General features: G+C 67.0%; 110 protein-coding genes and 1 pseudogene (2 of these 111 only partly in view). 67 read left to right on the forward strand and 44 right to left on the reverse strand.

Annotated features, from left to right (window positions below):
• Positions 1-149, forward strand: partial view of an aconitase family protein gene (locus J8I82_RS12185; RefSeq protein WP_209757661.1) — the final stretch only. The gene continues 1,825 nt to the left of window position 1, outside the view; 149 of the gene's 1,974 nt are visible here — the last part of the coding sequence; the start codon falls outside the window, past its left edge; the stop codon is at positions 147-149.
• Between the two features lie 8 nt (positions 150-157).
• Here the strand turns inward: J8I82_RS12185 and J8I82_RS12190 are convergent, their stop codons facing one another.
• From J8I82_RS12190 to J8I82_RS12225, 8 genes are all read right to left on the reverse strand, one after another.
• Positions 158-691: a hypothetical protein gene (locus tag J8I82_RS12190; protein WP_209757663.1), complete on the reverse strand. Its 534-nt coding sequence runs from the start codon at positions 689-691 to the stop codon at positions 158-160.
• Positions 692-719: 28 nt separating this feature from the next.
• Positions 720-1,544 (reverse strand): DUF2092 domain-containing protein, encoded by an 825-nt coding sequence (locus tag J8I82_RS12195; protein ID WP_209757665.1) that lies wholly within the window; start codon positions 1,542-1,544, stop codon positions 720-722.
• A gap of 258 nt (positions 1,545-1,802) precedes the next feature.
• Positions 1,803-2,090: a hypothetical protein gene (locus tag J8I82_RS12200; RefSeq protein WP_209757668.1), complete on the reverse strand. Its 288-nt coding sequence runs from the start codon at positions 2,088-2,090 to the stop codon at positions 1,803-1,805.
• A gap of 101 nt (positions 2,091-2,191) precedes the next feature.
• Positions 2,192-2,890 carry a potassium channel family protein gene (locus J8I82_RS12205; RefSeq protein ID WP_245179651.1) on the reverse strand — a complete coding sequence of 233 codons (699 nt, stop codon included), beginning with the start codon at positions 2,888-2,890 and terminating at the stop codon, positions 2,192-2,194.
• On the reverse strand, positions 2,880-4,244 hold the full coding sequence (locus J8I82_RS12210) for a TrkH family potassium uptake protein (protein WP_209757673.1): 1,365 nt from the start codon (positions 4,242-4,244) through the stop codon (positions 2,880-2,882). Before J8I82_RS12210 ends, J8I82_RS12205 begins: the two co-directional genes overlap by 11 nt.
• Before the next feature lie 63 nt (positions 4,245-4,307).
• Positions 4,308-5,744 (reverse strand): HDOD domain-containing protein, encoded by a 1,437-nt coding sequence (locus tag J8I82_RS12215; protein WP_209757675.1) that lies wholly within the window; start codon positions 5,742-5,744, stop codon positions 4,308-4,310.
• Positions 5,745-5,753: 9 nt separating this feature from the next.
• Positions 5,754-7,535 (reverse strand): putative bifunctional diguanylate cyclase/phosphodiesterase, encoded by a 1,782-nt coding sequence (locus J8I82_RS12220; protein ID WP_209757678.1) that lies wholly within the window; start codon positions 7,533-7,535, stop codon positions 5,754-5,756.
• A gap of 128 nt (positions 7,536-7,663) precedes the next feature.
• Positions 7,664-7,882, reverse strand: a complete 219-nt coding sequence (locus J8I82_RS12225) for a hypothetical protein (protein WP_209757680.1) — start codon at positions 7,880-7,882, stop codon at positions 7,664-7,666.
• On the opposite strand from J8I82_RS12225, the gene J8I82_RS12230 reads away from it, so the two are divergent.
• Entirely contained in the window at positions 7,881-9,260 is a 1,380-nt protein-coding gene (locus J8I82_RS12230; RefSeq protein WP_209757682.1) for a 3-deoxy-D-arabino-heptulosonate 7-phosphate synthase, read from the forward strand. The genes J8I82_RS12225 and J8I82_RS12230 overlap by 2 nt on opposite strands.
• A gap of 24 nt (positions 9,261-9,284) precedes the next feature.
• On the opposite strand, the gene J8I82_RS12235 is transcribed toward J8I82_RS12230, so the two are convergent.
• The 4 genes from J8I82_RS12235 to J8I82_RS12250 form a co-directional block, all read right to left on the reverse strand.
• Positions 9,285-11,651, reverse strand: a complete 2,367-nt coding sequence (locus tag J8I82_RS12235) for a DNA polymerase II (protein WP_209757684.1) — start codon at positions 11,649-11,651, stop codon at positions 9,285-9,287.
• Positions 11,652-11,695: 44 nt separating this feature from the next.
• A complete protein-coding gene (locus tag J8I82_RS12240; RefSeq protein WP_209757686.1) occupies positions 11,696-12,751 on the reverse strand; it encodes a hypothetical protein in 1,056 nt (351 codons plus the stop codon).
• A gap of 57 nt (positions 12,752-12,808) precedes the next feature.
• The gene (locus J8I82_RS12245; RefSeq protein ID WP_209757688.1) at positions 12,809-13,996 is read right to left on the reverse strand and encodes a monovalent cation:proton antiporter-2 (CPA2) family protein; all 1,188 of its coding nucleotides are present in this window, start codon (positions 13,994-13,996) and stop codon (positions 12,809-12,811) included.
• 214 nt (positions 13,997-14,210) lie between these two features.
• Positions 14,211-15,116, reverse strand: a complete 906-nt coding sequence (locus J8I82_RS12250) for a LysR family transcriptional regulator (protein WP_209757690.1) — start codon at positions 15,114-15,116, stop codon at positions 14,211-14,213.
• A 130-nt stretch (positions 15,117-15,246) separates the two neighbouring features.
• Between J8I82_RS12250 and J8I82_RS12255 the strand changes: the two genes are divergently transcribed.
• Positions 15,247-16,449, forward strand: a complete 1,203-nt coding sequence (locus J8I82_RS12255; RefSeq protein ID WP_209757692.1) for a tripartite tricarboxylate transporter substrate-binding protein — start codon at positions 15,247-15,249, stop codon at positions 16,447-16,449.
• A 41-nt stretch (positions 16,450-16,490) separates the two neighbouring features.
• Positions 16,491-17,552, forward strand: a complete 1,062-nt coding sequence (locus J8I82_RS12260; RefSeq protein ID WP_209757694.1) for an Ldh family oxidoreductase — start codon at positions 16,491-16,493, stop codon at positions 17,550-17,552.
• Here the strand turns inward: J8I82_RS12260 and J8I82_RS12265 are convergent.
• The 4 genes from J8I82_RS12265 to J8I82_RS12280 all read right to left on the reverse strand — a co-directional run bounded on the left by J8I82_RS12265 (position 17,518) and on the right by J8I82_RS12280 (position 21,384).
• On the reverse strand, positions 17,518-18,210 hold the full coding sequence (locus J8I82_RS12265; RefSeq protein ID WP_245179654.1) for a 3-oxoacid CoA-transferase subunit B: 693 nt from the start codon (positions 18,208-18,210) through the stop codon (positions 17,518-17,520). The two genes, J8I82_RS12260 and J8I82_RS12265, sit on opposite strands and share 35 nt — an antisense overlap.
• Positions 18,200-18,877: a 3-oxoacid CoA-transferase subunit A gene (locus J8I82_RS12270; protein WP_209757696.1), complete on the reverse strand. Its 678-nt coding sequence runs from the start codon at positions 18,875-18,877 to the stop codon at positions 18,200-18,202. Before J8I82_RS12270 ends, J8I82_RS12265 begins: the two co-directional genes overlap by 11 nt.
• Before the next feature lie 46 nt (positions 18,878-18,923).
• Positions 18,924-19,916, reverse strand: coding sequence for a tripartite tricarboxylate transporter substrate binding protein (locus tag J8I82_RS12275; protein ID WP_209757698.1), 993 nt, complete (start codon positions 19,914-19,916; stop codon positions 18,924-18,926).
• A gap of 256 nt (positions 19,917-20,172) precedes the next feature.
• Positions 20,173-21,384 (reverse strand): NAD(P)/FAD-dependent oxidoreductase, encoded by a 1,212-nt coding sequence (locus tag J8I82_RS12280; protein WP_209757700.1) that lies wholly within the window; start codon positions 21,382-21,384, stop codon positions 20,173-20,175.
• Between the two features lie 241 nt (positions 21,385-21,625).
• On the opposite strand from J8I82_RS12280, the gene J8I82_RS12285 reads away from it, so the two are divergent.
• From J8I82_RS12285 to J8I82_RS12320, 8 genes are all read left to right on the forward strand, one after another.
• Positions 21,626-22,051 (forward strand): cupin domain-containing protein, encoded by a 426-nt coding sequence (locus J8I82_RS12285; protein ID WP_209757702.1) that lies wholly within the window; start codon positions 21,626-21,628, stop codon positions 22,049-22,051.
• The gene (locus J8I82_RS12290; protein WP_209757704.1) at positions 22,048-22,497 is read left to right on the forward strand and encodes a carboxymuconolactone decarboxylase family protein; all 450 of its coding nucleotides are present in this window, start codon (positions 22,048-22,050) and stop codon (positions 22,495-22,497) included. The genes J8I82_RS12285 and J8I82_RS12290 overlap by 4 nt, the downstream gene beginning before the upstream one ends.
• 5 nt (positions 22,498-22,502) lie before the next feature.
• Positions 22,503-23,186: a TetR/AcrR family transcriptional regulator gene (locus J8I82_RS12295; protein ID WP_245179655.1), complete on the forward strand. Its 684-nt coding sequence runs from the start codon at positions 22,503-22,505 to the stop codon at positions 23,184-23,186.
• 53 nt (positions 23,187-23,239) lie between these two features.
• The gene (locus J8I82_RS12300; protein ID WP_133095308.1) at positions 23,240-23,461 is read left to right on the forward strand and encodes a DUF2798 domain-containing protein; all 222 of its coding nucleotides are present in this window, start codon (positions 23,240-23,242) and stop codon (positions 23,459-23,461) included.
• A gap of 30 nt (positions 23,462-23,491) precedes the next feature.
• Positions 23,492-24,457: an alpha/beta fold hydrolase gene (locus J8I82_RS12305; protein ID WP_209757706.1), complete on the forward strand. Its 966-nt coding sequence runs from the start codon at positions 23,492-23,494 to the stop codon at positions 24,455-24,457.
• Positions 24,458-24,608: 151 nt separating this feature from the next.
• On the forward strand, positions 24,609-25,031 hold the full coding sequence (locus J8I82_RS12310) for a cupin domain-containing protein (protein WP_209757708.1): 423 nt from the start codon (positions 24,609-24,611) through the stop codon (positions 25,029-25,031).
• A gap of 11 nt (positions 25,032-25,042) precedes the next feature.
• On the forward strand, positions 25,043-26,371 hold the full coding sequence (locus J8I82_RS12315) for an epoxide hydrolase family protein (RefSeq protein ID WP_209757710.1): 1,329 nt from the start codon (positions 25,043-25,045) through the stop codon (positions 26,369-26,371).
• Positions 26,372-26,564: 193 nt separating this feature from the next.
• Positions 26,565-26,993, forward strand: a complete 429-nt coding sequence (locus J8I82_RS12320; RefSeq protein ID WP_209757712.1) for a hypothetical protein — start codon at positions 26,565-26,567, stop codon at positions 26,991-26,993.
• 81 nt (positions 26,994-27,074) lie between these two features.
• Here the strand turns inward: J8I82_RS12320 and J8I82_RS12325 are convergent, their stop codons facing one another.
• Positions 27,075-27,452, reverse strand: a complete 378-nt coding sequence (locus tag J8I82_RS12325) for a VOC family protein (protein WP_209757714.1) — start codon at positions 27,450-27,452, stop codon at positions 27,075-27,077.
• Positions 27,453-27,756: 304 nt separating this feature from the next.
• Between J8I82_RS12325 and J8I82_RS12330 the strand changes: the two genes are divergently transcribed.
• Positions 27,757-27,945 carry a hypothetical protein gene (locus J8I82_RS12330; protein WP_209757716.1) on the forward strand — a complete coding sequence of 63 codons (189 nt, stop codon included), beginning with the start codon at positions 27,757-27,759 and terminating at the stop codon, positions 27,943-27,945.
• Positions 27,946-27,978: 33 nt separating this feature from the next.
• On the opposite strand, the gene J8I82_RS12335 is transcribed toward J8I82_RS12330, so the two are convergent.
• On the reverse strand, positions 27,979-31,242 hold the full coding sequence (locus J8I82_RS12335; protein ID WP_209757719.1) for a bifunctional cytochrome P450/NADPH--P450 reductase: 3,264 nt from the start codon (positions 31,240-31,242) through the stop codon (positions 27,979-27,981).
• A gap of 167 nt (positions 31,243-31,409) precedes the next feature.
• Here J8I82_RS12335 and J8I82_RS12340 point away from each other — a divergent pair, with 167 nt between their 5' ends.
• On the forward strand, positions 31,410-32,057 hold the full coding sequence (locus tag J8I82_RS12340) for a TetR family transcriptional regulator (protein WP_209757721.1): 648 nt from the start codon (positions 31,410-31,412) through the stop codon (positions 32,055-32,057).
• Positions 32,058-32,070: 13 nt separating this feature from the next.
• On the opposite strand, the gene cyoD is transcribed toward J8I82_RS12340, so the two are convergent.
• The 4 genes from cyoD to cyoA form a co-directional block, all read right to left on the reverse strand.
• Positions 32,071-32,496: a cytochrome o ubiquinol oxidase subunit IV gene (gene cyoD, locus J8I82_RS12345; protein ID WP_209757723.1), complete on the reverse strand. Its 426-nt coding sequence runs from the start codon at positions 32,494-32,496 to the stop codon at positions 32,071-32,073.
• Positions 32,493-33,149: a cytochrome o ubiquinol oxidase subunit III gene (gene cyoC / locus J8I82_RS12350; protein WP_209757725.1), complete on the reverse strand. Its 657-nt coding sequence runs from the start codon at positions 33,147-33,149 to the stop codon at positions 32,493-32,495. Before cyoC ends, cyoD begins: the two co-directional genes overlap by 4 nt.
• Positions 33,142-35,145 (reverse strand): cytochrome o ubiquinol oxidase subunit I, encoded by a 2,004-nt coding sequence (gene cyoB, locus J8I82_RS12355; protein WP_209757727.1) that lies wholly within the window; start codon positions 35,143-35,145, stop codon positions 33,142-33,144. Before cyoB ends, cyoC begins: the two co-directional genes overlap by 8 nt.
• Positions 35,146-35,236: 91 nt before the next feature.
• On the reverse strand, positions 35,237-36,286 hold the full coding sequence (cyoA, locus tag J8I82_RS12360; protein ID WP_209757917.1) for a ubiquinol oxidase subunit II: 1,050 nt from the start codon (positions 36,284-36,286) through the stop codon (positions 35,237-35,239).
• Positions 36,287-36,429: 143 nt separating this feature from the next.
• On the opposite strand from cyoA, the gene J8I82_RS12365 reads away from it, so the two are divergent.
• Entirely contained in the window at positions 36,430-37,749 is a 1,320-nt protein-coding gene (locus J8I82_RS12365) for an MFS transporter (protein WP_209757729.1), read from the forward strand.
• Between the two features lie 475 nt (positions 37,750-38,224).
• Here J8I82_RS12365 and J8I82_RS12370 read toward each other — a convergent pair whose 3' ends face one another.
• On the reverse strand, positions 38,225-39,175 hold the full coding sequence (locus tag J8I82_RS12370) for a GlxA family transcriptional regulator (protein ID WP_209757731.1): 951 nt from the start codon (positions 39,173-39,175) through the stop codon (positions 38,225-38,227).
• Between the two features lie 416 nt (positions 39,176-39,591).
• Between J8I82_RS12370 and J8I82_RS12375 the strand changes: the two genes are divergently transcribed.
• The gene (locus J8I82_RS12375) at positions 39,592-39,942 is read left to right on the forward strand and encodes a hydroxyquinol 1,2-dioxygenase (protein ID WP_209757732.1); all 351 of its coding nucleotides are present in this window, start codon (positions 39,592-39,594) and stop codon (positions 39,940-39,942) included.
• A gap of 100 nt (positions 39,943-40,042) precedes the next feature.
• On the opposite strand, the gene J8I82_RS12380 is transcribed toward J8I82_RS12375, so the two are convergent.
• Positions 40,043-40,951 carry a LysR family transcriptional regulator gene (locus tag J8I82_RS12380; protein WP_209757734.1) on the reverse strand — a complete coding sequence of 303 codons (909 nt, stop codon included), beginning with the start codon at positions 40,949-40,951 and terminating at the stop codon, positions 40,043-40,045.
• Positions 40,952-41,103: 152 nt separating this feature from the next.
• Here J8I82_RS12380 and J8I82_RS12385 point away from each other — a divergent pair, with 152 nt between their 5' ends.
• The 4 genes from J8I82_RS12385 to J8I82_RS12400 all read left to right on the forward strand — a co-directional run bounded on the left by J8I82_RS12385 (position 41,104) and on the right by J8I82_RS12400 (position 45,055).
• A complete protein-coding gene (locus J8I82_RS12385) occupies positions 41,104-42,285 on the forward strand; it encodes a M20 aminoacylase family protein (RefSeq protein WP_209757736.1) in 1,182 nt (393 codons plus the stop codon).
• A 24-nt stretch (positions 42,286-42,309) separates the two neighbouring features.
• A complete protein-coding gene (locus J8I82_RS12390) occupies positions 42,310-43,326 on the forward strand; it encodes a Bug family tripartite tricarboxylate transporter substrate binding protein (RefSeq protein WP_209757738.1) in 1,017 nt (338 codons plus the stop codon).
• 72 nt (positions 43,327-43,398) lie between these two features.
• Positions 43,399-44,307, forward strand: coding sequence for a DMT family transporter (locus J8I82_RS12395; protein ID WP_209757741.1), 909 nt, complete (start codon positions 43,399-43,401; stop codon positions 44,305-44,307).
• Between the two features lie 124 nt (positions 44,308-44,431).
• A complete protein-coding gene (locus tag J8I82_RS12400) occupies positions 44,432-45,055 on the forward strand; it encodes a hypothetical protein (RefSeq protein WP_209757743.1) in 624 nt (207 codons plus the stop codon).
• Positions 45,056-45,076: 21 nt separating this feature from the next.
• Here the strand turns inward: J8I82_RS12400 and J8I82_RS12405 are convergent, their stop codons facing one another.
• Positions 45,077-46,006: a 2-hydroxyacid dehydrogenase gene (locus J8I82_RS12405; protein ID WP_209757745.1), complete on the reverse strand. Its 930-nt coding sequence runs from the start codon at positions 46,004-46,006 to the stop codon at positions 45,077-45,079.
• Positions 46,007-46,030: 24 nt separating this feature from the next.
• Positions 46,031-46,801: a class II aldolase/adducin family protein gene (locus J8I82_RS12410; protein ID WP_209757747.1), complete on the reverse strand. Its 771-nt coding sequence runs from the start codon at positions 46,799-46,801 to the stop codon at positions 46,031-46,033.
• Positions 46,802-46,935: 134 nt separating this feature from the next.
• On the opposite strand from J8I82_RS12410, the gene J8I82_RS12415 reads away from it, so the two are divergent.
• Entirely contained in the window at positions 46,936-47,616 is a 681-nt protein-coding gene (locus J8I82_RS12415; RefSeq protein WP_284183057.1) for a Crp/Fnr family transcriptional regulator, read from the forward strand.
• Between the two features lie 204 nt (positions 47,617-47,820).
• Here the strand turns inward: J8I82_RS12415 and J8I82_RS12420 are convergent, their stop codons facing one another.
• The 4 genes and pseudogenes from J8I82_RS12420 to J8I82_RS12435 form a co-directional block, all read right to left on the reverse strand.
• Positions 47,821-48,777 (reverse strand): Bug family tripartite tricarboxylate transporter substrate binding protein, encoded by a 957-nt coding sequence (locus J8I82_RS12420; RefSeq protein ID WP_209757751.1) that lies wholly within the window; start codon positions 48,775-48,777, stop codon positions 47,821-47,823.
• Between the two features lie 48 nt (positions 48,778-48,825).
• Positions 48,826-49,980 carry an L-talarate/galactarate dehydratase gene (locus J8I82_RS12425; RefSeq protein ID WP_209757753.1) on the reverse strand — a complete coding sequence of 385 codons (1,155 nt, stop codon included), beginning with the start codon at positions 49,978-49,980 and terminating at the stop codon, positions 48,826-48,828.
• Between the two features lie 2 nt (positions 49,981-49,982).
• Positions 49,983-50,882 (reverse strand): annotated as a pseudogene (glxR, locus tag J8I82_RS12430) (2-hydroxy-3-oxopropionate reductase); the annotation flags it as partial.
• Between the two features lie 35 nt (positions 50,883-50,917).
• Positions 50,918-51,718 carry an HpcH/HpaI aldolase family protein gene (locus tag J8I82_RS12435; RefSeq protein ID WP_209757758.1) on the reverse strand — a complete coding sequence of 267 codons (801 nt, stop codon included), beginning with the start codon at positions 51,716-51,718 and terminating at the stop codon, positions 50,918-50,920.
• Between the two features lie 420 nt (positions 51,719-52,138).
• Here J8I82_RS12435 and J8I82_RS12440 point away from each other — a divergent pair, with 420 nt between their 5' ends.
• The 20 genes from J8I82_RS12440 to ccmI all read left to right on the forward strand — a co-directional run bounded on the left by J8I82_RS12440 (position 52,139) and on the right by ccmI (position 66,918).
• Positions 52,139-52,417, forward strand: a complete 279-nt coding sequence (locus J8I82_RS12440) for a hypothetical protein (protein ID WP_209757760.1) — start codon at positions 52,139-52,141, stop codon at positions 52,415-52,417.
• A 145-nt stretch (positions 52,418-52,562) separates the two neighbouring features.
• Complete coding sequence (locus tag J8I82_RS12445; RefSeq protein WP_209757762.1) at positions 52,563-52,757, forward strand: hypothetical protein; 195 nt, start codon at positions 52,563-52,565, stop codon at positions 52,755-52,757.
• A 119-nt stretch (positions 52,758-52,876) separates the two neighbouring features.
• The gene (locus J8I82_RS12450) at positions 52,877-53,398 is read left to right on the forward strand and encodes a hypothetical protein (protein ID WP_209757919.1); all 522 of its coding nucleotides are present in this window, start codon (positions 52,877-52,879) and stop codon (positions 53,396-53,398) included.
• A gap of 149 nt (positions 53,399-53,547) precedes the next feature.
• Positions 53,548-54,771: a phosphoglycerate dehydrogenase gene (gene serA / locus J8I82_RS12455; protein WP_209757764.1), complete on the forward strand. Its 1,224-nt coding sequence runs from the start codon at positions 53,548-53,550 to the stop codon at positions 54,769-54,771.
• Between the two features lie 195 nt (positions 54,772-54,966).
• Positions 54,967-55,326: a hypothetical protein gene (locus J8I82_RS12460; RefSeq protein ID WP_209757766.1), complete on the forward strand. Its 360-nt coding sequence runs from the start codon at positions 54,967-54,969 to the stop codon at positions 55,324-55,326.
• Positions 55,327-55,335: 9 nt separating this feature from the next.
• Entirely contained in the window at positions 55,336-55,599 is a 264-nt protein-coding gene (locus J8I82_RS12465) for a hypothetical protein (RefSeq protein ID WP_209757768.1), read from the forward strand.
• Between the two features lie 128 nt (positions 55,600-55,727).
• Positions 55,728-55,892, forward strand: coding sequence for a periplasmic nitrate reductase, NapE protein (gene napE, locus J8I82_RS12470; protein ID WP_029044694.1), 165 nt, complete (start codon positions 55,728-55,730; stop codon positions 55,890-55,892).
• A gap of 86 nt (positions 55,893-55,978) precedes the next feature.
• The gene (locus J8I82_RS12475) at positions 55,979-56,305 is read left to right on the forward strand and encodes a chaperone NapD (RefSeq protein ID WP_084254812.1); all 327 of its coding nucleotides are present in this window, start codon (positions 55,979-55,981) and stop codon (positions 56,303-56,305) included.
• Entirely contained in the window at positions 56,302-58,797 is a 2,496-nt protein-coding gene (napA, locus tag J8I82_RS12480; protein ID WP_209757771.1) for a periplasmic nitrate reductase subunit alpha, read from the forward strand. The genes J8I82_RS12475 and napA overlap by 4 nt, the downstream gene beginning before the upstream one ends.
• 26 nt (positions 58,798-58,823) lie before the next feature.
• Positions 58,824-59,357, forward strand: a complete 534-nt coding sequence (locus tag J8I82_RS12485) for a nitrate reductase cytochrome c-type subunit (protein ID WP_209757773.1) — start codon at positions 58,824-58,826, stop codon at positions 59,355-59,357.
• 58 nt (positions 59,358-59,415) lie between these two features.
• Complete coding sequence (locus tag J8I82_RS12490; RefSeq protein WP_116319902.1) at positions 59,416-60,003, forward strand: cytochrome c3 family protein; 588 nt, start codon at positions 59,416-59,418, stop codon at positions 60,001-60,003.
• Positions 60,004-60,006: 3 nt separating this feature from the next.
• A complete protein-coding gene (gene ccmA, locus J8I82_RS12495) occupies positions 60,007-60,651 on the forward strand; it encodes a cytochrome c biogenesis heme-transporting ATPase CcmA (RefSeq protein WP_431831542.1) in 645 nt (214 codons plus the stop codon).
• A complete protein-coding gene (ccmB, locus tag J8I82_RS12500; protein ID WP_209757775.1) occupies positions 60,648-61,325 on the forward strand; it encodes a heme exporter protein CcmB in 678 nt (225 codons plus the stop codon). Before ccmA ends, ccmB begins: the two co-directional genes overlap by 4 nt.
• On the forward strand, positions 61,322-62,092 hold the full coding sequence (ccmC, locus tag J8I82_RS12505; protein ID WP_209757785.1) for a heme ABC transporter permease CcmC: 771 nt from the start codon (positions 61,322-61,324) through the stop codon (positions 62,090-62,092). The genes ccmB and ccmC overlap by 4 nt, the downstream gene beginning before the upstream one ends.
• Positions 62,089-62,247: a heme exporter protein CcmD gene (locus J8I82_RS12510; RefSeq protein ID WP_209757788.1), complete on the forward strand. Its 159-nt coding sequence runs from the start codon at positions 62,089-62,091 to the stop codon at positions 62,245-62,247. Before ccmC ends, J8I82_RS12510 begins: the two co-directional genes overlap by 4 nt.
• A complete protein-coding gene (gene ccmE, locus J8I82_RS12515; RefSeq protein WP_209757790.1) occupies positions 62,244-62,714 on the forward strand; it encodes a cytochrome c maturation protein CcmE in 471 nt (156 codons plus the stop codon). Before J8I82_RS12510 ends, ccmE begins: the two co-directional genes overlap by 4 nt.
• Positions 62,711-64,726, forward strand: a complete 2,016-nt coding sequence (locus J8I82_RS12520) for a heme lyase CcmF/NrfE family subunit (protein WP_209757792.1) — start codon at positions 62,711-62,713, stop codon at positions 64,724-64,726. The genes ccmE and J8I82_RS12520 overlap by 4 nt, the downstream gene beginning before the upstream one ends.
• On the forward strand, positions 64,723-65,262 hold the full coding sequence (locus J8I82_RS12525) for a DsbE family thiol:disulfide interchange protein (protein WP_209757795.1): 540 nt from the start codon (positions 64,723-64,725) through the stop codon (positions 65,260-65,262). The genes J8I82_RS12520 and J8I82_RS12525 overlap by 4 nt, the downstream gene beginning before the upstream one ends.
• Positions 65,255-65,722 carry a cytochrome c-type biogenesis protein gene (locus J8I82_RS12530; RefSeq protein WP_209757797.1) on the forward strand — a complete coding sequence of 156 codons (468 nt, stop codon included), beginning with the start codon at positions 65,255-65,257 and terminating at the stop codon, positions 65,720-65,722. The genes J8I82_RS12525 and J8I82_RS12530 overlap by 8 nt, the downstream gene beginning before the upstream one ends.
• Entirely contained in the window at positions 65,719-66,918 is a 1,200-nt protein-coding gene (gene ccmI, locus J8I82_RS12535) for a c-type cytochrome biogenesis protein CcmI (protein ID WP_209757800.1), read from the forward strand. Before J8I82_RS12530 ends, ccmI begins: the two co-directional genes overlap by 4 nt.
• 3 nt (positions 66,919-66,921) lie before the next feature.
• Here the strand turns inward: ccmI and J8I82_RS12540 are convergent, their stop codons facing one another.
• A complete protein-coding gene (locus J8I82_RS12540; RefSeq protein ID WP_209757802.1) occupies positions 66,922-67,878 on the reverse strand; it encodes an L-threonine 3-dehydrogenase in 957 nt (318 codons plus the stop codon).
• Entirely contained in the window at positions 67,878-69,077 is a 1,200-nt protein-coding gene (gene kbl / locus J8I82_RS12545; RefSeq protein ID WP_209757803.1) for a glycine C-acetyltransferase, read from the reverse strand. Before kbl ends, J8I82_RS12540 begins: the two co-directional genes overlap by 1 nt.
• Before the next feature lie 113 nt (positions 69,078-69,190).
• Between kbl and J8I82_RS12550 the strand changes: the two genes are divergently transcribed.
• The gene (locus tag J8I82_RS12550) at positions 69,191-69,787 is read left to right on the forward strand and encodes a helix-turn-helix domain-containing protein (RefSeq protein ID WP_209757806.1); all 597 of its coding nucleotides are present in this window, start codon (positions 69,191-69,193) and stop codon (positions 69,785-69,787) included.
• Between the two features lie 64 nt (positions 69,788-69,851).
• Here J8I82_RS12550 and J8I82_RS12555 read toward each other — a convergent pair whose 3' ends face one another.
• The 8 genes from J8I82_RS12555 to J8I82_RS12590 all read right to left on the reverse strand — a co-directional run bounded on the left by J8I82_RS12555 (position 69,852) and on the right by J8I82_RS12590 (position 78,658).
• Positions 69,852-71,018, reverse strand: a complete 1,167-nt coding sequence (locus tag J8I82_RS12555) for a xanthine dehydrogenase family Fe-S subunit (protein WP_209757808.1) — start codon at positions 71,016-71,018, stop codon at positions 69,852-69,854.
• Between the two features lie 10 nt (positions 71,019-71,028).
• Entirely contained in the window at positions 71,029-71,856 is an 828-nt protein-coding gene (locus J8I82_RS12560; protein WP_209757810.1) for an FAD binding domain-containing protein, read from the reverse strand.
• A 3-nt stretch (positions 71,857-71,859) separates the two neighbouring features.
• Entirely contained in the window at positions 71,860-74,256 is a 2,397-nt protein-coding gene (locus tag J8I82_RS12565) for a xanthine dehydrogenase family protein molybdopterin-binding subunit (protein WP_209757812.1), read from the reverse strand.
• A gap of 127 nt (positions 74,257-74,383) precedes the next feature.
• Positions 74,384-75,010 carry an N-carbamoylsarcosine amidohydrolase gene (locus J8I82_RS12570; RefSeq protein ID WP_209757925.1) on the reverse strand — a complete coding sequence of 209 codons (627 nt, stop codon included), beginning with the start codon at positions 75,008-75,010 and terminating at the stop codon, positions 74,384-74,386.
• The gene (locus J8I82_RS12575; protein ID WP_209757814.1) at positions 75,010-76,068 is read right to left on the reverse strand and encodes a 2,5-dihydroxypyridine 5,6-dioxygenase NicX family protein; all 1,059 of its coding nucleotides are present in this window, start codon (positions 76,066-76,068) and stop codon (positions 75,010-75,012) included. The genes J8I82_RS12570 and J8I82_RS12575 overlap by 1 nt, the downstream gene beginning before the upstream one ends.
• Before the next feature lie 16 nt (positions 76,069-76,084).
• Positions 76,085-76,912, reverse strand: coding sequence for an alpha/beta fold hydrolase (locus J8I82_RS12580; RefSeq protein WP_209757817.1), 828 nt, complete (start codon positions 76,910-76,912; stop codon positions 76,085-76,087).
• A gap of 9 nt (positions 76,913-76,921) precedes the next feature.
• On the reverse strand, positions 76,922-77,674 hold the full coding sequence (locus tag J8I82_RS12585) for a maleate cis-trans isomerase family protein (RefSeq protein WP_209757819.1): 753 nt from the start codon (positions 77,672-77,674) through the stop codon (positions 76,922-76,924).
• Positions 77,675-77,695: 21 nt separating this feature from the next.
• On the reverse strand, positions 77,696-78,658 hold the full coding sequence (locus J8I82_RS12590; RefSeq protein WP_209757820.1) for an amidohydrolase family protein: 963 nt from the start codon (positions 78,656-78,658) through the stop codon (positions 77,696-77,698).
• A gap of 454 nt (positions 78,659-79,112) precedes the next feature.
• Here J8I82_RS12590 and J8I82_RS12595 point away from each other — a divergent pair, with 454 nt between their 5' ends.
• From J8I82_RS12595 to J8I82_RS12640, 10 genes are all read left to right on the forward strand, one after another.
• The gene (locus J8I82_RS12595) at positions 79,113-80,717 is read left to right on the forward strand and encodes an MFS transporter (RefSeq protein ID WP_209757822.1); all 1,605 of its coding nucleotides are present in this window, start codon (positions 79,113-79,115) and stop codon (positions 80,715-80,717) included.
• A 164-nt stretch (positions 80,718-80,881) separates the two neighbouring features.
• Positions 80,882-82,099 (forward strand): ABC transporter substrate-binding protein, encoded by a 1,218-nt coding sequence (locus J8I82_RS12600; RefSeq protein WP_209757824.1) that lies wholly within the window; start codon positions 80,882-80,884, stop codon positions 82,097-82,099.
• An 8-nt stretch (positions 82,100-82,107) separates the two neighbouring features.
• Positions 82,108-82,881 (forward strand): ABC transporter ATP-binding protein, encoded by a 774-nt coding sequence (locus J8I82_RS12605; protein WP_209757827.1) that lies wholly within the window; start codon positions 82,108-82,110, stop codon positions 82,879-82,881.
• Positions 82,878-83,615, forward strand: a complete 738-nt coding sequence (locus tag J8I82_RS12610; RefSeq protein WP_209757830.1) for an ABC transporter ATP-binding protein — start codon at positions 82,878-82,880, stop codon at positions 83,613-83,615. Before J8I82_RS12605 ends, J8I82_RS12610 begins: the two co-directional genes overlap by 4 nt.
• 12 nt (positions 83,616-83,627) lie before the next feature.
• Positions 83,628-84,512 (forward strand): branched-chain amino acid ABC transporter permease, encoded by an 885-nt coding sequence (locus tag J8I82_RS12615; protein ID WP_209757832.1) that lies wholly within the window; start codon positions 83,628-83,630, stop codon positions 84,510-84,512.
• The gene (locus J8I82_RS12620; RefSeq protein ID WP_209757834.1) at positions 84,512-85,555 is read left to right on the forward strand and encodes a branched-chain amino acid ABC transporter permease; all 1,044 of its coding nucleotides are present in this window, start codon (positions 84,512-84,514) and stop codon (positions 85,553-85,555) included. The genes J8I82_RS12615 and J8I82_RS12620 overlap by 1 nt, the downstream gene beginning before the upstream one ends.
• Positions 85,556-85,637: 82 nt before the next feature.
• Positions 85,638-85,943, forward strand: coding sequence for a non-heme iron oxygenase ferredoxin subunit (locus J8I82_RS12625; protein ID WP_209757836.1), 306 nt, complete (start codon positions 85,638-85,640; stop codon positions 85,941-85,943).
• Between the two features lie 11 nt (positions 85,944-85,954).
• On the forward strand, positions 85,955-87,235 hold the full coding sequence (locus J8I82_RS12630) for an NAD(P)/FAD-dependent oxidoreductase (protein ID WP_209757838.1): 1,281 nt from the start codon (positions 85,955-85,957) through the stop codon (positions 87,233-87,235).
• An 11-nt stretch (positions 87,236-87,246) separates the two neighbouring features.
• Positions 87,247-88,536 (forward strand): aromatic ring-hydroxylating dioxygenase subunit alpha, encoded by a 1,290-nt coding sequence (locus J8I82_RS12635; RefSeq protein WP_209757840.1) that lies wholly within the window; start codon positions 87,247-87,249, stop codon positions 88,534-88,536.
• Positions 88,537-88,573: 37 nt separating this feature from the next.
• Positions 88,574-89,089, forward strand: coding sequence for an aromatic-ring-hydroxylating dioxygenase subunit beta (locus tag J8I82_RS12640; protein WP_431831543.1), 516 nt, complete (start codon positions 88,574-88,576; stop codon positions 89,087-89,089).
• 47 nt (positions 89,090-89,136) lie between these two features.
• Here J8I82_RS12640 and J8I82_RS12645 read toward each other — a convergent pair whose 3' ends face one another.
• A complete protein-coding gene (locus tag J8I82_RS12645) occupies positions 89,137-89,667 on the reverse strand; it encodes a MarR family winged helix-turn-helix transcriptional regulator (RefSeq protein WP_209757844.1) in 531 nt (176 codons plus the stop codon).
• Between the two features lie 109 nt (positions 89,668-89,776).
• Positions 89,777-90,436 carry an ankyrin repeat domain-containing protein gene (locus tag J8I82_RS12650; RefSeq protein WP_209757846.1) on the reverse strand — a complete coding sequence of 220 codons (660 nt, stop codon included), beginning with the start codon at positions 90,434-90,436 and terminating at the stop codon, positions 89,777-89,779.
• A 472-nt stretch (positions 90,437-90,908) separates the two neighbouring features.
• Between J8I82_RS12650 and J8I82_RS12655 the strand changes: the two genes are divergently transcribed.
• From J8I82_RS12655 to J8I82_RS12700, 10 genes are all read left to right on the forward strand, one after another.
• A complete protein-coding gene (locus J8I82_RS12655) occupies positions 90,909-91,118 on the forward strand; it encodes a hypothetical protein (protein ID WP_209757848.1) in 210 nt (69 codons plus the stop codon).
• Between the two features lie 78 nt (positions 91,119-91,196).
• A complete protein-coding gene (locus tag J8I82_RS12660; RefSeq protein WP_209757850.1) occupies positions 91,197-91,889 on the forward strand; it encodes an intradiol ring-cleavage dioxygenase in 693 nt (230 codons plus the stop codon).
• A 385-nt stretch (positions 91,890-92,274) separates the two neighbouring features.
• Positions 92,275-93,318: a TRAP transporter substrate-binding protein gene (locus tag J8I82_RS12665; protein ID WP_209757927.1), complete on the forward strand. Its 1,044-nt coding sequence runs from the start codon at positions 92,275-92,277 to the stop codon at positions 93,316-93,318.
• A gap of 19 nt (positions 93,319-93,337) precedes the next feature.
• Positions 93,338-93,964: a TRAP transporter small permease subunit gene (locus J8I82_RS12670; protein ID WP_209757851.1), complete on the forward strand. Its 627-nt coding sequence runs from the start codon at positions 93,338-93,340 to the stop codon at positions 93,962-93,964.
• Positions 93,961-95,898 (forward strand): TRAP transporter large permease, encoded by a 1,938-nt coding sequence (locus J8I82_RS12675; RefSeq protein ID WP_209757853.1) that lies wholly within the window; start codon positions 93,961-93,963, stop codon positions 95,896-95,898. Before J8I82_RS12670 ends, J8I82_RS12675 begins: the two co-directional genes overlap by 4 nt.
• A gap of 62 nt (positions 95,899-95,960) precedes the next feature.
• Positions 95,961-97,445: an MFS transporter gene (locus J8I82_RS12680; protein ID WP_209757855.1), complete on the forward strand. Its 1,485-nt coding sequence runs from the start codon at positions 95,961-95,963 to the stop codon at positions 97,443-97,445.
• A 533-nt stretch (positions 97,446-97,978) separates the two neighbouring features.
• Complete coding sequence (locus tag J8I82_RS12685) at positions 97,979-99,394, forward strand: HlyD family secretion protein (protein ID WP_209757857.1); 1,416 nt, start codon at positions 97,979-97,981, stop codon at positions 99,392-99,394.
• A 73-nt stretch (positions 99,395-99,467) separates the two neighbouring features.
• Positions 99,468-100,820 (forward strand): hypothetical protein, encoded by a 1,353-nt coding sequence (locus J8I82_RS12690; protein WP_431831544.1) that lies wholly within the window; start codon positions 99,468-99,470, stop codon positions 100,818-100,820.
• 2 nt (positions 100,821-100,822) lie between these two features.
• Entirely contained in the window at positions 100,823-102,784 is a 1,962-nt protein-coding gene (locus J8I82_RS12695; protein WP_209757859.1) for a glycosyltransferase family 2 protein, read from the forward strand.
• 38 nt (positions 102,785-102,822) lie between these two features.
• Positions 102,823-104,460 (forward strand): efflux transporter outer membrane subunit, encoded by a 1,638-nt coding sequence (locus J8I82_RS12700; RefSeq protein WP_209757861.1) that lies wholly within the window; start codon positions 102,823-102,825, stop codon positions 104,458-104,460.
• A gap of 211 nt (positions 104,461-104,671) precedes the next feature.
• On the opposite strand, the gene J8I82_RS12705 is transcribed toward J8I82_RS12700, so the two are convergent.
• A complete protein-coding gene (locus J8I82_RS12705) occupies positions 104,672-106,834 on the reverse strand; it encodes a TonB-dependent siderophore receptor (RefSeq protein WP_209757863.1) in 2,163 nt (720 codons plus the stop codon).
• 87 nt (positions 106,835-106,921) lie between these two features.
• Here J8I82_RS12705 and J8I82_RS12710 point away from each other — a divergent pair, with 87 nt between their 5' ends.
• Positions 106,922-107,356, forward strand: a complete 435-nt coding sequence (locus tag J8I82_RS12710) for a Fur family transcriptional regulator (protein ID WP_209757865.1) — start codon at positions 106,922-106,924, stop codon at positions 107,354-107,356.
• A 198-nt stretch (positions 107,357-107,554) separates the two neighbouring features.
• Positions 107,555-108,379 carry an EamA family transporter gene (locus J8I82_RS12715; RefSeq protein WP_431831546.1) on the forward strand — a complete coding sequence of 275 codons (825 nt, stop codon included), beginning with the start codon at positions 107,555-107,557 and terminating at the stop codon, positions 108,377-108,379.
• Positions 108,380-108,382: 3 nt separating this feature from the next.
• On the opposite strand, the gene J8I82_RS12720 is transcribed toward J8I82_RS12715, so the two are convergent.
• Complete coding sequence (locus J8I82_RS12720) at positions 108,383-108,982, reverse strand: GNAT family N-acetyltransferase (protein ID WP_209757869.1); 600 nt, start codon at positions 108,980-108,982, stop codon at positions 108,383-108,385.
• Between the two features lie 91 nt (positions 108,983-109,073).
• Here J8I82_RS12720 and J8I82_RS12725 point away from each other — a divergent pair, with 91 nt between their 5' ends.
• The 3 genes from J8I82_RS12725 to nirB form a co-directional block, all read left to right on the forward strand.
• Positions 109,074-109,544, forward strand: a complete 471-nt coding sequence (locus J8I82_RS12725; protein ID WP_431831547.1) for a winged helix-turn-helix transcriptional regulator — start codon at positions 109,074-109,076, stop codon at positions 109,542-109,544.
• Between the two features lie 334 nt (positions 109,545-109,878).
• A complete protein-coding gene (locus J8I82_RS12730; protein WP_209757874.1) occupies positions 109,879-111,198 on the forward strand; it encodes an MFS transporter in 1,320 nt (439 codons plus the stop codon).
• A gap of 70 nt (positions 111,199-111,268) precedes the next feature.
• Positions 111,269-112,518, forward strand: the start of a protein-coding gene (gene nirB, locus J8I82_RS12735) for a nitrite reductase large subunit NirB (RefSeq protein WP_209757882.1). 1,312 nt of this gene lie beyond the right edge of the window; 1,250 of the gene's 2,562 nt are visible here — the first part of the coding sequence; its start codon is at positions 111,269-111,271; its stop codon lies beyond the right edge, outside the window.

Below are 112,518 nucleotides of genomic sequence, written 5' to 3' on the forward strand. Positions count from 1 at the left end.
AGCAGGTGACGGTGAGTTCAATCAACCGGAATTTCCCCGGGCGCTCCGGGCCGGGGCAGGTGTGGCTGGCCAGTCCGCCCACCGTGGCCGCCAGTGCGATGGCGGGCGAACTGCTGTCATTCCATGACCTGCAGCGGCGCCACGGGTAAGCGCGCCATCAGTACGGAGGATTGACCACGACGTACTGCGCGCCCTGCGGCATATACCAGGTACTGCCGCACTGCTGGTAGACCATGCCGCCGTAGTTGACCGGCACGCAGCTCGGCGGGACCGTGCGCACCATGGACCCCACCACCGCCGACGTCACGGCGACGGTGGCGGTCACCGCGGCGGCCGTCGCCACCGGGTGGTAATCGTTGTCCCAGCCGCAGCAGCCGCCGTGGCTGTCGACGTTCACGTTGACGTTGCGGCTCGTATTGACGTTGACATCGCGGCTGGCGTTGACGTTGTTGACGCTGGTGTTGCGGACGTTGTTGGTGCGCGCGTCGGCACGCTGGTTGTTCACCTGCCGCGTTTCGCGGCTGGCGCCGCCGGCAGCGGCGCGCTGCCCGCCTGCGGCATGTCCGCCAGCAGCGGCATGCCCACCCCCCCTGTCGCCGCGGGCGGCCTCGGCCACCGATGTCCAGCCGGACGCCACCAGCACGAGCGCGGCCGTGTACACCGCGAGCGGCTTTGCGAATGTGTAGGTCATGGCAATGCTCCTTTTGTCCATGGCCCCGTTACCGGGTGGCCTTCAGGGGAACGAACTCCGCCTTCCTGGCGTCCTTGGGCGGCATGAAGGCGAACGCTGAATTGCCGAACTTCGGATTCAGGTTCCACTTGTAGAGCGTGACCGATTGCGGCCTGGCCTCGTCGGACCGGTTGGTGATGACGAGCTTGCGCGGCACCGGACGGTTGCCGGCGGCGATCCAGATCTGCCAGTCGAGCTGCCCCTGGCGGAAGGCATAGTGATCGCACAGCTCGCCGCCAACGATGTCCTGCCCGGCATTCATCGCCGATTCGATGTTGTCCACCGGCGCCGCGGGCGTGCCCCACAGGAACAGGTCGGCCGAGGGGATTTCCACGCCGAAGCGTTCGCGCAGCCGCTGCGCCAGCACGCCCAGGTTGTCGCTGAATTCGGCCTGGGAGTACGACTTCTGCGCAGGCGAGTACAGCGTGACCAGCTTGCCGTCATAGATCAGGTCGCGCTGCGAGCGCGCGCTGCGCATCCGCGCACGCAGCCGGTCCGGCCGCTGTACATCCAGATCCGCCGTGGCGGTGTGCTGCAGTTTCTGGCCGTCCTGCAGGACCCGTTCGCCCGACAGGTCGATAAACACCTCGAACTGGCGCAGCGACTGCAGGTACTTGCCCATGTCGTTGAGCGCCTGGATCACCGCGGGGTCGACTGCCTTAGGCTGGGGTTGCGCCTGTGCCTGCGCGCTGCCGGCCGGTGCCGCGGCAGATGCAGCCGATGACGCAGGCGCAGCGGGGGGCGGCGCGGGCGGCGTGCTGCTGCAGGCCGCGAGCGCGATGACGAGCAGGGTCAGGGCCGGTATGCGTGCCATGGTGAACTCCCGATTGACTGGACAATCGCCAGGCCGCGTGCGGTTTGAGGCCAGCGATGGAGATGCTGGGGAATCTTCTATGACGGGAGGGGGGAAGTGAAGTGAATCTTTTTGTGGTGGCGGTAAGCGGTGTTGTAGCGAGTTGCAATTGGTCGCGCCAACGGGCGGATGGCAATCCGAACTTGACTGGAATGCCGCGCAAGTGATGTCGGACCCACCCCCTTCCTGCTTTGCTGCCGCGAATCCGTACCCTCGATGTCACCGCGCCGTCTGATACGCCATGCGGAATCCGCCAGCATTCTCTTGCGCAAGGATGTTGCTGACCACGCGAGGCGTCAGCGGTCCCGACACGCTCAATTCAATCCACGAGTCAGACATCTCTCGCGCGATGTACAGCGCCGCATCGTGCTCGCAGAAGTACGCGAACGCGAGGCCCTGACCGATGGCGTGCTCGCTTCCTGCCTGGAGGCGTGCGAGGCAGTGCGGGCATACCCGCTCGCGCGCACCCTCGAGGCCGTCCAGGCTTTCGACGTAGAACTGCAGCAAGTAGGCTGGTATCGACATGGGACTGCGGCCCATGATGACAAGCCGCTTTTAAGCGCTCATCAGGCTGACCGCGATGGTGAATTCATCGAGTTCTTTCGCCCCTATCCCTTCTCCGAACTGCCGGCAAATCGCTCGATCTTGCTGGTCAGCCCCGACACCACCAGCAGGTCGCCGGGCAGGACCATGGTGGCCGCCGTGGCGTGCTCGAACTCCGCGCTGCCGCGCTTGATGCCTACCACGGTCACGCCGAATTGCTCCCGGACATGGGACATCAGCAAGGTCTTGTTATGGGTGGATGCGGGCGCGTGGATCCTCGCGATGGCGAAGCCGTCGTCGAACTCGATGAAGTCGATCATCTTGCCGGTGATCAGGTGGGCTACCCGCGCGCCCATGTCCGCTTCCGGATAGACGACGTGGTGCGCACCGATACGTTGCGCGATCTGTCCGTGCTCGGCCGTAAACGCCTTGACCCAGATATCCTGGATCTGCAGCTCGGTCAGCGCCATCAGCGTCATCAGGCTTGACGACATGTCGGTACCGATGCCCACGATGGCGTGCGAGAAATCCGCCACGCCGAGCTGGCGCATGACGTTGACATCGGTCGAGTCGGCCTGGATCGCGCAGGTCAGCACATTGGACCACCGCTGCACCAGGTCGGGATCCCGGTCGATGCCCATCACGTCATGCCCCAGCCGCATCAGCGACTGCGCCACGGAACCGCCAAAGCGCCCCAATCCGATCACGGCCACACTGTCGCCTGCCGAGAAGGCGAACTGTTCGGAAAACAATCTAGCCAACAATTGGATGCTCCTCGGGGTAACGGTACGGCGTACGGCGCTCGCCCATGGCAAGGGACACCGCGAGCGTGATGGTGCCGACCCGGCCGGCATACATCAACGCGGCCAGGATCAACTGGGCGGAAGCCGGGAGTTCGGCGGTGATGCCGGTCGACAGGCCCGCGGAGCCGAAGGCCGCGATGACCTCGAAGATGACCTGGTCGGTCGGGAATTCCGTGACAAACAGGATGGCCAGCGTCCCGATCGTCGTCAGCGCGCTGCCCAGCACCAGCACCGTGATCGCCTGCCGCTGCGCCGAACTGCTGACGCGGCGCCCGAAGGCTTCGCTGTCGCCACGCCCGCGGATCTCGGCAATCACCAGCAGCGCCAGGATCGCGATGGTGCCAACCTTGACGCCGCCGGCGGTACTGGCGCTGCCGCCACCGACAAACATCAGGAAGTAGTGCAGCGCCATGCTTTCATGGGTCAGGCCGCCGATGTCGATGGTGTTGAAGCCGACGGTGCGCGCGGAGACCGAAGCAAAGGCCGCCGACAGCAGCTTCTGCCCCGCCGCCATCGGGCCGAGCGTGCGCGCATTGGTCCACTCGAACATCAGCACGCCGGCCATGCCCGCCAGGAACAGCACCCCGGTGGTGGCCAGCGTCAGCTTGCTGTGCAGCGACCAGCGGTGCGGGCGGAAGGTCTTGTTGCGCAGGTCGTGCAGCACCGGGAAGCCGATGCCGCCGACCAGCGCCGCCACCATCACCGGCAGCAGCACCCACTGGTCGGCGGCATAGCGGACCAGGCTGTCGGCATGTGTCGAGAAGCCGGCATTGTTGTAGGAGGATATGGCATGGAACAGCCCGTTCCAGGCGGCGTCGCCCCAAGGCGCGCCATAGACGGAGTGCAGCCGCCACGCCAGCCAGGCGGCCAGCAGCAGTTCCATCCCGATCGTCACCACCAGCACCAGCCTGGCCACGCCGACGATATCGCCCAGCCCGATCGCGCGGGTCTCGGCCTGGGTCAGCAGCTTGGTGCGCAGCCTCAGCGAGCGGTTGACCATCAGCCCCAGCAGCGTCGACGCCGTCATCATGCCGAATCCGCCAAGCTGGAACAGCACCATGATGACGGCCTGGCCAAAGCCGGACCAGTACGTGCCGGTATCGACCACGATCAGCCCGGCCACGCACACCGCGGACACCGCCGTGAAGAACGCGGTCAGCCACGGTACGCTGCCCCCGCCGTCGCGCGACCAGGGCAGCATCAGCAGCACGCTGCCCGCCACGATGGCCAGCAGGAACCCCATGGCGACGGCGCGGGCAGGATGCAGGGACGCTCTCATGCAGGCATTGTGTGCCTTGGCGCGCCACAAATCCATGTGTGCAGCGCAGCACCCGTGTCCCGGCGTCGGCCGCGACGTGGCAGCGCGGGCCCCGCTGGCCTAGCGCGCAGGCGCCGACCGCAGGAAGCCGGCCGAAATCTCTCCTGCCAGCTGGGCGATCGCTTCGAGCTCCTCCCCGGTCAGCGCCCCGGTAAAGCGCGCCTCGCCCCAGTCGCCGCAGATCAGGGCCACGCAGCGATTACGCACCCGCACCGGGATCAGCAGCAGCGCGCGGGCATCGGGCATGGCCTGGCGATACCAGCGCGGCACGCGATGCGCGGCCTCCTTGTCAAAGGAGTCTTCGATCAGCAACGGCCGGTCTGCCAGCGTGGCGAAGTGGAATACATCCGGAACGAAGCCCTCCTCGAAGGACAGCTGGTCGAGCTTGTCGCGCATGCCTTCGCCAAAGGCCAGCCGCGCACCGAAGCGCCTGGCCGACGGATTCAGCAGCATCAGGAAGCAGCGCGAGAAGTTCAGCGCGCGCATGGCTGACTCCAGCGCAAAGGGCGCAAGCTCGGCAATGGACATCGCCTTGCCCTCCTGCCGGACTTCGGCGACGACCCGTTGCAGCCTCGCCAGCGCGTCGGCTGGCTTGCCGCCTTGCTCGCCGGGATCACCCCCGGCCTGGCTGGCGGCGTCGGTGGCCGCCATCGAGGTCGTGAGCACCCTGGCCTGCTCCAGCGCCCCCCCGAGATGCCCCGGTTCCAGGCCCACCCGTTGCGCCTCGGCCAGCAACTGACTGTCCGCCGTTGGGTCGTCCTGGCCCGCCAGGATCGACGCGGCGGCCTGCGACGACAATCGGGCGACGGCGCCCAGCCAGTCGGCGTGCGTCTCCGGCATGGCGCCTTCCGGCAACGGGGGCGCGCTCATGGCGCCGGCAATCAACGGGGGCAAGCGCCATTTGATAGCAGCCGCCCGGGCAATCTCGCCGAGCGACACGCCCAGGACTTCGCGGCAGGCCTCGTCTTCGCCGATCTGCTCTCCGGCCTCGCACATTGCGGTAATGCGGTCCCACGCCTCCGGCACATACAGGATCAGCAGCAGCCGGCTCACATGGTGCATCAGGGTGCAGACCACGGCCTCTTCCCCGTCAGCGATGCCCCGCGCTTCTGCCAGGGTCCGGGTGAATTCCGCCGCGACCATGGCCTGCTTGAGCGCTTGCGCGGCCCGTGGCCGGTTCTCCGGCACGGTCTGGAAAAAGTCGAGCACGCGCACGCCCAGCGTCAGGTGGATGACCGTATCCACCCCCAGCACCATGATCGCGCGCGAAACGGTGGTGACCTCGCCGCCGAACGACCGGTACATGGCGGAGTTGGACAGCCGGATGATCTTCTGCGACAGGCTGAAGTCCGACAGGATGCTGCTGGCCATTTCGCCGACGTTGCGCTCCGCATCCAGCGAACTGAAGACATGATCGATGCAATACTGCAGCGTCGGAAAGTCGCCCTGCTCGGCGAGCCTGGCCCAGAGTTGGTCGAGGAATGCCTGCATGTCCATGGCCATGCCTCACCGCGGCAACAGGGTCGGGGCGTCCAGGCGCCACCTGCCCTCGGCGAATGCCGCCTCGAGGTCGGCGGGAGTCATGGCGTGCCCATAGTGCCAGCCCTGTGCCATCTCGCAGCGCTGCGCGGCCAGCAGCTCGCGCTGGCATGCGGTCTCGACGCCTTCGGCGATCGCCGCCAGCCCGAGCTCGCGCGCCAGCGAGAGGACTGCATAGACGATGGTCTGCGCGTGCGGCGAATCGACCATGTCGGCGACAAAGCTGCGGTCGATCTTCAGTGCCGACAGCGGAAACCGGCGCAGGTACGACAGGCTGGAATAGCCGGTGCCAAAATCGTCCACCGCAAAGCGGATGCCCAGCGCCCGCAACTCGGTCAGGACATTGCCCGCCGCCTCGGGATCGATCATCAGCGCGCCTTCGGTAATCTCCAGCACCAGCCGGCCGGCGCAGACACCGGTATCGCGGATCGCACTGCGCACCTGGTCGGCAAAGCCGGGATGACTGAACTGCACCGGCGACACATTGACCGACACGTAGCCGACCTGCGCGCCCTTTGCATCCCACATGGCAAGCTGGGCGCAAGCGCAACGCAGCACCCAGGCGCCGAGATGATGGATCAGGCCGTTGTTCTCTGCGACCGGCACGAAGATCCCGGGAGACACGGGGCGGCCGGCCCGCTCCCATCGCATCAGTGCCTCCACCGCGCACAGGTTCCTGCCATCGAGACTGACGATGGGCTGGTACTGCAGGGACAGCTCGCCGTTATGCACGGCCTCGAACAGGTCTTGCTCGATGCGGAACTGCTCGTTCAGCTTCTCGTCGAACTCCGGCGAATAGCGGAAATAGCGATTGCCGCCCAATGCTTTCGCCTCGTACATGGCCCGGTCGGCGCGCCGCAGCAACTCGGCGTCGGAATCCTCGCCGCCGCTGGCGAAGGCCAGCCCGATACTGGTGGTGACGCGGATCTGGCGCGCCGACAGCTGGAACGGCTGCCGGCAAATCCGCATGACCTGTTCCAGGATGTCGGCGGCGGCCTCCTCGGCTGCGATGTTTTCGAGCAGCAAGACGAACTCATCGCCGCCCAGCCGCGCCACGGTGTCCGTGCCGCGCAGCACGCCGCGCAAGCGGGCCGCCATTTCCTTCAGCAAGGCATCGCCGGCGCCATGCCCGAGGGAATCGTTGATCTTCTTGAACCCGTCCAGGTCCATCAGCGCCACCGCGAGCCGGCGTCCTGCCGGATGCTCTCCGGCCAGGTATTGTTCAATGCGGCGGCGAATGAGGTCGCGGTTGCCGATCCCGGTCAACGGATCGACCAGCGACTGTTCGGTCAGCTGCTGCAGCCTCTGCATCCACGCCGTGACATCGGTCCCGAACAGCAGCAGCGACGCCTGCCCGGCTTCGTCGATGTCGCGGCAGATATGCAGCTCAAGGTACCGGTTTCCCGCCGAGGCGTCGGTGAAGCGGACGGTTGCCCGCCGGGCCTGGCCATCCAGCAGGCAGGCCTGCCACAGTGCCGCGGTGCGTTCGTATTCGCCGATGGGGAGAATGTCGCGCAGGGACGCGCGGCACAGATAGGCGTAGGGAAGGCCCAGCAGCGCGCCCGACGCCCGGGTCGCGTTCAGGATCTGGCCGGTGACACTGACATGCAGCGCCAGCCCTTCCGACGTTTCCAGCAAGGCCCAGCCGTGCCGCCCGGCGGGTGCTGGCATCGCGCCATCCGCCTCGTCGTCGCGGGTCCATTCCGCTCCGTCGTTCGCCAGGACGGCGTCATACGTGAATGCGTGCATACGGTGTGAATCGACCCGCCCTGCCCGGCCACGCTGTCGCCGGAAATTGTTGTCATGCCAGGACCTTGACGACAGGACGCGTCAACCCTGTCGGTACCCGGCACGGTATTTGTAAAGTCCCGATTCTATTACGGTGCACGGCGAATAAGGAAGCGCACTGCGCAGGCTGTGGAAACGCCGCGACGCCATGCAGCCGGGGGAGGCTTGCGCCCGGATTTCCGGCCGCGCCGGATGTCGCGAAACCCGCCAAAAACGTACAGCGAGCTGTCGCCACGGTGGACAAACCCGTTCGGATTGTCGAGACTTGGCCAGATCCGCGTGCATTCATCCTGCAGCACCTTTGCCATGCCACCGTTGCCCTCGCCTCCCTTGCTCGATGCAACGCTGCGCGCCGTCGCGCGCCGCTATCGCCTGCCGGCAAGCGCCGCCGCGATTTCCGGGCAGCAGGCCGCCGGCGCGGCAACGGCGCTCGCACTCGCGATCGAGGAGGCCCGCGCGGCGATGGCACGAGGTGAAACGCCGGGCGCGGCACTGAAAGACCGCTTCATCGACGCGCTCGCGCGCCTGATCCGCGAAGCGCTGCGCACGGACGCCGGCGACCCGGTGTTCCAGGCCATGATCATGCGGCACCGGGCGGCGCACGTACGCGAGTACGCGTCGCTGTCCGCGGGCGCCGACCAGGATCGCCGCCAGGTCCGGATGGCCGTCAATGCGATCGCCCATCCGGGCCGGCAGCAACGCCTCGTGCCGGGTCCGCAACGCGAGGCATTGGCCCGGCTTCATGCATCCACCTCGGCGTCATCGTGGTCCGCGCTGCACGATACCGGACGCGGCCTGCTCGGCATGCCGGAGATCGCGAATGAAGCGCCGGGCCTGGCGCGGCTGCTCGACAGTCCCGCGCTGAAGCGCTTGCAGCGGCTTGAAGCGCTGGAGGCCGATGACCTGGTGCGTCAATACCGGACGCTGTGGGACCGGCAGGGCCCGCGCCCGGGAAGCGCCACCGCCAGTGCGCAAGGCGTCGCCGCCCGCCGGCGTGGCGCTGCCACCGAAGCACAGGCCGCGCAGGCACTGGAGGCACTGGCGCAGCGGCTCAACCAGGCCGAGGGAGCGCCGGCCTCATACCGCGTCGTGACCTCGATGCGCGTACCGGCCTCGATCCCCGCCACGCATGATCGCGCCAAGACCGAATGGGACGCCGTCCTGCTCAGGCAACTGCCGCCAGCCGATGCGGTACCGGCCTGGGAAATCTGCCTGCTCGCGGAGGCCAAGGCCTCCGTCGATGCGGCCACGACCGACCTGCCGAAGCTGCTGCGCGGATTGCGCTTGCTGGCACATGCGGACCCGGACGTGGTCTATGCGTTCGAGACGCAGCAAGGGACAGTGCGCCTGCACGGCGCCTCGCTCAGCGCGCTGCATACCGAAGAGGCCGGCCTGCCCGGCCTGGTGCTGTATTGCTGCGATGCGCCTGCCGAAGCCAGTCCGCGCCTGCTCGGTGCCGCCAGCCGCATGCAGCTGCTGTCGGCGCAGGCCAGCCTTGAGTTCGCCGGCAAGCTCGAGGAAGGCCAGGCCGCGGAAGCCCCCGCGCTTGCGCCTGTGTGGCACGAGCTGCTGGAATCGCCCCGGTGGCGCGGCGTGCTCAACCAATATCCGACGCTGTGGCAAGTCCGCGAACTGATGGTCCATCCTGGCGACCTGATGGCCGCGATCGACAGGGCTGGTGCCTGACGTGCCAGGGGCGGCAACGCTGGCCTACTGCGCGAACAACGTCATCTGCCCCGACAACAGCCGCTCGAAATCATCGTCCAGGAACGGCAGGATCGCATCGGCAATCGGCTGCAATTGCTTGCCGACGTAGTGGTCATAGTCGATCGGCGCGGAACGGCATTCCAGCGGCTCCGGTCCTGCCGTGGTCATCAGATAGCTGATCCAGCCGCCCTGCTGGTACTGGCGCGGGCGCCCGTGGCGCTCGTTGTAGTCATCGGCGATGCGGGCGGCCCGCACGTGCGGCGGCACGTTGCGCTGGTATTCCTCCAGCCTGCGCCGCAGCCGCTTGCGATAGACCAGCTGCTCGTCGAGCTCCCCCGCCAGCGTGCGGCGCACGATGTCGCGCACATAGTCCTGGTACGGCTCGCGGTTGAAGACCTTCTCGTAAAGCGCCTGCTGGAACTGCTGCGCGAGCGGCGACCAGTCCGTGCGCACCGTCTCGAGCCCCTTGAACACCATCTCGACCGTGCCGTCGGCCCGCTCCACCTGGCCGGCGTAGCGCTTCTTGCTGCCGAGGTCGGTGCCGCGGATGGTCGGCATCAGGAAGCGGCGGAAATGGGTCTCGAACTGCAGTTCAAGCGCGCTTTCCAGGCCATAGGTTTGCCACAGGTGGTCGCGCCACCAGTCGTTGACGTAGGCCACCAGGCTGCGGCCGATCTGCTGCGCATCGGCTTCGGTGCGCGCGCGGCGCAGCCAGACGAAGGTGGAATCCGTGTCGCCATAGATCACCTCGTAGCCGCGCGCCTCGACCAGCGCCCGCGTCTGCCGCATGATCTCGTGCCCGCGCATGGTGATCGACGACGCCAGCCGCGGATCGAAGAAACGGCATCCGCTTGACCCCAGCACGCCGTAGAACGCGTTCATGATGATCTTGAGCGCCTGCGCGAGCGGCTTGTTGCGGTCACGCTTGGCCGCCTCGCGGCCCTGCCAGACCCGGGCGACGATCGCCGGCAGGCAATGTTTGGTCCGCGAGAAGCGCGCGCCGCGAAAGCCGGGAACCGAGTCGGCATCATCCGGATGCGCCAGTCCCTCGACCAGTCCGATGGGATCGATCAGGAAGGTGCGGATGATCGACGGATAGAGGCTCTTGTAGTCCAGCACCAGCACCGATTCATAGAGCCCCGGCCGCGAATCCATGACGAAGCCGCCGGGGCTGGCCTCCGGTGCCAGCTCGCCGAGGTTGGGCGCGACATAGCCCTGGCGGTGCATCAGGGGCATGTAGAGATGCGTGAAGGCGGCAACCGAACCGCCACTGCGGTCTGCCGCCAGGCCCGTGACCGTGGCGCGCTCGAGCAGGAACGACAGCAGCTCCGTTTTCTCGAAGATGCGCGTCACCAGCTCGCAATCGCGCAGGTTGTAGCGCGCCAGCGCCGGCTTGTCCTGCTCGAACATGCGGTCGATGGCATCCATGCGGTCGTACGGATTGTCGATCGCCTTGCCCTCGCCGAGCAGCGTCTGCGCCACCGATTCCAGGCTGAACGACGGGAAGCTCCACGTGGCCGACCGCAGCGCCTCGATGCCGTCGAGGATCAGCCGGCCCGGCGCGCTGGCGAAATAGTGCTGCTGCGCGTTGTGCTCGCGCCATTCCATTTCCGCGCCGCCGCGGCCGAGGCGCAGCGGCAACTGGAAGCGCCGCGCATGCTCGACCAGCACGCGCAGGTCGAACTGGACCAGGTTCCAGCCGATGATCGCGTCGGGGTCGTGACGGGCCAGCCACTGGTTCAGCTTCTCCAGCAGCTCCGGCCGAGTCGCGCAGTATTCAAGCGAGAAATCGGCAGCGCCCGGCTCCTGCGGCGCAGCGCCCAGCATATAGACCTGGCGCTGGCCGCAGCCTTCGAGCGCAATCGAATACAGCTCGCCAAAGGCGTTGGTTTCGATATCGAGCGACACCAGCCGCAGCGTGGGCCGGTAGTCCGCCGAAGGCTTCAACTGGGCGTTGCGCATGACGCCCTCGCCGTCCGGCTCCCCTTCGAACCACACCGGCGCCGTGATGAAGCGCTCCATCAGGTAGCGCTCGGGCGGACGGATATCGGCTTCGTAGACGTCGACGCCGGCATCGCGCAGCGAACGGCCGAGCTGGATCAACTGCCGATGCTGCCGGCAATACAGGCCGATGACCGGCCTGCCGCGGAAGTCCTGCAGCTGCAGCGGGCGCAACTCGACCTCGCGCTCGTGGCGCAGCAGCGCCTCGGCACGCTCGCGTTGGGCCTCGGGGATGAATGCGACCGACGGCTGATACGGCAGGCGCAGCCGGCGCGGCCCCTCGTCGGTGGCCAGCCAGACCTCGACCTCGGTGCCGGCCGGGGTATCGCGCCAATGCCGGGTCAGGATGAAACCCTGCTGGAGTGCCACGCTCAGGCCTTTAGAGTCAAACCAATATCGACGTGATTTTAGCGTTACAGCATGCGCGCGGCCTCATCGAGCAGCTGCATCGGCGACAGCATCCCGGCGCGGGTCACGCACACCAGCGAAAAAGTGCGGACCAGCGGCGGATTCCCCGGCACCCGCGCGGTCATCAACTGGAGGTCAGCGGCGGGGCCGGCACTGCCCGGTGCCAGCACGATGTTCATGGGGCTCAGCCGCACGGCTTGCCGCTCTACCGTGAAGCTGGCTTCGGCATGCGTCAGCACGTCGACCAGCGCCTGCAGCTGCCTCTCCGGCATGCCGGCCCGGCCGTCCTGTGGGTCGGGTGCGTCAGGTGCGTCAGGCCCACTCAGCGCGGCGAGCGCGGCCTCGTTCTGTGCCACCTGCTCGCGCAGCCGCTCGGACTCGTCGGCTTGCGTGTCGTCGTGTTCGCCAAGCACGCTGCGCATGCCGACGCCCTGCTGCTCCAGCAGGTGCAGCCGCGTGGTCAGCAACGCCTGCTCGCGCTCGATGCGGTCGCGGCGAGTCGTGCCGCCCGCGACCTCGGCCAGGGCCTGCAGCGCGAACTGGTCGAGCATGCGGCAGGCGATTTCCTCGCGCAGCGCCGCTTCGGTCGCCGCGCAGATCCTGACCCGGTGAGCGGTGAAGCTGACCGTGGTCCGGGGCACCTCCGTGCGCATGACATCGCCTTCCAGCGCCACGCCCAGCGTGTGGCGTTCCTGCTTTTCCATCCCGAGCACGCAATAGGCCTCGGTGGCGGACGCCGAGCCGCTGAAATAGTCGCGCAGGTCCGACGACCGGCTGAACACCGGCATCACGTCCTGTGCCGTAGCAAAGAAGGCATGGATGTACGGATCGCTGTTCCAGGTCGCTTCGCTTGCCGGCGAAGCCGGCGGCAGGCCCGCCACGACCTCGCGCACGTACCGGTCTGCGATAGCCAGCGCCGGGGCAAGCCGCTTGCGATAGCCGCCTGCCAGCCGCACGTACGGACACAGCCGGGTCACGCGCTCCGCCAGCGCGGCGCGCTCTGCATCGCGCGCCCCGTCATGATGCTTGCCGCGACGGCGCAGCCAGTTCAGGACAGTCATCGCATGGCACCTCCGTGGCGCGATCGGTTGGCTTGCGGCGCAGGCGAGTCCGGCAGTCTACGGGCCATCCGCTTCGGCCTGGCGCGGTGCCGCGTGGCTGCGCGGCAGCTTGCGGTGGGCGAGCAACAGCAGCGGTGTCGTGGCCATCGACAGCGCAACGACGACCGTGACGACGGAGAGTTGCTCGGCATCGATCAGGTTTGCCGCCTGCGCGGCGCCCATCACGACAAAGGCGAACTCGCCGCCCTGCGACAGCAGGATGGCAAAGTAGACGCGATGCTGGCGCGGCAATTCGATCCGGTTCGCCAGGTACATCAGCGCCAGGAATTTGCCAACGACCAGGGCGACCACCAGCACCGCCACCAGCAGCGGCTTGTTGGCCAGCACCGAGAAATCGATCGACATGCCGACCGCGATAAAGAACAGGCCAAGCAGGATGCCCTTGAAGGGCGCCATGTCCGATTCGATCTCGTGGCGGCATTCGGAACCCGCCAGCAACAGGCCGGCCAGGAATGCGCCCAGCGACATCGACAGGTGCACCACGTGCATCAGCAGCGCGATGCCGATGACCCAGAGCAGCGCGAAGATGGTAAAGATCTCGCGCGTGCCGCTGCGCTGGATCATGCGCAGCACATACTTCAGCACAAGGCGACCGACCACGACGACCGCCGCGATCATGGCCAGCGCCTTCGCCGCGGAAACCCAGCCGCTCGACATGCCGGCGTCCACCGCAACCGGCGCAAGCAGCGGCAACAGCGCGATCATCGGAATCGCGGCAATGTCCTGGAACAGCAGGATGCCGAAGCTGGATCGCCCGACGGGCGCGTCCATCAGCCGGTTCTGCTCCAGGATCGCGATCACCATCGCCGTCGAAGACAGCGACAGCGCGAAGCCAGCCGCCACGCCGACGCGCCACTGCACGCCAAAGACAATGAAAATCACTGCAAGCAGTGCCGCGCACAGCGCGACCTGGATGCCGCCATAGCCGAAGATGGAGCGGCGCATCGCCCACAGCTTCTCGAATTCCATTTCAATGCCGATGATGAACATCATCAGCACGATGCCCAGCTCGGACACGTCCATGATCGAGTTGACGTCCGTGACCAGCCTCAGCCCCCACGGACCGATCACTGCGCCGGCAACCAGGTAGCCCAGCACGGAGCCAAAGCCCAGGCGCACCGACAGCGGCACGGCGACCAGTGCGGCGGCGAGGAAGATTACCGCGTCAACCAGCAGTTGTTCCATCAGTCCCCTCCCGATGAGATGACGGGGCGAGAGCCCGGGTCATTTGGCGATGCCTCGCTGCCAGGCGGGAAAATGCCGGCTTCTGCGCGAGGTAGCGGACTGGATACGTAATACATCAGTTCCACGCCGAAGTACAAGCCGGACGGCGCCGCCGGCTCGCGTTACGTTATGCACCCGGCGGCACACGCGGCAGTCGTGGCAGCCGCACCACCGCTCAGTCCAGCCGCTCTAACAACGTCTTGCCGAATTCGTGCAGCAGCCCGATCAGCCTGTCCGCCACCGGAGAAAGTGGCGCGCCCTTGCGGAATGTCACGCCGAAGTTGCGCACCAGCGTGGCCGCCGGCAGCGGCACTTCCACCAGATCGTCATCGCTTGCGCGCAAGGTGCGCCGCGAGACAAAGGTCAGCAGTTCGGTATCGGCCACCACGCGCGGGATCAACGGGATCGAGTTGGTCTCGATCTGCACCACCGGCCGCGGCAGGTTGCGCGATTCCATGGTCTGGTCGAGCCAGTTCCGGCTCGGCACCGCGCGGTTGGGCAGCGCCCAGCGATAGCCGGCCAGCGCCTCCAGCCCGGGCTTGCGCACGCGGAAGATCGGGTGCCCCTTGACCGCCGCGACCACGACGGTGTCCTTCAGCAGCGTCTCGCAATGGAATTCGTCATCCTGCTGGTCCGGCACGAAGCCGAGGATCACGTCCACGCGCCCTTCGCGCAGGTCGTCGCGCAATTCGTAGTTGTGACGAATGCTCAGTTGCAGCACCACGTTGGGGGCTTCGCGCAGCAGCATCCTGCAGATGGGCGGCAGCAGGTATTCCGCGCCGAGCGGTCCGCTGCCCAGCCTTACGGTGCCTGCCACGCCCCGCGCGATGGCGCCGACCTCGTCACGGACCAGGTCCGCTTCCTGCAGCAGGCCGGCGGCGCGGGCGCGCAGCGCAACCCCTGCCGCGCTCAGTTTCTGGCCCCGGCCGTCGCGCTCGAACAGCGCCGCGCCGAGCGAGGCCTCGAGCCGGTCGACCGCCTTGGTCAGCGTCGGCTGGCTGCGGTGCACCAGTTCGGCGGCGCGGCGGAAGTTGCCGGCGTTGGCCACGGCCAGGAAGTACTTGAGGTCACGCAGGTCCATGGCGCTCCGTGGCATGCAGCCGGCCGCAGCACGACTGATTACTTTCGTTTATCAAAACCAAAAAATTATAAGCTGGACGGCATCGAACCGGCGGGAAAGAATCGCTGCATTCCCCTAACCGCTCCGAGTCATGCCCTACACCGTCCTCGTTACCGCACCGCGCCTGGCAGGCGCCGGCGTCCGCCTGCTGGAAGCCGCCAATGCCAGCGTCCACTACCTGCCCGACGCCGACAGCCCGCAGGCGCTGCATGGGTTGCTCCGGACGTTGCCGGTGGATGCGGGGATCTCGCGCACGGTCGCACTGACCGGCGCGGCCATCGACGCCTGCCCGACGCTGAAGGTGATCTCCAAGCATGGCGTCGGCGTCAGCAACATCGATGTCGCCGCCGCCACCGCACGGGGCATTCCGGTCTATGTGACACCAGGCGCCAATGCGCAGTCCGTGGCGGAACTGACGCTGGCGCTGATGTTCGCGGCGGCGCGTCGCGTGCCGTGGATGGATCGCGAGCTGCGCGCGGGCCGTTGGTCGCGCGCGCAGGACGGCGTGGAACTGCAGGGCCGCACCATCGGGCTGGTCGGCTTTGGCCAGGTGGCGCAGCGCGTCGCGCGGGTGTGCCTGGCGCTGGGGATGCGCGTCGCGGCATTCGATCCCGCACTGGCCGGGGCCGCGGCACGCCCCGCCGATGTCGACTGCTGCGATTCCCTGGATGCCCTGCTTGCCGCCAGCGACGTGGCCGTGGTACTGGTCGTGCGTCACGATTCACCGTTCCACACCCTCGCCGACTTCCTGCGGCAAGCCAGGGCGCGCAGCGGCGAGACGGGAATCGCACAGGCCGGCAACGGCACGGTCGGACACCTGGCCGGTGAAATGCTGGCGCGGCGTGCCGGGGTCCGGGTCATGCAGGTGCCATACAAGGGCGCGGGCCCGGCCATGAACGACCTGCTGGGCGGACAGGTGCCGGCTTACTTCGGCAATACGGTCTCGGTGATGCCGCAACTGGCCGCGGGCAGTATCCGTGCGCTGGCGGTGACCTCTGCGCAGCGGCTGTCGGCGCTGCCGTCGGTACCGACTGTCGCCGAACAGGGCTTCGCCGGCTTCGAGGCCACCACCTGGCTGGGCCTGGTCGCGCCGGCAGGCTTGCCGGCGGACATCACGGCGAAGCTGTCCGCCGCCACGCTGCAGGTGCTGGCGCGTCCTGACGTCCAGCAGCGCCTGAAGCAGGAAGGCAGCGTCGCGACGCCGACCTCGCCAGCGGCTTTCGCCGCGCATATCCGCGCCGAACACGCCAAGTGGGGCGCGCTGATCCGAGAGGCGCAGATCAAGCTGAGCTGATGCGCGCGCTTGCCCGACTCCCCCTCTTTTCAGGTATGACCGTGGACACGAACCTGCCGCCCTACTCCTCACTCCTGCAAGCCGTGACCGACATCTTCGCGGCCTACCTGCCCGCCGGCGATGCCGCCTACGTTGCCGGGTGCCTGGTCGACGCCGACGCGCGCGGCGTGGCCTCGCACGGCATCGGGCGCATCCCGGTCTATACCAGGCGGCTGCGTCTGGGCCTGGTCAATCCCACGCCAACGCTGGCGGTGACGCCTGGCGACGGTGCGACGGCGCATGTCGACGGGGACAATGGCATGGGCTACATCGTCGCCCGTAAAACGATGGATGAAGCGATCGCGCGCGCGCGCCGGCATGGCATCAGCCTGGTGCTGGCCTCGCGCAGCAATCATTTCGGGATGGCGGCGACGTACCTGCAGCAGGCGCTCGACGCGGGGCTCGGCGCGCTGGTGCTGACCAACGCACCGCCGCTGATGCCGGTGTGGGGCGGCCGCACGCCGTTCCTCGGCACCAGCCCGTTTGCCTTTGCCGCGCCGGCGCGCGGTACGCCAATCGTGCTGGACATGGCGACTTCGGTGGTGGCCTTCGGCAAGATCCGCCGCGCCGCGCGCCGCGGCGAAGCCATCCCGCCGGACTGGGCGCTCGACGCCAGCGGCCAGCCCACCACCGATCCCAAGGCCGCCATCGACGGCGTGGTGCTGCCGATGGCGGGACCCAAGGGATCCGGGCTCGGGCTGATGATGGAGTTGATGGCGGGCGTGATGTCTGGCGCTGCTTTCGGCGGCCAGGTGCGCAACCAGAACAGCGACTTCACGCAGCTGCAGGACGTCGGGCATGCATTTATCGCATTCAGGCCCGATGCGGGGCTGCCGCTTGGTGACTACTTCACGCGCGCGGACGAACTGGTCAGCCGCGCCAAGGCCTCGCCCCTCGCCGACGGCTTCGATGCGATCGCGATGCCCGGCGAGCGCGAAGCGGCACAGGCGCTACGCGCGCGCAGCGAGGGGCTGCAGGTATCGGCGCTGGACCTCGAAATGCTGGAAGCCGAGATCGGCCTGGCGCGAGCTATCGCAACACCCGGCACTGCTCGCTCAACATGAGCGGCGCCGCACTCAGCGCCGCCACCGCATCGAAGGACACGCCTTCGGCCAGGCCGGTGACCAGCAGTCCGCCGCCCGGCTGCACGTCGATCACAGCCAGGTCCGTATAGATGCGGTCCACCACGCCGAGGCCGGTAAGGGGATAACTGCAGTGCTCCACGATCTTGGGCTGGCCGTCGCGCGTGACATGCTCCATCATCACGAAGAGCCTGGCCGCCCCCGCCACCAGGTCCATGGCGCCGCCCACGGCCGGGATCGCGTCGGGCTCCCCGGTCGACCAGTTGGCCAGGTCGCCCCCGGCGGAGACCTGGAAGCCGCCCAGCACGGTGACGTCGAGATGACCGCCGCGCATCATGGCAAAGGACACCGCATGGTCGGAGATGGAAGCGCCCGCCAGCAGCGCGATCGGCTCCTTGCTGGCGTTGATCAGGTCGGGATCGGCCGCGCCGTCGCGGATCACCCGGCCCATGCCAAGGATGCCATTCTCGCTGTGCAGGATGATCTCCCGGTCCGGCGGTAACTGGTCCGACACCAGGGTCGGCATGCCGATGCCGAGATTGACGTAGCTGCCGTCCGGAATATCGGCCGCCACAATGCGCGCCATGTCATGGCGGCTGAGCCGGGGCAGTTGCTGGAACAGCGGCATTTCACGCGGCATGGCGTTCTCCGGTCTGCACCACGGCATGGACGAAGATGCCAGGCGTCATCACTTGCTCGGGCATCAGCGTGCCCAGCGGCACGATTTCATCGACCTGGACAATGGTGTGGCGCGCAGCGGTGCACATCACCGGCCCAAAGTTGCGGCCCGCATAGCGGTAGACGAGGTTGCCCCAGCGATCCGCGCGATGTGCCTTGACCAGCGCAAAATCGCCGCGCAAGGGTTGCTCCAGCACATAACCTGTGCCATCGATCTTGCGCGTTTCCTTGCCCTCTGCCAGGGCCGTGCCATACGCGGTCGGCGTAAAGAACGGCCCCAGCCCGGCGCCGGCGGCGCGCATGCGCTCCACCAGCGTGCCTTGCGGCACGCATTCCAGCTCGACCTTGCCGGCGCGATAGGCTTCGATAAAGGCTTCGGCATTGCTCGAACGCGGATGGGAGCAGATCACCTTGCGCACAGCCCCGGCGCGTATCAGCGCCGCAATGCCCGTGTCGCCGTTGCCGGCATTGTTGTTGACGATGGTGAGATCGCGCGCACCGCATGCGAGCAGCGCGTCAAGCAATGCACCGGGAATGCCGGAGCCGCCGAAGCCGCTCACCAGCACGGTGGCACCGTCAGTGATGCCGGCCACCGCTTGTTCCAGTGATGCCACAGTCTTGTCGATCATGTTGATGGCCTCGTAGCGGCCAACGTAGCCCCGTTGGCCTGTTGGCTTATTGCTGCGGAATGCCGGTGTCCTTGACTACGCGCGCCCAGCGCTCGCGCTCGCTCTTGATGAAGTTGCCGAAGTGAGCGGGCGTATCGCCGCCGGGCATGCCGCCCAGATCCGCCAGTCTTGCCTTGACCTCGGGCTCGGCGAGGATGCCGGCCACGGTCTTCTGCAGCCGGCCGATGACCTCCTGCGGCGTGCCGGCCGGTGCCACCAGGCCGAACCATGCGGTCACCTGGAAGTCGTCCACGCCGGCCTCCTTCATCGTGGGCACGTCAGGCAACTCATGCACGCGGCTGGCGCTGGTCACAGCCAGCGCGCGCAGCTTGCCCGACCGGATATGCGGCAACGAACTGGGCAGATTGTCCACCATCATGGTGACCTGTCCGGCCACCAGATCGGCCACGGCCGGTGCTGCGCCTTTGTAGGGCACGTGGATGAGGTCAGTGCCAGTGCGCTTGCGGAACAGCTCGCCGGAAAGGTGGACCGACTGGCCGGTGCCTGAGGAGGCGAAGGAATACTTGCCGGGCTGCGCCTTGGCCAGTGCGACCAGTTCGGCCACGGTACGGGCCGGCACGTTGGCATTGACCACCAGCACATTGGGCACCGACACGACCATGGTAATCGGCGCAAAGTCCTCCGCGCGGTAGGGCAACTGGCGGTACAGGCTGTAGTTGATGGCATTGGGCCCGATATTGCCCATCATCAGGGTATAGCCATCGGCGGCAGACTGCCTGAGCGCCTGCGCGCCGATGATGCCGCCTCCGCCGGCGCGGTTTTCCACCACCACGGGCTGGCCAAGCAACTCGCCCATGCGCTTGCCGACCAGGCGCGACGCGATATCCGTGGTGCCACCCGCGGCCGCCGGCACGATCAGCCGGATCGGCTTGTCGGGATAAGCCGCCAACGCTGCGCCTGGAGCTACCGCAACGGCCACGCCAACCGCCCCTGCCACCCGGGTCGCCACAAGTGCCAGCCCGCCGAGAGCCTGCTTCATCCTTCGTCTCCTTTATCGGTCACACCGTGATTCGATGATGGGGTTCCATCACGACATCAGGGACGATAGATCGACCGTGAGGGCAATGTGAATTCACGATTCGCAAAAGAAGCCTTCGGTCTGACGAAACCCGCGCACCGATTTCCGGCCTCATTGCAGCGACTTCTGCAACTGCGGACGGATTTGCCTCAGCGACTGCGCGCGCAATGCAAAAAGGGCGATCCACCGGATCGCCCTGCTTGCACTCTGCGCCCCCTCAGGCAACAACGATCCGGCGCGGGTCAGCCAGCGCCAGCGCTTCCGCGCGATCCGCGCTCGGCGGGTAGATCCACTCGCTATTGATCCGTGTCTTCAGCGCCTTGGCGACGCCTCCGGTCAGCTTGACCTGCCGGTTCCAGCCTTCCGTGTAGACAGCACCCCACGGCCCCAAGTCCAGGCAGGTCACATACTTGGGCTGGCTATACGGGAGCAGCGCCTCGCCCACGAGGTCCGCCGCCACGTTGTGCCCTGCCGAACGGCCAAGGTTCATCGCGTGCTGACAGGACATCGCCGCGAAGTTGCCTTCGTCATCGGTCGCGGCGTAGGCGCAATCGCCGGTGGCGAACACCGAATCGACACCCCTTACCCTGAGATCGCGGTCGACGTGCAGTCGCCCAAAGCGATCGCGCTCCGCCGGAATCTGCGCGGTGAGTTCGCTGGCGCGGGCGCCGGCGGTCCAGATCACCGTATCCGCCTCGATGCGCTCGCCGTTCTCGAGGGTGACGCCAGTCGCATCGACGGCCGCGACGCCGGAGCCAAGCTTCCAGGTCACGCCCAGTTCGGTCAGCGCCTGCGTGATCACCGGCCGCGGCCCCGGGCCCAGGTCAGGTCCGACCTCGGCATTGCGCTCCACCATGATCACCTTCACCGCGGCGTCTTCGCCCAGCACGTCGCGCAGGCGGGCCGGCATTTCCGCGGCAGTCTCGATACCGGTGAAGCCGGCACCCGCAATCACCACGGTATTGCGCCCGGCGCGTTCCGGGCGACTGGCCAGGCCATGGAGATGCGCTTCGAGCTCCGCCGCGTCGGCGACCTGGTCGACATTGAATGCATGCTGGTCCAGCCCGGGAATCTGCGGACGGAACAACCGGCTTCCCGCGGCAAGCACCAGGCGGTCATAGCCCACGCGCTGCTGCGAGCCATCCGCACCGACGCCCGCAATGCTCACTTCGCGGCTCGCGACATCGATGTGTTCCACCTTGCCCCGGATATACCGCACGCCGACGGCCTTGAAGATCTCTTGCAGCGGCGCCTTCATCCCGTTCGGGTTCTGCTCATAGAGACGCGGGCGGACGTGTAGTACGGGTTCCGGTGCGACCAGCGCGATTTCCACGTCGGTGCGCCCGACCTGGTCAAGCAGACGGGCCGAAGCCAGTGCGCTCCACATGCCGGCAAAGCCGGCGCCAATGACAAGAATACGTTTGGACATCTTCAAACTCCTGAATCAAACCTCGGTGTCGTGTAACAGGGTCGCGGTCAAGCGCGACCCATAACTACGATCATATTAGTCGCAGTATTAAAGCGCAAGATCTTTTTTCGCCAGTGACGCGAAGCCAATCCGCGCGCCTGGACTTGCGCTTTCGCGAACGATCCACTATCTTTACTACGACTATCGTGATCGTAGTTACAAAGTCTGGTTACAAGCCAGAGGCTCTACCAAGGAGATAGGCATGAAACCCCAACGCATCCTGTTACCGCTTATGGCGGCAGCCGCCCTAAGCTTCAGCGGCATCGCGGCCGCGCACGGCCCCACTGAAACGGTGAAGGAAAACCTCTCGCGATCGATCCCGAACATCCCGGGGAAATCGATCGTCGCCGTGGAAGTCTTGTACCCGCCGGGCGGCGCCTCCCTGCCGCACTACCACGCCAGGTCGGCGTTCATCTATGCCTACGTGGTCTCGGGCAGCATTGCGAGCAAGGTGGACGATGGTCCGGAGCGCGTCTACAAGGCTGGCGAAAGCTTCCACGAGGAGCCGGGTTCGCATCACCAGGTCAGCCGCAACGCGAGCCGCACAAAGCCGGCGAAGCTGTTGGCCGTATTCGTCATGGATAGCAACGAGAAGGATCTGACTACGCACGAAGGGAGCGCGAAATGAGACTGGACTACACGAAAGCATCCCCTGGCGGCGTCAAGGCATTTGGCAACGTCTATGGCTACATCCTGCAGTCGGGGCTCGACAGCACCTTGGTGGAGCTGACCTATCTTCGCGTCAGCCAGATCAATGGCTGTGCCTACTGCCTCGACATGCACACGCGCGACCTGGTGAAGAAGGGCGTGTCGGTCACCAGGCTCGCACTCGTGCAAGCCTGGCGCGAGGCCGGCGAACTCTTCAGTGAACGTGAGCAGGCCGCGCTCGAATGGGCGGAGTCTGTGACGCGCGTAGCGGAATCGCACGTTCCAGACGAAGTGTTCCAAAGGGCCGCAGCAGTGTTCAGCGAAAAAGAACTCACCGACCTGACGATGGCGATCAGCCTGATGAATGCCTTCAACCGCCTGGCAATCAGCTTCCGCCGCCCGCCGGAAGTGCAGCGGCAGGACTAGGAGCCATGGTGCGTGCCTCGGCAAACCTTTCATGCGGCATGGACCACCCTTCACTTGGGCGGACTGTCCTTGACAAAAATACCGATTGGTATATTCTGGCCTCCATGAACAAAGCCGAACGCACCCGCCAGCTGATCGTCGAGAAGACAGCGCCCATTTTCAATACGAAGGGCTATGCCGGAACCTCGCTCGCAGACATGACCGAAGCCACCGGCCTGACCAAGGGCAGTGTCTACGGCAACTTTGCCAACAAGGAAGAAGTGGCGCTGGCCGCATTCGATTACAACTGGAAGCAGGCGCAATCGGCGGTTCGGGACCAGATGGCCACCAGGACCACCAGCAAGGACAAGCTGCTTGCGCTGACTGGCGTGTTCGAGGACCTTCCCGCGTGCTTTCCGAAAGGAGGGTGCCCGCTGCTTAACACTGCCATTGAAGCCGACGACACCCACCCTGCCCTGCGCGACAAGGCCTTGGAGGCGTTCCGGGGCTGGAAGGCGAATCTCGTCTCGGTCATCAAGGCGGGCAGTGCCTCCGGGGAGTTCCGGAAAGACGTCGACCCCGAGGAAACCGCGATCACGCTGATCGCAATGATCGAGGGCGCGATCATGATCTCCCGGCTCACCGGCAACGCCGCTTACAACCAGGCCGTCATGTCGGCGGTGAAGAAAACGGTTATCGATCTCGCCTGATATTTTTTGACTCGAAATATACCACTTGGTATTTTTTACGCAAGGAAATAGCCATGAACGTGCAACTGAAACGGAAAGTCGCCTTCGCGCTGTCGATGGGTGTCGTGACCACTGGGATCATCTCGTTCGCCCTGCTTGCTCTCAACATGGGGTTCTCGGAAGGTTTCGCGCTGACGTGGCTGCGCTCGTGGGGCATCGGCTATGTGATCGTGATTCCCGCCATCCTGCTGGTCGGGCCGCGCCTGCAAGCGCAGGTCGAGCGCTGGGTCCATTGATGCGGCATGCCGATTCCACGATCTACTGACATGCCCAGACTCCTGCTGCAGCGGCTGCTTGCCTTCGTTTTCGTCCTTGGCGCTGCCATGGCTTCGCCCATCGCCCATGCTGCGCCCAGCGTCAGGATGCAGGCGCAACAGCCCGATATCGGATGGATCGAGATCGATGCTGACATCTCGCTGAGACGGATGGTCGTGCACCAACCCGGCGCGAAGGGAACCGTCCTGTTCCTGCATGGATTCCCGGAAACCCTATACGCATGGAAGGACATCGCCCTGTCGCTGGGCGATGACTTCGAAGTGCATGCCATCGACTGGCCTGGCTACGGGCTTTCATCGCGTCCGACTGCGGACAAGTTCTCCTATGCGCCCCGGGACTATGCCCGAGTCCTGCAGGCATACATCCGCAAGGCGGGCATCGACACGTCGCAGCTGACCATCTACGCAACCGATATCGGCGCGCTGCCGGCCTTGCTCCTGGCGCTCGAGGTGCCGGACATTGCCAGAACGATCATCGTGGGCGACTTCGCGCCGTTCGACAGGCCGCAGTACATGTACGAAAGCCTGCAAAGCCTGAAATCGCAGCCCTCGGCCGAACTGGCTCGCGCCCAGCTGAACAAAAACCGCGACGATGTTCTGCAGAACGCGTACCGGCGCGGCCTGCCGCCGCAAGCGCAGTTCGACATCTCGCCCGAACTCCGGGACGACATGGCGCGCGGATGGAGTCACGGCGCAATGACGTCTGCCGATGCCTTCTATCACTACTACTCGCACTTCACGCGGGACCAGGCCTGGCTGGAGGCGAACCTGCACCGGCTCAGGACACCGGTCAAGGTGGTCTGGGGCGAGAAGGACCTCTATATCCGCAAAGAAATGGGCATCGAATTCGCGCAGAAGGCGCATGCGGAATTCACCGTGCTGCCGGGCATCGGGCACTACCCGCATCTGCAGGATCCCGGTCGAACCGTGGCGGACGTTCGCGCCGCATTTCGTTGAATCGCATCAGCAGGCGGCACACGTCAGCAGTCCGGGCCAGTCCCGCTTGCATCGCGCCGCCGGTACACGCCACGCCGGCGACGCTCGACTCCACGTGGCAACCACACTCTCAATCTGGACCCATCCTGCATATCCTATCCAAGCCTGCCTCATGAACATTTCCCGACTCATCGCCTCCGCCCTGCTGATTGCCGGCAGCAGCCTGCCTGTGCTGAACGCCCGGGCGCAGACCGACATCCAGCGCACCGACCTGGTTCACCACGCACTCAGCATTCCCGGCCGTGATGCCATCCAGGTACGCGTCGACTTCGACCCCGGCGCGCTTGCGCCGAAGCATTCGCACCCTGGCGAAGAAATCGCCTATGTACTGCAAGGCACGCTGGAATACCAGCTTGACGACAAGCCGCCAGTGACGCTGAAGGCGGGAGAGGCGCTGTTCATTCCGGCCGGCAGTGTGCACTCGGCACGCAATGTCGGCAGCGGCAAGGCGTCGGAACTGGCGACCTACATTGTCAGGAAAGACGTGCCGCTGCTGGTGCCCGCCAAGCCGTCCCGCTCGACGAACGCGCAATGAAAGAGCACTCCATGAACGCCAAATCGTCGAATGACGCCATCGACCCGTCGCGCCGGTCCCTGTTGCTGGGCGGCGCGGCGGGCGCGGCGCTCTCGCTGTTTTCGTCACGCCTGGCTTTCGCCGCGCAGCCCGCGCCAGCGCGCGCCTTGGCGTCGGACGCGATCCGCCCGTTCCGTGCACGCATCCCGCAGCCGGCCCTCGACGATCTGCGCCGCCGCCTGATGGCGACGCGGTGGCCCGATCCGGAAACCGTCCCGGACCGGACCCAGGGCGTACAAGTCGACAAGCTGCGGCCGCTCGTGCGCTACTGGGCCACTGGGCATGACTGGCGCAAGGCCGAGGCAAGGCTGAATGCCTGGCCCCAGTTCGTGACGAACATTGACGGTGTGGATATCCACTTCATCCACGTCCGCTCGCGCCATGAGAACGCGCTGCCCCTGGTCATGACGCACGGCTGGCCCGGCTCCGTGTTCGAACTGCTCGACAGCATCCGACCGTTGACGGATCCGACCGCGTACGGCGGCAGCGCCGGCGATGCATTCCATCTCGTGATCCCGTCGCTGCCGGGCTTCGGCTTCTCACAGAAGCCCAAGGATACCGGCTGGAACCCGGATCGCATCGCGCGCGCGTGGGACGTGCTGATGAAGCGGCTTGGCTATGCGCGGTACTTGTCGCAAGGCGGCGACTGGGGCGCAATCATCTCCGACGCGCTTGGGCGGCTCGCGCCCCAAGGGCTGCTCGGCATCCACGTCAACCGCATCGAACGCGCCACGACACTGCCGCCCGCGCTCGCGATGGCGCTGAAGACCGGCGAACCCGCCCCGTCAAACCTGACCGCCGAGGAAAAGCAGGTATTCGACGAGGCGAGGGATTTCCTCAACAAAGGATTCGGCTACGCCGCCCTGATGCAGACGCGGCCGCAAACCATCGGCATTGGCCTGGCCGATTCGCCGGTGGGGCTGGCGGCCTGGATCTATGACAAGCTGGCCGACTGGGTCTACACGCGCGGCGATCCCGAACGGGCGCTGGGCCGGGACGCGATTCTCGACAATATCTCGCTCTACTGGCTGACGAACACCGGTGAATCCAGCGCACGGATCTACTGGGAAACGAGCAACACACCGGCAAAGGGCGGCCCCGTTACGGTTCCGGCGGCAGTGACCGTCTTTCCCGGCGAGGTTTACCGGCCTCCGAAGGCCTGGCTGGCGCGGGCGTATCCCAACCTGATCTACTACAACCAGGTTGCCAGGGGCGGTCACTTTGCGGCCTGGGAAGAGCCGGAGTTGTTTAGCGCGGAGTTGAGGTCTGCATTCCGCCCGCTGCGCGAAACAGCCCGATAGAGCCGGATTTGGCCGTGTCGTGAGACCAGAGGGCGTCAGGCCCTCTGCCGCGTTTACCGACGCCTGGGAGCGCGTCGGCACGGGCCGCCGGCCCAGGATGGAGTCCTATGGTAAGGTTGTGCGGATGAGTTAGCGGAATTCAACTGGTGATGTATGGGCCGCATCGAATGTGATGCCGGAGGAGTGATGCAGCGTGAGTGATGCGAAGCAGGAAACGCGGCGCACGCTGGCGGAGAAAGTTTCAATCAGCAGGGCTTTGCGCCTGAGCGTGCCGCCAGAGGCCAGGCCTGCGCCGGTCAACCGCAGGGACTGGCTGCGGCAGAAGAAAGAGCAATTGCAGGCTGCCCGCGCCGCCGCCAGGCAAAGGCGCGAACTGTTGAGAGCCGAGATCCTGTCGGCGGTGCAAGATATTGCCCGGGAGGAGCGCACTGCCGCACGGCTGGAAGCTGAACGCCTGAAGGCGGAAGCCAGGACCGCACAGACCTACGCGCGGGAGGACGCACGTGCCGCCGCCAAGTTCGAGCGTGGCCAGCCAGCCCGCTCGACGTCCAGGCGAAAAACCCTTTCCAAAGAGAAACGCAAGCTGGTCTCCTACGATGATCTGTTGCGGATGCGCGGGTGATTCGACAGGGGTTCGACAGGGTCGACAGGGCGGCAGCGGCTTCTCGCCCGCCATCCTGTCCCGCAGGGTCTGCGGGACAAGTCAAGCCATGGCCGGTTCCTGGCAAACCACTTCGATGTTGTGCCCGTCCGGACCAATGACGAAGGCCGCATAGTAATTCGCGTGGTAGTGCGGACGCAGACCGGGCGCACCGTTGTCCTTGCCACCGGCGTCCAGCGCCGCGCGATAGAAAGCGTCGACCTGCTGGCGATTCTCGGCCGTGAATGCCAGGTGAAGATGCGCGGGCTTCTCCTCGGTCTGGAACAGGCACAATGAAGCCTTGCGCTTCGCGCTGAGCTCGACGCCATACATCGGCGGCCCCTCCGAGACAACGGCTACGCCGAGCGGTTCGAGTGCCTTGAGGAAGAACGCCTTGCTCGCTGCATAGTCGCTGACTCCGAACTTGACGTGGTCAAACATGAGTTCTCCTGAAGAGTGGTGCCCGCGCTGAGGATTCTAATTCTCTCATCGAGGGGACGCAGCGCCCGCCTTGGCCGCATGCTGGCCATGCTCGAGACGGGGAGCGAACACGCCGGTGTTGGTACCGCGCCCATCCCCGATCGCACCTGTGTACGGCGCCACCCAACACCGCACATGGTCGCCGCGCTGTCAGCATCACCCCCCAAGCCGTTTGCATGCCGAAAATGCTCTAATTCCCGACAGGCATGAGGATTGCAATTTCCCTGTCAGAGCACCCCGCTCGCCAATCCTTGGGAGAACCATCATGAGCACCCTGATCATCCGCGACCTTGCCGGTCACCGCCCCCTCGACGCCAGCGCCATGTCTGCGATTCATGGCGGCATCTATCGCACGCCGCCGCAGATCCTGGCGTTCGAACTCACCCATCTGCCAGCGACGCCCGATGGCCGTGTGCTTGGCACGGATGGCCAGTTGCATCTCCCTGTGATCTGACGGCACCTGCCGGGCGCGGTGACGTAACGATGGTCAGTTAAACACGTCTTGCCGGTAACGCCCGGCCGCTACCAGCGCCGCGAGCCAGTCCGATGCCGCCGCTTCCGTCATCCCGCCCTGCTCCGCGGCGATCCGGATCAGCGCCTGCCTGACCGCCGGCGCCATTTGCCGGCCGTCGCCGCACACATAGAACACAGCGCCTGCGTTCAGTTGCGCCCAGACGTCTGCGCGGCGCTGCCAGAGCAAATCCTGCACGAAGCACGGCGCGCCATCGACGACCGAATACGCCGCATGGACTTCGGCCACGCCCTGCTCTTGCCAGCGCGCGACGTCCTCACGGTACAGCCAGTCGTGCGCAGGATGCCGGCAGCCGTAGTAAAGCTGCACCGGCCTTACCGCCTTTCCCGCGGCCTGCTGCGCCGCGCGTTCCTCGAGGAAGCCACGGAACGGTGCAATGCCTGTCCCTGGCCCGACAAGGATCATCGGCACATTCGGCGCCTCGGGCGCGAAAGGCGGATTGGGCGTGCGGATCGCGCCCGCGATCACCGTACCGGGTGCGAGGCCCTGCAGCCAGGTGGAGGCCACGCCGCGGAACAGCCCGCGGCCCGACAGCGCCGGCGCGCGGACCGTGCCGACGGTGATGGTCGCCATGTCGGGCGAAACCAGCGGCGACGACGCGATGGAGTAGAACCGTGGACGCATCGGCACGGTGCAGGCCAGCAGGCCAGCCAGGTCCAGTTCGATCGCAGGAAACCGGTCGAGCACATCGCCCAGACCCAGCCTGCGCTGCGCGACCTGTGCCGCATGGCCGGCCGTTTCGTCGTCCGAGGCAAGCTGCTGCAGCGACTGCCGCGTGAACGGGCAACGGGTGGCTTGCGCCAGGCTGCGCAGCGTCTGGCGCGAAACGACATCCTGCAGCTCCACGAAATGCGTCAGCAGTTGCCGCACGGACAGCGCCTCGCCAACCGGCAGCCCGCGTGCCGCACCGCGCGCGGCGGACAGCGTGACGATGGCGTCCGGGTCGACATGGATCCGCTCGCAAATCGCCGTGACAATATCAGGCTGGTTCTGCGGATAGACGGCCAGGTGATCGCCGGTGTTGTAGCGCACGCCTTCCGGCAACCGCAGCCGGATGTCGCGCGTGGATGTCCGCGGCGCCTCGCGCGTGAAGTCCCACAGGCCGTCGGGATCGTTCACCAGTTCGAGGTTCGACAGGACCGTGAAGCCCTGTGTATTGGTCGGCAGCGTCGTCGCGCGGATCTCGGCCACGCCTCGCAACTGTACCTGCACCGCTGGCGCTTGTGGCGATCCGCCGGTGCCGTCGCCCCCCTGCAGCGCTTGCCACAGCAACGCCAGCCATCGTTCCGCCGCCTGGTCGAAGTCGCCGTTGCCATCGGCCTCGCCACGCGGCAGCAGTGGCGTGGCGCCGGCGCCGGCGAAGAATTCGAATACCCGGCGCGGGAAAGCCTGGTACGTGGGCCATTGCGAATTGCCGCAGCCCAGCACCGCAACGCGCAGGTCCGGCGCGCGGTATTCCTTGGCTGCGCCGCTGTCGAGCAGATCCTCGAAGCGACGCGCCGAGTCCGGCGCACGGCCGTTGTAGGTGGCGGCAACGATGACGGCCAGGCCGCTGGTCGGCAACGCATCGGCAATCTCGTCGAGGTCGCGCAGGGTAGCGTCGAAGCCCGCGGCAAGCGCGCCGGCGTGGACCTGCTCGGCCAGTTCACGCGCGGTGCCCAGGCTGGATCCGCACAGCACGGCAAGCGGCCGGCCCGCGCCCTGCACTTCCGCGCCAGCCAGCGGCGCCTGTTCTTCTCCGGCGACCGGTATCGCGACGATGCGCTCGTGCGGCCGGCGCCGGCGCGCGCGGACGGTGAAGCCGTCTGGCTTGATCGTCAGCGTTTCCTTGATACGGAACTGGTAGTCGTGCGCATCGGTGAACTGGAAATTGCGCAGCATCAGCGCCAGCGCCAGCTTGGCCTCGGTCAGCGCGAACTGGCGGCCAATGCAGGCGCGCTCGCCGTTGCCGAACGGCATGTAGGCGTGGCGCGGCAGCCTGGCTTCGTTCTCGGGCAGGAAGCGGTCGATATCGAAGCGCTCGGGATCGGCCCAGACCTTGGGGTCGCGGTGCAGCGCGGTCAGCACGACGGAAACGCGGCGGTCCTTGCGGATCAGGTAGCGGCCGTCGAGCAGCGTATCCTGGTACGGCGCGACGGCGAAGGCTGGCGCGGTGGGCCACAGTCGCAGCGTTTCCTTGAGCACGCGGTCGAGCACCGGCAGCCGTGCCAGGTCGGCATACACCGGCGCGGCGTTGCCGGGCAGTACCGCATCCACCTCGGCGTACGCCTGCGCCATCACGCCGGGATTGCGCAGCAGCTCGTACAGGGCGAAGGTCAGCAGCCCGCTGGTGGTTTCATGGCCGGCAATCAGGAAGGTGATGACCTGGTTGCGGATGTTCTCGTCGTCCAGGCGCTGGTCCGTGTCGGGATCGCGCGCTTCGAGCATCAGCCCGAGCAGGTCCATGGCGGCGCCCTGCCGCCCGCCTTCGTCGGCCGCGCGGCGGCGCTTGATCACGTCGTCGACCAGTTCGCGCATGAAGCGCGTGTCTTCGTCGAACTTGCGGTGTGCCGCATGCATGAAGCGGTCCTGCACGCCAAGGCGCGTGAGCTTGGACATCGCTTCTTCCAGCGCGCCGACCATGGCTTCGATAAACGGGTGCAGCTGCGCACTGGCGAACGAGTCGAAGTCATAGCCGAAGCCGGACAGCGCGATAGTGTCAAGCGTCAGCCGCGTCATGTCGTCGGCCACGGCGATATCGGCGTCGGGGCCCTGCCGTTCCCATTTGTCGACCAGCCGGTTGGCCACGCGCAGCATCACGTCGAAATAGCCCTTCATCGCGCGCTGGCTGAACGCCGGCATCAGGATGCGGTGCGCCTTGCCCCAGTTGGCCTCGTCGGTATGGGCGGTGAACAGGCCGTCGCCCGCCATGCCGCGCAGGTAGGACAGCGGCGGACCGATGTACTTGCGGAAGCGCGCCGCGTCGCACACCTCGGCAGCCAGCGCGACCGACGTCACGAACGGCACGCGCCGGCCGGCGAAGTCCAGTTCGAAGATGCCGTCATGGTGGCGGCTGCGCGCCAGCAGGTGCTGGCCCACCGCGCCCGGCTTGATCTGCAGCAGGTTGCCGACCAGCGGCCAGCCGGGATCGCGCGGGATTGGCCCGACCGCTGTCAGCGCGGCGGGATGCGTTGGCTGGGCAAGGGCGTCGGTGCCCGGTGACATGGTTGGCTGCGGCATGGCTCGGGGGCGTGTACGGTGAGGTCCGGGGGGCCGGCGGCGCGATTGCCATCTGCCGCCGTTTCGTCTAACGTAGACAACTGTCTACCCCGGCGAAGGGTAGACAAGCGTAGACACCGTGTCAACGCAGCGTGTCGACCAAAAACCGAGCATCACTACTAATCCGCATGGAAGCCATTGCCGACGGCAAACGCCGCCTGATCGACGCCGCGCTGAAGCTGGCCGCCGCCAGGCGCAGCTTCGCGGCCTTGAAGCTGCGCGAGATCGCGCGCGAGGCCGGCCTCAACCCGAATACGTTCTACCGGCATTTCCAGGACATGGAAGACCTGGCGCTGACTGCAGTGGCCGAGGTCAGCGCCGAGTTGCGGCCGATGCTGCGCTCGGTGCGCTGGGCGGTCGCGCGCGACAACCCCGGCGAGGTGGCCAGCCGCGCATGCGAGGCGCTGTTCCTGTATGCCCGGCATCACCCGGATGCGTTCGTGGTGGGAGTATGCGGCATCACCGGTCCGCAGCCGGCGCTGCGTGCGGCAATTCGAGCGGTGCTGGACGACATTGCCGCCGAGATGGCCGACGACATCGAGCGGCTCGAACTGTGTCCGCAACTCTCGCGTCCGCTCGTCGATGAATTCTGCGCCTATGTCGTGCCCTACCTGTTCCACCAGTGCATCGACTACATCGAAGCCAACAGCGCCGGCCGGCGCCGCCTGATGGAGCGTTCGGTGCAGCTGTGCTGCTGGCTGCTGGTCGGGGCAGCGGGACCCCACCCCGGGGGGCAACGTGCGCAAGGCCGCGCACAGAAGGCAGCGGCCCATTAGCAAGCATGCAGGACTACGGGGTCTTGGGCGGCACGATCGTCGCACCCGGCTCCACCGTGCGCTCATGATGCATCTTCGGCATCATGTTGCTGTTCAGGTGGAACATCACCCACAGCGATCCGGTCAGCGTGATCACCACCAGCGTCAGCGTGAACATCAGCGACAGCATGTTCCACCCGCCTTCCGATTTGGCGTTCATGTGCAGGAAGTAGATCATGTGGACCACGATCTGCACCGCGCCGATCAGCAGGATCACGATGGCGGTGGTGCGGGAATTCTCGAACACCCCGCCCATCACCAGCCAGAACGGGACCGCGGTCAGGAAGACCGACAGCACGAAGCCGGTCAGGTAGCCACCGAGCGTGGCGTGCGGCCCTACATCTTCCTCGTGCTCGTGGCCATGCCCGTGGCCGTCCAGCGTCTCGTCGTGTGTGCTCATGGCAGCGCCCCCATCAGGTAGACGAAGGTAAAGACGCCGATCCAGACGACGTCCAGGAAGTGCCAGAACATCGACAGGCACATCAGCCTGCGCTTGTTGGCGGTGATCAGCCCGTGCCGCGCCACCTGCGTCATCAGCACGATCAGCCAGATGATGCCGAAGGTCACGTGCAACCCGTGCGTGCCGACCAGCGCGAAGAACGAGGTCAGGAACGCGCTGCGCTGCGGCCCGGCGCCCTGGTGGATCAGGTGCGCGAACTCGTACAGCTCGACCGCCAGGAAGGCCGCGCCAAACACCCCGGTGATCGCCAGCCAGATTTGCGTGCCGGCGATGCGGTTCTGCTGCATCTGCAGCATGGCGAAGCCATAGGTGATCGAAGACAGCAGCAGGAAGGTGGTGTTCAGCGCCACCAGCGGCAGCTCGAACAGCTCGGCCCCGCTCGGCCCGCCCGCGTATTCGCGGCCCAGCACGCCGTATGCGGCGAACAGGCACGCAAAGACCAGGCAGTCGCTCATCAGGTAGAGCCAGAAACCGAGCAGCGTGCCGTTCTGCGGGTGGTGCTCTTCGGTGAGGTGGAAGGTAAAGCCCCCCGGCGGCACGTCATCCGCCGCGGAGGTGCCGCTCACGTACTGGGGATAGGTGGTCTCAGCCATGGCCCGCCATCACTTGTGTGCGCGCCGACTCCGTCCGGACCACTTGGTCGGCCGGAATGTAGTAGTCGCGCTTGTAGTTGAAGGTATGGATGATCGCGCCGATGATGATCGCCGCGAACGACGCCACCACCAGCCACCAGATGTGCCAGATCAGCGCAAAGCCGCACAGCGTGGACAGCCCCGCCAGTACGATCCCGGCCGCGGTGTTCTTCGGCATGTGGATGGGGTTGAAGCCCTGCAGCGGCCGTGTGTAGCCGTTCTGCTTCATGTGCCACCAGGCGTCGGTGTCGTGCACCACCGGCGTGAAGGCGAAGTTGTATTGGGGCGGCGGCGACGAGGTGGACCATTCCAGCGTGCGGCCATTCCACGGGTCGCCGGTCAGGTCGCGCAGTTCCTCGCGGCGCAGGAAGCTGACCACCAGCTGGATGATGAAGCAGGCGATGCCGATGGCGACCAGCGCGGCGCCGAAGGCCGCGATCTGGAACCAGATCTGCAGCGACGGATCGTCGAAACGGTTCATCCGGCGCGTCACGCCAAGCAGCCCGAGCCAGTACAGCGGCATGAAGGCGAAGTAGAAGCCGGTCAGCCAGAACCAGAACGAGGCCTTGCCCCACGACGAGACCAGGCGATAGCCGAACGCCTTCGGGAACCAGTAGTGGATGCCGGCCATCAGCCCGAACACCACGCCGCCGATGATCACGTTATGGAAGTGGGCGATCAGGAACAGGCTGTTGTGCAGCGAGAAATCCGCCGGCGGCACCGCCAGCAGCACCCCGGTCATGCCGCCGATGACGAAGGTGACCATGAAGCCGATGGTCCACAGCATCGGCGCCTCGAAGCGGATCTTGCCGTGGTACATCGTGAACAGCCAGTTGAAGATCTTGGCACCGGTCGGGATCGAGATGATCATCGTCGTGATCCCGAAGAACGAATTGACGCTGGCGCCCGACCCCATGGTGAAGAAGTGGTGCAGCCACACCAGGTAGGACAGCACCGTGATCACCACCGTGGCGTAGACCATCGACGCATAGCCGAACAGGCGCTTGCGGCAGAAAGTGGCGACCACTTCGGAAAAGATGCCGAACACCGGCAGCACCAGGATGTAGACCTCGGGGTGGCCCCAGATCCAGATCAGGTTGACGTACAGCATCGCGCTGCCGCCCTGGTCGGCGGTAAAGAAATTGGTGCCGACGTAGCGGTCGAGCGACAGCAGCGCCAGCGCGGCGGTCAGCACCGGGAAGGCGGCGATGATCAGCACGTTGGTGCACAGCGCGGTCCAGGTGAAGATCGGCATGCGCATCAGCGTCATGCCCGGCGCGCGCATCTTGACGATGGTCACCAGCAGGTTGATGCCGGATAGCAATGTCCCGACCCCGGCCACCTGCAACGACCATATGTAGTAGTCGACGCCGACATCCGGACTGTGGATGATCCCGGACAGCGGCGGATACGCCAGCCAGCCGGTGCGCGCGAACTCGCCGAGGAACAACGACATCATCACCAGGATGGCGCCGCCCGTGGTCATCCAGAAGCTGAAGTTGTTGAGGAAGGGAAACGCGACGTCGCGTGCGCCGATCTGCAGCGGCATGACAAAGTTCATCAGCCCCGTGACCAGCGGCATGGCCACGAAGAAGATCATGATCACGCCGTGCGCGGTAAAGATCTGGTCGTAGTGGTGCGGCGGCAGGTAGCCCGCGTTGTCGCCAAAGGCGATGGCCTGCTGGATGCGCATCATGACCGCGTCGGCAAACCCGCGCAGCAGCATGATGATGCCCAGGATCACGTACATGATCCCGATCTTCTTGTGGTCGATGCTGGTGAACCACTCGCGCCAGAGGTAGCCCCACAGGCCGTACTTGGTGACCGCGCCGACCAGCACCAGCCCGCCCAGCACGACCGCGATGAAGGTGCCGATCAGGATGGGCTCATGCAGCGGGATGGCTTCCCACGTCAGCCGTCCGAAGATCAAATTGGCGAGTTCCGAGCGCTCGGGCATGTTTGTCACCTGGGGCCTGAAGTAACCAACCGTGGCCGATGGTAGCTGGCCAGTACCGCTGGGAAAAATGAAAAACCGGGAGATCCGCGCCTTACTGCAGCAGCAGCCGGCCCTCGTTGCGGGCAACGCCGGCCGCGAAGGCAGGCGCAACCGCCTGGGTGTTGCTCGCGGTGCAGATCTCGCGTGACGGGTCGAACTTGCCGCGGCTGCGGTCGAGTGCCATGGTGTCGGCCATGCACCGGCCGCCGCTCACGCAGCGGTTCAGGATCAGGTCATAGAGTCCGGGTGCCACGCTGGCGTAGCGCTGCACCGGCACGCGCTCGCTGGGCTGCGCGAGCTGCAGGTAAGCATCCGTCGACAAGCCCTGGCCCGAGGACTTGACCTGCTGGATCCAGCGGTCGAAGTCTTCGTTCGACAGCCCGTGGAACTTGAAGCGCATGTTGGTGAAGCCCTCGCCGCTGTAGTTCGCCGACATGCCTTCGTACTCGCCGGGCTTGTTGATCACGGCATGCAGCTTGGTTTCCATGCCTGGCATGGCGTAGACCATGCCGGCCAGCGACGGCACGAAGAATGCGTTCATCACCGAGGTGGCGGTGATGTGGAAGGCAATGGGCCGGTCCACCGGCGCAGCCACCTCGTTGACCGTGGCGATGCCCTGCTCCGGATACAGGAACAGCCACTTCCAGTCCATCGCCACCACCTGCACCGGCAGCGGCTTGACGTCGGCGGTGACGGGCCGGTTGGCGTCAATGCGCGTGAGCGGGCGGTAGGGATCGAGCTGGTGGGTGCTGACCCAGGTCACCGCGCCCAGCGCGATGATGATCAGCAGCGGCGCGGCCCAGATTGCCAGTTCCAGCACCGTGGAATGGTCCCAGTCGGGGTTATAGGGCGCGTCGGTGGCGCTTTCGCGGTAGCGCCACGCGAATGCCAGCGTGAGGATGATCACCGGCACGATGATCAGCAGCATCAGGCAGGTGGCGATGATGATCAGGTCGCGCTGGCGCACGGCCATGTCGCCGGATGGCGAAAGCAGCACCGCATGACAGCCGGAAAGGCACGCTAGCACGACTACCGCGCCACATCCTTGCAGTAGTCTTCTCGGTACACGGGAATGCGGAACTGCAATGTCGAAGTGGCCCATAGTCACGGAAGTGGCGTCTGAGGAATATCGGCATGCACCGATGAATCCACCTTTCGATTTTCTATGGCAGTTTAGGCGCTATTCTTGTGACTGTGCGAGATTAAGTGCAGTATCGAAGCACTCCTGTCGAGAGGAGACTGACGATGGCCAGCCTGACCCACCAGCACCGAGCGTCGCCGACTGCACCTCCGGCCCCAGGCCACCATGAGGTGGCACCTGCCGAAATCGCCACAGGCGTGGTGATCGGGCGGGCATCGGAGTACTTCGATTTCTTCGTCTACGGCATCGCTTCCGTGCTTGTCTTCCCGGCGGTCTACTTTCCGTTCGCGAGCGAGCTGGCCGGGCTGCTGTACAGCTTCACGATCTTTTCCTTCGCGTTCATCGGACGGCCGTTCGGCACGGCGCTGTTCATGCGCATCCAGCGACGCTGGGGCCGCGGCATCAAGCTGACAGCGTCGCTGTTCCTGCTTGGCACCGCCACGGTGGGGATTGCGTTCCTGCCATCGTACGCGTCGATCGGGGCCGCATCGATCTACCTGCTGGCACTGTTCCGCTTCCTGCAGGGCATTGCCTTCGGCGGTTCATGGGACGGCCTGCCGTCGCTGCTGGCGCTGAACGCGCCGGAAGACAAGCGTGGCTGGTATGCGATGGTGGGCCAGCTTGGCGCACCCTCCGGCTTTATCATCGCCGGGTCGCTGTTCCTGTTCCTGCATGTCAGCCTGACGCCGCAGGAATTCATCGAATGGGGCTGGCGCTATCCCTTCTACGTGGCCTTCGCCATCAACGTGGTGGCGCTGTTCGCGCGGCTGCGGCTGGTGGTCACGCACGAATACACGCAACTGCTCGAAGAAGACGAACTGGAGCCGATCAGCACGCTGCAGATGGTCAATGCGCAGGGCTTCAACATCTTCCTGGGCGCGTTCGCAGCGCTGGCCAGCTATGCGCTGTTCCACCTGGTCACGGTGTTTCCCCTGTCGTGGGCGGTGCTGCACCAGGAGCAGACCATTTCCGAGGTGCTGGCCGTGCAGATCGCAGGCGGCTTTATCGCGTTTATCGGCACGCTGATCTCGGGCTGGCTGGCGGACCGCATCGGCCGCCGCACGACGCTGGCAACGATGGCGGTGCTGATCGGTGTCTTCAGCCTGGTCACGCCGTGGCTGCTGGGTGGCAGCGCCACTGGCCAGAATATTTTCATCCTGGTCGGATTCGGCCTGCTGGGGCTGTCGTACGGGCAGGCCGCGGGCGTGGTGACGTCCAACTTCGAACCCCGCTTCCGCTACACCGGGGCGGCGCTGACCACGGATTTCGGCTGGTTGTTTGGCGCCGCGTTTGCGCCGCTGGTGGCGCTGGGACTGTCTTCGCTGTTCGGGCTGGTGGCGGTGAGTCTCTACCTGCTGTCTGGCGTGATCAGCACGCTGGCGGCACTGCGCATCAGCCGGGCGCTGGGGACGCCGGAGCTGTAAGGGCGCGCCCGGTACGCGCCCCTCAGGACAAAAGGGAAGGGAAGAAAAAGGCGAAGAAGTTGGCGCCGCCAGGGCGGTGACGAACCGCGGCAGCGCCAGGCGAGTGCCAGCTGTCGATCAGCGCAGGCCGAAGAAGCTGAGCACCGCGAGGATGATGACAACCGCGCCAACTAGCCAGACGATATTCATGGCGGCTCCTTGGTGATGTCCGTAGGGACGTGGATAGGTGACGGGCCGGATGGCTCACCTGCCCTTGTCCAGCAACAAACGTGCCGTAGATCTGCACGCACTTTTTCATGGTACGCGGGCAGTATGCTGCGCAGGCGTGACGGCCGCGGCGCGAGCGCGCCAGGGGCCAGTGCAATTGCGTTAGGCGGTTATTACAAATACGTTTCAACCAGCGTGGCGGATGCGTGGCAGGTCTGCTAAGTCGCCCGCTAAGTCGACCAGCTGAATCGACCAGCTGAGTTGCCCGCTAAGCCGCCTGCGGTTCGACGCCGCGCGCCAGGCGCCGGATCGACTGCGGCGGTTGTCCAAAGGCCCGCAAGAACGCGCGCCGCATGCGCTCGCGGTCGCCGAATCCGGTATCCCGCGCCACCACGTCGATGGCGTGGCGCCCGCTCTCCATCATCAGCCTCGCGGCTTCGACGCGCAGGTGTTCGACGGCCTTCGCCGGCGTCTGGCCGGTCTCGTCCCGGAAAGCGCGCGCGAACTGCCGCGGGCTCAGATGCGCCGCCTCTGCCAGCTGCTCCACGGAAAGTTCGGCTTGCAGATTCTGCCGGGCAAAGTCCAGTGCGGCACGGATCCGGTCGGAGCGCGGCTCCAGGTCGAGCAATGCCGAGAATTGCGATTGTCCGCCGGCACGGCGGTGATACACGACCAGCTTTTTCGCCACGTCGCGCGCCACCGCGCCGCCGGCGTCCTTCTCCACCAGCGCCAGCGCCAAATCGATGCAGGCCGACATGCCGGCCGACGTCCACACCGGGCCGTCGATGATGAAGATGCGGTCCTCTTCCACCCCCACGTTGGGGAAGCGCCGCCGCAGCTGCTCCGCGTAGTACCAGTGCGTGGTGGCGCGGCGGCCATCCAGCAGCCCGGCCTCCGCCAGGTTGAAGGCACCGGTGCAGGTGGCCCCGATGCGCCGCGAGGTGCGCGCCGCACGTTGCAGGAAACCGACCAGCGCCGGCGGCGTGGGCGTGATGTCGTTGTCGCCGACCACCAGCACGGTATCGAAGCGGCGCCTGCCGAATGGCTCGGTGCTGACGGCGAAGCCGCCCGAACACATCACCGGTCCGCCCTGCTCCGAAAGCAGATGAACCTGGTACAGCGGCGTGCCGAGGGTCCGGTTGGTGAACTCCAGCACCGTTGTGACCGCCAGGTTCATCGCCTGGAAGCCGGGGTACAGGGCGAGGGCTACGTGATGCATGGTCGGCGTCCTTGCGTGGCAGTAAAAGTGGCATCTCGGGCTTTGATGCCACGCCATTGTGCCCCCTATCGCAGGATTGCGCGCGACGTGCCGCCGTTCCGCACTGAACCCGGACTGCCATGCATTCGAAGCCGTGCGCAGCGAACTTCAGCCGGCCCTTGTGACAGGCACGCCGCCCGGTACGGCGTGGGCCCCCGCCAATTTCCGCTCGCCAACGGCATCCCGGGCACGCGTTTGTACCGCTTTGTATCCGCGGGCAGCATCGATACGCGCCCTCACAGAATTGCCTTTAACCCGCTACAGGGCAGATACACCGGTCTCCTTTAATGCTTCTCGTGGCCGGCGGCAAAAAGCGAAGCCCCGGCCCCGCAGATACGCAAACCCGACGTAATCCACTGAACTGAAGGAAACCCATCATGGCTACCCAATTCACCCAACACATCGTCTTCGCCATCGCCCTGGCCGCTGCCGCCGCCGGCGCACAAGCCGCACCGGGCGCGCGCGACCCGTTCACCGATGGCGCTCGCGCCGTCCACGATGCACGCAGCCCGTTCGCCGATGGCGCGCGCAGCGTGCAGGACGCTCGCAGCCCGTTCACAGATGGCGCTCGCGGTGTGCAGGACGCACGCAGCCCGTTCGCCGATGGCGCACGCAACGTCGATCCGTACAGCGATGGCGCACGCACCCTTGCTGGCCTGGACCGCACCGGTCCCTCCGCCGATCCGGCGCGCGCAATCGATCCCTACCTGGACGGTGCGCACGCGTGAGTGCGCGGCACCGCCGTCGCGCTTCCGGGGCATGACAGTAAAGCTCGGTATCCGTTGCATCGCATGCAACGGTGGATGCAACGATACCGGGCCCTGCCCGTCAGATCTGCGGGAATGCTTTCATCACGTGCCGCAGCATGCTGCCGGCCACCGGCGAAAGGTGCCTGCCCGCCCGCGTAATGATGTGGATGCGGCTGTTGTTCAGGATCGGGTTGGCCAGCGGCAGCGACACCAGCTGCCTGAATTGCGCGCCCTTCAGCGGCACCGAGCGCGGCGTCAGGATGTAGCCCAGCCCCATCGCAGCAAACTCCCACAGCACCTTGAATGAGTTGGTCACCAGCATCGGCTTCAACGTGATGTGCTCGTCCAGCTCGGCCGCCTGCACGTGCTTGCGCACGCCGAACGATTCCGACAGCGCCGCGCCCTGGTGCGCCGCCAGGTCCGCCAGCGTCAGCGCGCGCCGGCGCCGCGCCAGCGGATGGTCCTTGCGCACATGCACGCGGATCGGCGACAGCCGCGAATAGTGCGAGCGCAGGCGCACATCGTCGGGCGGCTGGAAGGCGAAGCCGATATGCGCGAGGTCTTCCAGGATATGGCGGACGGTTTCGTCGGTGCCAGCCACCTGGATACTGCAGGTGACGTCCGGATGCTTGCTCAGGAAGCCGTGCAGCACCGGCTCCAGCACGAGGTCGACGAAGCCCTCGCCGAAGACCAGCTCGACATGGCCGCGCTGGGCATTCTTCAGGTTGTTGACCTCGGCCAGGAAAGTGTCGTTGAGATCCTGCTGGCGCCGCGCGAACAGCGCCAGCAGGCGCCCCGCGTCGGTGGCAACCACACCGCGCCCGCGCCGCTCCAGCAGTGTCAGACCGGTATCCTGCTCCAGCCTGGCCACCGCGCGGCTTACCACCGACGGGTCCAGCTCGAGTACCTCGGCTGCGCCGCGCACGGTGCCGGTTTCGATGATCTGCAGCAGGCACAGCGCCCGTTTGCGGTCCAGCACGTCATCCATGTCTTTGCTCCCCCTTTGCCTGGTCATGCCCGGTCATGCCGGGTCGTTATCCGGATTGTTGCTATTTATACAACGTTTCCGCCCCAGCATTGTCATGGATGCCGCGACCAAGGGCGTGGAGAATAGGCCGAAGACCACATACGCCGACAACCATGACCCAGTCCCCCACCGCCAGCCTGCGGCAGGCCGTCCAGGCCATCGCGCCGGAGTTTGTCCGGATCCGCCACCAGATCCACGCTCATCCCGAACTCGCCTTCGAGGAGCGCCGCACCAGCGACCTGGTCGCCGAACAACTGGTGGCATGGGGCTACGCGGTGCATCGCGGCCTGGGTACGACCGGGTTGGTCGGCACCCTGCGCAAGGGCAACGGCACCAGGGCGATCGGCATCCGCGCCGACATGGACGCGCTGCCGATCCAGGAGCAGACCGGCCTGGCCTACGCCAGCACCATCGTCGGCAAGATGCACGCCTGCGGCCATGACGGGCACACGGCGATCCTGCTGTGCGCGGCGAAATACCTGGCCGAGTCGGTCGATTTCAACGGCACGCTGAACCTGATCTTCCAGCCAGCCGAGGAAAACGAAGGCGGCGCGCTGCGCATGCTGGAGGACGGCCTGTTCGAGCGCTTCCCGTGCGACGAGGTCTACGCGCTGCACAACTCGCCGGGAATGCCGGTCGGCCAGATCGGCGTGATCGCCGGCCCGGCCATGGCATCGTTCGACCGCGCCACGGTCACGCTGCGCGGCCGCGGCGCGCATGGCGCCATGCCGCACCACGGCATCGACCCGATGCAATGCGCGGCCAGCATCGTGCTGGGCCTGCAGTCGATTGTCAGCCGCGAGATCGATGCGCTGAAGTCCGCCGTCATCACGGTGGGCTCGATCCACGCCGGCAGCACCTACAACGTCGTGCCGGAAAGCGCGACCATCAAGATCGGCGTGCGCACGCTCGACCCGAAGGTGCGCACGCTGGTGGAAACGCGCATCCGCGAGTTCGTCACGGCGCAGGCGCAGAGCTACCAGCTCCGGTCCGAGGTGGTCTATGAGCGCAAGTACCCGGTGCTGGTCAATCATGCCGCGCAGACCAAATACGCGCGCGAGGCCGCCATCCGGCTGGTCGGCGCCGACAATGTGGTCGAGCGCCCGCCGGTCATGGGCAGCGAGGACTTCGCCTACATGCTGGAACAGCGGCCCGGTGCCTATATCCGGCTCGGCAACGGCCTGGGCGAGGACGGCGGCTGCATGGTCCACAACCCCCTGTACGACTTCAATGACAAGGCCTTGCCCGTGGGCGCCGCATTCTGGGCGCACCTGGCACAGAGCTACCTGGTTTGAGCATCGCTTTTTTCGGGAGTCTTCATGTATTCACTGAACCGCCGCCGCTTCCTGCAACTGGCCGGCTGTGCCGCCGGCAGCCCGGCACTGGGCGCACTGGGCTCATTACCCGCGCTTGCCGCTGAAAACTTCCCCGCCCGGCCCCTGGCGCTGGTGGTGCCGTATCCGGCCGGCGGGGCCAGCGATACCTCGGCCCGGATCTTCGGCGAATCGATCGGCAAGAGCGTCAGACAGCAGGTCGTGGTCGAGAACTACGGCGGCGGCACCGGCCTGATCGGCGCCAACAAGGTACTGGCGGCACCTGCCGATGGCTACACCTTCTTCCACGGCTCGATCAATGAAGTATTCCTGGCCCCGCTGCTGAACCCGGCCGCACGCTACAAGCCGCAGGACTTCATGCTGACCGCGCCGATCAGCGATGCCAATATCGTGCTGATGGCCAGGAACGGCCTGACCGCCGACAACCTGGACAAGTTCCTCGACCTGGCGAAGCAGAGCAAGGCCAAGCCGCTGACCTATGCGACCGTCGGCATCGACTCGATCTATCACCTGATGGGCGACGCGCTGGCCGCCAGGCTCGGCGCACCGCTGCTGCACGTGCCGTACAAGGGCGGCGCGCCGGCACTGCAGGGCCTGGCCGGCGGCGAAGTCGACTTCGCCATCCTGCCCTACCAGTCGAGCTTCGACGCCATGCAGCAGCAGGGCCGGCTGCGCATCCTGACCAGTTTCTCCAGGGCGCTGCCGCCGGCGCTGAAGCATATCCCGCTGATCTCGCAAAGCAAGCAGATTCCCGACTTCGAATACAGCATCGGCGGCGGCTACTTCGTCAAGGCAGGCACGCCCGCGGAGCGGGTCGCCGTCCTGCGCAAGGCGATCTGCGAAGCGCTGGCCAGGCCGGATATCCTGGGCAAGCTGGAGGCGGAAGGACGCACCGTCGCAAAGCCCATCGACAGCCAGGCCCAGGCGAACCAGGCGTTCGACCAGTACATGACGCGGGTCACGCAGCTGATCCGCAGCGTGGGTCGCAAGACCAACGCCTGATTTTCGGTCCCGCCGCTGCGGACCGTGCCGGTGTTGGCGGATAATGCGCGATTCGCCAACATCGCCTTAACCATGCAAGCTAGCCGCGCCGGCTCCGGACGCATCGACTGGACCACCCTGTTCCTGCTGACCTTCCCGCCGCTGAGCTGGGCCGGCAATGCCATCGTCGGGCGCATCGCCGCCGGCACGATTCCGCCGATCACGCTGAACGCCGTGCGCTGGGTGCTGGCTGGCCTGCTGCTCGCGCCATTTGCCTGGCGCGGCGTGCTGGAGCATCGTGCGGCGCTGCGCCGGCACGCCGGCGTCATCATGGCCATGGGCGTGCTGTCCATCGGCAGCTATAACGCGCTGCAGTACCTGGCACTGACCACGTCGACCCCGATCAACGTAACGCTGATCGGCGCGTCCACGCCGCTGTTCCTGATCGTGATCGGCGCGCTGTTCTTCCGCGAACGCGTCAAGCCAGTGCAGGTCGCCGGTGCGTTGCTGTGCCTGGTCGGCGTGTCCTTCGTGCTGGTGCGCGGCGAGCCGGCGCGGCTGGCCCAGCTCGACCTCGTGCCCGGCGACCTCTACATGCTGGCGGCCACCATTGCCTGGAGCGCCTATACCTGGCTGCTGCGCAAGCAACGGCCCGACGTGCCGCTTCCGGTGCTGTTGTTCGCCCAGATCGTCGCCGGCGTGCTGGCGAGCGCGCCGGTGACGGCATGGGAACTGATGGCCCAGGACCAGCCGCTGCCATGGAACGGCAAGGTCGCCGCAATCCTGATGTACGTGGCGACGATTCCCTCGCTTCTGGCCTACTTCGCCTGGGACCGTGCCATTGCCCGGGCTGGCGCGCAGCTGCCAGTGTTCTTCATCACCCTGACACCGGTGTTCGCGGCGCTGCTATCCACGCTGCTGCTGGGCGACTGGCCGCGGTGGTACCACGGGGTCGGGCTGGCGACAATCGGGGCGGGGATCTGGCTGGCGCAGCGGCGGTAGGAAGCTGCGCGACGACTGCGGTCGGGTCAGGTTGTGTTGTGTCCCCCCGGTGCGCACGGGAAAAGCCGTAGAATCCGCGCTGACCTATCGATCCGAACCCGTGAATCCGTTCAGCACCCCGAAGATGAAGAAGGCTCTCCCTCTCTGCGCCGCCCTGCTGGCCGCGTTTGCAGCTTTTGCCGCGCATGCCGCACCGCCCGCGGCCGCCAATGCCACCGCCGCCACCGCTCCCACCACCAGCACCACCGCTGCCGCCTCCAACACCGCGGCACCGCTCGGCCTGGAGCTCGGCAAGTCGAAATGCGCACGGCTTGCCCCGGCGGAAAACCACGTCCGCACCGGCAAGTCCGAATGGGCCGGCGGCGATGCGGTGGAACTCAAGCGCCTGGAGCGGTTCCACCTGCCTGGCCTGACGCGCGTGACGCTGAACTGCGACGCGCAGGATACGGTGGCGTTGATCACCATGACCTTCGACCGTTCTGCGCTGGACGACGTCCGCGGCAAGCTCGATGCGCGCTACGCCTCGCTGCGCAAGACCGAAGCCTCGGCGGAGAACGGCTATGCGGAATGGGCCGCGGCCAATGGCAGCCTGGAACTGCTGTACGGCCGTGACGGCAAGCACTTCACCGTGGCCTACTGGGCGCGCAACGCCAAGGCAAAGTATTTCTCCTACAGCGGTGCCGGCAGCAAGCCGGCCGCTGCGTCCGCACCTGCAGCACCGGCGGCGGCGCAGCCCGCGCCGCTGTAACGCAACCCCGGGGCGCGCCGCTCAGTAGCCGGCCTGCCGGTCGACCTGGTTCAGCAGCGGCCGCCCGTCGCGCGCGCGGCGCAGGTTTTCGATGCACTGCTGCGCTACCAGCTCGTACGACGGATCGGCAGCGATATGCGGCGTCGCTTCGATGCGCGGGTGAGTCCAGACCGGGTCGTCGGCTGCCGGCGGCTCCTTGGCGAACACGTCCAGCGCCGCGCCGGAAAGGTGGCCTTCGTCGATCAGCGCGAGCAGGTCGGCTTCGACCACATGCTCGCCACGCCCCACGTTGATAAGGTAAGCGCCCTGCGGCAGCCGCGACAGCGTCCTGCGGTCGAGCATGCCGTCGGTCTGCGGCGTCAGCGGCAGCGTGCAGACCAGGATATCGGTCTGCGCCAGCATGGCATCCAGCCCGTCCTCGCCGGTGAAGTCCGCCACGCCGGGAAGGTGCTTGGGGCTGCGGCTCCAGCCCGCCACCGGGAAGCCGATGGCCGCGAACATGCGCGCCACCTCGCTGCCGATCTCGCCCAGCCCCAGCACGCCCACGCGGCAGCCCGACAGCGCGCGCCCGCGATGGCGCTTCCATTCGCCGCGGCGCTGCTGCCCGGCATACACGCCCAGCTCGCGGGTATGGCGCAGCGCCATCGCCAGCACGAAGTGGGCGATGCCGGTCTGCTGGCCGGGATCGACGATGCGCGTGACCGGCATGTCCTGCGGCAGGTCCGGCGCGGCCAGCAGCTTGTCGACGCCGGCGGTGGCGGCGCAGACCAGCCGCAGCTTCGGGTAGGCCGGCAGCACGCCCGGCTTCAGGCCCCAGGCGATGATGGCCTCGACCTCTTCCGGCACGGCGGCTTCGCGGCCGTTCCAGACGGTGATATCCGGCGCCGCCTCGCGCAGCAAGGCGGTGATGGGGACCGCCATGAAGGACGGCAGGTGAACAAGGATGGCCATGGTCGGTTGCAGCTCAGTAGCGGCTCAGTTGCGATAGTCGGGGTTGATGCGATCGAGCCGGCGCAGCAGGCCCGGCCAGGCCAGGTTCGAGCCCTTGCCCTTGGTGGCCTGGCGCGCCTGCTGGCCCATGTTGGCGCTGGCGGATTCCGGCACCATGGTCAGCGGCGTGCCGCCGCTCTGCGCCAGGATCTGGATGCGGCAGGCGGACTCGAGCGTATACATGGTCAGGAACGCATCGGACACGGTGCGCCCGCACGTCAGCAGGCCATGGTTGCGCAGGATCATCTGCTTGCAGCGGCCCAGGTCGGCCACCAGCCGCGCCTTCTCGTCCTCGCGCAGCGCCACGCCTTCATAGTCGTGGTAGGCCAGGCCGGTCAGCGCGAACATCGATTGCTGCGAGATCGGCAGCAAACCGGCCTGCTGCGCCGAGACGGCAACGCCGTGCGAGGTATGGGTATGCATCACGCAGCCGACTTCGGGGCGCGCTTCGTGCACCGCGCTGTGGATGATGAACCCGGCCGGATTGACGTCGTACGGCGTTTCCAGCACGGGCTCGCCCTCATGGTCGACCTTGACCAGGCTCGACGCGGTGATCTCGTCGAACATCATGCCGTACGGATTGATCAGGAACTGGTCCGGCGCATCGGGCACGCGCGCCGAGATATGCGTGAAGATCAGGTCGTCCCAGCCGAAGTGGGCCACCAGCCGGTAGGCCGCCGCAAGGTCGACCCGCATTTGCCATTCCGCGTCGGAAACGCGGTCTCTTACTGAATCGACGAGCTGAATCTGCGCCATCTGCGTGGTCTCCCGGGGGGTGAGGTGTGTGACTGGACGCAGGCATTGTCGCGGCGCACCGTGCCAAAGTCTGTTAAGTATTAGACAATCTCGGCTCAACCGGAACGGCAATGAGAGGGCAGGTGGCGAGCAAAGTGAAGCGCATCGAACCCGCGCGGGCGCTGCCGCGCGGCGTGCTGGCCAGCGGCTGGCTGCGCAATGCGCCGCCCGGCGTGCTCGACGCCGTGGCCGGCGCGGCACGCCGTCTGCGCTTCGCCGATGGCGAGATGGTGTTCGCGCGCGGCGATCCGCCGACTTACTTCTGCATGGTGGTGTCGGGGCGCGTGCGCATGAGCCGGGTCAGCAGCGGCGGGCGCGAGTCGGTGTATTCGGTGATCGGGCGCGGCCGGTGGTTCGGCGAGATCTCGCTGCTCGACGGCAAGCCGCGCACGCATGACGCCTTCGCGGTCGGCAATACCGAGTTGCTGGTGCTGGACCGGCGCGCGTTCGACCGGATCCTGGCGCAGCATCCCGAGGGGATGCAGTTGATCGTGCAGCAGATCTGCGCGCGGCTGCGTGTGGCCTTCGACCACGCCGAGAGCGCGGCGCAGGCGCCGGTCGATGCGCGCATGGCGGCGCGGCTGCTGGAGCTGGCCGACCGCACCGACCATGTCGTGCACATCAGCGCCGAAGACCTGGGCGACATGGTCAACCGCTCGCGCCAGACGGTGGCCAAGTATCTGCAGGCATGGGAAGACGCCGGGTGGATCCGGCGCCAGTACCGGCACATCGAACTGCTGGAGCCGGGAGCGCTCAAGCGCCTGGCGCGGGGCTGAGCGCTGCAAACGGAAAGGCGCTAGCTGACGCCCCTCGCAGTGGCTCCCCTCTCCCGCGAAGTGGGAGAGGGGTTGGGGGTGAGGGGCGGAGTATCCACGAAGTGAGCTGGCATCGTCCTTGCCAAAAGCCCGCCCTCACCCCCTGCCCCTCTCCCGCAAGCGGGAGAGGGGGTGCAATCCAGCGGGAGCAATCCCGCGGGGCGCTCAGTCAGCCGTGATCTTGCCCACCTCGATCACCTTTTTCCAGCGCGCATACTCCGACGCCTGGAACGCCGCGAACTGCTCGGGCGTATTGGCGACGATCTCGAAGCCCAGGTCAAGCAGCTTGGGCTTGACCGCGGGATCGTTGAGCGCCGCGACCACGGCGGAATGCAGCTTGGCCTTGATCTCCGGGGCGAGCCCCTTCGGCGCCGCCACGGCCTGCCACGAATAGACCGTCACGCCCTTCACGCCTGCCTCATCCATCGTCGGCACGTCAGGCAGGATCGGCGAGCGCTTGCTGCTGGTGATGGCCAGCGCGCGCAGCTTGCCAGCCTTGATATGCGGAATCGCGGTGTTGATGTTCATGAAGGTCGCATCGACCTGCCCGCCCAGCAGGTCGTTCAGCGCCGGCGCGCCGCCCTTGTACGGCACGTGCAGGCCGGTGGTGCCGGTCTGCTGCCAGAACAGCTCGGCGGTCAGGTGGTCGCTGGTGCCATTGCCGGCCGAGGCGAAGGTCATCTTGCTGGGATGGGCCTTCTCGTAGGCAATCACGTCCTGCAGGCTCTTGTGCGGCGAGCTGGCGGGAACGGCCAGCACATTGGGCGCCTGCACCGCCACGCTGATGTAGTCGAAGTCCTTGAGCGGATCGTAGCCGGCGTTCTTGGTCAGGTGCGGCCCGATCACGAACGGGCCCAGCGACGACACGAACACGGTGTAGCCGTCCGCCGGTGCGCGCTTGACCATGGCGGCGCCGATCATGCCGGCCGCGCCCGGCTTGTTGTCGACCACGAAGCTGCCGCCGAACTGCGACTGCATCTTGGCGCCCAGGATGCGGGCGACGTTGTCGCTGGAGCCGCCCGCGGGGAATGGCACCAGCAACGTGACGGGCTTTTCCGGCCAGGCGGCGTGCGCGGTGGCCATGGCTGCGCCAAGCAGCAGGGATGCGATCAGCTTTTTCATGGGTTGTCTCCTGTATTGCTGTGTGTCTTGTATATGGGTTAGTCGGGGTTACGGCTGCTGGCCGAATTCCGCCTGCTGGCGCGTCCAGGCCCGGGCCTGCTCGCTGAGGCTGAGGCCCAGCCCCGGCGCGGTCGGCACCTGGATACGGCCGTTGCGGATCTGCAGGCGCTCGTTGAAGAGCGGCTCGAGCCAGTCGAAATGCTCGACCCACGGCTCGCGCGGATACGCGGCGGCAAGGTGTACGTGCAGTTCCATCGCAAAATGCGGCGCAAGCATCAGCCCCGCATGCTCGGCCAGTGCCGCCACCTTGAGGAAGGGCGTGATGCCGCCTACCCGCGGCGCATCGGGCATCAGGTAGTCCGCGGCGCGGTGGCGGATCAGGTCCCAGTGCTCGGCAGCGCTGGTCAGCATTTCGCCAGTGGCGATCGGGGTGTCGAACTGCGTCGCCAGCGCGGCGTGGCCTTCGTGGTCATAGGCGTCGAGCGGCTCTTCGATCCACACCAGGTTGAACGATTCAAAGGTGCGGCACATGCGCTGCGCGGTCGGGCGGTCCCATTGCTGGTTGGCGTCGACCATGATCGGCACCGCGTCGCCCAGGTGCTCACGCACCGCGGCCACGCGCTTGATATCGAGCGCACCGTCGGGCTGCCCCACCTTCAGCTTGATGCCGCCGATGCCGCGCTCGACCGAAGCCGAGGCATTGACCATCAGCTGGTCCAGCGGGGTATGCAGGAACCCGCCCGAGGTGTTGTAGCAGCGCACCGCGTCGCGATGCGCGCCCAGCAGCTTGGCCAGCGACAGGCCGGCGCGCCGGGCCTTGAGGTCCCACAGCGCCACGTCGAAGGCGCCGATGGCCTGCGTCGACAGGCCGCTGCGGCCGACCGACGCGCCCGCCCAGCACAGCTTGTCCCACAGCCGCGCGATATCGCTCGGGTCCTCGCCGATCAGCGCCGGCGCGATCTCCGCTGCGTGCGCGAACTGGCCGGGGCCGCCCGCGCGCTTGCTGTAGCTGAAGCCCAGCCCCTCGTGGCCGTTGGCGGTGCGGATCTCGGCGAACAGGATCGCCACCTCGGTCATCGGCTTCTGGCGGCCGGTCAGCACCTTGGCGTCGCTGATCGGCGTGGCCAGCGGCAGGTAGCTCGAAGACAGCCGGATCCAGGCGATGCTGTCGGCGGGTTGGGTGGCCAGTGTGGTTGCAGTCATGTTCAGGATCCGATTTCGTGGTTGGCCATCAGCTCCAGCGCGCGCACCAGCGCGGAATGGTCCCAGCCGGCGCCGCCGTGGCTCACGCAGGCGTTGAACAGCTCCTGGCAAGTCGCGGTATTGGGCAGCGACAGGCCCATCTCGCGCGCATTGGAGAGCGCGAGGTTCAGGTCTTTCTGATGCAGCCCGATGCGGAAGCCGGGCTCGAAGGTGCGCTTGATCATGCGCTCGCCATGCACCTCCAGCACCCTGGATGAGGCAAAGCCGCCCATCAGCGCCTCGCGCACGCGCGCCGGGTCGGCGCCGGCCTTGGCGGCGAACAGCAGCGCCTCGGCCACGGCCTCGATGTTCAGCGCCACGATGATCTGGTTGGCGACCTTGGCGGTCTGGCCGGCACCGTTGTCGCCGACCAGCGTGATGTTCTTGCCCATCAGTTCGAACAGCGGGCGCACGGTCTCGAACGTGTCTTCCGGGCCGCCCACCATGATCGAGAGCGTGGCGTTGCGCGCGCCGACCTCGCCGCCGGACACCGGCGCATCGAGGTACCGGCAGCCCAGCGCATTGATGCGGCTGGCGAATTCCTTGGTCGCGATCGGCGAGATCGAGCTCATGTCGACCACGGTCTTGCCCTCGCTCAGGCCGGCGGCGATGCCGTCTTCGCCGAACAGTGCCGCTTCCACGTGCGGGGTATCGGGCACCATCAGGAAGATGACGTCGGCGCCCTGCGCCACTTCGCGCCCTGACGCGCAGGCGATGCCGCCGAGGTCCGCCAGCGCCTGCGGCGCGCCGCTGCGGCTCGACAGCCTGACTTCATGCCCGCCGGCGATCAGGTTCTGCGCCATCGGGCTGCCCATGATGCCGAGGCCAATGAATCCGAGTTTCACGTTTTGCTCTCCTTGCGTTTGGTACGGTTCGGTGTTGTCTGGTGCCCGCTGGCCTAGTAGCCGCCGCTGTCTGGCGCCGGTGCCTGCGGTGGCTGTCCGGCCCGCATCTCGGCCATGACCTGCTGCGCGCCCGCGGCCATCAGTCGCGCATCGGAGGCCACCGTGACGAAGCTGAAGCCTTGCCCGATGCGGCGCAGCGCCGCCGCCGGCGCGCCGTTATGGACGCCCGCGACACGCCCGTGCGCCCTGGCACGGGCAACCACGTGCTCGATGGCCTGTGCCACCGGCGGGTCCACGTCGTCGAAGGTGGGCCGGCAGCCAAGCGCGAGCGACAGGTCTGACGGGCCGATATAGACGCCGTCGAGGCCATCGACCGACAGGATCTCGTCCAGGTTTTCCAGCCCTTGGCGGGTCTCGATCATCGCCAGCACCATCACGGTGTCGTTGGCGTGCTGTGCGTAGTCGGCGCCGCCGTACAGCAGTCCGCGGATCGGCCCGAAGCTGCGCGTGCCCAGCGGCGGGTAGCGCGTGGCGGCCACCAGGCGCTCGGCATCGGCGCGTGTGTTGACCATCGGGCAGATCACGCCGTACGCGCCGGCATCGAGCACCTTCATCAGGATGCCGGGCTCGTTCCATGGCACGCGCACGACCGGCACGGTGTCCGTGGTCGAGATCGCGGTCAGCAGTGCCAGGGCATCGGCGTAGTCGAGCGCACCGTGCTGCAGGTCGATGGTGAGCGAGTCCCACCCCTGGTGGGCCATGGTCTCGGCGGCAAACGCGCTGGGGATGGACAGCCAGCCATTCACCACGGCCTGGCCTGCCGCCCACATCTTTAGGATCCGGTTCTCGCGCATATCGCCTCCACTTGCTCATGTAATACGTTGTCGTACAACATTTTACGAGGTTGGAGCAAAGATTGTGCTGGGGATTACCCCGGGGCCGCTGAGATGCGAGTGGCAAGGTGTGCTAATAGTCGCACATATGCGCGCCAGCAATGGCCTATGTGAACGCCTGGTCCGACCAAGATCATCGCGGCGTCGCTTTGCGCAACGTTATAGGATGACTGATAACAAGGGATGCGTTCACTCTGGCCAATCGTGCCGGAACTCGTCGCCATCGCCAGGCACAGCCCGAATGAGAGCCAGCTGAGGTCCGCCGGATAACAATCGATTACACCCACGCCCCGGGAGCTCGGCTATGCTCCCGTCGCCCGCACGAAGCCGCGACACATCCCCCTGTCGCGCGCCGTACTGCACCGACGACCGGAACCTTCCATGCATCGCTTCCCCGCCCTTTCCCTTGTTGCCGCCGCGCTGCTGGCCGCGGCCTCCGGCGCCCATGCGCAGCACGTCACCGGCGGCATGGGGGAGCCCGTCAGGATCGGGGCATTCTCCGCGCCGGCGGAGCGCATCGACGGCGACCGCCGGCTGGCTGCGCCTCGCGGTTCCAGGCAGGCCAGGACTGGCATGACGCGCCGGCAAGGCGCGGCGGGCCAGGCGGCGCGGCCCAACGGCGCGCCGGCGGCCCGGCTGCCCGGCCGGCACCTGCCGTAGCGCCGCGTGCGGGAATATCCCCGCACACATCTGCATCCCCTCCCCCGCGCCACGCGTCGCATGCCTGTTCACGATTCCTTACAATTGACGACAGGCCTAAGCATTATCCTCGGGCGCATCCAGATCCGCACAATAAGGAAAATCAATGAAACCAGTCCTCGCCTTGCTCGCCGCCTGTACCTTCCTGCTCGGCGGCTGCGTGGTCGCGCCGTATGACACCTATGGCGGCGGCGGTCCCGGCTGCCCGCCGGGGCAGGCCAAGAAGGGCAATTGCCGCGTCGACCCGTATGGCAATGAGTCCTTCTGCCCGCCGGGGCAGGCCAAGAAGGGCCGCTGCTGATCGTCCCGGCGGCACCCGGCGTCCAGGCACGCCAGGTACCTGTTGCGCCGGCCGTCGCACTGGCCGGAGAATGGCGGATGCGGGCATGACGCCCGCAGGAGAACGCCATGCAGCTTCGCATGCAACTTCGGCTGGCCGGCCGCCTGTGCGCGGCCGCATGGCTGGCCGGCGCGCTCGGGGGCTGCGCCACGCTGCAGCCCGTTCAGACCGGCCAGAAGCTGATCGGCAGCCCGGAAAGTACCGTGCGCCAGACTTTCGGGCCACCCACCGAGACCTTCCGCCTCGCCGACGGCACCACCCGCTGGCTGTGGTCGCGCCAACCTTTCGGCCACGAGGTCTACGCCGCCGATTTCGATGCCGGCGGCAAGCTCACCAGCTACCGCCAGATGCTGACCGAAACGGAGGTCTACCGTGCCCAGGTCAATGTCTGGACCAAGAAGGACGTGCAAGAGCATTTCGGCATGCCCCGCGAACCCATCCAGTACTATCCCCTGATGAAGCGCGAAGCGTGGTCGTGGCGGATGTACAAGGACGGCCTGCAGTCCGCACATTTCAGCGCCTACTTCGATGACGGCGGGGTGCTGCGCCAGACCATGATCATCGTCGACCCGCTCGGCGGCGACGCGCGCCGCTCGCGCTGAACCGGTACGGGGCAACCCACGGGCGCGTTGCCCCGGGGCACGCCTGGGTCAATGCCGGTGTCATTGCCAGCAACAGGGACTCCCGGCCTCCAGTGCCGTTTTGCGCGCAGAATAGAGGGTATACCCATCCCTCCAGGCGGAAAACGAACGTGACCACTGCGATCCTGCTCGAGAACATCCACCAGAGCGCCACCGCACGGCTGGCAGAAGCCGGCCTGCAGGTCGAGCGCCGTACCGGCGCACTGGCCGGCCCTGAATTGCGCGAAGTGCTGGCCAGCCACGACATAGTCGGCATCCGCTCGGCCACGCACCTGCGTGGCGAGGATATCCGCAGCGCCCCGGACCTGCTGTCGATCGGCTGCTTCTGCATCGGCACCTCGCAGGTCGACCTGGACGCCGCCACGCACGCGGGCATCCCGGTATTCAACGCGCCCTTTTCCAATACCCGCTCGGTGGCCGAGCTGGTCGTGTCCGAAGCGGTGATGTTGCTGCGCCGGATCCCGGAGAAAAATACCCTGGCGCATGCCGGCAAGTGGGCCAAGGGCGCCAGCGGCGCCTTCGAGGCGCGCGGCAAGACCATCGCCATCGTCGGCTATGGCAATATCGGCTCGCAGGTCGGCGTGCTGGCCGAATCGATGGGCATGCGCGTGGTCTACTACGATGTGCTGGCGCGGCTGTCGCACGGCTCCGCGCGTGCCGCGGGCTCGCTTGAAGAAGCGGTGTCGCAGGCCGAAGTGGTGACGCTGCATGTCCCGGCCACGCCGCGCACCAAGAACATGATCGATGCAAGCGTGCTGGCGGCGTTCAAGCCCGGCGCGATCCTGATCAATGCCTCGCGCGGCAGCGTGGTCGACATAGCCGCGCTGGCCGCGGCGCTGCGCGAGAAACGCCTGGGCGGCGCCGCCATTGACGTATTTCCGCAAGAGCCCAAGACCAACAACGATCCGTTCGTCAGCGAGCTGCAGAACCTGCCCAACGTACTGCTGACCCCGCACGTCGGCGGCAGCACCGAAGAGGCACAGGAAAATATCGGCGCCGAGGTGGCGGCCAAGCTGGCGCACTTCCTGGCGACCGGCGGCACCATCGGTGCGGTGAACTTCCCCGAGGTCGATCCGGGGCCGCTGCAGGCACCGGCGCGCCTGCTCAACGTGCATGGCAACGCGCCGGGTGCGCTGGCCGCGCTTAATACGCTGCTGGCGCAGGAGGGCGTTAACATCACCGGCCAGCACCTGCAGACGCGCGGCACCACCGGCTACGTGGTGACCGATCTCGACCGCGTGCCGTCCGAGCAGCTGATGCAGGCGCTGCGCACGCATGCCGGTTTCGCCCGCTCGCGACTCATCGTGCGGCAAGGCACTGGCGAGCCTGGCTGAAGCCACGCAGGGCACCTTCGCGCCCTGCGCCCCGCTCGCCGGAACAATGGTCACAGCATTGTTCCAAATCTCAAAAAATCACGATTGCGGCCACTAAGATCAGGTGGCGCATGTACTGTCCTTCCGGTCGCGCAGTGGCCGCACCGCATCGCTCGGGGACTTGCATCCGCACTACACCGACAGCGGAGTGATGACATGAGATCCATAAAACGAAGCGGGACAGTTCCCGGCATCACCGGGCAACTGATAGCGGTCGGAGTCCTGGCGCTGGCGCTGAATGGCATTGCGGCGGGACAGACCGGCACGATCACGTTCCGCGGCGCCATCGCCAATCCGTCATGCGCCTTCAAGCCAACAGTGGCACATGTGCAGGCGCACTGCGTCGACGTTTCGGGACAGACGGTCACGGCGCCAGTGCCTGCGCCGCCGGCGCGCGCCAGCGCGCGTGTCCATGTCGCGACGGCGAAGTTGCGCGTGGAACCGCTGTTCCGCAGCCAGCCCGGCGCGCGGCGCGACAAGCCGGATGGCTTAGTGATGGAGGTGACTTACCAGTAGCGGCTCAGCGTGGCGCGCTGCCGCCTCGCCATCGAGCAAAGCGGGTTCGCGCGCGCCGCGCTGCTGTGCGACTGGGCCGCCACGCACCTGCGCCCAGGGGCGGCGCTGTGCGTGGCGGCGCCATACCGCAATCGGGTTATCGCGCAGACGCAGAAGCTGTTCGTCTCGGAACTGGCGGTCAAGTCGCAACTTCGCCGCAGCCAAGCCGGGCGCGCAGAACCACACAGAGGCCGTCCGCTGGCGCGTGCGCGGGCTGATTGCAAGAGCCGTTGAAGGACATTGCAAAAGCCGCCAGAACGCCGCACGAGTGCAGTCTTGACACCTTGGGCCGCGCTTCCTTTAATGGTGTTACGCATCAGGTGCATTGACCTGACCATGTTCACGGATTACGTCGAGCCATGATGGAAACCGGGGAAGTCCACGATCCGCAGCGCAAGAAGGAAGAACTGCGCAGTTTCCTGTTTCTGACCGCCGTGATGGTGCCGGTGCTTTCGGTCATCGTCGTGGCAGGCTATGGGTTCATTGTCTGGATGACCCAGCTGGTCAGCGGCCCCCCAACGCACTGAACGCGCGGCGCGCCATTGGCGCGATGTTGCAAAATAAAAAGCAAGCTGCAGCACAGACTGAAACGGCATTGAACCGGAGCTTCCGCATGCCCGCAGCCAGATGTGCAATCCCCATCCAGCCGCTGCCAGCCAGTGACGAGTGGCATATTGCCGGCATCGTCGTGCACGCGCATCCGGCCAGCGTGGCGCAGGTACGCAGCGCCATCGAATCTCTCACCGGCGCAGAGGTCCACGCCGCCAGCGATGCCGGCAAGCTCGTGGTCACCATCGAAGCGCCCACTTCGCGCGCCATTGCCGCGCACCTCACCTACCTCCACCAGCTCCCCGGCGTGCTGTCGGCCGCGCTTGTCTACCAGCACAACGAAGACGCCGAAGCCATGAGCGAGACCATCTACGAGGAGGGCGCAAGATGAACATCTCCCGCCGCGATTTCATCAAGCAGACCGCCGTCGCCGCGACGGCGTCGGTGGCCGGCGTCACGCTGCCGGCCGGGGCCGCCAACTTTGTCACTGACAGCGAAGTGACAAAGCTGAAATGGTCCAAGGCGCCGTGCCGCTTCTGCGGCACCGGCTGCGGGGTCACGGTGGCGGTCAGGGACAACAAGGTGGTGGCCACGAACGGCGACCCGCAGGCCGAGGTCAACAAGGGGCTGAACTGCGTCAAGGGCTATTTCCTTTCGAAGATCATGTACGGGCAGGACCGGCTGACCAAGCCGCTGCTGCGCATGAAGAACGGCAAGTACGACAAGAACGGCGAATTCGCCCCGGTCACGTGGGAGCGCGCCTTTGACGAGATGGAGCAGCAGTTCAAGCGCGTGCTGAAAGAGAAAGGCCCGACCGCGGTGGGCATGTTCGGCTCGGGCCAGTGGACCGTGTGGGAAGGCTATGCCGCGTCCAAGCTCTACAAGGCCGGCTTCCGCTCCAACAACATCGATCCCAATGCGCGCCACTGCATGGCCTCCGCGGTACAGGGCTTCATGCGCACCTTCGGCATGGACGAGCCGATGGGCTGCTATGACGATTTCGAGGCCGCGGATGCCTTCGTGCTGTGGGGCTCGAACATGGCCGAGATGCATCCCATCCTGTGGACCCGCATCACCGACCGGCGCCTGAGCCATCCGAAGACGCGCGTGGCGGTGCTGTCCACCTTTACGCACCGCTCCTTCGACCTGGCCGACATCCCGGTCATCTTCAAGCCGCAGACCGACCTGGCGATGATGAACTACATCGCCCACTACATCATCAAGAACAACAAGGTCAACAAGGACTTCGTCAACAAGCACACGGTCTTCAAGGAAGGCGTGACCAACATCGGCTACGGCCTGCGCCCGGATCATCCGCTGCAGAAGGCGGCCAAGAACGCGGCCGATCCCGGCGCCTCGCGCCCGATCACGTTCGACGACTTCGCGCGCTTCGTGGCCAAGTACGACGCCGATACCGTCAGCAAGCTGTCGGGCGTGCCCAAGGCCAAGCTCGACCAGCTGGCCGAGCTCTATGCCGATCCCAACATCAAGGTGATGTCGCTGTGGACCATGGGCTTCAACCAGCATACGCGCGGCAGCTGGGCCAACAACATGGTCTACAACCTGCACCTGCTGACCGGCAAGATCGCCACGCCGGGCAACAGCCCGTTCTCGCTGACCGGGCAGCCGTCGGCGTGCGGCACCGCGCGCGAAGTGGGCACCTTCTCGCACCGGCTGCCGGCCGACATGGTGGTGACCAATCCCAAGCACCGTGAAGAAGCCGAGCGCATCTGGAAGCTGCCGGCGGGCACCATTCCCGACAAGCCTGGCTACCACGCCGTGCTGCAGAACCGCATGCTCAAGGACGGCAAGCTCAATGCGTACTGGGTGCAGGTCAACAACAACATGCAGGCTGCCGCCAACCTGATGGAAGAGGGCTTGCCGGGCTACCGCAATCCTGCCAATTTCATCGTGGTGTCGGATGCCTATCCCACCGTCACCGCGCTGGCGGCGGACCTGATCCTGCCCAGCGCGATGTGGGTCGAGAAGGAAGGCGCCTACGGCAATGCCGAGCGCCGCACGCAGTTCTGGCACCAGCTGGTCGACGCGCCGGGCGAGGCGCGCTCGGACCTGTGGCAGCTGATGGAGTTTTCCAAGCGCTTCAAGGTGGAAGACGTCTGGCCCGCGGACCTGATCGCGAAGAAACCCGAATACCGCGGTAAGACCCTGTTCGACGTGCTCTACCGCAACGGGCAGGTCGACAAGTTCCCGCTCAAGGAAGTCAGCGCCGAGTACAACAATGCCGAGGCCAAGGCCTTCGGCTTCTACGTGCAGAAGGGGCTGTTCGAGGAGTACGCCACCTTCGGCCGTGGCCATGGCCACGACCTCGCCCCGTTCGACGCCTACCACCAGGCGCGCGGCCTGCGCTGGCCGGTGGTCAACGGCAAGGAAACCCGCTGGCGCTACCGCGAAGGCAGCGACCCGTACGTCAAGGCCGGTACCGGCTACCAGTTCTACGGCAACCCCGACGGCAAGGCGGTGATCTTCGCCCTGCCCTACGAGCCGCCAGCCGAATCGCCCGACAAGGAGTACCCGTACTGGCTGGTCACGGGGCGCGTGCTGGAGCACTGGCATTCCGGCTCGATGACGCGGCGCGTGCCGGAGCTGTACCGCGCCTTCCCCAACGCGGTGGTGTTCATGCACCCCGAGGACGCCAGGGCCATGGGCCTGCGCCGCGGCGTGGAAGTGGAAGTGGTGTCGCGGCGCGGGAGCATGCGCTCCCGCGTGGAGACCCGCGGGCGCGACGCGCCGCCGCGCGGGCTGGTGTTCGTGCCGTGGTTCGACGCCAGCCAGTTGATCAACAAGGTGACGCTGGACGCGACCTGCCCGATCTCGCTGCAGACCGACTTCAAGAAGTGCGCGGTCAAGATCGTCAAGGTCTAGCACGGCCGATACATCAGGGAGACGCCATGAAACCGAGTCGATCCTGGCTGACACTGCTGGCCTTGTTCACGCTGCTGCTGGCGGTGCTGGCGGCATTGCCGCTGCCGGCGCACGCACAGCAGCAACAGCAGCAGCAGGGCCTGGTCGATGCCATGCGCGGACCCACCCCCATCGGCAACGAGAGCAAGGCCCCGATCCTGTATCCGACCGAGAACAAGGACATCCGCCGCAACCGCAACTACACCATGCAGCCGCCAACGATCCCGCACAAGATCGACGGCTACCAGGTCGACAAGGACTTCAACCGCTGCATGTTCTGCCACGCGCGCACCCGCACCGAAGAAACCCAGGCGATCCCGGTCAGCATCACGCACTACATGGACCGCGACAACAACGTGCTGGCCGAGGTGTCGCCGCGCCGCTATTTCTGCACGCAGTGCCACGTGCCGCAGGCGGACGCCAAGCCGCTGGTGGGCAATAGCTTCATCGATGTCGAGCAGATGCTCAAGCGCAAGCCCGGCGCCAAGGGAGCGGCCGACACCAAGGGAGCGGCCAAATAAGGGAGCGACCAAATAGCAGCGCCCGGCCACGACATCAACCTCATTGCGGATGCGCGCCATGCTCGACCTGCTCAAGCGCTACTGGCGGACCATCAACCGGCCCAGTGCGTATTTCAGCCTGGGCTTCCTGACGCTGGGCGGCTTCATTGCCGGCCTGGTGTTCTGGGGCGCGTTCAACACCGCGCTGGAACTGACCAACACCGAGCAGTTCTGCACCGGCTGCCACGAGATGCGCGACAACGTCTACCAGGAACTGCAGGGCACCATCCACTTCACCAACCGCAGCGGCGTTCGCGCCAAATGCTCGGACTGCCACGTGCCGCACAACTGGACCGACAAGATGGCGCGCAAGATGCAGGCGTCCAAGGAGGTCTGGGCCAAGATCTTCGGCACCGTCGACACGCGCGAGAAATTCCAGGCGCACCGGCTCACGCTGGCGCAGCACGAATGGGCGCGCTTCAAGGCCAACGATTCGCTGGAATGCCGCAACTGCCATGACTACCAGTCGATGGACTTCACGCGGCAGAGCCCGCGCGCGCAGGCCATGCACTCGACCTACCTGGCCAACAAGGAAAAGACCTGCATCGACTGCCACAAGGGTATCGCGCACCACCTGCCGGACGTATCGAAGGCCGAGGAGAAATGACGCGTGCTGCGACCCGCCGCCCGGCCAGATACTGCGCCCGCACTGAGTGGTGAAGGGCTCGGCCTGTCGCGCGCCGGCCGCCCGGTGCTGCGCGGCATCGACCTGGCGCTGTCGCCCGGCTACCTGCTGCAGGTCCTGGGCGCCAACGGCAGCGGCAAGACCAGCCTGCTGCGCGTGCTGTGCGGCCTCGCCGTGCCGGACGAAGGCAGGTTGCGCTGGCACGGCCGGCCGCTGCGCGCCGGCGATCCGGCCTACCTGCAGGCACTTGCCTATGTCGGCCATGCCAATGGCATCGACCCGGACCTGAGCCCGGCTGAAAACCTGCGCTTTGCCGCGCGCATGGCCGGCAGCGACGCCGGCGCGGTCGCGAGTGCCTTGGCCGCGCAGGCGCTGGAGCGCGTCGCGCACACACCAGTGCGCGCGCTGTCGCAAGGCCAGCGTCGGCGCGTGGCGCTGGCGCGCCTGTCGCTGGCGCGGCGCGCGCTGTGGCTGCTCGACGAACCGGTGGCGGCGCTGGATACCGACGCCTGCGCGCGCTTCGACGCGCAGCTCGACGCGCACCTGGCAGCGGGCGGCATGGCGGTGATCGCCACCCACCAGTTGCTGCGCGCCGGCGGCCCGGTGCTGCGGCTGGAGGCGGTGGCATGACCCGCACCCTGGCCGCCATCGTCGCGCACGACGTGTCGCTGTCCTGGCGCCGGCGCGGCAGCCTGCTCGGCAGCGTGGTGTTCTTTGTCATCGCGGCAAGCCTGTTCCCGCTGGCGATCGGCCCCGAGCCGCAGCAGTTGCGTGCGCTGGCGCCCGGAATCCTGTGGGTCACGGCGCTGCTGGCGTCGATGCTGTCGCTGTCGCGGCTGTTCGCGCAGGAGCACGCGGATGGCAGCCTCGACCAGCTGCTGCTGTCGCCGCACCCGCTGGCGCTGCTGGTACTGGCCAAGATTGCAGCACACTGGCTGACCAGCGGCCTGCCGCTGTTGCTGCTGACACCAGTGCTGGCGCAGCAGTACGGCCTGCCGTGGAATGCATCGCTGCTGCTGTCGGCCTCGCTGCTGGTCGGCACGCCGGCGCTGAGCCTGATCGGCGCGGTGGGCGCCGCGCTGACGCTGGGCGTGCGCGGCGGCGCGGTGCTGCTGTGCATCCTGGTGCTGCCGCTGTGCGTGCCGGTGCTGGTGTTCGGCGCCAGCGCCGCGGCGGCCGCCGACGCCGGGCTCGACGTGGTGCCGCAGTTCTCGCTGCTGGGCGCGTGCCTGGCGCTGTCGCTGTTCCTGTGCCCGCTGGCCGCCGCCGCCGGGCTTCGCATCGCCATGGAGACGCCGGCATGACCCAGCCGCTGCCCTCGCTGCACACTGCCGCGGCGCCGCGGGCGCGGAGCGCCTGGACGGCATACGCGGCGCCGGTACGGTTCTATCCGCTGGCCGGACGCATGGCGCCGTGGTTCTTCGCCGCGGCGGTGGTGTTCGCCCTCGCCGGCTTGTATGTCGGCTTTGCCGTGGCGCCGACCGATGCGCAGCAGGGCGAGGTCTACCGCATCATCTTCATCCACGTGCCGGCGGCATGGATGTCGATGTTCATCTACCTGGTCATGGCCGGCTATTGCGCGCTGGCGCTGGTGCTGCGCACGCGGCTGTCGTCGATGATGGCCTCGGCACTGGCGCCAACCGGCGCGCTGTTCACCGCGCTGGCGCTCTGGACCGGCGCGCTGTGGGGCCAGCCGACATGGGGCACGTGGTGGGTCTGGGATGCGCGGCTGACCTCCGAGCTGCTCCTGCTGTTCCTGTACCTTGGCTTTATCGCACTGGAATCCGCCATCGACGAGCCACGCCGCGCCGAACGTGCCTGCGCGGTGCTGGCGCTGGTGGGTGTGGTCAATATCCCGGTGATCTACTTCTCGGTGCAGTGGTGGAACACGTTGCACCAGGGCGCTTCGGTCAGCCTGACGGCGGCGCCGTCAATGGCCATCACCATGCTGGCCGGCATGCTGCTGATGACGCTGGCGTGCTGGATGTACACCATCGCCGTGGCGCTGGTGCGCGTGCGCTGCATCCTGCGCGAACGCGGCGAGGTGCCGCTTACCGGAGAGACATCATGACCCTGTCGCTGCTCCCGCATGTGCTGCCATACGGGCACCATGGCATCTTCATCGCCGGGGCGTTCGGCATGAGCGCGCTGCTGCTGGCGCTCGAACTGGTGCTGCTGGCGCGCCGCTGCCGCGCCAGCGCGAAGCAGGCCGGCACGCGCCGATGACGCCGCGCCAGCGCCGCTTCGGCATGCTCGCCGCGGCCCTGGCCTGTGGCGGCGTCGCGCTGGCGCTGGTGCTCAATGCCTTCCGCTCCAACCTGGTGTTCTTCTTCAGCCCGAGCCAGGTGGCCGCGCAGGAAGCGCCGGTGGCGCACAGCTTCCGGCTTGGCGGACTGGTCGAACCCGGCTCGATCCGGCGCGAAGGCGACGGCATGACCGTGCGCTTCGTCGTCACCGACACCGCGCGGCAGGTGCCGGTGCTCTACCGCGGGCTGCTGCCCGACCTGTTCCGCGAGGGCAAGGGGGTGGTCGCGCGCGGCAAGCTGGAAGCCGACGGCACCTTCATCGCCAGCGAGGTGCTGGCCAAGCATGACGAGAATTACATGCCACCCGAAGCCGCCGATGCGCTGAAGCAGGCTGAACAGGTGAACCGCCGCATGGCCGGTGCGCCGGCGCAGGGAGCGCCCCGATGATCGCCGAACTGGGACACTTCGCGCTGATCGTCGCGCTGCTGGTCGCACTGGTGCAGGCAGCCGTGCCGCTGGCGGGCGCGGCGCGCGGCAGGCTGGGGTGGATGGCGGTGGCGCGGCCGGCGGCGCGCGTGCAATGCGCGCTGGTGGCGTTGTCGTTCGCGGCGCTGGCATGGGGCTTCGTCGCCAACGACTTCAGCGTGCGCTATGTCGCCGCCAACTCCAACAGCGCATTGCCGCTTGCCTACCGTATTGCGGCGGTATGGGGCGGGCATGAAGGTTCGATGCTGCTGTGGACGCTGATGCTGGCGCTGTGGTCGCTGGCGGTGGCGAGCTGCAGCCGGCAGCTGCCGCTGGCCGCGGTGGCGCGCGTGCTGGGCGTGATGGGGGCGATCAGCGCGGGCTTCCTGCTGTTCCTGCTGTTTGCCTCCAACCCCTTCGTGCGGCTGCTGCCGCCGGCGATGGCGGGCCGCGACCTCAATCCGCTGCTGCAGGATCCCGGCATGGTATTCCACCCGCCGCTGCTCTACATGGGCTATGTCGGCTTCTCGGTGACCTTCGCCTTTGCCGTGGCGGCGCTGCTGGCCGGGCGCGTCGATGCCGCCTGGGCGCGCTGGTCGCGGCCGTGGACCACGGTGGCGTGGGCCTTCCTGACGCTGGGCATCATGCTGGGCAGCGCGTGGGCGTATTACGAGCTGGGCTGGGGCGGCTGGTGGTTCTGGGATCCGGTCGAGAACGCCTCGTTCATGCCTTGGCTGGCCGGGACCGCGCTGATGCATTCGCTGGCGGTCACGGAGAAGCGCGGGGCGTTCCGCGCGTGGACCGTGCTGCTGGCGATCTTCACGTTCTCGCTGAGCCTGCTCGGCACCTTCCTGGTCCGCTCCGGCGTGCTGACCTCGGTCCACGCGTTCGCGGTCGATCCGAAGCGCGGCATCTTCATCCTGGCCCTGCTCGGCCTGGTCACCGGCATCGCGCTGGCGCTGTATGCCTGGCGCGCGCCGCGCTTGTCGCGGCGTGTCGAGTTTGCCGCGATCTCGCGCGAATCGCTGCTGCTGGCCAACAACGTGCTGCTGGCGGTGGCGGCGGCAACGGTGCTGCTCGGCACGCTCTACCCGCTGCTGGTCGATGTGCTGGGACTGGGCAAGATCTCGGTCGGCCCCGCCTACTTCGAGCAGGTGTTCGTGCCGCTGATGGCGCCCGCGGTGCTGCTGATGGGCGCGGCACCGCTGGCGCGCTGGCGCCATGGCAGCCTGCCCGACATGGCGCGGCGGCTGCGCTGGGCCGGCATCGCCAGCGTGGCCATTGGCCTGGGGCTGCTGCTGGTGCTGCGCAGCGCCTCAGCCATGACCGGACTGGGCCTGCTGCTGGCGGCCTGGTGCGTACTGAGCGCGATGGCGAGCCTGGCGGCAAGGCTGCGCCACCAGCAGGGACGCCGGCTCGGCGCGCTGCGCCAGCTCGCGCCCGGCTACTGGGGCATGCTGCTGGCGCATGCCGGCGTCGGCATCTTCATCGCGGGCGTGACGCTGGTCAGCGGGCAGGAAAGCCTGCGCGAACTGCCGATGCGCGCGGGCGATACCGTCAGTGTCGGCGGCTACGACTTCCGCTTCGCCGGCGTGAGGCAGGCCGCCGGCCCCAACTACGACGCGCTGCGCGGCACGCTGACCGCATCGCGCGACGGCAAGCGCATGGCGGTGCTCTATCCCGAGCGCCGCATCTACCGCAGCCAGGACATGCCGACCACCGAGGCCGCAATCGACAGCGGCCTGACGCGCGACCTGTACGTGGCGCTGGGCGAGAATATCGACGGCAGCGCCTGGGCCGTGCGCATCCACGTCAAGCCCTTTGTCGACTGGATCTGGGCCGGCTGCGTGCTGATGGCGCTGGGCGGCCTGCTGGCGGCGTGCGACAAGCGCTACCGGCTGCGCCGCCGCGTCGCGGCCGAATCCGCTCCGGCACCGACGAATGCACCCGCGGCCCCCACACTTGCCTCCACGCGCGAGGAGACGCCGGCATGACCCGCTTCCTGCTGCCGCTCGCCGCCTTCCTCGCGCTGGCCGTCGCGCTGGCGGCTGGGCTGCGTCACGATCCGCGCGAGCTGCCATCGCCGCTGGTCGGCAAGGCCGCGCCGGCCTTCACGCTGCCGCTGCTGGAGCCGGAAGGCCGCACGCTGGGGTCCGCCGACATGCGCGGCAAGGTGTGGCTGCTGAACGTGTGGGCCTCGTGGTGCGCGGCCTGCCGCACCGAGCACCCGGTGCTGGTCGACTTTGCCGCGCGCGCGCCGGTGCCCCTGTACGGCCTGAACTACAAGGACGAGGCCGGCGCCGCGCGCGACTGGCTGCAGCGGCTCGGCAATCCGTACACGGCATCGCTGGTCGACGCCGACGGGCGCGTGGGCATCGACTACGGCGTCTATGGCGTGCCCGAGACCTTTGTCATCGACCAGCACGGCGTGGTGCGCTACCGCCAGGTCGGCCCGGTCACGCGCGAGGTGCTGGAGGAGAAGCTGGTCCCGCTGATCGAACGCCTGCAGAAGGGCGGCGGCCATGCGTAGCCTGCGCTCCGCGCTTGCCCTGTGGCTGTGCTGCCTGCCGATGCTGGCGGCTGCCGCGCCGACCGATGCCGAACTCGATGCGCGCGTGCATGCGCTGTCCAATGAACTGCGCTGCCTGGTGTGCCAGAACCAGACGCTGGCCGATTCCAACGCAGACCTGGCCGTCGACCTGCGCCGCCAGATCCGCGAGCAGTTGCGCGGCGGCGCCAGCGACCAGGCGGTCAGGGACTACCTGGTGCAGCGCTATGGCGACTTCGTGCTGTACAAGCCGCCGCTGCGGCCGCTGACGTGGCTGTTGTGGTTTGGCCCGCTGCTGTTGGTCGCCGGCGTCGCATGGGCGATCGTGCGGGCCCGCGCACGTCATCGCGGCACGGGCGCTGCACTCGACGACCGGGCGCGGCGCGACCTGGAAACCCTGCTCAACAACGACGCCGATCCCGCCGGCCCCCGACAACCATGACGACCTTCTGGCTGCTCGCCGCCGCGCTGATCGCCGCCGCCATGGCCAGGCTGCTGTGGCCGCTGCTGCGCCGCCACGCCGTTCCGGACCCTGGCACGCCGGAGCGCACGCTGCTGGTCGACCTGTACCGCGACCAGTTGCGCGAACTCGACGCCGACCTGCGCACCGGCACGCTGAGCGCAACCCGGCATGCCGAAGCGCGCGACGAACTCGGCCGCCGGCTGCTGGATGAAGCCGCGGACACCGCCACCGGCACGCACCGCGACAGCACGTCTCCGCTGCTCGCCGCGGCGTTGCTGGCGGCATTGCCGAGCGCCGCCATCCTGCTCTACCTGCACCTGGGCAACCCGGTCGCGCTCTGGCGCGCCGACGACATGCCGCAAGCTGGCGGCAGCCAGCACCAGCTTAGCGGCGCGCAGGTCGAAGGCATGGTCAACCAGCTGGCACAGCGGCTGCGCGAAGCCCCGGCCGATCCCGAAGGCTGGGCCATGCTGGCGCGCTCCTACAGTGTGCTGGAGCGGTATGCCGACGCTGCGGCGGCCTACGCCCGCGCCGTCGAGCTGGCGCCCGAGGTGGCATCGCTGCGATCCGATTACGCCGACGTGCTGGCCAGCCTCAACAACGGCTCGCTCCAAGGCCGCCCAATGGCGGAGATCAGGCGGGCGCTGGCGCTGGATCCGGATGACCCCAAGGCCCTGGCGCTTGCGGCCAGCGCGGCGGTGGAACGCGGCGACATGCAGGCGGCGATCGGCTACTGGGAACAGCTGCACCGGCTGCTGCCAACGGACTCGCAGACCGCGGCCCGCATTGCTGCCAATCTCGCCGCGGCAAGCGGCACTTCCACTGCGCAGTCAACGAAGATTACCGGCATGGTCACGCTCAGCGAAAAGGCCGGGCGCACGCCGCAGCCGGGCGACACCCTCTTCGTCTACGCCCTGCCGGCCGACGGTTCGCGCTTGCCGCTGGCGGTGGTGCGCCGGCAGGCGCGCGACCTGCCGCTCACGTTCACGCTGGACGATGCGATGGCGATGCGGCCCGACCACAAGCTGTCGGCACATACGCAGGTGGTGGTGGAAGCGCGCATTTCCGCGAGCGGGAACGCCATGCCGCAGTCGGGCGACCTGGTCGGGCGCAGCGGTCCGCTGGCAGTCGGCAGCGAAGGCGTGCGGATCGCGATCGACGCTGCCGTGCCGTAGCGCTCAGGCAGCGAGCGTCGCCCTCAGGTTGGCCAGCATGTCCGCTACCATTTCCTCCAGGCCGTACTGCGCCTTCCAGCCCCAGTCCGCGCGCGCCACCGAATCGTCGATCGAATCGGGCCAGCCTTGCGCGATGGCCTGGCGGTAGTCGGGTTCGTAGCGGATCTCGAAGTCCGGCACATGGCTGCGGATCGCCGCGGCGATCTGCGCGGGCGTGAAGGTAATGCCCGCGATGTTGTAGCTGCCGCGCTCGCCCAGCCGTTCCGCCGGTGCCTCCATCAGTTCGATGGTGGCGCGCAGCGCGTCGGGCATGTACATCATCGGCAGGGCCTCGTCTTCCTTCAGGAAGCACGTGTAGGGCTCACCCTTCACCGCCGCATGGAAGATGTCGACCGCATAGTCCGTGGTCCCGCCGCCCGGCGGCGTCTTGTGCGAGATCAGCCCCGGATAGCGCACGCTGCGCACGTCGACGCCGTGGTTGGCGTGGTACCAGCGGCACCAGCCCTCGCCCGCCTGCTTGGAGATGCCATAGACGGTGGTCGGCTCCATCACGGTCTTCTGCGGCGTATCCACGGTTGGCGTGGTCGGGCCGAACGCCGCGATCGAACTGGGCCAGAACACGCGTTCCAGCCCGGTCTGCCGCGCCAGCTCCAGCACATTGAGCAGGCTCGTCATGTTCAGGTTCCACGCCCACTGCGGCGCCTTCTCGCCGGTGGCCGACAGCGCCGCCGCCAGCAGGTAGACCTGCGTGATGCCATGGCGCTCGACCACGGTGCACAGATCGCCGCGGTCGGTGGCGTTGAGCATCTCATGCGTGATGTGCACGTGGCGGCCAGTCGGCACCACATCGGAGGTGATGACGTTGGTGCGTCCATAGCGCTCGGCCAGCGCCAGCGCCAGTTCCGAGCCGATCTGGCCGTTGGCGCCGACGATCAGGATCTTGGGAGTGCCGTCGGCCATCAGATCAGCCCCAGTTCGCGGCCGGCCTGGCCGAACGCATCCAGCGCCGCCTGCAGCGCCGCCTCGTCATGCAGCGCGCTCATCTGCACGCGGATGCGGGCCTGGCCCTTGGGCACCACGGGGTAGAAGAAGCCCACCACGTACACGCCCAGCTCCAGCAGCCGCTGCGCGAGCCGCTGTGCCTTCTCTGCGTCGTAGACCATGATCGGGATGATGGGGTGATCGCCCGCCTTGACGTCGAAGCCCAGCTTGTCCAGCCCGGCGCGGAAAATCTTCGTGTTCTGTTCCAGCCGGTCGCGCAGCTCGGTGCTGCCTTCCAGGATATCGAGCACCGCGATCGATGCCCCGACAATCGCCGGCGCCACGGTATTGGAGAACAGGTACGGCCGCGAGCGCTGGCGCAGCAGCGCCACGACTTCCTGGCGCGCGCTGGTGAAGCCGCCGGATGCGCCGCCCAGCGCCTTGCCCAGCGTGCCGGTGATGATGTCGATCTTGCCGAACACGCCGCGCAGCTCATGCGTGCCGCGCCCGCGCGCTCCCAGGAAGCCAGTAGCGTGGCATTCGTCGATGCCAAGCAGCGCGCCATACTCGTCGCAGATCGCGCGCATCTCGTCCAGCCGCGCGATGGTCCCGTCCATCGAGAACGCGCCGTCGGTAAACACCAGCATGAAGCGCGCGCCGTCCGCGCGCGCCTGCGCGAGTTGCACGCGCAGGTCGTCGAGGTCGTTGTGCTGGTAGCGATAGCGGCGCGCCTTGCTCAGGCGGATGCCGTCGATGATGGAGGCATGGTTGAGCGCATCACTGATGACCGCGTCCTCGGCGCCCAGCAGCGTCTCGAACAGCCCGCCGTTGGCATCGAACGCCGAGCCGTAGAGGATGGTGTCCTCGGTGCCGAGGAACGCCGCCAGCCGTGCTTCCAGCGTCTTGTGCAGGTCCTGCGTGCCGCAGATGAAGCGCACCGAACTCAGCCCGAAACCATGCGTGCGCAGCGCCTCGTGCGCGGCCTCGATCACCTGCGGGTGCGACGACAGCCCAAGGTAGTTGTTGGCGCACAGATTGATCACCTCGCGGCCGTCGGTGGTGCGCACCCGCGCGCCCTGCGGCGTGGCGATCACGCGCTCCTGCTTGAACAGCCCGGCCTCGCGGATCGCGTCGAGTTCGGTGCGGATGGATGCGTAGAAGGCCTCGGCATTCGACATGGCTGGCTCCCGGTGATGTGCAGTGGTGTGCGGGGGATGTGCTAGGATTCGATCGATAAATCGAACGTGTTCTGTATATCGAACATTTTGCGCAATATAACGAACATCCATCCATGACGCAAGCCCCGGCCCAGACCCCGCAAGCCGAAGGTCCGCCAGCGGTCGGCCTGGCGCTGCAGGCACTGCGCCAGCAGCAGCGGCTGTCGCTCGACGAACTGTCGCGCCGCGCTGGCGTATCCAAGTCGATGCTGTCGCAGATCGAACGCAACCTGGCCAACCCGACCGTTGCGGTGCTGTGGCGGCTGGCCAATGCGCTGGGCGTGAGCCTGACCGACTTCCTCGCCGGCGGCGCCGCCGAGCGCCCTGGCGGCGGCATCACCGTGGTCCAGCCGCACGCGATCCCGTCGCTGAAAAGCCCCGACACCCGCTGCGACCTTCGCATCCTTGGCCCGATCGAACTGGCGGGGCGCTTCGAATGGTATGAACTGACCATCCAGGCCGGCGGCGTGCTGGCCTCGGAGCCGCATGAGGCCGGCACGCAGGAACACCTGACGGTATTGGGCGGGTCGATGACGGTGCGCGCCGGCGCCGACGAAAAGAAGCTGCGGCACGGCGAGACCGCGCGCTATGCGGCTGATGTCGCACATGCGATCTCCAATGGCGGCAAGACCACTGCCACCGCACTACTGGTTGTAGTGCATCCGGGGTAAGGCGGGCAAGGAAGGCGGCAAGGGAGGCCTCGCCCTCGCCCTTGCTTCCCCCGGCCAGCGTTGTTCAGCGGGCGCCGCACAAGCGCTTCACACGCTCCCACAGCACGCCGAAGAACATTGCCACCGGGTTCAGGCGCACGGCCTGGTTGCGCTCGGCATCGGAGAGCGTGGGGTCCATCCTGCGCGACACCGACCTGCCGAAGTCGGCGATCATCCTCCGCACGAAATCGCGCACCAGCCCCGAGCGCGAGAACTGGGCCAGCGGCCCTTGCAGCGAATACTGCAGGTCGACCGCGACTTCGGTCTCGCCGGCGGACAAGGCCTTGAGCGCGTACGCAATATCGCCCGCCGCCTTGGAATTGCTGAGCGAGTCCTGTCCCGCACCCTTCAGCACGCCACGCTTGTTGGCGTCATCGCGCTGCAGGCGCGCGGCGCCTTCGAACCTTGCCGACATGGGGCCGAACTTGATGGCGATATGGCCCCTGACCTTCTCCCCGGCCACTTCCGTCAGCACCGCACCGGGCAGGCAGCCCGCCACGGCCGGCAGGTCCGCCATGAAGGCCCATACCTCGTCCAGTGCATAGGGCACGGTGAAGCCGCCTTCGATGCGCGACCAGCCCTTGCGGTCGGCCGAGCGTTCCGGCTCGGCACTGCCCGCCGTCGCCAGATGCGGCTGCGAGCCGAGCACCTCGTCCGCGACCGTGAAGCCCGCGAACGGCATGGGGGCGGTGGCCGTGCTGGCGTGCCGTGCAATCACGCCGGCGGACGCGCGGCGTGCGTCCAGCACCGAACGGATCGCTGCAACAATGCCCATATAGCCGGTGCAGCGGCACAGGTTGCCCGACAGCTCATGGCGGATGACCGCTTCGTCGGCATCGGGCAGGCGCAGCACGATATCGCGCGCGGTGGCCAGCATCCCGGGCGTGCAGTAGCCGCATTGCAGCGCGTGGTGCCGGTTGAAGGCGGCGCGCAGGTCGGCCATGACCGGGTCATCCTCGTAGCCCTCCACCGTGACGATATCCGCGCCCTGGCAGGCGGCGGCAAAGGTGATGCACGAGCGCACCGGCTTTTCGTCCACCAGCACGGTGCAGGCCCCGCACACGCCGTGCTCGCAGCCAAGGTGGGTGCCAGTCAGGCGATGCGTGTCGCGCAGGTAGTCGCCCAGGTGCGTCCGGTCCGCGCACGCGCCGGACACCCGGCGGCCGTTGACGGTGAATTCGATGGTCTGCACGGGACGCTCCTCAGTTCAGCAGTTGAGTGACGCAGCGCATCACGACGGTTCGGTACAGCTTGCGGTCGATCGCGTCCTTGCCCGGCGCGGCTTGCGCGACGGCTTCTGCGACGGCATCGGCCGTCAGCGCGGCCGCGCCCTGCGCCGCGACGGCACGTGTCAGGCCCGCCAGCACCATGGGCGGACCGTCCAGCGCACCGAGCACGATGCGGGCGAAGCGGCGGCTAGCGTCGAAGTACGCGGCGCAACTGGCCTCGGCGAACTCTCCGGTCTTGCGGCACAGCTTCTGGTAGCCCCAACGGGTGTGCGCGGTCTTCTGCGGCACACGCACCGCGGTGATCAGCTCGCCGTCGGCCAGTATCGTGGTGTAGGCGCCGAGCATGAACGACTCCATCGGCACTTCCCGCGTGCCGGCGGCGGACGCGATCTCGATATGCGCGCCCAGCGCGGTCATCGCCACCACCCAGTCGGCGGCCGGATCGGCATGCGCAAGGCTGCCGCCGACGGTACCGCGGTTGCGGATCGCCCGATAGGCAATGCCGCCGGCAACGGCCTGCAGCATGGTGCCGCGCAGCGGTTCGAACACGCCGTCCTCGATCTGCGCGTGGGTCACGCAGGCGCCAATGCGAATGCCGTCAGCGGTTGCGGTCACATCGCACAATTCGCGCAGCGCCGACACATCGACCACCGTATCGGGCCGGGTCAGGCGCAGGTTCAGCATCGGTCCGAGCGATTGCCCGCCGCCCATGGCCTTGGATACATCGGTACCCGCGCCCAGGCGCGACAGCGCCTCCGGCAGCGAGCCGGGCGCGTGGTAGGAAAATGCAATGGCTTTCATCGGTCAGGCAGCCTTCCGGTTATGCGCATCGGCCTCGGCCGCATCCAGCGCTTCCAGGATCCTGCGCGGCGTCAGCGGAGTCTCCTTCAGCTCGACGCCGAAATCGCGCAATGCGTCATTGACGGCATTGAAGATGGCCGCCGGCGGCGCGATCGCCCCGCCCTCGCCCATCCCCTTGGCGCCGAACTCCGTATGCGGCGACGGCGTCTCGAAATGATGGATGCGGATCGACGGAATCTCGGTCGGTCCCGGCAGCATGTAGTCGGCCAGCGTCGACGCCAGTGGCTGGCCGTTGCCGTCGTAGTGCATCGCTTCGAACATCGCGGTGCCGATGCCCTGCGCCACGCCGCCGTAGGTCTGCCCTTCCACCACCATCGGGTTGATCATGGTGCCGCAGTCCTCCACCACCACGTAGTCGAGGATCTCGACGTGGCCGGAGTCGATATCGACTTCCACCGCCACGGCATGCGTCGCGTAGGTGAAGCTGCCGGTGTCGACGGCGGGCTTGAAGCCCATCGTGACTTCCAGCCCCTGTGCGTCGACGTCCGGCGGCAACAGGTGCGGGTTGATGTACCAGGCGTTGGCGATGCGCGCGATATCGGCGGTGCCTGCATCCCCGGCTGCCACGGCGCCGTCCCGGAACGCCACGGCATCCTGCGGCTGGCCCAGCATGTGCGCGCCGATCTTCAGCAGGCGCGGCAGCAGCGCCTTGCACGCACGCGACACCGCGCCACCGGACATCACCAGCGAGCGCGACGCATACGTGCCCGTCGAGAACGGCGTCAGGCCGGTATCGCCGTGCACGACCTTGATCCGCGCGATATCGATGCCGAGGATCTCGTGGGCGATCTGCGCGAAGGTCGTCTCCATGCCCTGCCCGTGCGAATGCACGCCCACGCGCACCTCCAGCCCGCCGTCCGGCGTGATGCGCACCGTCGCAGAATCGAAACCCGGGATCACCGGCGTCCCCCACGCGGCGAACACCGACGTGCCGTGCGCCGATTGCTCGGTGTAGGTGCCGAAACCCACGCCGACATAGGTGCTTCCCTGCGGACCCGCCTTCTGGCGCGCGCGGATCGCCGGCAGGCCGATCATCTCCATGGCCTTGCGTACGCTGGCCGGGTAATCGCCACCGTCGAAATGCTTGTTGGTGACGTTGACATAGGGCATGGCCTCGGGCGGCACGAGGTTCTCGCAGCGGACTTCCCACGGCTCGCGTCCCACTTCGCGGGCGATGGCGTCGATCATCAGCTCCATCGCAAAGCAGACCCCGGTGCGCGCCACGCCGCGATAGGGGACGAAGCCGGGCTTGTTCGTGGCCACGCAAGTGGTTTCGCAGCGGTAGCCGTCGAAGGCGTACGGCCCCGGCAGGTTGCCGATCGCCTGCCCCGGTTCCAGCCCGATGGTGAACGGCCACACGGAATAGGCCCCGCCATCGATCTCGATTCTTGCATCCAGCGCCAGCAGGCGGCCGCGCGCATCGGCATACGCGGTCAGCTCGTAGTGGTGCTCGCGCGAGTTTGCGCCGGCGGTCAGGTGCTCGCGCCGGTCTTCGATAAACCGGAACGGGCGCTTGTAGGTCAGCGCCAGCCAGGCGATGCACAGCTCCTCCTGCTGCAGCACGCACTTGTAGCCGAAGGCGCCGCCCACGTCGGGCGAGATCACCCGCACGCGCTCCTGCTCAAGCCCCAGGCAATGCGCCAGGATCGTGCGGATCATGTGCGGTACCTGCGTCGCGCTGTAGACCACCAGCTGGTCGAACTGGTGGTCCCAGTAGGCCAGCACTGCCTTGCCTTCCATCGGCACCATGCACTGCCGCGCGAGGTCGATCTGGCGGCGTACCACCACCGTGGCCTCGCGCTGGCGCGCCTCGAAATTCTTGTCGGCGCTAAGCACCAGGAAGGTGTTGTCGCGCCAGTGGTCGTGCACGCGCACCTCGCCGGCAAGCTGGCGGGCCTGTGTCACGTCGGCCAGCGCGGGCAGTTCGTCGAACGACACGGCGACCTGCTCGGCGATATCCTCCGCCTCGGCGCGTGTGGGCGCGAACGCCATCGCCACCGGCTCGCCGACGAAGCGCACCTTGCCGCTGGCCAGCGGCGGCTGCGCCGAAGGCTGATAGGACGGAAAAGCCGAGTCGGCGACGATATCGCTGGCAGCCGTCATGTCTTCACGCACGATCACCGCGGCGGCGTGCCGGGACGGCTTGGTCACCGACAGCAGCCTGGCGTGTGCGACCGGGCTGCGCAGGAACGCCACTTCCTGCAAGTCCGGCATGGCGATGTCCGCGACGAAGCGGCCCTTGCCGTGCAGATGACGGGCGTCCTCCTTGCGCGCCACGCGCGCGCCGACTCCCTGGCCGCGCGCGCTTTCCGGGTGATGCGGTTCGATCGACGATGTCATTGCCTTGTCCGTTCCGATGATAAGCGTGGCTTATTCAGCATACTGACCAAAATCCTATGAAAATGCGGGCGACCCTGTCAATGGCGGCTTTACCGCATCCCGGCAGGGCCGCCATGCCCTTGCGCGCCTAGTCCCGCACGCCGATGGCGGCAAGCCCGTCCGCCCGCGTAGCGACCGTTGCGTATTTCTGCGCCATGTCGAACAGGTTGGCCTCGTGCGGCGCCAGCGCGCGGTCGCCCACGCAGTCGGACAGCACCAGCGGCCGGAAGCCGTACTGCATCGCATCGACCACGCTGGCGCGCACGCAGCCGCTGGTGACGGCCCCGGCCACCACCAGCGTGCGCACGCCGCGCTGCGTCAGCCACGCCGCCAGCGACGTGCCGAAGAACGCCGACGGCACGGTCTTGCGCACCACCAGTTCGCCCGGGCGCGGCGCCAGCTCTGCCACGATGGCGCTGTTGAAGGCATGCTCCTTTAGCGTCAGCATGTTCGGCACTTTCATCGAGAACACGTTGTGGTCGGCGCCGTCGTCGGCATACACGATGCGGCTGTGCGCGATGGGCCAGCCTTCGCGCCGCGCCACCGCGAGCAGCGGCACGGTGTGGGCGATGGCGTCGCGGATATTGCCACCGCCGAAGACCGCCGGATCGGCGAAGCCGTTGACGAAGTCCACGATCAGCAGCCCGAAGGGGCCGGCCAGCTCGAGCATATTGCCGAAGCCCTGGCGCTGGTACGCGCCGCTTTCCTTGTGCATCACGACTTGTTCTCCGGGTAGTGGAAACCGTCGGTCACCTTGCCCGCAGTCACCACGTCGACGCTGTCCAGGCGCACGGTGCAACGGCGCACCGGGATGTCGATATGGCATGCCGTGGTGCGATGGCCGCCGGCCTCGTTGTTGGGGCCAAGCGAAAACAGGAAGTTGCCCTCGAACGCGCGCGCATCCATGCCGATGGTGGCCTCGCGGTCATACAGGCCCAGCGTCGACCAGTGCGCGCGCGGCTGCAACCCCCAGCCGATATGCGAGATGGCATAGGCTTCGGGATCGTTGAATGACGCCATGTATTCGCTCAGCAGTTCGGCATGGAGCCCGCCTTCGATGCGCGTCGCAAAGCCGGCTTCTACCGTCAGGCGGATCGGTTCGGTGACGTAGGTCTTCTGCGGCAGCAGGATGTCGCCCTTGTCCAGCACGATGGTGCCGTGGGCGGCGCCTTCATTCGGCCAGGTCAGCGCGAAGCCGCTCGGCCAGTGGTCCCACCGCCCCGGCTCGTCAACAAACCCATACTCGCTGATCGCGGGGAATTCCCCCAGCGGGCAGCGCAGGTCGGTGCCGGCGGGCGAGACAACGTGCATTTCCCTTGCGCTTGCCAGCCGTTGCGAGGCCGCTTTCACGCGTTCGCGATCGGCCTCGCAAGGCACCATGCGCGCCAGCACCTCGGGCGGCTCGACGGCCAGCAGGATCCTGGTCCCGCCCTGCAGGATCTCATGCTGCTCGGGCGAGAACAGCAGTGTCATCAGGTCCAGCACCAGGTCGCTCGCCTTCAGTGCAGCGATGGCCGCCGGATTGCCCGTCAGGGGCGTGGTGCCGAGGTAGGCGAGCGCATCGCGGCTCAGTGCCTTTTCGCCGTTGACGGGCGGCAGGTCAAGCCGGTTGACGATGGCGCCCATCGACTGCGTGGCGGTGAGCGCGGTGGACAGCGTCTGCGGGTGGGTGGCGGCACTGGTCAGGATGGTAACGGTCTGGCCCGGCTCCAGCCGGGACAGCCGCAGCACCTTGCGCCAGGCCTCGATCATCTGGTGGTCGCTTACCGGCATGTCGGCTCCTTGTTCGTCATTGCAACAGCGGCGCGCCGAGGAAATCCTCCAGCGCCGCGTAAAAGCCCGCTTCGTCGTCCCACGGGATCATGTGGCCCGCATTGGCGACGTGACTGACCAGCACGCCTGGCAGCAGCGTGCGAATCTCCGCGACGTCTTCGGGCCGCACCACGTCGCCGCGACCGGCGGTCATCAGCAACGTGGGCACCCTGACCCGCGGCATGTCGGCGTGGATGTCTTCACGGTGGAAATCCTCGAAGCTGCGCACCACCGCCTCTTCATTGCAGGTGTGCAGCCATTCGGCGCGCAGGCGCAACTGCTCGTCGGTCCAGGTCGGGCAGAAGCGGCGCATGCCATCCAGATCGGTGCCGTGCCGGGACAGCCGGATCGAATCGACGTACCACGGCAGCTGCGCCGGATACGGGCGGCGCCCGGGCCCAGAGACGGGCGGATCGACCATCACCAGCCGCGCCAGTCCGCCCGGCTGCCCCGCCGCGGCGCGCAGGCCGATCCGTCCGCCCATCGAATGGCCAACCACACTGTAGCGCGGCAGGCCCAGCGCTTCGGCAAAGGCCGTTACGTCGCGCGCCTGCGCATCGAGGCCGTAGTCGAGCTCCGGCTCCGCCGACGACAGCCCGCGGCCGCGCACGTCGAGGATGTAGGTGTCGAAGCGCGTGCCGAAGTGCTCGCCGACAAAGCCCCAGGTGATCGCGGGGCTGGTGATGCCCGGCACGATGACGACGGCGTCGCGTGCGGCGCGCTTGCCCTCATTGCCGCCGTAGCGCAGGTAATGCTGCCGGATGCCGTTGGCGTGGACATGGCCTCCGTACTGGAAGGTACTCATGGTCGCTCCTCAGTAGGCGCCGGACAGCAGCGCACCCGCGCCCGGCACGACCGGCTCCAGGTCCAGTGCACGGAGCATTGCGTACGTCGTGGCGATGGCGGCGGTAAGCACCGGCTTGCCGGTCATCGCCTCGACCTTTGCCACGGCCGGAAGCGACGGCATCTGCACGCAGGCAGACAGCACGATCACGTCGGCGTCCCGCGTGTTCATCTGCGCGACGATACCAGGCAGGCGCGCGGGGTCGTGGCGGCCGACTTCCAGGTTGTCGGGGATTTCCAGCGCGCGGTAGTCGACGACTTCATAGCCCTCGTTGCGGATGTAGTCCACGACCAGTTCGGTCAGCGGCTTCATATAGGGCGCGACCACTGCAATGCGCTTTGCGCCCATCACCTTGAGCGCATCCACCAGCGCGCCGGCACTGGTGATGACCGGCGCCTCGCCGCCGTTCGCCGTGGTATGTGCCTTCAGGCGCTGTTGGGACTGCCGGTGGTAGCCATGGCCCATCGCCATGATCGCGACCAGGCAGGCATAGCCGAGCACATCGACGCGGGCATCGCTCAGCTCCACCGCGCAGCGGTCGGACTCTGCGTCCATTGCCGCCAGCTCTTCCTTGACCACCTTCTTCATCCGCATGCGGCTTGAATGGAAGGTGAAGCGTTCCGGGCGGATCTGCTGGCGCGCCGTCAGCATGGCGGGGATTTCGGTTTCCATCGTCGTGTTCGAACTGGGGACGATCTGGCCGATACGAAAGACTTTTTGCATTAGGGTTCCCGGTTGGTGCGCTCAGAGCTTGAGCAGGCGTTGCGCGTTGCCATGGCAGACCAGCGCGCGCGTGGAGTCGTCGAGCGGTGCGCTGTCGATGAACCGCGCGGCCGCTTCGGTGGATTCATAGGGATAGTCGACCGAGAACATCACCGCCTCGGGTCCCAGTTCGGCGATGGCGCCCATCAGCGCGCCGTGCGAGCACACGCCCGAGGTGGTGATGACGATATTGCTGCCGATGTATTCGGACGGCGCACGCTCCAGCTTGACGCCATGCGAATAGACCGCGAAACGGCTGTCGAAACGCCAGCGCTGGTACGGCAGGCCCTCGCCCATATGGCCGAGGATCAGCTTCAGCCTCGGGAAGCGGTCGAACACGCCGCTGAACAGCAGCCGCAGCGCGTGCGAGGCAGTTTCCACGCCCCACCCCCACGCGGCCCCGGCCAGCTCCGGATGGCCGGCGAGCACTTGCGGCGACACGAAAGCGTCGGTCGGATGCAGGTACATCGGCACGTCCAGCGCCTGCATGCGTTCCCAGAACGCGTCATAAGCGGGGTCGTCGTAGTAGCGCCCATGCGTATGGCCGTTCACGAGCGAGCCCTTGAAGCCGAGCCGGAGCACACAGCGTTCCAGCTCGGCCGCCGCCTGCAGAGGATCCTGCATCGGCAGCGCGGCAAAGCCGGCGTAGCGCGTCGGATGGCGGGCGATCTGCGCCGCCAGGAAGTCATTGCTCTCGCGCGCCCGTGCCAGCGCCAGGCCGGCGTCGGGCTCGCCCTGCACGCCCGGGCCGGTTTGCGACAGCACGGTGATGTCGATGCCGCACCGATCCATCTCGGCAAGCCGCTCTTCGTCGAAATCGGCAAGGCGGCGGCCGAGCTCGGCGAACACCGCGGGATCGATATGCTGCGTGAACCCTTTGGAGTAAGCCTGGAAGCCGGGGGTCATGAAATGCTCTTCCAGGGCGATCTTCTTCACGTAGGTCATGCTGGTGGGGGCTCCTGATGGATGGAATCGCTGCGTGCCGAGCTTGTCCCGCGTGCGCAAACGCGTTGCTTCGCCAATTGCTCAGTACACTGATTAATTTCGGATTCTAGTCAGCGGGTTTTCAAAAGTCCAGACGCCGCGCGGAGGGTTAACACCTATAACGATGGCCGGAGGCGCTCAGTACACTGATTCCATATGCTCAGTATGCTGACAATATGAAATAACCATTTAAATCGGGCTTTCCGGCGCCTTCGCAAGACACCAGGCGGCGTCGGCATTGGCCCGTATTTTGCTCAGCATACTGCGTTTCTCATCAGCATACTGACTGATGCACCGACAGGATGCGGCGCCGCACAGTCTCGGGTCCTCAACGACCCGCGCCACCGACGCCGGCACCAGCCGGGAAGCAAACAAACAATAGAGACATACGGCCTGACCAAGAGGAGCCCCCGCCATGACGATCAGCCTGACCCGCGCCGAGACGCGCGCCCCAGCCTCCGGCATGACCGCCGAAGAACGCAAGGTCATCCTTGCCTCATCCTTCGGCGCCCTGATGGAGTGGTATGACTTTTACATCTACGCGGCGCTGGCTGTGTACTTCGGCGCACTGTTCTTTCCGCCAGGCAATGAGACGGCCGCCTTCCTGGCGAGCCTGGCCACTTTCGGCGCCGGCTTCCTGATCCGCCCGGTGGGCGCGCTATTGTTCGGTCGCCTGGGCGACCTGATCGGCCGCAAGTACACCTTCCTCGTCACCATCCTGCTGATGGGCGTGGCCACGGTGGGCGTGGGCGTGCTGCCGACGTACGAGCAGATCGGCATCACCGCCACGGTACTGCTGGTCCTGCTGCGGCTGTTGCAAGGCCTGGCACTTGGTGGCGAAGTGGGCGGCGCGGTCACATACGTCGCCGAGCACTCGCCGACGAGCAAGCGAGGCCTCTACACCAGCTCGCTGCAGACCACCGCCACGCTGGGGCTGCTGTCCTCGCTGTTCGTGGTGTACCTGCTCAAGACCTTCCTGACCGAAGCGGAATTCCGCGCGTGGGGCTGGCGCATCCCGTTCATCGTGTCGCTGGTGATGCTGGTGATCTCGGTCTATATCCGCGGCAAGCTGCATGAATCGCCGGTATTCGCGCGCATGAAGGCGGGCAACGCCACCTCGAAGTCTCCCATCCGCGAGAGCTTCACCCAGTGGAAGAACCTGAAGTCGGTGCTGCTGCTGTTCGTGGTGGCCGCCGGACTCGGCGCGATCTTCGGCACCGGCCACTTCTACAGCATGTTCTTCCTCAACAAGACGCTGCACGTACCGATTGAAACGGTGCACAAGCTGATCGCGGTCGCACTGGTTGTGGCCACACCGTGCTACCTGTTCTTCGGCTGGCTGTCGGACCGCATTGGCCGCAAGTACATCATGATGGCGGCGTGCCTGCTGGCTGCGCTTTGCACCCAGCCGGTGTTCAAGGGACTGACCCACTACGCCAATCCGGCGCTGGAGCAGTTCCAGCGGCAAGGCACGGTGCAGGTGACCGCCGGCGACTGCAAGGCACGGATGTTCGGCGAGCCGGTGTCGGCCTGCGACAAGATCCGTGGCTACCTCACCGACCTGGGCGTTGGCTACACTTTCGTGCCGGCCAGCGACCCGGCACAGGCGGAAGTGCGGATCGGCGAGCGCACGCTGCAGGGCTTCGACCGCGCCGCCATCAAGGCCGCACTGATCGAGGCCGGCTGGCCGGAGCGCGCCGATCCCGCCAGGATGAATACGCCGATGGTGTTCATGCTGCTGCTGGTGCCGATCCTGTTCCTGGCGATGGTGTATGGCCCGATGGCCGCCTTCATGGTCGAACTGTTCCCCGCGCGGGTGCGCTACACCTCGCTGTCGCTGCCCTTCCATCTTGGTGCCGGCTGGGTCGGCGGCATGCTGTCGTTCGTGGTCACGGCAATGAACGTGTCCAGCGGCGACGTGTACTTCGGCCTGTGGTATCCGGTGGTCATCGCCGGCCTCGCCTTCGTTATCGGCATGGTGTTCGTGCCGGAGACGCGCGGGCGCGATCTGTCGACCTGAGCACCGTCGCCGGCGCATTGACAGGGCGGAGAGGTCCGCCCTTTTTACCCGCATATCATCAGCATACTGAGTATTTACGGCGCGAGCGCAGCGATGGCGCCTGCGTCGGGTGAATGCAGCCATCGCCAACTTCCGTCCTTTCGCGCAGACAACCTGGAGCCCCCATGTCCACCTCTCGCATCCTCCGCACCCTTGCCGCGTCATCCGCCCTGCTCGGGCTGGCGCAGGCCACGCCCGCCCTGGCCGACGCCAGCGGCGTGAAGATCGGCGTCATCACCGATATGTCCGGCTCCTATGCCGACCTGTCCGGCAAGGGCTCGGTCATCGCCGCCCAGATGGCCGTCGAGGAGTTCGGCGGCAAAGCGCTGGGCAAGCCCGTCACGGTGCTGTCCGCAGATCACCAGAACAAGGCCGATATCGCTTCGTCGCTGGCGCGCCGCTGGTTCGATACCGATGGCGTCGACATGGTGATCGACTTCCCCAACTCGTCGACCGCGCTGGCGGTGCAGGAAGTTGCGCGCCAGAAGCAGAAGATCGATATTGTCTCCACTGGCGGCGCCATGGCGCTGACCAACCAGAACTGCTCGCCTACGGGATTCCACTGGGCCTGGGACACCTATTCCGTGTCGTATCCGCTGGTCCGGCGCCTGATCGATCAGGGCCGCAACAGCTGGTACTACATCACCGTGGACTACGCCTTTGGCCAGTCACTGGAAGCCGACTTCCGCAAGGCCGTGGATGCCGGCGGCGGCAAGAACGTGGGCAGCACGCGCCATCCGCTCAATGCCAGCGACTTCAGCAGCCCGGTGGTCGCGGCGTCGGCCTCCAAGGCCAAGGTTGTGGTGTTGGCCAATGCCGGCAATGACATGATCAACGGGGTCAAGGCCGCCGGCGAGTTCGGGCTGATCAAGGCGGGGCAGACGGTGATCACGCCATCTACCTTCATCACCGATATCAAGAGCCTGGGCCTGCCTGCCGCACAGGGCCTGACCTACGTCGACCCGTTCAGGCTTGACCTCGACGCGAAATCGAAGGCGTTCGTCGAACGCTACTACAAGCGCCACAAGGCATATCCCACGCACGGGCAGATCGGCGTCTATTCCGGCGTGCTGCACTACCTGAAGGCAGTGGAAGCCGCCAAGACCGTTGAAGGTCCCGCGGTGGCGGACAAGATGCGCGCCCTGCCCGTCAACGATGCCTTCGTGCGCAATGGCAAGGTCCGGGTCGACGGCCGCATGGTGCACGACATGTACCTGGCCCAGGCCAAGACGCCGGCGGAATCGAAAGGCGCGTGGGACCTGGTCAAGTACATCGGCACGATCCCTGGCGACGAAGCCTTCCGCCCGCTGTCCGCCAGCGAATGCCCGCTGGTCAAGAAGTGAGCGCGCCAATGTCCGAGCAAGACGTGATCCTGCGCACGCAGGGGCTGACCAAGGCGTTCAAGGGCTTTACCGCCGTCAGCGATGTCAGCCTGTCGGTGCGGCGGGGCTCGATCCATGCGCTGATCGGCCCCAACGGCGCCGGCAAGACCACCTGCTTCAACCTGCTGACCAAGTTCCACGCCCCGTCATCCGGCTCGATCCATTTCAACGGCACCGACATCACCGCACTGCGGCCGGCGCAGATCGCCCGCATGGGCGTGATCCGTTCGTTCCAGATTTCGGCGGTATTCCCGCAGCTGACCGTGCTGGAGAACGTGCGCATCGCGCTGCAGCGCAAGCTGGGTACGTCGTGGCATTTCTGGCGCGGCAAGCGCTCGCTGTCGGGGCTGGACAAGCGCGCGATGGAACTGCTGGACGACGTTGGCCTGGCCGGCTTCGCGCACCTGGGCACGGCCGAACTGGCCTACGGGCGCAAGCGCGCGCTTGAGCTGGCCACCACGCTCGCCACCGATCCCGAGCTGATGCTGCTGGACGAGCCCACGCAGGGCATGGGCCATGAGGACGTCGAGACCGTGACCGCGCTGATCAAGCGCGTCTCGGCGGGACGGACCGTGCTGATGGTGGAGCACAACATGGGCGTGGTGTCGTCGATCGTCGATCGCATCACGGTGCTGCAGCGCGGCGCCGTGCTGGCCGAAGGCACGTATGACGAGATCTCGCGCAATCCGCAGGTGAAGGAAGCCTATATGGGAACCACGGAAGACCAGCAGGAGGCCGCATGACCGCAACCGCCACCCCCCCCCTGGAATTGCGGGGCCTGCACGCCTGGTACGGCGAATCGCACATCCTGCACGGCGTCGACCTGGCCGTCCAGCCGGGCGAAGTGGTGACGCTGCTGGGCCGCAACGGCGCGGGCCGTACCACCACGCTACGCGCCATCATGGGACTGGTTGGCACGCGCAAGGGCTCGGCGCGAGTCTTCGGCCAGGAAACCATCGGCATGAAGACCCACCGCATCGCGCCGCTGGGGCTGGGGTATTGCCCGGAGGAACGCGCCATCTTTGCCAGCCTGTCGTGCGAAGAGAACCTGATGCTGCCGCCTGCCTTCGAGGCAGCGCCGGGCGCGACGGGACTACGCGAGCCCATGTCCGTTGCCGAGATCTACGAGATGTTCCCCAACCTGCACGAGCGGCGCAAGAGCCAGGGCACGCGCATGTCGGGCGGCGAGCAGCAGATGCTGGCAGTGGCGCGCATCCTGCGCACCGGCGCCAGCGTGCTGCTGCTCGACGAGATCTCGGAAGGGCTGGCGCCGGTGATCGTGCAGAAGCTCGCGAAGATGATCGCCACGCTGCGCCGGCGCGGCTACACCATCGTCATGGTGGAACAGAACTTCCGCTTCGCGGCGCCGCTGGCGGACCGCTTCTTTGTGATGGAGCACGGCCGCATCGTGGAGGCCTTCGCCGCCAGCGAACTGGAACGGAAGATGCCCGCGCTCAATGCCCTGCTGGGCGTGTAAGGAGACCTTGTCATGGAATTGTCTGGAGTGCCCCTGCCCGCGCTGCTGAGCCAGCTGCTGCTGGGGCTGGTCAACGGTTCGTTCTACGCGATCCTGAGCCTGGGGCTGGCCGTGATCTTCGGCCTGCTCAACGTCATCAACTTCGCGCATGGCGCGTTGTTCATGCTGGGCGCCGTGCTGGCCTGGATGGGCCTGAACTACCTTGGGATCAACTACTGGCTGATGCTGCTGCTGGCGCCGCTCGCGGCCGGTGCGCTGGGCGTGGTGCTGGAGCGCACCATGCTGCGCCACCTGTACCGCTTCGACCACCTGTATGGGCTGCTGCTGACGCTCGGCATCTGCCTGCTGATCGAAGGCCTGCTGCGTTCGGTCTATGGTGTCTCCGGCCTGCCCTACCCCACCCCGGAAATGCTGACCGGTGTCAGCCAGCTGGGCTTCATGGTGCTGCCCAACTACCGTGCCTGGGTGGTGCTGGCTTCGCTGACGGTGTGCTTCGCCACCTGGTTCATGATCGAGAAGACCCGGCTGGGCGCCTACCTGCGCGCCGGCACCGAGAATCCACGCATGGTCGAGGCCTTCGGCGTCAACGTGCCGCTGCTGGTGACGCTGACCTATGCCTTCGGCGTGGGCCTGGCGGCGCTGGCGGGCGTGCTCGCCGCGCCGGTGATGCAGGTGTCGCCGCTGATGGGTCAGAACCTGATCGTCACGGTGTTCGCGGTGGTGGTCATCGGCGGCATGGGTTCGATCCTCGGCTCGATCTTTACCGGGCTGGGACTGGGTGTGTTCGAAGGCATTACCAAGGTCTACTACCCCGAGGCCTCCGCAACGGTGGTCTTCGTCGCCATGGTCTGCGTGCTGCTGGTGCGACCAGCCGGCCTGTTTGGAAAGGAGAAATGATGGCAAGCCCCACTTATGCAACGCGGCCGCTGCTCGCGTACGGACTGCTGCTGGCGGCCCTGCTGCTCGCGCCCTGGCTTGGCGCCTACCCCGTGCTGGTGATGAAGCTGCTGTGCTTTGCCCTGTTTGGCTGCGCCTTCAACCTGCTGCTGGGTTACACCGGGCTGGTTTCGTTCGGCCATGCCGCCTTCTTCGGCGGCGCGGCCTACGCCTGTGGCTACGCCATGAAGTCGCTGCAACTGACGCCGGAACTGGCGCTGCTGGCCGGCACCGCGTTCGGTGCCTTGCTGGGACTGGTGTTCGGCGCGCTCGCGATCCGCCGCCAGGGCATCTACTTCGCCATGATCACGCTGGCGCTGGCGCAGATGTTCTATTTCTTCTGCCTGCAGGTACCGGTGACCGGCGGCGAAGACGGAATGCAGGCAGTGCCGCGCGGCGAGCTGTTCGGCGTGCTGCCGCTGGCGTCCGACCACACGATGTACTACGTCGTGCTGGCGCTCACGGCCGCTGCCTTCCTCGGCATCATGCGCATCGTCAACTCGCCCTTCGGGCAGATCCTGCGGGCGATCAAGGAGAACGAGCCGCGCGCGGTGTCGCTGGGCTATGACGCGGACCGGTTCAAGCTTCTGGCATTCGTGCTGTCGTCGGCGCTGGCGGGGCTGGCGGGCGCGCTCAAGACGCTGGTGCTGGGCTTCGCCACGCTGACCGATGTCCACTGGATGATGTCGGGCTCCGTGATCCTGATGACGCTGGTCGGCGGCATGGGCACCCTGTCCGGCCCCCTGGTCGGCGCGCTGGTCATCGTCGCGCTGGAGAACAAGCTGGGAGATGCGGGCAACGCGCTGGCGGCGATGACCGGAATCGGCTGGTTCGATACGCTGGGCGAGTCGGTCAGCATGGTGACCGGGCTGATCTTCGTGGTCTGCGTGCTGACGTTCCGCCGCGGCATCATGGGCGAGATCCTGGCGCGGTGGCAGGCACGTCCCGCGCGACAGCACAGTGCTGCGGCCAGGCCGGGGACGCCACGCGCCCGTCAGGGTTAACGAGGATATTTCGCGCCCGAAACATCAGTACACTGATTTTATATATTCAGCATACTGACAAATTAGATTCACGGAGATAACCATGGCATGGATTCACATCGATGCGGCCGATACGCTGCAAAACGACGAGGTGATGCCGCTGACGCTGGGCGATCGCCAGCTTGCCGTCTATCGCAGCGACGACACGTACTTTGTCACCGACAACGTCTGCACGCACCAGTACGCCCTGCTGTCCGACGGCTACCTGGAAGACGGCTGCATCGAATGCCCGCTGCACCAGGCGCGCTTCGACATCCGCACCGGCAAGGCAATGTGCGCGCCCGCCACCGGCGATATCCGCACCTATCCGGTCAAGATCGAAGACAGCCGGGTGTGGGTCGAGCTGTAAGGGAGCCGCTCATGACACAGCACACGCCCATCCTGATCGTCGGCGCCGGCCAGGCCGGGGCCATGGCCGCCGCGGCGCTGCGAAGCCTTGGCTACGGTGGCCGCATCCTCATGGCAGGCGGCGAACGGCACGCGCCGTATGAGCGCCCGCCGCTGTCCAAGTCCGTGCTGGCCGACGTCGAACAGGACGGCAAGATCGGCGTGCACCCCCCCAGCTTCTATGCCGACCAGGACATCGAGCTGCGGCTGGGCGCCTGCGTCACAGCGCTGGAGGCCACGCGGCGTGTCGCGCAGCTGGCCGACGGCAGCGCCATCGGCTACGACGCCTGCCTGCTCGCCACCGGCGGAAATGCCCGCGTGTTGCCGACGCTGCCGCCGGGCACGCCGCATGTGCACTACCTGCGCTCGTTGGACGACGCGGCGCGCCTGCGCCATGCCATGCAGCGCGCTGGCGAACTTGTGGTGATCGGCGGCGGCTTCCTTGGCCTGGAAGCCGCTTCGACCGCCGCGGGCATGGGCCTGAAGGTCACGCTGATCGAGAGCGCGGGGCGCCTGCTTGGCCGCGCCCTGCCTCCGGAGCTTGGCACCTGGCTGGCAGACCGGGTGCGGGCACAAGGCGTGACTTTGCACCTCGGTTGCAGCATCGAGGTTTTCGGCACCAGCGGCGACGGCGTGCATCTGCAACTGGCTGGCGGCGCCGTGTTGCGCGCACCGCTGGTGGTGGTCGCCATCGGCCTGGCCCCGGAAGTGACGCTCGCCGCCGGCGCAGGCCTGGCGCTGCATCCGCAGAACGGCGGCATCCAGGTCGATGAACGGTGCCGCACCAGCGCGCCGGATATCCACGCCGCCGGCGACTGCTGCAGCCAGTACCAGCCGCTGTTCGACACCGAAATGCGGCTCGAGTCGTGGCAAAGCGCCAATGAACAGGCACGCATCGCGGCGGCATCCATGCTTGGCGTGGATGCGGAACCCGCGGCGCTGCCGTGGTTCTGGACCGACCAGTTCGGCTGCAACGTACAGATGCTCGGCGCCGCGCACCCGGATATCCGCTATGACTGGCGCGGCTTCGCTGCCCACGCTGACGCGACCCCGAAGTTCATGCTGCTCGGCACCTGCAACGGCCGCCTGCGCCACGCCATTGCCGTGAATGCCGGTGGCGACCTGCGCCAGCTGCGCTCACTGGTCGGGCACGACATCTCGGCGCATCTGGCACGCCTGTGCGACGACAGACTGCCGCTGCGGCAGGTCGTCCGCGAACGCCAGGCCGAAGCAGACAGCTCCATCACACTCTGAGAGGACCCCACATGTACCAGACACAAGCGGTGATCCAGCACAAGCTGGGCAAGAAGAACCCGGGACTGGATGAATGCCGCTGGCCCGAGGATGGGCTGCACTACATCCCGGACTGGGTCTACACCAGCCACGCCGTCCATGACCTGGAGCTGCAGAAAATCTTTCGTGGCCGCTCATGGAACTATGTTGCGCTCGAAGCAGAAATCCCGCACGCCGGAGACTTCAAACGCTCGTATGTCGGCGCAACTCCGGTGGTCGTGTCGCGCGCCGAGGATGGCTCGATCAACGTGTTCGAGAACCGGTGCGCGCACCGGGGCGCCGAGTTCTGCCGGCATAGCCAGGGCAATGCAAAGGAATTCGTCTGCCCTTACCACCAGTGGTCCTATGACCTGAAGGGCAACCTGCAAGGCGTTCCGTTCAAGCGCGGCGTGAACCGCGCCGGCGGCATGCCCAAGGACTTCCGCAACGAAGACCACGGGCTGGTGAAGCTGCACGTGGCGGCGCGCAATGGCGTGATCTTTGCCTCCTACGCGCCTGACATGGAAACCCTGGAAGACTACATGACGCCGGAGATCCTGAAGGACTTTGACGTGGTCTTCAACGGCAAGCCGCTCAAGGTGCTCGGCTATTACAAGAACGAACTGCCGTGCAACTGGAAGATGTACCACGAGAACCTGAAGGATCCGTACCACGCGACGCTGCTGCACTCCTTCCTGGTGGTGTTCGGCCTGCTGGTGGCGGGCAATGAATCCGCGATGATCGCCGACCCCGTCCATGGGCGCCACGGCACCATGGCATCGGCCAAGAAGGAAGACAAATACGCGGCCGTGAGCGACGAGAACAGGAAGGAGATGCGCTCGTACCACGAAGGCATGCGCCTGGAGGATGAACGCTTCCTGGAGTACGTGCGCGAGTTCGACTCGCCGTGGTCAGTGACGATGCAGACGATCTGGCCGAACCTGATCGTGCAGCGCGAGATGAACACGCTGGGCGTGCGCCAGATCGTGCCCAACGGCCCCGACAGCATGCTGATGCTGTGGACCATGTTCGGCTATGAGGACGATACCGAGGAAATGACGCAGCACCGCTTGCGCCAGGGCAACCTGATGGGCCCCGCCGGCTTCCTGGGACTCGAAGACAACGAGGCGATGAAGTTCGTGCAGGAAGGCGTGCGCCGCTCCAGCAGCGACCTCAACGTGCTCAAGCTGGACGCGCAGCAGATCGGCACTTCGAACTCCCTGATCTCCGAATCCGCCATCCGCGCGATGTACCAGTACTACCGCGGCGTGATGGGGTTCTGAACGCAGCCTGACGGGAATCCAAACGCAAATGAAACCGATGAACTACTCCCTCCATCGTGAGAGCACCCTCGGCACCGCGCGCGCGATCGAACTGCGGCTGGAGATCGATGCCTTCCACGCTGACTATTGCGCAGCACTGGACGCCGGCATGGTCGAGGACTGGCCGGACTTCTTTACCGACGATGCACTCTACCGCATCACCGCACGCGAGAATGCGGAACGCAACCTGCCCGTGGGACTGGTGTATGCCGAAGGCATCGGCATGATGCGCGACCGCGCCGCGGCGATCGCCAATACGCAGATGTTCGCGCCGCGCTACAACCTGCACCTGGTGACCAACACGCGGATCAGCGATGAAACTGCCGACGGCGATATCGTGGCACAGGCCAACTTCATGCTGTTGCAGACGCTGGTCGAAGGCCCCACCACGATCCACCTCGCGGGGACCTATCATGACCGCTTCCGCCGCCAGGCCGGAAGGCTGCTGCTGCGCGAGAGGCAGGTGGTGTACGACACCACCATCATTGCGAACGACCTCGTCTATCCGGCCTGAGCCACATCGCAATGAGAAGCGGCGGGCATTGCGCCCGCCATTCTTGCTTACATGCTCCGCAGCACGGTGCGGCTGTACTGGTTGTTGGCTTCCACCAGGGTCGCCAGCAACTCCATGAACACCTCCCGCTGCGCCGGCTTCAGCGGCGCCAGCATGCGTTCCTGCGCGCGCGCCATGTCGGCACGCAGCGACGTGACCACGCTCTTGCCTTCGCGCGTCAGGTGGACATGGCGCGTACGCCGGTCCGCAGGGTTTTCGCGGCGCTCGACCAGGCCGCGGTCTTCCAGCCGGCGCACCACGTCCATCGTGGTGGTCCGATCCAGGCCCACTTCCTGCCCAAGCGAAGTCTGGTCGAGTCCCGGCAGCACCGACAACACGGTCAGGATGGCGTACTGCACCGGCGTGATATTGGGCGCCTGGCACTCCTCGAAGAACATCGCCACGTGGATCTGGTGAAGCCGCCGCACAAGAAACCCGGGACGTGCCCAGAGCAGTTCCTTGGCCGGATCCGCTTCCGGCACCGCAGTTGCCGTACTGCCCCTTTCACTCGTTTCGCTGCGTTTTGCTCTCGGAGACATCGCCTTCACCATTTTGTATGCACACTGACAGTATATATGAGGCACGATGGTGGCGATTCGCCTGAACGGGTCACGGTTCCTCGCGTGAATTTCCCGGAGCGCCGGTGCCTCAGCGCGCGCCAGCGGCGCCGAGAATGTGCTCGATCTGCGCATAGCCGCGCTGGCGCGCATGCTGCAGCGGACTGATGCCCTCGCCGTCGGCAAGGTTCACGTTGGCGCGCGCCTGCACCAGCAGGCGCACGATTTCGGTATGCGCGGCGCCGCCGTTGCCGAGGATGATGGCCTCGAGCAGCGCCGTCCATTTCAGCCGGTTGACATGGTCGACATCCACGCCCGCCGCGATCAGCATGCGCACGGTCTCGACATGCCCGCGTTCGGCGGCGGGGATCAGCGCGGTGCCGCCGTAGCGGTTGGTGCTGCGCAGGTCCGCGCCATGGGCCAGCGCCATGCGCAGGATCTCGTTGTGGCCGCGCGCGCCGGCGTAGAGGTATGGGCTGTCCTGGATCTCATCCCTGGCATTGACGTCGGCGCCGGCCTCGATCAGCACCTTTGCCGCTTGCACCTGGTTGTGATGCGTGGCGACCAGCAGCGCGGTACGTCCCTGCGCATCGCGGGCGTCGATGGTGGCGCCGCTGGCGAGCAGCGCGCGCACACGTGCGGTGTCGCCGCTGGCCGCGGCGGCATGGAGTCCGGTGGCCGGCGCAGCGCCGGCCGCGGTGAGCATGGCGATGACAAAGGCAAGGCAGAGGAGCAGGCGCGCGGCCAGCATGCAAGGATCTCCGTGAAGCGGATGAGAAAAAGAAGGCCATGGCCGCGCAGAGCGAGCGGCCTGGCCGCGGCATTCTGTCACGCCGGCACCGCGCGCCGGAAGTTAAGGTTCAGAATAGCGTCCAGTGCCAAAGCCAATGACTGGCCGCATGCCGCTCGCCCAAGCCCACGCCCACGGCAGGGCCATCACACTGTCATCGTTGCTGGCCGATAATGGCTGTGACACCACTGGTCGGCGCGAGGCAACTTGTAACGGCAAGCCCTGGCAAGGAACCGTGCGCCACCGGTGCCGTCAAACAAGCTAGCCGCCTGAGACCGCCTCATGCGAACGGGCACTGCGCTGCAGCATTCGTGCCGCAATGCAGCACGCGCCGCCGCAAGTGCCATTGTCTCCACGGCGCGCTTCTTCGCGCGGGCGCCGCGTGCGCCCTGCAGACTCCCAGCAAACGCCCCCTCTAGCCAAGGAGATGAACGTGCTGAGCCCGCATGAACTTGCCACGCTGCTGCTGCTGAGCGACGGCCCCGACTCCCTCGATTCGAGCGACTCCCGCCAGATCGATCCCACCGACCTGAAAGCCCTGGTCGAAAAACAGCTGGTCCAGCTTGAAGTCCTGCACGGCTGCCAGCAGGAACCGCGCATCACCAGCCACGGCTACTCGATGCTGAAAGCCATGGGACGCTGAGGCGCCCACGCCCCTCACCCACACCGGCTGACCCGCACCGCGCAGCAGCACGCACCCCGCCTTCCCACGGAGACCCACATGGACGTGCGCCCTGCAACCGGCCTTGGCGGGACAGCCTCTCCCGACACCGCGCGCCGCCAGTTCCTGCAGGAACTGGCAGGCTTGCTTGCGCTCGCCGGCATCGGCACCGCGCAAGCGCAGGCGCCGGCGGCCTGCCTGCTCACCCCTGAGGCAACCGAAGGGCCCTTTTATCTTGACGACGCGCTGATGCGCGCCGACATCCGCGACGGCCGCCCCGGCCAGCCGCTGCGGCTGCGGTTACGCGTGGTCGATGCGCAGCGCGGCTGCGCGCCCGTGCAGGGCGCGCTGGTCAGCGTATGGCACTGCGACGCCGATGGCAGCTACAGCGGCGAAAGCAGCACCAACCGACAAACCCGCTACCTGCGCGGCGTGCAGGCCACCGGCGCCGATGGCGTGGCGACGTTCACCACGATCTACCCCGGCTGGTATCCGTCGCGCGCGATCCATATCCACTACAAGGTGCTGCTGGCGCGATCGGAAGTCCTGACCAGCCAGCTGTACTTCGATGATGCGCTCAGCCGCCAGATCCTCGGCAGCCACCCTGCCTACCGCGCGCACGGCGTGCCGACGCGGCCGACCACACGGGATCCGATTGCCGGCAGCGGGCCCAGCATCGTGCGCGTGAGCCAGCCGGGAGAGTCCGGCGGCGCGCTCGAGGGCGAGTTCACGGTAGGGATTGCGCGCGCCTGAATCTTGCGGCACTGCGGCATCGGCGCCCGCGCCGCAACGCCAAAGTGAGCCAGCCCTCACCGCGCGGGTAATCCCTAGATTGTGGTTCTCTGTCCCTTTCCTACCATGAAGGTAATCAAGGGCCACCCTGCACAGCGCACGTGCAGCTTCCGGTCCGGCGCTTTCCCGATTTTCCCGACTTTTCCGGTGTTCAAGACAGTGGCGAGCTGCCTCGGCCCATGGCCAGCGCTCGCGGTCATTCCGCCCACATATGGAGGCAATCATGGCATCCAGGACGAGGAAAACAGAGGCGAAGCAGGCTGCTCCCGAAACCGGCGGCGCGGGTGGCGTCTCGCGGCGCGGCTTTCTCGGCGGCGCCGCCGGAGCAGCAGCCGGCGCTGCGGCAATGGGATTCCCCGCAGTCGTCAAGGCGCAGGGCCCGATCACCATGCGCTGGCAGAGCACATGGCCGACCAAGGACATCTTCCACGAGTTCGCCGGCGATTTCGTCGCCAAGGTGAACAGCATGTCGGGCGGCGACCTGAAGATCGAGCTGCTCCCCGCCGGCGCGGTGGTCAAGGCGTTCGACCTGATCGATGCCGTCAGCAAGGGCACCCTTGACGGCGGCCACGGCGTGATCGCGTACTGGTATGGCAAGAACTCCGCGCTGGCGCTGTGGGGCTCCGGCCCCGCGTGGGGCATGGATCCGAACATGCTGCTGGCCTGGCACAAGTACGGCGGCGGCAAGCAGCTGCAGGAAGAGATCTACCGCAGCCTGAACCTCGACGTGGTCTCGTTCCTGTACGGGCCGATGCCGACGCAGCCGCTGGGCTGGTTCAAGAAGCCCATCACCAAGCCGGAGGATTTCAAGGGACTGAAGTTCCGTACGGTCGGCCTGTCGATCGATATCTTCACCGGGCTGGGCGCCGCGGTGAACGCGCTGCCCGGCGCCGAGATCGTGCCGGCCCTGGACCGCGGCCTGCTCGATGCTGCCGAATTCAACAATGCCAGCTCTGACCGCGCGCTGGGCTTCCAGGACGTGTCCAAGGTCTGCATGCTGCGCAGCTTCCACCAGGCCTCGGAGCAGTTCGAGATCCTGTTCAACAAGAAGCGCTATGACGCCCTGCCCGCCAAGATGAAGGCGCTGATCGCCAACGCGGTGGAAGCGGCCTCGGCGGATATGTCGATGAAGGCGATCGACCGCTATTCCAAGGATTACCAGGCGCTGCAGGCGCAGGGCGTGAAGTTCTACGCCACGCCCAACTCGGTGCTGCAGGCACAGCTCAAGGTCTGGGACGAGATCGTGGCGCGCAAGGAAAAGGAAAACCCGATGTTCAAGAAGGTCAACGACTCGATGAAGGCCTTCGCGCAACGTGCCACCCGCTGGCAGAACGACACCAACGTCGACTTCCGGCTGGCGACAAGCCACTACTTCTCCAAGCGCAGCTGAGCAGCGCCGGGGGGCCATCGTGCAGCGCCTGCTGTTCGGTATCGACCGGATAAGCACGTTCGTCGGCCAGGCCGGCTCGTGGCTGATCATCGCGCTGACGCTGATGATCAGTTACGAGGTGTTCTCGCGCTACGCGCTCGGCGCGCCGCACGCCTGGGTATTCGATGCCAGCAACATGCTGTATGGCACGCTGTTCATGCTTGCCGGCGCCTACACGCTGGCCAAGCGCGGGCACGTGCGCGGCGATATCCTGTATGGCTTCCTGTCGCCGCGCATGCAGGCGGCGATCGACCTGGTGCTGTACCTGGCCTTCTTTTTTCCCGGCGTGATCGCACTGGCCTGGGCTGGCATCGATTTCTTCGAGGTCTCGCTGGCGCAGAACGAGCATTCGTCGATCGCGGCGGACGGGCCGCCGATCTACCCGTTCAAGGCGGTCATCCCGATTGCCGGCGCGCTGTTGCTGCTGCAGGGAGTGGCCGAGACCATCCGCTGCGTGCTGTGCCTGCAGCGCGGGCAATGGCCCCCGCGCGAAGGCGATGTCGAGGAAGTGGACGTCGACAAGCTCAAGGAAATGGTGCAAGGCACGCCCACGGCCGAGCTGGTCGAAACGCCCCCGCCACCCCACCACGAGGACGCCGCGCGATGAGAAAGGAACTCTGGTTCGGCGTGACGCTGATGGCACTGATTGTCGGCGCCGTGATCTGGTTCATGCCGGCGCCTGGCGACTGGACCAACGGGCACCTCGGGCTGCTGATGCTCGCGCTGATCGTGGTGGCGATCATGCTGGGCTTTCCTACCGCATTCACGCTGATGGGCATGGGCGTGCTGTTCTCATGGCTGGCCTATCGCCACGCCAATCCCGAGATCGCGGTGCAGCAGACGCTGGACCTGATGGTGCAGCGGGCCTATGCCGTCATGACCAATGACGTGCTGATCTCGATCCCGCTGTTCGTCTTCATGGGCTACCTGGTCGAGCGCTCCAACCTGATCGAGAAGCTGTTTCGCAGCCTGCACCTGGCGCTGGCCTGGATTCCCGGCTCGCTGGCAGTGGCCACGCTGGTGACCTGCGCGATCTTCGCGACCGCCACCGGCATTGTCGGCGCGGTGGTCACGCTGATGGGGCTGCTGGCGTTTCCCGCGATGCTGCGCGCGGGCTACAGCACGGCGCTGTCGGCCGGCGCGGTCACTGCCGGCGGGTGCCTGGGCATCCTGATTCCGCCGTCGGTGCTGCTGATCGTGTATGGCGCCACGGCGGGCGTATCGGTGGTGCAGCTCTATGCCGGTGCCTTCTTCCCGGGGCTGATGCTGACCGCGCTCTACATCCTCTACATCCTGGTCATCGCCAAGCTCAAGCCGTCGCTGGCGCCGCCGCTGCCCGAGGGCGAACGTGCGGTGCCGCTGCCGGCGCTGGCCAGCACGCTGCAGGCCGGCGGCGCGGTACGCGCACTGCCCGCCTTCGGCGCCGGCATGCTGCGCGCGTTCAAGGGCCCGCGCAATGCAGACGTATCCACCGCCGCGTTCGCCCGCCAATTGGGCATCGTCCTGCTGCCCGCGCTGGCCGTGGCGGTGATCATGGGCACGTTGTACGAGGCGGTGACCGCGCCGGCCGCCAGCGTCGCGGTGGAAGCGCCGCTGGCGCTTGGCGGCGCCGAGGAAGGCAGCGCACCACTGGATGACCTGCAGGCGCCGCCGGAAGAATCGCCGCTGCCGGCGCCAGACGCGCCCGCGGGCACAGCGGCACCAGGCGCGACGCCGCCCGCAACACCCGCTGCAACACCGGCCGCACAAGCCGATGCACTGCCGGCACTGGCTGCAAGCGCGGCCACGCCGACACCGCGCTGGTTCTGGATCACGACAGGGGTGGTCGTGGTGCTGCTGGCCTACTTCTATTGGCGCTTCAGCCTGGCCCGGCTGGAAATCTTCAAGATGCTGCTGGCGTCGTTCTTCCCGCTGGCGCTGCTGATCCTGGCGGTGCTGGGATCGATCGTATTCGGGCTGGCCACGCCGACAGAAGCGGCGGCGGTGGGATCGCTGGGGGGCGCGCTGCTGGCAGCCGCCTATCGCCAGCTCAATTTCCGCGTGGTCAAGGAATCGGTGCTGCTGACAGCCAAAACCAGCGCCATGGTGTGCTGGCTGTTCGTGGGCTCGTCGATCTTCTCGGCGGCGTTCGCGCTGCTGGGTGGACAGGCGCTGGTCGAGCAGTGGGTGCTGTCGCTGAACCTGTCGCCGGTGCAGTTCATGATCCTGGCGCAGGTCATCATCTTCCTGCTCGGGTGGCCGCTGGAATGGACCGAGATCATCATCATCTTCATGCCGATCTTCATCCCGCTGCTGGACAACTTCGGCATCGATCCGCTGTTCTTCGGCCTGCTGGTGGCGCTGAACCTGCAGACCGCGTTCCTGTCGCCGCCGGTGGCGATGGCCGCGTTCTACCTGAAGGGCGTGGCGCCGCCGCACGTGACGCTGAACCAGATCTTCCTCGGCATGCTGCCGTTCATGGGCATCCAGCTGATCGCGCTGGTGCTGCTGTACGTCTTCCCCGGCATCGGCCTCTGGCTGCCCACGGTGCTGTACCGCTGAAGCCGCGCGCCGCGGCGCCTATACTAGGGTCTGTTCCCATATATGGGAACAGACCCTTGGCAATGCCGAACGCAACGCCAGCCGATAGCGCGCTCGCCACCCTTCCGCTCGATACCGCATTCCGCACCGACATCCCGGGGCGGCTGGACCGCCTGCCGTGGTCGCGCTGGCACTGGCGCGTCACCATCGCGCTGGGCATTGCCTGGGTGCTCGACGGGCTCGAGGTCACGCTGGTGGGCTCGGTCGGCGCCGTGCTGGAGCGTCCGGACACGCTGGGGCTGAGCGCGACGCAGGTCGGCTGGACCGGTTCGCTCTACATACTCGGCGCGGTCATCGGGGCGCTGGTGTTCGGCCGCATGGCCGACCGGCTCGGACGCAAGCGGCTGTTCCTGGCTACGCTGGCGGTCTATATGCTTGCGACGCTGGCCACCGCGTTCGCGCCGGGCTTTGCCTTCTTTGCCGCCTGCCGCTTCCTGACCGGGCTGGGCATAGGCGGCGAATACGCGGCAATCAATTCCGCCATCGACGAACTGATCCCCGCGCGCGTGCGCGGGCGCGTCAACCTGGCGATCAACGGCAGCTTCTGGTTCGGCGCGGCATTGGGCGCGGGCCTGAGCCTGCTGCTGCTCGATGCACGCGTGCTCGGGCCGGTGTGGGGCTGGCGCGCCTGCTTTGCGCTGGGCGCGCTGCTGGCGGTGGCGATCGTGCTGGTGCGCCGGCACGTGCCCGAGAGCCCGCGCTGGCTGGCCACGCATGGGCGCCTGGAAGAAGCCGAGCGCGTGGTCGCCGCGATCGAGGCCGAGGTGCGCGCGAGCCATGGGCCGCTGCCGCCGGTCGCATCCGATTGCGCCGCGGTCGCGATGCGCCGGCGCGCCGCCCCCGGCGTGGGCGAGGTCATGCGCCTGCTGCTGCGGCGCTATCGCCAGCGCAGCACGATCACGCTGGCGCTGATGGTGGCGCAGGCGTTCTTCTACAACGCCATCTTCTTCACCTATGCGCTGGTGCTGACGCGCTTCTACCACGTGCCGGAAGCGAGAGTGGCGCTATACATCTTTCCGTTCGCACTTGGCAATGCCGCCGGCCCCTTCCTGCTGGGTCCGCTATTCGACCATATCGGACGCCGTCGCATGATCGCCGCGACCTATGTACTGGCCGGCATCGGGCTGGCGCTGACCGGCTGGGCCTTCGTCGAAGGCTGGCTCGATGCGCGCGCGCAGGCGCTGTGCTGGTCGGCAGTGTTCTTCCTGGCTTCGGCGGCAGCGAGTTCCGCTTATCTCACCGCCAGCGAAGTGTTCCCGCTGGAAATGCGCGCCCTGGCGATCTCGGTGTTCTACGCCGTAGGTACCGGCTCCGGCGGGTTTATCGCGCCACTGTTGCTGGGCGCGCTGATCGAGAGCGGCAGCCGCGAAGCCGTGGCCGCGGGCTATGGCCTCGGTGCGGCACTGGTCATCGTCGCCGGCCTGCTGGCGTTGCGTTTTGGCATCGATGCCGAACGCCTTCCGCTGGAACAAGTCGCCCCACCGCTTGCTGCGGATGACCACGCGTAACGCCTGGCAAGCGATCAGTCAGCGCCTGTCCGAAATTCTGCAGCCCGCGCCAGGCAACGATCCCTGCTCTCGCCCTGCAGCCGTCGCGCCCTCCATTGGCAACTGTCAGTATTAAGGCCGTATTAAGCTGGACTACGACCTGCCCTTACACATTCTTACAGCAAGCCAGGGGGCAACTGACTAGCCTTAACTCACGCGCGGCGGCCTGAGTCAATGATTCCTCGCGTCAACAGGCTGCCACATCGTGGCCATCGTTGCTGCCCGCAGCAGCGATGGCCATGGTTCAACGCTGCCCGAAACAGAACGGGCAAATCCACGGACCGGACCGAGGTCCGATGCAAGGTGCGCCGCCGCGGCTGACTGCCGCAGCGCGCGTGCTGCAGACAACAAGCTGAATTGGGGACTTGCAGGCCGGGCATCGCGCGACAGCCCTTGCGCGACGGCACGCGCTTGCCTGCGAATTTGCTCGTCCGGCATGCGGTGCCTGCAGCCGGGAGGGATGCTTTTGACTTGCTTGCCGGAGAACAAAGACCATGGCCGACCAGCGCAACAACCCACCGTCCCCCTCTTCCCCGCAGCCTCCGCGGCCCCCGCGCCACACTCTGGCTCCGGCGTCGCGGCCCCAGCCGAATGGCGACGGCCTGGTGCAGCGCCAGCATCCCGTGGCCGTACCACTGTGGCATATCGTGCCGCGCATGGCCGGCTATGGCGTGGTGCTGTTCATCGTGTGGGCGGTGCTGACGATGATGTTTCCAAATGTGTTTACGCGTTCATCGGAGCGTGCGGTGATCAACAGTCCCGTCAGCCTGGTGACCTCGCCGGTCGAAGGGATCGTCATGCAGCAGAAGGTGGCAGCGGGCCAGGCCTTCATCGCCAACCAGCCGCTGATGGTGGTGCAGAACCCGAACATCGACCGTTCGCTGCTGGTCGAGCTGACCGGCAAGAAGCTCGATACGCAGCAGCGCTACGATTCCGCGCGGGCACGGCTGGAATCGAATCGCCGGCTGATGGGCGCCACCGAGCAGGACCTGCAGCGCTACAACAGCGCCGCGCAGCGCGAGCATGCGACGCGCGTGCGTGCGCTGCAGGCACGGCTGGCGTCGGCCACCGCGCAGGAGGACCAGCAGCAGGAGATCGTCAATCGCAACCAGAACATGCAGTGGGCAGGCGCGGTGAGCGAGGCCTACACCAATGCTTCGCGCTACCAGTTGTCGATGCTGACCAACGCCAAGGCCGCGGTGAAAGCCGAGCTGGACAGCGCCGTCGGCGAAAGCGAAGCCTCGCGCAACAAGGTCTATGCGTCGTCGGCGGACGGCCCCAGCGCATCGCTGTCGCAACGGCGCCAGGCGCTGAGCGCCGAATCCGCGCAGCTGACCGCCGAGCTGGAGCAACTCGACGCGTACGGCAAGTCAGTCGACGAACTGCTCGCTACCGAGCAGCAGCGCATTGACCGGCTGTCCAACCTGGAGATCCGCGCGACCGAGCCCGGCACCATCGAAGACCTGATCGCGCAGCCCGGCATGCGCGTGGCAGCGGGCGCCACGCTGGCGCGCGCCAGCAACTGCGCGCAGACGCGCGTGGTGGCAGTGTTCCCGCGCAGTCTCAGCGACAACCTGTTGCCGGGTGCGCGCCTGAACGTGCATGTCGACGGGCTGCCCGCGGCGCTGCCGGCATCGGTGGCGGAGATCCTGCCGCGCGCCCCCGACGGCGACCAGGCGCGCTACTTTGTGCCATTCCCGCCGATCGAAAAGAACGAGATCTACGTCATCGCCAAGCTCGACCGGCCGCTGGGCAAGCTGCCGAACAAGCCGAATGCAGCCGCTTCGGCGACCACGGCCAGTGCGGGCGGTACCGCGCCGGCGACCTCCGGCCACTGCGGCATGGGCCGCTGGGCGCGCGTGACGCTGGATCAAAGCTGGCTGGGGCAGCTGCGGGCATCGCTGACCTGAGCCCGCCGACCTGAACGGACCTGACGGACCTGACCGTTCTGAACGTACCCGAACGGACACCACGGAGACGAGCATGATCCGACCACCGTTGTCCCCACCGCGCATGCGCCGGCTCGCCGCCGCGCTGTTGATGCCAGCAGCGCTGGCGCTCGCCCCGTCGACCGCACAAGCGCAAGCGCAGGCGCCGCAGCAAACCCTGCTGGCCGAGGGCTGCAAGGCACTGGCAGAGCGGGTCGGCCGTGAAGCCGGCACCGGCCCGGTATTCCTCGCCAGCTACGAGCCCGCGCCGGGCGGCGAGCCGCTGGCGCCGGCGCTGCGCAACGCCGCTTTCGTCTATGACAATGCGCTGGCGGGCATCGCGCTGGTCGCGTGCAGGCGCCCCGCCGAAGCGCGCCGCGTCGCCGACGCCGTGCTGCAGGCCAGCCGGCAGGATCGCCACTATCGCGATGCGCGGCTGCGCAACGCCTATCGCGCCGGCCCGCTGCCCGCCGGACCAACACCGTTGCCCGGCTGGTGGGACGAGCCCAGCAAGCGCTGGTTCGAGGACGCCTACCAGGCCGGCACCGCCACCGGCAACGTCGCCTGGGCCGCGCTGCTGTTGCTGGCCGTGCACGAAGCCACGCGCGACGCGCGCTACCTGGACGGCGCCGCGGCACTGATGGGCTGGGTCCATGCGAGCGTGCCCGATACCGGCGCGCCCGCGGCCTATACCGGCGGCTTCTTCGGCCACGAGCCCAAGCAGATCCGCCAGGGCTGGAAGTCGACCGAGCACAACGTCGATACCTATGCCGCCTTCAGCTGGCTCGCCAGCCGGCGCAACGACCCGCGCTGGCGCGACGGCGCCGCGCGATCGCGCGGCTTTGTCAATGCCATGTGGCAGCCGCGCGAGGGCCGCTTCGTGATCGGCACGAAAGACGACGGCCGCGCCCTCAATGCGGGCCCGTCCGCGCTCGATGCCGTGCTGTGGCCGCTGATCGCGTTGCCCGATCCGCCGCAGGACTGGTACCGCGCGCTGGGCTGGGTCGACGCACGCCATCGCGCCGGCGCGGGCTATGGCTTCAAGGCCAGCCCGGACGGCATCTGGACCGAGGGCACCGGCCAGGCCGCGCTGGTACTGCAGGCCGCTGGCCGCGCGCAACAGGCCCAGCCGTTGTGGCCGCTGCTGCTGTCGCAACGCGCTCCCTCGGGCATGCTCTACGCCACGCCCGATGCGCGCATCAGCACGGGACTGTCGATCGGGCCCACCTCGACCACAGAAGACTTCTACTACTTCCATCTGCCGCACCTTGGCGCCACCGCGTGGGCCGTGCTGGCGGCAGCGCGCTGGAATCCGTTCCGTCCCGGCGGCTGCCTGGACCCGTCGTGTCCGCCGCCAGCCATTGCCGCGGCCAATGCCAACACCCCCAACGCCCCTGGCAAGGAGTGACGATGTTCACCCTCTTCCTCGAGAACCAGTCGCTGCTGGCCATCAACGGCGGCGTGCTGCTGGCGATGGTGCTGCTGACGCTGCTGTGCCGCCAGGAGCGGCCGGCTGATCGCATGCTGTTCGGCGGCATCACCTTCCTGCTGCTGATGGTCTACCTGACCTGGCGCGTGCGCGAGACGCTGCCCCCATGGCAGCCGACCTTCGCCAGCGCATGGGCGCATGTTTTCTTCGCATTCGAGTGCATGACGCTGGCCTACACGCTGCTGTCGATCGTGGTGCTCGGCCGCAACAGCAACCATTCGCCCGCGGCCGATGCCGGCGAATCCGCGCTGCGCCGCGCCGCGCACGTGCCGCGCGTGGACATCTTCATCGCCACCTACAACGAAGGTCTGGACATCCTGGAAAAGACCATCGTTGCGGCGCTGGCGATCGACTATCCCGATTTCCGTGTCTGGGTGCTCGACGACACGCGCCGTGACTGGCTGCGCGAATTCTGCGGCCGCGTAGGCGCGTACTACGTGACCCGTCCCGACAATGCCCACGCCAAGGCCGGCAATCTCAACAACGGCCTGCGCTACAGCGCCGAAGCCGGCGGCGCGCCCTACATTCTGGTGCTGGACGCCGACTTCGCGCCCCACCGCAACATCCTGCTGCGCACCGTGGGCCTGTTCGGCGACCCGCGTGTGGGCGTGGTCCAGACGCCCCAGTTCTACTACAACGCCGACCCGATCCAGTACAACCTGCGGGCCACCGAGTGCTGGGTCGACGAGCAGCGCGCGTTCTTCGACGTAATGCAGCCGGCCAAGGATGCATGGGGCACGGCGTTCTGCATCGGCACCTCGTTCGTGGTGCGGCGCGACCTGATCGAGCAGATCGGCGGCTTCCCCACCGGCACCGTCACCGAAGACATCCACCTGACCTATCGGCTGCTGCGGCACGGCTACATCACGCGCTGGCTCAACGAGCGGCTCAGCGTGGGACTGTCCGCCGAAGGGCTGCCCGAGTACATCAGCCAGCGCAGCCGCTGGGGGCTGGGCACGGTGCAGGTGGCACTGACCGCCGACGGGCCGCTGCGCGGCCGCGGCTACACCGCGGTGCAGCGGCTGCATTACGTGCATGGGCTGCTGCACTGGATGTCGCGGCCATTCACGCTGATGCTGCTGGCGGGTCCGCTGCTGTACTGGTATTTCGGCGTCTCCACGCTGTACGGCGAGCCGCTGCAGTTCCTGGCCTATGGCCTGCCCGCGCTGGTCGCGTACTGGGCTTACAGCATCTGGATCACCGGCCAGCGCGCGCTGCCGATCTTTACCGAAGTCACGCAGATCGTCGCGTCGCTGGCAGTCACGGCGTCGCTGGTCAGCGCGATGTTCAAGCCGTTCGGGCGGCCGTTCAAGGTCACCAACAAGGGGCTGGACCGTTCGAAGCTGGTGATCCATGGCAAGTTCGCGGCACTGTACGCGGGCCTGCTGGCGTTATCGGCGCTGGGGCTGGGCCGCGCGCTGGTGGTTGATGCCGATGCGCAGGGGCTGGCCTTCAATACGGTATGGACCGGCGTGGCGCTGATGCTGTACCTGGCTTCATTCCTGGTCTGCGTGGAGCTGCCGCGGCCGCGCAAGGAAGAGAGGTTCCCGCATCGCGCCGCGGCCTTGCTGCGCGTTGGCGGGCGCGAATACCGCGTCACCACGCGCGACCTGTCCTGCAACGGCGTGGCCGTGACCACGCCGCTTGCTGCTGCCTTCCAGCCTGGCGCCGAGGGCGCGGTGTGGCTGGCGCAGACCGGCTGGATTCCGTGCCGCGTGGTACGGCGCGAGCAACAGTTGCTCGGCATCGCGCTGCATGCCGACATGGCCGCGCGTCACAGCCTGATCCGCCTGCTGTTCAGCGATCCCGCACACAACATCGCCCGCCAGGGCCAGCCGCGCCTGGCGATCTCGCGCTTCATGCGGCGCGCGCTGCTGGGCTGAACAATGACCACCTTTCACTGACTCTCCGGGAATCCTTCATGCCAAGCCTGAGCCGCCACTCCTTCCGCACACCACGCCTGCTGCCCCGCACCTCGGTGTTGGCGCTGTCGCTGGCGCTGGCAGCCTGCACGCTGGAGCCACAATACCAACGGCCAGACGCGCCGATTCCCTCGGCGTTTCCGGATGGCGCCGCCTATCGCACGCCGCAGGCCCGCACCGCTGCCGGCCAGCCTGGCCAGCCTGGCCAGCCTGCCCGGCCGGCGCAGCCGCCCGGACCCTCCGCCGCCGATCTCGGCTGGCGCGATGTCTTCGTCGACCCGCAACTGCGCCAGCTGATCGAACTCTCGCTGGCGAACAACCGCGACCTGCGCATAGCCACGCTTTCTATCGACGAAGCCCGCGCGCTCTACCAGATCGAACGCGCGGCGCAGTTCCCGACGGTCGAGGCCAATGCCGGCCTGGTGTCGCAACGCCTGTCGTCGCAGGTGCGCGCGCCGGGCCAGTCGCAGCAGATCACCACCTACAACGCCGGCATCGGCTTTACCGCATTCGAACTCGATTTCTTCGGCCGGGTGCGCAGCCTCAAGCATGCGGCGCTGGAGCAATACCTGGCCACCGAGGAAGCCCGCCGCAGCGCGCAGATCGCGCTGGTGGCCGAGGTTGCCAACGCCTACCTGACGCTGCGCGCGGACCGCGAGCTGCTGCGGCTGTCGCAGGACACCCTGAAGACGCAGCAGCAAGCGGCTGAGATGGTGCTGCGCGGACGCCAGGCGGGCGCGATGGCGCAACTGGACCAGCATCGCGCGCAAACCCAGGTGCAAACCGCACAGGTCGGCGTGGAACAGTACACGCGGCAGGTGGCGCAGGACGAGAACGCGCTGGCGCTGCTGGTCGGCACCCAGTTGCCGAAGTCGATCGCGGGGGGTGGCAACCCGGCTGCGGGCGCGGCGGCAGATGCGCTCGATCCGCGCACGCTGATGCAAGAGTTCCCGGAGGGGCTGCCATCGAGCCTGCTGGAGCGGCGCCCCGACATCCTCGACGCAGAACACCGGCTCAAGGCCGCCAACGCCAATATCGGCGCCGCGCGCGCGGCGTTCTTCCCCCGCATCTCGCTGACCGGCGCGCTGGGCGTGGCCAGCACCAGCCTGGCTGGGCTGTTCTCCGGCGGCATGGCCTGGTTGTTCGCGCCGCAGCTGACGGTGCCGATCTTTGACGCCGGGCGCAATCGTGCCGGGCTGGATGCCGCCAACGTGCGCAAGGACATCAACGTGGCAAATTACGAGAAGACCATCCAGACCGCCTTCCGCGAAGTGGCCGACAGCATGGCGGCGCGCGCGACCTACGAGCGCCAGGTCAAGGCGCAGGAAGCGCTGGTGCGCGAAACCAGCGAAACCCGGCGGCTGTCGGAGATGCGCTTCAAGAACGGGGTCGATGACTACTTCGGCGTCTTCGATGCGCAGCGCCAGCTCTATGCCGCGCAACAGTCGCTGGTCACGTACAAGCTCGCCGGGCTGACCAGCCGGGTATCGCTGTACAAGGCGCTTGGCGGCGGCTGGCGGGAGGTGACGGACAACACGGGCAATGGCGCCCGCCCTGCGCCACCCGGACCGGCGGCACCGGCCGCGCCGCGGGCGCAAGCGCCGGCGCCGGCGCCGGTAGCCGCCGCGCCTCGCTGAAGGACACGGCCGGATTGGCGGAATAAGAGCGCCGCGAGACCGCCACGCCATCCGTGCGACCTGCCACGCGAACATGGGGGGAGTCCATGCGCGTTGCCGATGAATCGCGATGACGCGTCCATGCAGTGCATCAAGAGACCGTGGCCGGCGGGGGAGCCGGCCGTGCGGCCCGCGGCAAAAACAATGGCAACGGGCCAAGGCCCGTGCAGGATCAATAGCTAAGCTGCAAGCCGACCCGCGCGCTGCGGCCCGCGCCTGGCGCAATCCACAAGCTGCTGTACGAACTGGCGTAGTAAGTCTTGTCGAACAGGTTGCCCACGTTGAACGTGACGCGCACCTGGCGGCTGTACTGCCAATAGCCGTGCAAATCCACCACCACGTAGGCGGGCAGCGAGAACGAATCGCGCACATCGCCCGATCGCCGCCCCGTGTAGCGCAAGCCCGCGCCGATGCCATAGCGCTGGCCCACCGGCGCGGCGTCTTCATAGACTGTCAGCAGGCTGCCGCTGGTGCGCGGCACATTGGTCAGCGGCGTACCCGGGGCGAGGCGCGTATCCTGCGTGATCTCGGCATCGGTCAGTGCAAAGCTGCCCGAGATGCGCCAGTGCTTGCCCACCTGCCCCGCCACATCGAGTTCCACGCCGCGGCTACGGGCTTCGCCGGCGGCAATGTAGAACGACGGGTCAGCCGGGTCGGTGGCCAGCACATTGCGCTTGCGGATCTCGAACACCGCCAGCGTGGCGCCGGTGCGGCGGTCGTCGCTGTCGAACTTGACGCCCGCCTCGACGGCGCGGCCGCGCTCCGGGTCAAACGGCTGGCCCGCGGCATCCGTGCCGGCATTGGGACGGAACGACTGGCTGGCGTTGGCAAACAGCGAGAGATTGTCGCTGGCGAGATAGCTCACGCCCACGCGCGGCGACACGGCGTTCTGGTGCTGCGTGGTGCGGGTACCACTCAGGTGGTTGTCCAGCGACTGGTCGAACGCGTCGAAACGCGCGCCGGCCAGCACGCGCCAGCGCTCGCCCAGGTTGAGCTGGTCCTGCACATAGGCGCCGACATTGCGCTGGCGCTCGTACGTGTCCGTGTTCCACGGCATGGGCGGTGCCGGCTGGCCATAGACCGGATCGTAGATATCGATCGCGTAAGGCGCCGCGGTAGTCGGGCTCTTGCGCAGGATCGCCATGGTGTTGCCGAAGCGGTAGGCGTCCACGCCCAGCAGCAGTTCGTGCCCGATCGGACCGGTCGTGAACTTGCCGGTCACGCTGGCCTGCAGCGAGACATCGTCCGACTGGAAATCGCGGTAGCGATGCTGGCGCCACAGCGTGCGGCCATCGGCGGCCAGCGACGTCGCCTCGCTCGAATGCCCGCTCAGCGCGCCGCCGCGGTACGACAGTGCGAGCCGCCCTTTCCAGTTGTCCGAGAACTGGTGCTCAACGCTGAGCTGGTGCGACTGGCTGTCGATCCGCATGTCGCCGTCGCCAGGCTCACCCAGGAAGCGCGAGCGCGGGATCCGTCCAAGCTGGCCATCGACCGCGACCACGCCGCGGTCCATCGGCGTGGTGTAACGCTGAAATTCCGCCGCGTACTGCAGGATGGTGTCGCTGCCCAGCGCCAATGTGAACGACGGCGCCACCAGGTAGCGCTGGCTCTGGATGTAGTCGCGCGTGCTGCCCTGGTGGTCGGCCACGGCGATCAGCCTGCCTGCCACGCTCTCGCCCAGCGGGCCGGTGATGTCCGCGCTTGCGCGGTAGCCGTCGCGCGTGCCCAGCTCCATCGAATAGACCTGCGCCGGCCGGAACTGCGGCTGGCGCGTCACGACGTTAAACGTGCCGCCGGGCTCGCTGGTGCCGTACAGCGATGAGGTAGGTCCCTTGAGCACCTCTACGCGATCAATGGTGGCCGCGTCCATCGGCGCGGCATAGCCGCGGTTGGCGGCAAAGCCGTTGACGAGGTAGCCGGCGCCGGTATTCTCGTTGCCGGTAAAGCCGCGCATGGCGAAGTTGTCCCACAGGCCGCCGAAATTGTTCTGGCGCGCCACGCCGCTGACATAGTCGAAGGTCTGGTCGAAACGGGTCGCGCCGATATCGTCGAGCATGGCACGCGGCACCACGCGCACGGATTGCGGGATCTCGCGCAGTGGCGTGTCGGTGCGGGTGGCACCGGTGGCGTCGGGCGGGTTGTATGATGCGGTGCCGACCACCGAGACCGTCGGCAGCGTAATATCGGGCGAAGTGGAGGCCTTGGCGGCATCGGTTGCATCGGCGGCATCTGCCAATGCGGACCACGCCAGCAGCAGCGCGGCAAGCGGCCGCGTCGGCGCGGCGTGACCGGCGATGCGGCTGCGCCCGGCAATAATAGGCTGCGAAAGCAGCATGATGTCTGGCACCCCGTAAGAGCAGCGCGTGGCGGCTGGCACCGGCACGCGCTTTAATGATAATCTGTTCTCATTAAGATTTTAGTCATGGAACGCATGACCCGTCAACGCGGCGCTGTGCTGGCAGCGCTGAAGGAAGCCGGCCGGCCGCTGAGCCCGGCGGAAATCCTGCAGGCGGCACAGCGCGAGGTGCCGTCGCTGGGACTCGCCACCGTCTATCGCAATATCCGGGCGTTGCTGGAGGATGCGCAGCTGCATGCTGTCGAACTGCCCGGACAGCCGGACCGCTACGAACTGGCCGACCACCCGGGAGAAACGGTCACGCACCGGCATCACCGGCACTACTTCCAGTGCCTGTCTTGCGACCGCGTGTTTCCGCTGGAGGGGTGCCCGGGGCACCTGGAAGACATCACGCCGCCGGGATTCGAGGTCGAGCACCACGAACTGACGCTGCTGGGGCGTTGCCCGGAATGCGCGCGCAAGCCGGGCAAGCGGCGCAAGGCGCCTGCGCACAGCCATTGAGCACGGGCAGGCCGGAACAACTGGAACAACTGTACAGCGCCGCGCACCGAAACCTGTATATGGCGCCCTGGCGGGACTTGCCGCATGATGCGGCTGCATCGCGCACCAGACGCGAGCATTCCCCCAGGATTCCAATTGCCGCACACCGCCTCCGGAAAAAGCTCGACCCTGATTGCCGTTCTCGCCCTGACCGGCTCGATGGCCTCGCTGTGCGTCGGCACGTCGTTCGCCAAGCATCTGTTCGACGCGCTCGGCGCGCAAGGCACCACGGCGCTTCGGGTCAGTTTCTCGGCCCTGATCCTGCTGTGCGTATGGCGGCCGTGGCGCATCCCCCTGACGCGCGCCAATGCGCTGGCGATCGCGCTGTATGGCGCGGCGCTCGGCGCGACCAACCTGCTGTTCTACATGTCGCTGCGCACAGTACCGCTGGGGCTGGCGATTGCCATCGAATTCACCGGACCGCTGGCAGTGGCGGTGATGTCGTCGCGGCGCGCCATCGACTTCCTGTGGATAGCATGCGCGGTGACCGGCCTGCTGCTGTTGCTGCCGATCGGCGAGGCGGCCGGCACGCTCGACCCGGTTGGCATCGGCTATGCATTGGCCGCCGGCGTGGGCTGGGCGCTCTATATCGTGTTCGGGCAGAAGGCCGGCAATGCGCATGGCGGCCAGGCCACCTCGCTGGGGCTGACCATGGCGGCGCTGGTGGTATTGCCATTTGGCGTGGCGCACGCCGGCAGCGCGCTGCTCAGCCCGCCGCTGCTGCTGGCGGGGCTGGCGGTGGGCGTGCTGTCCAGCGCGATTCCCTATTCGCTGGAAATGGTGGCGCTCAAGCGCCTGCACCGGCGCACCTTCGGCATCCTGCTGAGCATGGAGCCGGCAATGGGTGCGCTGGCGGGGCTGGTGTTCCTGCATGAACAGCTGAGCCCGCTGCAGTGGCTGGCGATCGCCAGCATCATCATTGCTTCGGTCGGTTGCACGGCGACTGCGCGCGGCAAGCGCGACGCCGGCCGTGACCTGGCGTAGCGCTCAGTACGCGCCGAACCAGTCTGCCGGCAGCTGCTGGCTGCTGCCGGCTTCCTCTCGCAGCGTCATCGAGACTTCGTGCAGGAAACTGTCCTCCGGATTGCGGCGGCTGCTGAAGCCCAGGCCCCGCAGGATCGCCAGCATGCGGCGGTTCTCGCTGAGCACGTCGCCGCGCATGGCGCGCAATCCAGCCGCGCGGGCATGGTCGCGCAACCTCGTGATCAGGCGCCGGCCCAGTCCCTGCCCTTGCCAGCCATCGGCGACGACCACCGCAAATTCGGCAACGCGGCCGGCCACCACGTATTCGGCGCTGGCGACGATCGCCGGCGTTCCTTGCGCGTCAGGTGCGACCACCACCAGAGCCATGCTGCCCGGCGCCGGGCTGGCCAGCGCATCGACGACCTCGTCGACCACGCGCCCGCCGGTGAGGAAGCGGAAGTAGCGGCTTTCACGCGACAGCCCATCGACCATGGTCCGCAGCGCGCCGCGATCCTGGTCGCGGGTGCGGCGCATGGTCAGTTGCACGCCCCGGCCCGCGGGCCAGGTTTCTGCCGGCGGTTCGCTGGCGGCTTGCTCTGTCGTCGATCCGGTCCTGCCTGTCATGCCACAACCCCTGAATACATTATCCGTAGCCAGAGTATAGGCAATAACCTGACTTTTGCAAATGAAGTCAGCGTGCTAAGCTGCCGGCATGATGAACGCCACTGCGTCCGCTCTCCGTCAATGCTCGATCGCCGCCACGCTTTCGCTGATCGGCGAGAAGTGGACGATTCTTATCTTGCGGGACGTCTTCCACGGCGTCACGCGCTTCGACGATTTCCTGCGTCGGCTCGAATGCTCCCCGGCCGTGCTGTCCGCGCGGCTCAAGACGCTGACCGAAGCCGGCCTGCTGCGCAAGGTCGGCTACCGCGAGCCAGGCGAGCGCGAGCGCTTCGAGTACCGCCCAACCCGCGCCGCCGTCGAGTTGTTGCCGGTGCTGATCGGCCTGATGCAGTGGGGCGACAGCCACATGACGTCCTGCGGCGAAGGCCCGGTGCAGATTCGCTCGCAGGCTAGCGGCAAGCTGGTGCGCGCGGCGCTGGTCGATGAGGACGGTGAGCTGGTGTCTCCGCGCGACATGCAGATCGTCCCCGTCGGTCCCCGCCGCACCGAAGGCGAGCCATAATCCGCTTGCGTCCCTTGCTGCGCCGCACCGGCGCGGCACACTGCACTGCACCATGACTGTGCCGGCGATCCGCAAACCGCCCCAGCACAGCGCATCGCGACTTGCCGCCGACGCCACCCCACGCTTCAAAGCCCCACCCGCCGTCACTTCACGCTCTGGCACACCCCTTGCGTAATGTGGTCCGGGCCCGTCAACGGCGACCGGCCCACCCCACATACGCAGCGGCTATCCCAGGTAGCGGCTGTCAGGACAACGGCGTCCCCTGAACCGGCTCATCAGATCATCGATGGGTCGGCTCGCGGGACGCCATTTGTTTTTCTTGGAGCAAGTGACGATGACCGGCAAAGCCACCCGCATCGAGCTGCTGAGCTTGAGCACCCCGCAGATGCGCGCCTTCCACCTGACCTGGATGGCGTTTTTCGTCTGTTTCTTCGCGTGGTTTGCCTGCGCGCCGCTGATGCCGGTACTCAAGGGCGAATTCGGGCTGACCCCGGGCCAGATTGCCAATATCAATATCGCGGCAGTGGCCGTGACCATCCTGGTGAGGCTGGTGATCGGCCCGATGTGCGACCGCTTCGGCCCGCGCAAGACCTATACGGGCCTGCTGGCGCTGGGGGCGCTGCCCGTGCTGGGCGTGGCGCTGGCGCAGAACTACGAGACCTTCCTGGTGTTCCGCCTGCTGATCGGCGCGGTCGGTGCCAGCTTCGTGATCACGCAGTACCACACCTCGGTGATGTTCGCGCCCAACGTGGTAGGCACCGCCAATGCGGCCTCGGCCGGCTGGGGCAACGCCGGCGGCGGCGCCGCGCAGGCCCTCATGCCGCTGCTGCTGGCCGCGGTGCTGATGATCGGTGCGGACCACGCCTTCGGCTGGCGCATCGCGCTGCTGGTGCCGGGCGTGCTGATGCTGATCATGGCCGTCGTGTACTACCGCTTCACCCAGGACTGCCCCGAAGGCAATTACTCTGACCTGCGTGCCCAGGGCATCGAGATCAGCGGCAAGGACGGTGGCAAGGGAGGCGGCTGGGCCAGCTTCCGCGCCGCCAGCGCCAACTACCGCGTGTGGCTGCTGTTCATCACCTACGGCGCGTGCTTCGGCGTGGAGATCTTCATCCACAACATCGCCGCCATGTACTACGTCGACCAGTTCGGCCTGAGCCTGAAGGCCGCTGGCATGGCAGCCGCAAGCTTTGGCTTGCTGGCGCTGTTCGCCCGCGCACTGGGCGGCTGGCTGTCGGACAAGGCGGCGCGCCGCCGCGGCCTGGATGCGCGTACCACGCTGCTGTTCGTGCTGATCATGGGCGAAGGCCTGGGCCTGCTGTGGTTCGCGCAGGCCGGCAATGTGGCCATGGCCGTGGCCGCGATGCTGCTGTTCGGCCTGTTCACCCACATGGCCTGCGGCGCGACCTACGCCCTGGTGCCCTTTATCGATCGCAAGGCGCTCGGCGGCGTGGCCGGGATCATCGGCGCGGGCGGCAACGTTGGCGCGGTGGCTGCGGGCTTCCTGCTCAAGGGCCTGGGCAACGTGCAGCAGACGCTGACGGTGCTGGGCGTGCTGGCCACCATCGCCGCCGTCTGCGCCATCGCCATCCGCTTCAGCGCCGAGCACAAGGCCCGCGAACAGGCGCTGTACGACAGCGCGCTGGCCAACTGAATTTCAATCGCCCCACAGCACTACAAGCACCACAAGCAGCAAAGACTGACTACCGGACAAGGAAAGCATCATGAAACTGATCATCGTCGGCCACGGCATGGTAGGTCACAAGTTCCTGGAATCGCTGGCGGAAGCCGGTGCGGAAAACCTGGAAGTGACCGTCCTGTGCGAAGAACCGCGTCCCGCCTACGATCGCGTGCACCTGTCCGAGTTCTTCTCCGGCAAGTCGGCGGAAGACCTGTCGCTGGTGCCGGCGGGCTTCTTCGAGCAGCACAACAACATGCTGCTGCGCCTGAACGCCCGTGCGGTCGAGATCGACCGCGCCGCGCGCACGGTCAAGGTATCCACCGGCGAGACCCTGTCCTATGACAAGCTGATCCTCGCCACCGGTTCGTACCCGTTCGTGCCGCCGGTGCCGGGCAAGGACCGCAAGGACTGCTTCGTCTATCGCACCATCGAAGATCTGGAAGCGATGCAGGAATGCGGCGCGCGCTCGAAGACCGGCGTGGTCGTCGGCGGCGGCCTGCTCGGCCTGGAATGTGCCAAGGCGCTGCGCGACATGGGCCTGCAGACGCATGTGGTGGAATTCGCGCCGCGCCTGATGGCGGTGCAGGTCGATGAAGGCGGCGGCCGCATGCTGCGCCAGAAGATCGCTGGCCTGGGCGTGACCGCGCACACCGGCAAGAACACCGTCGAGATCGTGGACGGCGAGGACGGCACCCATCGCATGGTGTTCGCCGACGGCACGCACCTCGACACCGACATGATCGTGTTCTCGGCCGGCATCCGCCCGCGCGACGAACTGGCACGCGCCAGCGGCCTGGAAGTCGGTGCGCGCGGGGGCATCTCGGTCGACAACAACTGCCGCACCTCCGACCCGGACATCTACGCCATCGGCGAATGCGCGCTGTGGGACGGCAAGATCTACGGCCTGGTGGCCCCGGGCTACGACATGGCCCGCGTGGCCGCGCGCCACCTGCGCGGCGAGGCGGCCGAGTTCGGCGGCGCCGACATGAGCACCAAGCTCAAGCTGATGGGCGTGGACGTGGCCAGCATCGGCGACCCGCACGGCGCCGTGCCGGGCGCGCGCATCTACCAGTTCAGCGATGACCGCAAGGAGGTCTACAAGAAGCTGGTGGTGTCCGATTGCGGCAAGTACCTGCTCGGCGGCGTGCTGATCGGCGATGCCAGCGAGTACGGCACGCTGCTGCAGATGATGCTCAACAGGATCGAACTGCCCGAATCGCCGGAATTCCTGATCCTGCCGGACAGCAGCGGCAAGGCCAAACCGGCGCTGGGCGCCGACGCCCTGCCCGACAC

This window comes from Cupriavidus consociatus, from assembly GCF_017814975.1.
Classification (GTDB): Bacteria; Pseudomonadota; Gammaproteobacteria; order Burkholderiales; family Burkholderiaceae; genus Cupriavidus; species Cupriavidus consociatus.

Bases quoted from the DNA above. Each gene is read 5' to 3' on its own strand.
- J8I82_RS12190 (WP_209757663.1), bottom strand. From the start codon at position 691: ATGACCTACACATTCGCAAAGCCGCTCGCGGTGTACACGGCCGCGCTC.
- J8I82_RS12195 (WP_209757665.1), bottom strand. From the start codon at position 1,544: ATGGCACGCATACCGGCCCTGACCCTGCTCGTCATCGCGCTCGCGGCC.
- J8I82_RS12210 (WP_209757673.1), bottom strand. From the start codon at position 4,244: ATGGATTTGTGGCGCGCCAAGGCACACAATGCCTGCATGAGAGCGTCC.
- J8I82_RS12215 (WP_209757675.1), bottom strand. From the start codon at position 5,744: ATGGACATGCAGGCATTCCTCGACCAACTCTGGGCCAGGCTCGCCGAG.
- J8I82_RS12220 (WP_209757678.1), bottom strand. From the start codon at position 7,535: ATGCACGCATTCACGTATGACGCCGTCCTGGCGAACGACGGAGCGGAA.
- J8I82_RS12230 (WP_209757682.1), top strand. From the start codon at position 7,881: ATGCCACCGTTGCCCTCGCCTCCCTTGCTCGATGCAACGCTGCGCGCC.
- J8I82_RS12225 (WP_209757680.1), bottom strand. From the start codon at position 7,882: ATGGCAAAGGTGCTGCAGGATGAATGCACGCGGATCTGGCCAAGTCTC.
- J8I82_RS12240 (WP_209757686.1), bottom strand. From the start codon at position 12,751: ATGACTGTCCTGAACTGGCTGCGCCGTCGCGGCAAGCATCATGACGGG.
- J8I82_RS12245 (WP_209757688.1), bottom strand. From the start codon at position 13,996: ATGGAACAACTGCTGGTTGACGCGGTAATCTTCCTCGCCGCCGCACTG.
- J8I82_RS12250 (WP_209757690.1), bottom strand. From the start codon at position 15,116: ATGGACCTGCGTGACCTCAAGTACTTCCTGGCCGTGGCCAACGCCGGC.
- J8I82_RS12255 (WP_209757692.1), top strand. From the start codon at position 15,247: ATGCCCTACACCGTCCTCGTTACCGCACCGCGCCTGGCAGGCGCCGGC.
- J8I82_RS12265 (WP_245179654.1), bottom strand. From the start codon at position 18,210: ATGCCGCGTGAAATGCCGCTGTTCCAGCAACTGCCCCGGCTCAGCCGC.
- J8I82_RS12270 (WP_209757696.1), bottom strand. From the start codon at position 18,877: ATGATCGACAAGACTGTGGCATCACTGGAACAAGCGGTGGCCGGCATC.
- J8I82_RS12275 (WP_209757698.1), bottom strand. From the start codon at position 19,916: ATGAAGCAGGCTCTCGGCGGGCTGGCACTTGTGGCGACCCGGGTGGCA.
- J8I82_RS12280 (WP_209757700.1), bottom strand. From the start codon at position 21,384: ATGTCCAAACGTATTCTTGTCATTGGCGCCGGCTTTGCCGGCATGTGG.
- J8I82_RS12285 (WP_209757702.1), top strand. From the start codon at position 21,626: ATGAAACCCCAACGCATCCTGTTACCGCTTATGGCGGCAGCCGCCCTA.
- J8I82_RS12290 (WP_209757704.1), top strand. From the start codon at position 22,048: ATGAGACTGGACTACACGAAAGCATCCCCTGGCGGCGTCAAGGCATTT.
- J8I82_RS12295 (WP_245179655.1), top strand. From the start codon at position 22,503: ATGGTGCGTGCCTCGGCAAACCTTTCATGCGGCATGGACCACCCTTCA.
- J8I82_RS12300 (WP_133095308.1), top strand. From the start codon at position 23,240: ATGAACGTGCAACTGAAACGGAAAGTCGCCTTCGCGCTGTCGATGGGT.
- J8I82_RS12305 (WP_209757706.1), top strand. From the start codon at position 23,492: ATGCCCAGACTCCTGCTGCAGCGGCTGCTTGCCTTCGTTTTCGTCCTT.
- J8I82_RS12310 (WP_209757708.1), top strand. From the start codon at position 24,609: ATGAACATTTCCCGACTCATCGCCTCCGCCCTGCTGATTGCCGGCAGC.
- J8I82_RS12315 (WP_209757710.1), top strand. From the start codon at position 25,043: ATGAACGCCAAATCGTCGAATGACGCCATCGACCCGTCGCGCCGGTCC.
- J8I82_RS12325 (WP_209757714.1), bottom strand. From the start codon at position 27,452: ATGTTTGACCACGTCAAGTTCGGAGTCAGCGACTATGCAGCGAGCAAG.
- J8I82_RS12330 (WP_209757716.1), top strand. From the start codon at position 27,757: ATGAGCACCCTGATCATCCGCGACCTTGCCGGTCACCGCCCCCTCGAC.
- J8I82_RS12335 (WP_209757719.1), bottom strand. From the start codon at position 31,242: ATGCCGCAGCCAACCATGTCACCGGGCACCGACGCCCTTGCCCAGCCA.
- J8I82_RS12340 (WP_209757721.1), top strand. From the start codon at position 31,410: ATGGAAGCCATTGCCGACGGCAAACGCCGCCTGATCGACGCCGCGCTG.
- cyoD (WP_209757723.1), bottom strand. From the start codon at position 32,496: ATGAGCACACACGACGAGACGCTGGACGGCCACGGGCATGGCCACGAG.
- cyoC (WP_209757725.1), bottom strand. From the start codon at position 33,149: ATGGCTGAGACCACCTATCCCCAGTACGTGAGCGGCACCTCCGCGGCG.
- cyoB (WP_209757727.1), bottom strand. From the start codon at position 35,145: ATGCCCGAGCGCTCGGAACTCGCCAATTTGATCTTCGGACGGCTGACG.
- cyoA (WP_209757917.1), bottom strand. From the start codon at position 36,286: ATGGGCCACTTCGACATTGCAGTTCCGCATTCCCGTGTACCGAGAAGA.
- J8I82_RS12365 (WP_209757729.1), top strand. From the start codon at position 36,430: ATGGCCAGCCTGACCCACCAGCACCGAGCGTCGCCGACTGCACCTCCG.
- J8I82_RS12370 (WP_209757731.1), bottom strand. From the start codon at position 39,175: ATGCATCACGTAGCCCTCGCCCTGTACCCCGGCTTCCAGGCGATGAAC.
- J8I82_RS12375 (WP_209757732.1), top strand. From the start codon at position 39,592: ATGGCTACCCAATTCACCCAACACATCGTCTTCGCCATCGCCCTGGCC.
- J8I82_RS12380 (WP_209757734.1), bottom strand. From the start codon at position 40,951: ATGGATGACGTGCTGGACCGCAAACGGGCGCTGTGCCTGCTGCAGATC.
- J8I82_RS12385 (WP_209757736.1), top strand. From the start codon at position 41,104: ATGACCCAGTCCCCCACCGCCAGCCTGCGGCAGGCCGTCCAGGCCATC.
- J8I82_RS12390 (WP_209757738.1), top strand. From the start codon at position 42,310: ATGTATTCACTGAACCGCCGCCGCTTCCTGCAACTGGCCGGCTGTGCC.
- J8I82_RS12395 (WP_209757741.1), top strand. From the start codon at position 43,399: ATGCAAGCTAGCCGCGCCGGCTCCGGACGCATCGACTGGACCACCCTG.
- J8I82_RS12400 (WP_209757743.1), top strand. From the start codon at position 44,432: ATGAAGAAGGCTCTCCCTCTCTGCGCCGCCCTGCTGGCCGCGTTTGCA.
- J8I82_RS12405 (WP_209757745.1), bottom strand. From the start codon at position 46,006: ATGGCCATCCTTGTTCACCTGCCGTCCTTCATGGCGGTCCCCATCACC.
- J8I82_RS12410 (WP_209757747.1), bottom strand. From the start codon at position 46,801: ATGGCGCAGATTCAGCTCGTCGATTCAGTAAGAGACCGCGTTTCCGAC.
- J8I82_RS12420 (WP_209757751.1), bottom strand. From the start codon at position 48,777: ATGAAAAAGCTGATCGCATCCCTGCTGCTTGGCGCAGCCATGGCCACC.
- J8I82_RS12425 (WP_209757753.1), bottom strand. From the start codon at position 49,980: ATGACTGCAACCACACTGGCCACCCAACCCGCCGACAGCATCGCCTGG.
- J8I82_RS12435 (WP_209757758.1), bottom strand. From the start codon at position 51,718: ATGCGCGAGAACCGGATCCTAAAGATGTGGGCGGCAGGCCAGGCCGTG.
- J8I82_RS12440 (WP_209757760.1), top strand. From the start codon at position 52,139: ATGCATCGCTTCCCCGCCCTTTCCCTTGTTGCCGCCGCGCTGCTGGCC.
- J8I82_RS12445 (WP_209757762.1), top strand. From the start codon at position 52,563: ATGAAACCAGTCCTCGCCTTGCTCGCCGCCTGTACCTTCCTGCTCGGC.
- J8I82_RS12450 (WP_209757919.1), top strand. From the start codon at position 52,877: ATGCAACTTCGGCTGGCCGGCCGCCTGTGCGCGGCCGCATGGCTGGCC.
- J8I82_RS12460 (WP_209757766.1), top strand. From the start codon at position 54,967: ATGAGATCCATAAAACGAAGCGGGACAGTTCCCGGCATCACCGGGCAA.
- napE (WP_029044694.1), top strand. From the start codon at position 55,728: ATGGAAACCGGGGAAGTCCACGATCCGCAGCGCAAGAAGGAAGAACTG.
- J8I82_RS12475 (WP_084254812.1), top strand. From the start codon at position 55,979: ATGCCCGCAGCCAGATGTGCAATCCCCATCCAGCCGCTGCCAGCCAGT.
- napA (WP_209757771.1), top strand. From the start codon at position 56,302: ATGAACATCTCCCGCCGCGATTTCATCAAGCAGACCGCCGTCGCCGCG.
- J8I82_RS12485 (WP_209757773.1), top strand. From the start codon at position 58,824: ATGAAACCGAGTCGATCCTGGCTGACACTGCTGGCCTTGTTCACGCTG.
- J8I82_RS12490 (WP_116319902.1), top strand. From the start codon at position 59,416: ATGCTCGACCTGCTCAAGCGCTACTGGCGGACCATCAACCGGCCCAGT.
- ccmB (WP_209757775.1), top strand. From the start codon at position 60,648: ATGACCCGCACCCTGGCCGCCATCGTCGCGCACGACGTGTCGCTGTCC.
- ccmC (WP_209757785.1), top strand. From the start codon at position 61,322: ATGACCCAGCCGCTGCCCTCGCTGCACACTGCCGCGGCGCCGCGGGCG.
- J8I82_RS12510 (WP_209757788.1), top strand. From the start codon at position 62,089: ATGACCCTGTCGCTGCTCCCGCATGTGCTGCCATACGGGCACCATGGC.
- ccmE (WP_209757790.1), top strand. From the start codon at position 62,244: ATGACGCCGCGCCAGCGCCGCTTCGGCATGCTCGCCGCGGCCCTGGCC.
- J8I82_RS12520 (WP_209757792.1), top strand. From the start codon at position 62,711: ATGATCGCCGAACTGGGACACTTCGCGCTGATCGTCGCGCTGCTGGTC.
- J8I82_RS12525 (WP_209757795.1), top strand. From the start codon at position 64,723: ATGACCCGCTTCCTGCTGCCGCTCGCCGCCTTCCTCGCGCTGGCCGTC.
- J8I82_RS12530 (WP_209757797.1), top strand. From the start codon at position 65,255: ATGCGTAGCCTGCGCTCCGCGCTTGCCCTGTGGCTGTGCTGCCTGCCG.
- ccmI (WP_209757800.1), top strand. From the start codon at position 65,719: ATGACGACCTTCTGGCTGCTCGCCGCCGCGCTGATCGCCGCCGCCATG.
- J8I82_RS12540 (WP_209757802.1), bottom strand. From the start codon at position 67,878: ATGGCCGACGGCACTCCCAAGATCCTGATCGTCGGCGCCAACGGCCAG.
- kbl (WP_209757803.1), bottom strand. From the start codon at position 69,077: ATGTCGAATGCCGAGGCCTTCTACGCATCCATCCGCACCGAACTCGAC.
- J8I82_RS12550 (WP_209757806.1), top strand. From the start codon at position 69,191: ATGACGCAAGCCCCGGCCCAGACCCCGCAAGCCGAAGGTCCGCCAGCG.
- J8I82_RS12560 (WP_209757810.1), bottom strand. From the start codon at position 71,856: ATGAAAGCCATTGCATTTTCCTACCACGCGCCCGGCTCGCTGCCGGAG.
- J8I82_RS12565 (WP_209757812.1), bottom strand. From the start codon at position 74,256: ATGACATCGTCGATCGAACCGCATCACCCGGAAAGCGCGCGCGGCCAG.
- J8I82_RS12570 (WP_209757925.1), bottom strand. From the start codon at position 75,010: ATGCACAAGGAAAGCGGCGCGTACCAGCGCCAGGGCTTCGGCAATATG.
- J8I82_RS12575 (WP_209757814.1), bottom strand. From the start codon at position 76,068: ATGCCGGTAAGCGACCACCAGATGATCGAGGCCTGGCGCAAGGTGCTG.
- J8I82_RS12580 (WP_209757817.1), bottom strand. From the start codon at position 76,912: ATGAGTACCTTCCAGTACGGAGGCCATGTCCACGCCAACGGCATCCGG.
- J8I82_RS12585 (WP_209757819.1), bottom strand. From the start codon at position 77,674: ATGCAAAAAGTCTTTCGTATCGGCCAGATCGTCCCCAGTTCGAACACG.
- J8I82_RS12590 (WP_209757820.1), bottom strand. From the start codon at position 78,658: ATGACCTACGTGAAGAAGATCGCCCTGGAAGAGCATTTCATGACCCCC.
- J8I82_RS12595 (WP_209757822.1), top strand. From the start codon at position 79,113: ATGACGATCAGCCTGACCCGCGCCGAGACGCGCGCCCCAGCCTCCGGC.
- J8I82_RS12600 (WP_209757824.1), top strand. From the start codon at position 80,882: ATGTCCACCTCTCGCATCCTCCGCACCCTTGCCGCGTCATCCGCCCTG.
- J8I82_RS12605 (WP_209757827.1), top strand. From the start codon at position 82,108: ATGTCCGAGCAAGACGTGATCCTGCGCACGCAGGGGCTGACCAAGGCG.
- J8I82_RS12610 (WP_209757830.1), top strand. From the start codon at position 82,878: ATGACCGCAACCGCCACCCCCCCCCTGGAATTGCGGGGCCTGCACGCC.
- J8I82_RS12615 (WP_209757832.1), top strand. From the start codon at position 83,628: ATGGAATTGTCTGGAGTGCCCCTGCCCGCGCTGCTGAGCCAGCTGCTG.
- J8I82_RS12620 (WP_209757834.1), top strand. From the start codon at position 84,512: ATGGCAAGCCCCACTTATGCAACGCGGCCGCTGCTCGCGTACGGACTG.
- J8I82_RS12625 (WP_209757836.1), top strand. From the start codon at position 85,638: ATGGCATGGATTCACATCGATGCGGCCGATACGCTGCAAAACGACGAG.
- J8I82_RS12630 (WP_209757838.1), top strand. From the start codon at position 85,955: ATGACACAGCACACGCCCATCCTGATCGTCGGCGCCGGCCAGGCCGGG.
- J8I82_RS12635 (WP_209757840.1), top strand. From the start codon at position 87,247: ATGTACCAGACACAAGCGGTGATCCAGCACAAGCTGGGCAAGAAGAAC.
- J8I82_RS12640 (WP_431831543.1), top strand. From the start codon at position 88,574: ATGAACTACTCCCTCCATCGTGAGAGCACCCTCGGCACCGCGCGCGCG.
- J8I82_RS12645 (WP_209757844.1), bottom strand. From the start codon at position 89,667: ATGTCTCCGAGAGCAAAACGCAGCGAAACGAGTGAAAGGGGCAGTACG.
- J8I82_RS12650 (WP_209757846.1), bottom strand. From the start codon at position 90,436: ATGCTGGCCGCGCGCCTGCTCCTCTGCCTTGCCTTTGTCATCGCCATG.
- J8I82_RS12660 (WP_209757850.1), top strand. From the start codon at position 91,197: ATGGACGTGCGCCCTGCAACCGGCCTTGGCGGGACAGCCTCTCCCGAC.
- J8I82_RS12665 (WP_209757927.1), top strand. From the start codon at position 92,275: ATGGGATTCCCCGCAGTCGTCAAGGCGCAGGGCCCGATCACCATGCGC.
- J8I82_RS12675 (WP_209757853.1), top strand. From the start codon at position 93,961: ATGAGAAAGGAACTCTGGTTCGGCGTGACGCTGATGGCACTGATTGTC.
- J8I82_RS12680 (WP_209757855.1), top strand. From the start codon at position 95,961: ATGCCGAACGCAACGCCAGCCGATAGCGCGCTCGCCACCCTTCCGCTC.
- J8I82_RS12685 (WP_209757857.1), top strand. From the start codon at position 97,979: ATGGCCGACCAGCGCAACAACCCACCGTCCCCCTCTTCCCCGCAGCCT.
- J8I82_RS12690 (WP_431831544.1), top strand. From the start codon at position 99,468: ATGATCCGACCACCGTTGTCCCCACCGCGCATGCGCCGGCTCGCCGCC.
- J8I82_RS12695 (WP_209757859.1), top strand. From the start codon at position 100,823: ATGTTCACCCTCTTCCTCGAGAACCAGTCGCTGCTGGCCATCAACGGC.
- J8I82_RS12700 (WP_209757861.1), top strand. From the start codon at position 102,823: ATGCCAAGCCTGAGCCGCCACTCCTTCCGCACACCACGCCTGCTGCCC.
- J8I82_RS12705 (WP_209757863.1), bottom strand. From the start codon at position 106,834: ATGCTGCTTTCGCAGCCTATTATTGCCGGGCGCAGCCGCATCGCCGGT.
- J8I82_RS12710 (WP_209757865.1), top strand. From the start codon at position 106,922: ATGGAACGCATGACCCGTCAACGCGGCGCTGTGCTGGCAGCGCTGAAG.
- J8I82_RS12715 (WP_431831546.1), top strand. From the start codon at position 107,555: ATGGCCTCGCTGTGCGTCGGCACGTCGTTCGCCAAGCATCTGTTCGAC.
- J8I82_RS12720 (WP_209757869.1), bottom strand. From the start codon at position 108,982: ATGACAGGCAGGACCGGATCGACGACAGAGCAAGCCGCCAGCGAACCG.
- J8I82_RS12725 (WP_431831547.1), top strand. From the start codon at position 109,074: ATGAACGCCACTGCGTCCGCTCTCCGTCAATGCTCGATCGCCGCCACG.
- J8I82_RS12730 (WP_209757874.1), top strand. From the start codon at position 109,879: ATGACCGGCAAAGCCACCCGCATCGAGCTGCTGAGCTTGAGCACCCCG.